This window comes from Lactococcus termiticola, from assembly GCF_003116835.1.
Classification (GTDB): Bacteria; Bacillota; Bacilli; order Lactobacillales; family Streptococcaceae; genus Lactococcus; species Lactococcus termiticola.
Map to the genome: position 1 here is coordinate 56,978 of NZ_BFFO01000001.1, position 115,343 is coordinate 172,320.

Here is a 115,343-nt window from a genome sequence, read left to right on the forward strand (position 1 = left end):
GTAATCTTTTTTGGACAAATTGTCAAAATATTATCGCATTTTACTTCATTTTCCGATAAAATACAGTCTAAATTAGAATTCCTTAATTTCAGACTGATTTAAAACGCACCATTCAAAAGCTTTTCACTCACTTCTTTACCTGAGCCGATAAAAAAAAGAACGCCTCCTCCTGCTTTCTCAGAACATTGCTTTGAGTCAGCAGTCGCATTACCGTTCTTTTTTATCGTCCTTCAAAATAGAGCAAACAGCTTCAAATAATGGGTTCAGCGTTCTTCTTCATTGATGTTTTCTTCTTGTTTTTTTCGCTTTCTAATGGCCACAGATCCAGCAGTCACTATACCAGCAAGAGCGACAAGCCCTGCAAGTCCTGCACCTCCTGTAAAAGGAAGTGAAAAGTCCGTTACTATCAGCGCTGTTGTGCTCATCACATAATCACTGGCCTGTGCAGCGCCACTCTGGATAAAATCTCCAACCGTCGCATTTGGGTTGCTCGCAAGCCAGTTGTTATAATCTGTGACTCCCTGCAAAGTCAGCGCATAGAAAGTTTCGGCGTAGTTGCCGTTTTCCATCGGATTGCTGCTTGCTTGGACATTATCTGTAGCATTTCCCATATAGAGATAGCTACTATTACTGCTGTCGCTCCCTATAATCACCACGCCAACGGGCGCACCATTGACAGATTCCCCACCATCACCATTATCATCTCCGCCATCAGCATCCAGTGCTGAGGTGATGTCTGTGACTGGCGTATATCTGGCTGTTTTTGGAATCGTGTTCGTTGCGTTTGAGCTAATAGCAGTATTATCAGAGGCAACATTGATCGTGACTGTCTGATTAGGAGCGCTAAGCCCTCCCGCAGTCGCCAGCATCGCCGCATAGGTGGCGCTCAGCGAGTAACCGTAATCGGCAACATTAAAGGTTTTCCCCTGCCAAGTGTAACCTGTGATTTTGATCCCAGCTGCTGCCATATCAGCAGCACTCGCATATCCTGCTGCTGTGATAGCTTGCTGCGTGACATCTGGCAGACTTCCCGCAGAGACATTTTGAGTGTTTCCGCTTGTACCATTTACAGGATCATTTGGATTGTTGGCATCACTGATGGTCCATTTTAGAGTTGCCTGATTAGGGACGACGATAAAGGTATAGTTGCCTGCCGCTGCCAGAAAATTTTTATAAATAGCGTTAGCAGAAGTCGAAGTCTGGAAAATTGACATGGCAGTTTGACCATTTGCTGTACCTCCCATTGTTTTTCCAGATACGACCGCGCCAGTTGCGGCAGTATAAGCTGTATAAGTATAAGTACCCGTTTGTGCCCAAATATAACCATCATTAGTATTGATCCAAATCGTGTAAGGAGCATTGAATGAACTAATCGAAGTGAGATTACCGTTAGGCAGAGGATTTTTCCAGCCTGCTGTCCCACCTGAGGTAAGGAAAATCGCAGGCAGTACGGGGGTCTGCGTCGGAACGACGCTTCCAACTGCACCTGATACGGTCGTTGAGTTTGGAAGCGTGCCCGTCCAGCTCGTATTACCGCTCACGGCGCCTGTGACGAGCTTGCCCGCCACACCATTGGCACCTGGTGTATCCTTTTCCCCTGGTAGTCCGCCTGTACTTGAGCTGAACTGATAGTTAAAGGTAACACTTTGTGTGATTGGAGCAAGCGTTACTGTATAGCTATTGCCTGAGGCTGCAAAGGTAGGCGCAGCTGTCCCCGTTGGGAACTGTGCAGGATTCGTCTGTGTCCCAGTAACCGTCGTCATGTTTGTCCCAGCAATACTTGAAATATAATAGCCCGCCGGCACTTTTCCATTCATTGTTGTATTGATTGTCGTGGTCGGTAGTGCCGTGCCAACATCGCCCTGATAGCTACCAAAGCTAGGGGCTGCTGGTGTGTTGAGTGCCCCTGTCGCATAGGTATAGGTGCCAGTCGCAGTTGGCTGAGCGCTCAGGACAACGGTATAAGCATTCGCACCTGTCCCTGACGTATCTGCACCAACCGTAAGTCCTGCCACTGTTAGGCCGTTTAGCGTCGCTGATGTCGTTCCCCCTGAAGCAATAGTTGTTGTGCCCTGTTTAATAGCAGAGATATAGTAGCCCGCTGGAATCTTTCCTGTTAAGTCTGTTGTCACACTTGAAGGAATTGCCGTTCCCGTCGTCAAATTATTGTAAGTCACTGTCGGAAAGGAAGCTGCATTCCCAGAAGCATTACTAAAAGTCAGTACATTATTTGTGAGTGGAGTATAAGCCACGTTAATAACATTGGGATTGTTTGATACTGTCGGATCATAACTCTGCACCGTTACTGCCGTTCCATAGGAAGTCGTTGTATAGCCTGCCAAGGCTGGAGGAACAAAGTTATAGCTGTTCCCTGTGGCATTGACAGTTGACGGCGTCGTAGCCGCAGCAGCTGTCCCAATAATATCAGAAATGTTCGCTGTAATGGTTGTGCTTGGCGCAATCACTGCCTTTGAGCTATTATTAAGATAATTGACAATAACAGGCTCTGTTCCTTTTTGTCCGCTAAATGTCAACGAACTCAAATCAAGCGAGAGATTTCCTGTCAGTCCCCCTGTAGATCCAAAAGCTCCGATATTCATTGTAGAGTTGACCGTAATAGTCTGACTGGTCGTTACAGCTGAATTCTTCGTTGCAAAACTACTATTTAATGGCTGCTCAGTTAGGGTAAGTGTGCCAGTTATTTGTCCTTGTGCATTGGTACTACCATTTGGAGCCCACGTGATCGTTATTCTTTCATTCTGAGTGGTGGGCAATGTTTGTGTTTCAGTATTAAGAATTGGAACCATCGTAAAAGGGTAACCTGGCGCCGCTTTAGTGGCATAGCCCGTACGAACTAATGCTCCTGTTCCATCTGTTGTCCGAATCGAGATTTGTGTTGCGATGCCAGTCGTTCCTTGTGAAGTTCCACCCGCTCCATCTGAACCATCTAAAGGTCCCAAAGCATAGCCTGTCCCATAACCTGTGGTATTATTGTAAAAATCACGCCCCGCAAAAACTGAATTAGTCAATCCAGCAATGCCAAGACCACCGCCTCTCGGGTTAGTTGTCGGATTCCCCCAGGCTGGATCAGCTGCGATTGGAGGAATCGGTGCATTGTTGAAATTTGTTGACATCTGCGTTTTGGATGCGGGTGTAAGAAAGAAGCCCATCCCATCGCCCACTCCAAAAGGACCGTTTGTACCTGAAGCGACATCACCTGCAGTGGTTGACTTCGAAGATTGGAAGATTCCCGAGAGAGTAAAGCCTGCCGACATTGTCATGTTTGATGCCCCATTGAAGTAGGCAAATCCTGTCGTATAAGTAGGGGACGTCTTTAAAGTAAAGTTGAGCGCATTCCCCATTTTAGAGCCCTCACCCGATGACGCTCCATACGCAGAAGCCCCCCCCTAACGTCCAGTTTGCTGTTTGGGTAATGTCACTCGCCTGATAAGTATGATCTCCCGTATCAGCCGTCCCTCCAGCTGTTAACTGCCCATTGGCAGGGGTGGTCGCAGCTTTCACTTTTTGGATGGGAGTATTTAGAAAAGGAGTGAATGCAGGGAGCACACCACCGCTAAAAAGCACGACTGTTAAAGAAGCATATAGCCATTTTTCCCTGATTTCCAAGTACGGAAGTTCGTTTTCTGGACATTTCCTAACGATGCTGTCTTCCTTTTTTCGTGAGACACAGGAGGGTTTTCGGTTTTCAGTAGATTTCTTTTTTTGAGCGTTATTCTTTTCATGCTTTGAATGATACATCCTTTCCTCCCTTCTTAATTTTTCTGATGCTTTCGTCTTCTAAGCAGTACGGCGAAAAGCAGACTGAGAAAGCCGCCTAACACCCAAAAAATCTGAGCTGCACCTCCCGTTTTCGGCAATAGCTGATTTAAAGTACCGTTTTTTCCTCCTTCATGCTCTCCTTTAGGATTCGGCTGTGGCTGTGGTGTCTTACCTCCTGAAGGCGGTTGTGCCTCGACGCTGGACTTCGGATAGAGAGTGAGCGTGTCCAGGTAAGCGTGATTAGCTTCACTCCAAACTGGAAGCTCGATCAAAAGCGGCTTGGCTGGATAAAGAAGGCCTTTACTAGGATTCGCTTCTTCTTCCACCAGATAAATGCCATCAGCCAGCTGGAGTGAAGCTTGTCCATTCTGATCAGTCAAAATCTGGCTCGGTGCGCCAACAGATTGATACGTTGATGCTACATTAGGATCGATCTTCTCTGATCCTGCTGCTCTGATTTCTTGAATCACATAAGTAATCCCCGGAATCAAGCGCAACTCTTTTCCCGTATTATCATAGACAGGAAGATGATTGATCTCTTCTCCCGTATTGATGGTCTGACTTTCTTGAAAACCTGTCGCACCATTTGAGAGCCCATATTTGACGATCGTCACGGTCTGCGTATGCGTTGCTGCTTGCGTGATACTTGCGACTCCTAGACTAACGCACAATACGAAAAACATGATCAGTTGATGGAGATACTTTTTTGCTCTCATTTCTCCTCCTTCCCATTTTTTCTTCTCTTTTTCTGACTCTCTTTCGTTGGAAGCGGATAAGAGCGAAGATACGTGAGATGTTCAAGGGCTTGCTCGCTTTGCACGACAAGCTGCCGATGGGCACGTCCGATCCTTACCGCTGTCTGATCATGCGGGCCCTTGACATAATCATGCTCTCTTCCTTCATAAGTGTTCGCGACCTGCTGCTGGACAAATTTACGCCAGTTTTCAGTCTTTTGATGATAAATCAGATATTTTAACTCTTTTTTCTCCCTTTGAAAACGATAATAATTGATGACGGCACCCTCTCCTAAAGCTTGTGCCTGATATTTGGCCAGCTTTTTGCTGCTGGTCAGATAAATTCCGAAGCCAAATTCTCCATCTCTGGCATCTTTTGATAAAGTCAGATGTGTTGATGCCGTGAGAGTGGCACGATAAAATGGAGCACGCTTTCTCAAAATCCAGAGCAGAAGCGCTCCGATTCCCAAAAGAGCCAAAAAGATAGAAATCAGAAAAACCCAAAAAGGATAGCCAAATTGATTTCGATTGATTCGCTCTGTCGGTGTTATTTTTGAGAGTGCGATCCGTTTTCCCGTGACTAAGAGCCGTTCATTATTAATCCCCGTCGGATAACAAGTCACAAGTGTCGCCAGATCCTCACCTTTGATAATCCCCAAAGTTGAAACATCGCTCGGATTAACGACTTTAATATTAATCACTTCATATTTCAAATCAAGATTTAAGGTATGAAGATAGAAAACATCATCTTTTTTCAACTTATCTAAATCACTAAAAAGTGTATCATTGACCCGTCCAGAGTGCGCTGCCAAGACAGTATGTGTATTAGTACCACCAATGGGTAAACTCGTCTGCGAGAGATGACCGACCCCAATAGCAAGTGTACTTTCTGCATCGCCATGATAGATAGGCACATCATTGACCGTAATCTGTGGAATTGAGATATAACCCATCATGCCTGATTTATCAATATTTAACGTACTATTGTAATCTGGAATTTTTCCAGACCAAGGAATATGCTGACTCATGTCATAGACATATTCATTGTAAAGACGAGCATTGTAGAGTTTTGCCTGATCTAACATCTCTGTTATTTTTGACTTGCTTGTCTTTGAAAGTTCTGAATTAAAATTTTGAACAGACTTGACTGCCTGTTGTGACGCCAAGTAATTTGCGACAATCGGGTAAAAGAGTACCCCCAAAGCAGTAAGCAAAAGGATTGTGGATAAGATATTACGAATGGAATGTTTACTTCTAGCGGATTTTTTAGGTTTTTTATTCATCCTATCCGCCTTCCTTTCATAAATTCTTAACTGCAACCCTCATAAAATTATGCTTGCTCTTCTTCGTTATTACGACGACGACGGATAACAAATCCAGCAATGCCTGCCCCTGCTGCCACAATTACAATAGCAGCAAGACCTTCACCACCAGTAAATGGTAAGGCAAAGGGTTTGTTATTGGTAATGACGTTATCATTTGTACCTGGTGTGTAGGTTCCACCCTCATAATAAGTTGTATTAGCTGTAGAGCTACCGTCAGCTGCTGGTGTTGTATCCGCAGTTACTGCAAAGACATTAGCCCCTGTATTTGTGTCAGGTAAAGTATAACCATTTGGCGATACAATTTCGACTGCATAATAGTTTTGTGAATTAATCCGGTCAGTATTACTATCCACAAGATTAAGTCCCGTGAAAGTCGCCACTTTACCATTTGTTGAGGAAACTGTCGTTGGACTACTTCCAGCAGCAACCGTTGTTCCATCAGCATTAAGAAATTCTGCGCTAGTAGATGTAGCCCCAGCTGTCAAAGTACCATTACTATAAGTTGAACTTTCTGCAAGTGCTTGAGCATCTGATAAGCTAGCAGCTTTCACAAGAGCAAATACTGCCCCATTAAGACCACCATTTGCAGCTGTTGTCTGACCTGCTGCCACTTTTGAAAGTGCAACACCACCAACATTAAGCGTTGAACTAGCTGTCGTACTGTTCGTTGCCAAAACCGCACCATAAGCATTTGTGATTGCTGTTGAAGCCTTATCTGATAGCGAGCCTACGGTACCAGCATTGACAGTTGTAGGAATAACAACATTTAAAGCACCATCAGCATTACCAAGTGCAGCAGCAACTTTTTGTTGTCCAGAAGAAAGCAAAGTGATAGTAACTGTTTGACCGCTTGTTGTGACTGTGTAGTCTGTTCCAGCTGTCAATGTTACAGGAACAGGATTTCCCGAACCATCTGTAACGTTGATCACAACAGGGTTTGATGTATTATAAGTCACCCCAGTTGGCAAAGTATCAGTGATAACATATGAGCCTGTCACCCCTGTTGTTCCATCTCCATTGCTTGTTTGAGATGAGTCGAAAACTGTATTGACATTAAAGTTGACTGTATCTCCAGCAGCTGCGGTTGTTGTAATTCCACTATCGGCACTATTTGACCAAGTGCCATCATTAGCATTGTCATCACCAACATTTCCCATGTTACCTGAGCCATTATTATCAGTAGAACTATTTGTGAGGGATTGATCTGCAACAGTCGATTGGCTAATCGTTTGACCATTTATACCAGTAAGTTTAATCTCATTTGGCGTATTACCAGCACCATTATAGTTATCATTAGCATTTGTCGTCGCAACATCACCAAGACCTGATGAACTCGACATATCCAATTTCGGATAAACATTGACAAGCCCTGCTTGGGTATCGTTATTATTGACCTGTACGATAAAGTTCCCAACTGTTGTAATCCCATTGACCGTTGTTGTCTGGCTAATGATATAATAACCATTTGCAAGATTTGTAAAGTTGGCTACACCTGAAGCATTTGTTGTAGCAGGTACTGATGTAGACGTTAAAGTTGCACCATTCATATTAATTGTACCATCTGCACTTTGAGTTGGCATACCAGCAGATGTATCAAGCAAAGTCGCCGTAAAAGTGACATTTGCCATATCAGCTGTACTATCGAGAGAACTTTGGTCTGTCCCGTCATTTTTAGTAGCACCTGAGTTACCTGCTTGTGCTGGTGTTTGTCTGTTTGTGATACCTGCGTCATCAGTTCCAGAAGTAATATTTTGTGTTTTGGAAATATTACCAGCTGCGGACTGTGCATAGATTGTAATATTACCATTAGAAACACCGTCTGATGAATCTCTATCAGCGGCATTGACTTTAAGTCCAGCCAGGCCTCCAAGACTTGCAAAAGTAAGTAATGCTACACTTGCGACCGTCAATTTTTTGTTCATTTTTTTGAAATCCATCTGTATTTCTCCTTCTTGTTATTCGCCAACAAAATAAATCAATTATTTCATTTTTAATTATATCACAATTTTTTATATTTCAATGACATTAAGTCAAGAAACTGGACACCAAAAATTTTGACAGACTTTTTAAATTATTTTGGCTCTATAATAAATCGTGCGGGAAATGTCCCACACGATTTATTATAGAGCCTAGAAACTTTAGGAAACGGGTATTCCTTATGAACATATAAAAAAATAGGCAACCGAGGTTACCTATTATCTTTGAGATTTTAAATCCCACACGATTTGACAAAGAGCCATTATTTTTAATGATTATCATTCTTAAACTTCACATCTACATAATCCGCCCAAGCTCGCTCATAAGCTGCCTCAACGGAACGTGCAAAACCGTCCAAGTCATTTTTGAGTGCTGACTTTTCAACTGTTTCACGCAAGCTTTCACGATAAAAACGCACTAATTCAATATCATTTGCCAGAGTTTTCCCTTTCTGAGCAAAACTTTCTTCATCTGATGCAGTAAAAGCACCATCAATACCGAGCATTCGATTAATTCGCGCAGTTCCTCGCGATTGCATTCCCTCAGCAGGCATTGTCAAAGTTGGCAAGCCCATATGAAGCGCCTCAATCGTAATCGACAGCCCACCAAATGGGGTTGGGTCAAGTCCGACGTCAGCTTTCAAATAAGCCTTAAAGTGCATATCAGGCACTTCACGAGAAAATTCTAAACGTGTTTCCAAAATCCCAAATTTTCTAAAACGCTCTTTCAACTGTGCAATCTTATCATCAGTCAACTGCGGACCATAACGATAAATCAAAAGTTTCGCCGTAGGCACAGCAAGCAACAGTTTCGACCACAAACGAATCGTTGACGTCGTGATTTTAGAAATATCATTGAAACACCCAAAAGTGATATAGCCATTTTTCTCCATTGGAAGTGGCGTAATTTCTGGCAAATCAATATTTTTGCGTGTAAAGTTAAATCTATCCATACCAGCTTTGATATACATTGGTTTTTCCGTATAAAGGTCAGCCTTATTTTTAGGAATAGTAAATTCATCACACATAATATAATCAATTTCTTTAAAGCCATAAGTGTTCAAAAATCCCATATATTGCGCTTGGATAGGTGCTGGCTTAAAAAGCATGGCAAAGCTACGATTGTGCGTAAATCCACCCAAATCAATCAGAATATCGACCTTATCATCATGGATACGTTTCGCAAAGTCAAAATTATTCAACTTACTACAATCAACAAAACGATTGCCACACGCCATAATTCGTGTCGTTGTGTCATCATATTGACGGTCAACAGTCGAATACAAGATAATATCATACTTCTTAGTATCATGATGTTCTAGCAACGGTAAGATAAAACTCATCATCGTGTGATTATAGAAGTCAGAAGAAATATAACCAATCCGCAACTTTTTATGTAACATTGCTTTACGTTCCTCTGCGTCTGCTGGTTTCTCATAAGTATAAACCGTCCCATTCGCCTGAAACTTCATTGGCCAATCGCTGGCATACTCTTCGAGTTTATTTTTAATTCCTAATTGTGTATAAGCATCTGTCTTGATTGTCAGGAAATTTCGTCCACCATAGTTTGAGAAGTTATTATCCAACTGAAAAGCGCGGTCGTTGTACTCAATACCCTTATCTTGGTCAAAAGAATAATAAATACTTGCCAAACGCATATAAATGCTCGGATTAGTTGTTGAGTATTCTAGCGTTTTTTCCAGATTTACTCGCGCCTTGTCCATATCGTCCATCGCATAATAACAATCTCCGATTTTACGATAAAGCTCGCAATTATCAAACTCAAAACTATCATCAAGATAGCTAAAAGCTGAGCGATACAACTCAACCGCACGTTTTAAAGAAACATGATTGGCTTTATTTGCATTGCGCATATACATTTCATCGGCGGCACGAACCAAAGACAAAAAGTCAGGGTCTTCATTTCGTTTTCTAAGACGTTCTTCTTCTGTTGCCATATTTTATTCCTCTATTAAATGAAAGCCCCATTTTCAGGAGCTTCCTTTTTTATCAAAACTTAACTTTTCTTAAGTTTAGCTTTTCCTTTACGTTTTTTAAGTAATAATCCTGCGGCTGTTGCGACAAATGCTGCACCACCCACCATACTAAGAGTATTATCTAAGGAATTATCTCCTGTTTTTGGCAGGACAGCGCCTGATGAAGCTGGTGTTTTATTACTCACCATTGTCGTCATTCCCGTAGAAGCAGTCGGACTACTGCTTGAACCTGTTGTACCAGTCGAATTCGTTGGTGTTGAACTTGAACCTGTCGTGCCTGTCGAATTCGTCGGTGTTGAACTTGAATCCGTTGGATTTGTTGGATTCGTTGGATTCGTTGGTGGAGTTGAATCACTTGGCGTACTACTTGAGATTGATGATGAGCCTGTCGAGCTACTTACCCATGTGCCAGATGTCGAACCTGTGGTACTTGTCGAGCCAGTCGTTTCGCTTGTCCAAGTGCTTGAGCCTGTGCCACCTGTTGAGTTAGTTGTTGCAGAGGAGAAGCTGGAAACGGTGCTATAGCTTGAACCAGATGTCCAAGTTGAGCCAGTCGTGCCAGATGAATAGGTATTTGTCCAAGTTGAGCCTGATGAATTTGACGTGCCTGATGAATTCGTCGAGCCTGTCGAGTTAGATGTCACACCTGTACTGCTTGAACTAGAGCTATTGCTAGTAGTCAGACCAGTATTTGTTCCTTCTGACCAACCGCTACTCACACTTGATGAGCTACCTGTCGTGCCAGATGATGAAAATGTTGAGTTCGTCGTGCCTGTGCTAGACATTGTACTGGCTGTTGTGCCTGTGCCACCTGTCGAGTTCGTGGTTGAGCTAGCTGTTGAGAAGGTTGAGCTAAAGGTTGAGTTGGTCGAACCAGTAGAGCCTGTCGTCCAAGTCGAGCCAGTAGAGCTAGAAGATGACGAACTGTTCGTCGTACCACTCGAATTTGAGTTTTGTGATGTGCTTGATGTAAAGGTAGAGCCTGATGGTCCATTTGTCATTCCTGTCGTGCTGCTACTATCTGTGGCTTCATCTGTTGCAACCATTGAAGAAATCCACGTCGCTTCAGACCAAGAAGACTCGGATGACGAAATCGACTGCCAAACACCGCTCTCAATCGTTCCGTTACTGATAGTGTTGGTCGTTGCCCCTGTCGAAAGTGGTGTTTGAGAGATATTTCCTGAGTAGTCGGTGTTCGCACCTGATGAGCTACTTCCTGTCGAGTAAGTCGTTCCCGACATTTGTGTCGATGCTGTTGTCCCAGAAGAGAAGGTGTTGGTCCATGACGAACCGGTCATCTGGGTAGAGCCTGAAATATTTCCTGTGTTGGCAGTATTAGACCCTGTATTTGACGATGACGTCGAGTAAGTCGCTGTGCCAGCAGTTGCATCTGAGCTTGCCGTCACACCTGAACTCGAACCTGATGTAATCGTCGTGTAACCATAGGTCTGAGAAGACTGTGAACTCGTTGTTTCTGTTGCCCAACCTGCAACATTACTAAAACTATAACCACTTTGAGCAGTCACCTGGGTTACGTCCTCCAGGGTTGAAACGTTCATTGTGCCTGAAGAGATGGTGGTATAAGTCTCAAAATTATCATCAGTGGACACAGTAGATGCCGTTGTTATTGCTGTCGTGCTCGCACTACCAATACCATTACTGCTATTAGTAGAGTTTACCTTAGTTTCCGCTGATGCACCACCCACTACTAGATTTGTAGAATTTGAATTAGAAACTCTTGTAGAACCCGTCATTAAAGTCGACGTGCTATTTGAGATACTTGTGCCTGTCTCTGAACTCCCACTTGTTGAAGCAAAAGTACCACCCCCATCTGGAGAGGTCATATTGCTTTGAATCGAACCTATAGAAGTAAACGCAGTATCGGTGATATTTGAATTACTACTCCGTGTCACTCCTGTCGAGTTCGTCGAGTAGAGGGTTTGTCCTGTAGCAACACCCGTCTCAAAAGTCATCGCCGCCCCACTGTCTAAAGTCGATCCTGAGCTAAAAGCTGAACCATAATGCGTCCCTGTGGTTTGGGTGCTCTCTAGCGTACTGCTACTATAGATATTTTGGGTGGACTGAGTCGTAGCAGTCGTTGCACCGTTAGTTTCTGTCGTGCTTCCTGTCGTTGAATCTGTCGTCGCTTGAGTCGCTTGGGTTTGCAGCTGTGTCCCTGTCACACCTGTTGCTGCTGTATTGGTATTTGTATTTGATGTTGAATGTGAAGTCGACGTAAGTCCTGTCATGATGATCGAGTTTGTCGTCGCACTCATCGTTGAATTACTGCTCTCTGTTGCTGAACTTGAACCAGATGTCACACCACTCCCTACGATTGAATAGTTTGGATCGCCAGGGTCGTGCGAAGGAAAAGTCATCGTACTTTGAGATGGTGGAAGGGCAGCATCTGCTTGGACAGGTACGCCTGTGAGATTGGCTAAGATTTTTTGTGCAGAAAATGCTTGAACCGTAACGTGCGTTAAAATTGCTGTACCATCTGCAAGCTGTGGATTTGAGATAACAAAAACAAGGTTTGCTGCTGCATAAAGCCATGATTTACCGACTTTCCATGCGCGAAAATGCGAGGTCTTTTTTTCGGCTGACTTCGCGAGTTTTTGCTGTTTTGCAACATAATCTTTTTCATGAATGCTGATGTATTTCATAGGCAATCCTCATTTTTATTTTTGCTTAGGAATGTTAGTGTTTCTCCTTACTAGGAGAAACACTCTTTTGGGGACAAAAAGACGTTTTTTATAAATTACCGCTTTTTAATTTTATGTAATCATTATAACACACCGTGATATAAATCTCAACAAAAGTTTAAAAAAAGACTCCGTCTCAGTTTTGGTTAGAATACCACTATACATAGTTTTCTAGCATTAAGCAGATATTGCAAAATTTAATAAAAAAACTGAGAACATACACTCGCTGCCCTCAGCCTTGATTATTTTACAGGAATCATGTAAAATTATCTCCGTTGAGTAAAGCAAGTTCGAATTGTTTTACTCTCAGCGTCTTAGTTTGTGCTAAGGCGCTTATTTTATTATCTTCAATTTAATGCTTTGAGTATAACAAAAAAACGCATAAATTTCAAGGAATTATTACATCATTTACTATTAAATTTTAATGAGAACTAATTTTTCTACATAACGAATAACTATTATTTTATAAAATTACCATCTTGCGTCAAACGACCTGGCATTATTGGTTCGTGTGGACGTGAAACAATGTCAATGTAATCTGGAGCTATACTATAAAAGTGGACAGATAAACGTATGTTATAATCTGTTTAATAAACATTAAAAAGGAAACCTTTCTATGTCTAAATTTAAAAGATACGATGATGAATTTAAAAAATCTCTCGTCGACCTGCACATTGCTGGTAAAACTCAATCAGACCTCTGCCGAGATTACGGCGTTTCAGGCTCTGCTCTCTCTAAATGGGTCAAACAATTCTCTGAGGTTAAACTTGAGGATAATTCTGTTCTTACTGCAAAACAGATTCAAGAACTTCAAAAAAGAAATGCTCAATTAGAAGAGGAAAACCTCATCTTAAAAAAAGCAAGTGCCATATTCATGCAAAACTCCAAATAAGAATTAAAGCAGTCTATCGGTTACGATTTGAACACACGACAGTTACTCTCTGTCGTGTTTTACATGTCAATCGGTCAACCCTACTATCATTTCATTAACAGAAAGCCATCTAAGCGTGACATTGATAATCAACGCTTTAGAAAACTACTTCTTGAAATTTATATGAAAGCCAAGAAAAGAATTGGAACAAGAGCTTTTAAAATCATACTACTGCGTGACTATGGCATCAATATCTCGGAGGGAAGAATCTATCGACTCTTGAAGTCAATGAATCTTCCCAAAATGTCAACGACTAAGCCTCGTTTCAAATCAAGAAAACCGCCTGAATTTTCTTCTGATAACTTACTTAAACAAGAATTTAATCCTAAATCTCCCAATCAAGTCTGGACGACTGATTTCACTTATATTTCTATTGGCCACAAACGACACGTTTACCTTTGCGCTATTCTTGATCTCTACTCTAGAAAATGTATTGCTTGGAAAATTAGCGATAAAATTGATGCCAAATTAGCCTGTGATACATTACAAATCGCAGTTAATACAAGAAGACCAACTGAAACAATTATTTTCCACTCTGACCAAGGCAGCCAGTTTAAATCCAAGGAATTTCGAAGACTGTTGGATGAACATCAGTTAATGCCGTCTTATTCTAAACCAGGATATCCTTATGATAACGCAGTCACTGAGGTCTTTTTCAAGTATCTTAAGCAACGTGAAATCAATCGAAGAAGATTCACCTCAATTGATGAAGTGAGACTATCTTGCTTTGAGTATATTGAACAATTTTATAATAACTATAATCCTCATTCTGCCAATAATGGATTAACTCCTAATCAGAAAGAAATGGATTATTTTAAAAATTAATTTCCATTTTCGTGTCTAATTATTTGACATTAGTCCAGGCTGGATGAAGCTATCTTCGCCTACTTCAGCGAACATCTGTTGAAGAAGCTCCTGCTGGCGGGCTTCATCCGTCACAGTGGTCTGATTATAGGCCTCCATCAAGGTCTGACAAGCCTGCTGCTCTTGGATAAGGGCTGGGTCAGCCGGGTCGTAGATGACCCCATCAGGCTGATGTTTTAATTTTTCTTTCTTCATAAGCTCTCAATAAATTTCTGGAAGCCAGCCTTGCCATCTGCATCTGCCTTAAAGACAGCGGCGTCTTCTAGGACCTCCATGAAGACCTGGCCGACAGCCTGTTGGACGATACATTTGACATGTTCTGGACTGATATTTTCTGTCGCCTTGAGCTGGTCTGCCCAGGCCTTATGAATTTCGGCAATTTTATTTTCCTGGCCCAGGAGGTATTTCTCAACCTCTTCGAGCTCACTCTTGAGGCGGGGTGGCAGGATGGCGAGGCCCATGACCTCAATCAGGCCAATGTTTTCCTTCTTGATATGGAACTTGTCCTGATGAGGGTGGAAAATGCCGTCAGGATAGGCCTCCGAGACATTATTATCCCGGAGGACCAGGTCCATCTCAAAGTGGCCTGCCCGCATCCGGGCAATCGGTGTGATGGTATGATGGAGCGTACCATCAGCGTCCACTGCCTTTATCATCCGAGCCTCGTCAGAATAGCTTCGCCATTGGCTCAGGATATAGTCACTGGCATCCAGCAACTCTGCCTTATCGCTCGAGGTCAGCCGGATCACTGACATAGGCCAGTTGACAATGCCTGCTTCCAGATTTGGAAATTGCTCCAGGCTGAAGGTCTCACGGAGGCCAGCCTTGGCCATTGGAAAGTCGTGACAACCGGCCTGGTAGTGGTCGTGGCTCAAGATAGAACCGCCGACAATCGGCAGGTCAGCATTGCTCCCAATCATATAGTGGGGGAATTTTTCCAAAAATGAGAGCAGATTTTCAAAGCTGGTCCGATTGATTTTCATGGGCTGGTGCTTTTGATTGAGCACGATCGAATGCTCATTGTAGTAGGCATAGGGTGAGTACTGGAAGCCCCAGTCCTGCCCCCCCAGCTCTAGGCGGACAATCCGGTGGTTGCTCCGTGCGGCCTTGTGGGCATCACCGTAGAAGCCCTCGTTTTCCATGCAGAGGGCACAAAGCGGGTAGCTCGAGCTGGCCTGATTTTTCGCCGCAGCGATGGCCTTGGGGTCTTTTTCAGGCTTTGATAAGTTAATCGTAATCTCCAGCTCACCGTATTTTGACGGATAGCTGTAGGCGATGTTTCTGGCTACTTCTCGAGTCTTTACCTGATTGACCGTCTTTGCTAGACCATAAAAATAGTCGGTCGCTTCCTCTGGGCTGGCTTGATAGGCCTCCCAGAAGTCCCGATTAACCCGACTGGGTCTTGGCGTGATGAAATCCATCAGGGCCTCCTGATAAAAGTCTTCCTGACCGAGAGCGTAGGCCCCATTCTCCGAAGCCACTGCCATCAGGCCGTCGAGGAGCTCGAGCGAGTCGGCGGTCATAGGCTCAGTCTCCTGCCAGTCATTGAGGCCTAAAAAATGCAGGAGTTGATTTCTCAGATAGAGCTTGTCCTCTGGCTCAGCGGCCCCATTTTTGACGGCCAGCTCTACAAAGGCTGTTATCAGTTGGTAAGGATTCATCATAACTAAACTTTCTTTATGTGGAATTGATAAGCGGGATAATCTCCAATGCTCTGTGGCAGGCGGAGGCCGGCCCGCATGAGGAGACTGCCCCGGTAGGACTCGGCCCCATCGATTTGATAAATCGCCTCAGGGTCGAGGCCTTGGAGCTTGACGTAGTTATAAGGGCTATTGCCCTCAACATCGGTCAAGACCATGTTCAAGAGGCTTTCTGATTGGTCTTTGGCGACAAATTGCCAGATGCTCGAAGCTGTCTCAAAAGGACAGGTCAACAGGTAGCCTGTGTCTTCAGGCGGAATCTTTGTCCCATAATAGAGATGGAGGAGGTGTTCAAAGGCCCCGACCTTCATCTGATAGATCGAATGTTCCGTCTCGAGGTTAAATAGTCTGTTTTTTTCATCAACGATAATAGCCATAGGCTATACCTCCAGTTGGGTTGCTCCTGAGCCGATTTGAGCGACGTAGAAGCTAGCTGGGTAGCCGACGCTTTCTGCGTAAACGTCGCCGACAGCCTTTTCAAAGGCTGGGACACTATCGTGTTTGACGAGGGCGATGGCACAGCCACCAAAGCCGGCACCGGTCATCCGGGCACCCAGGCAACCTTCCTGCTTCTGAGCGGTCTCAGCCAAAGTATCAAGCTCAAGTCCTGTGACCTCGTAATCTTCTTTGAGTGACGCGTGGCTGGCGTTGAGCAGGCGACCGAATTCTTCTAAGTCGCCGGCCACAAAGGCTTTTTGAGCCACCTTACAGCGGTTGTTTTCATAGACAGCGTGCCGAGCCCGTTTGACCAGGGTCTCGTCATCAATCAAAGGCACAGCCTTGCTGTCAAAGTCTTCATTGGAGAGCTCGCCGAGGGAGCCGATAGAGAGCTCAGCCTGTACGCGTTTCAGGGCCTCACGGGTTTCAGCGAAACGTTCGTTGTATTTAGATTCGGTCAGGGCACGGGGCTTGTTGGTATTCATGATGACAATGTCATAGTCGCCAAGCTCGGCCGGTACCATCTCATACTTGAGCGTATTGCAGTCGAGCAGGATGGCCTTGCCGATTTCGCCAAAGCCAATGGCAAACTGGTCGAGGATGCCTGAGTTGACACCGATGTATTCATTTTCTGTTTTTTGACCGAGTTTGACCAGCTCAAGGCGGGAAACATCGAGCTTGAAGAGGTTTTCAAGGACAACGCCCGCCAGGAGCTCAAGTGAAGCTGAGCTTGATAGGCCTGATGCTGTAGGAATTTCACCTGATACAAGGAGTTCAAAGCCCTTGTCAATGCTGTATCCGGCCTCATCGAGGGCGACAATCATCCCCTTGACATAGTTGATCCATTCGCCATCCTTCTTGTCTTTCACGTCGGCCAGGTCAAATTCGAGGACGCCAGCATCTGGAAAATTCACAGAGTAAAGACGGACCTTCTGGTCGTCACGGAGGCGGGCAAGGCCAGTCGTTCCGATGGTAATAGAGGCTGGGAAGACGTAGCCACCGTTGTAGTCAGTGTGTTCGCCAATCAGATTAATCCGGCCTGGCGAGAAGAAATATTCGACATTTTCAGTATCACCAAAGACCTTGGCAAATTGATGGTTCAAGCCTGTTAAGATTTCAGAATTATCAACAACAATAGACATTTATTTTTCCTGCTTTCTTAGAGAATAAATCGTTTGTGATTGGTAGAGCTCGCCTGCCCTGAGGCTGATGTCACCAAGCTCTGGGATAAGCTCAGAACCTGGAGAGACCTGAGATTCAAAGGTAATCCCGCCGTGGTTAGCAATTTTCTTGCCCCGGAATTCAGTTGGAATATCGCCAAAGTTGGCCGTGAATATCACGAGGGCTGGCTGGTCAGTCTTGACAGAGATGGTCAGGTCCTCATAGCTGAGGCTGGCCTGCTCAGTGCTCAAGCTCGGAGCATCCAGTAGGAAGGGATGGTCAAAGCCGTCTACCAGCTGGATTTGAGCGTCATCGGAGGCAAAGACCTGCTTGAGAGAAAGGCCCTCTCTCAGGTCAAAGTCAGTGCCAGTGACGTCGACAATGTCGCCTCGGACCAACTCAGTCTTGTCTTTCAAAGGCACGAAGCGACTCGCTGATATTTTGAGTTGGTGGTCGTCGATAGGCTGGCTAGCGTCACCAGCCAGGTTAAAGTAGACGTGGCCGGTTGGATTAAAGACGGTATCCTTGTCAGAGATGGCCTCGTATTCGATGGTCCAGTCACCTGCCTCGTCGAAGCGGTGGATGACTGTGACCTTGAGATTGCCGGGATAGCCATTGTCGCCGTCTGGAGATGTCAGCGTGAATTTCACAGCATCGTCTATAATTTCATAGTCCCAGACCTTAGTCTCAAAGCTTTTTGGCCCGCCGTGGAGGGTCTGCTCTCCTTCGTTTTGCGGGAGCTGGATGTCTTGGCCGTCGACATGGATGATTCCATTGGTTACACGTCCTGCGGTCCGGCCGATGGTCGCCCCAGGATAGGCATCCTTGTCCAGGTATTCCTGGGCTGAATCAAAGCCCAGCACGATTTGCCGGCCGTCGATATTCCAGTCGACAACACGGGCCCCCAGATTGCTGAAGGCAATGCTTTGTCCTGATTTATTGGTCAGGCGGATGAGGACAGTTCCTGCCCCAAAATCATTTGTTTCAATCTTCATTTGTTGTTTCTGCTCCATATTTTGCTTCGAGTTCAGCCACGATTTCTTGGTGGCGTTTTTCAGTCAATTTAACCTTCGCCAGGTAGATGACCAGTGAGATGATCATGAGGATGGCTGGAATCACATAGACGTAGAATTTGAAGATGCCAACGCCGTAGTGAGTCCCTGCGTGGAAGCTGGTTCCTGTCATGCCTGCAGCGACGGCTACGAACCCGTAAATTCCGTTTGAGAAGGCACCGGCAATCTTATCAAGAAGAGGACGCATGGCAAGCGTTACTGCTTCATTCCGGACACCGTTTTTCCATTGGCCGTATTCTACTGAGTCAGTGATGGTCATCAAGACTGAGAGGAAGACCAGCTGGTAAGGGGCGGTCAGGAAGATCAGCCCGAGGACAGTGGTAGGCACGCTCGCCCCAAAGAGGAAGAGGGCCATACCGATGAGCATAGAGATGATGGCACCTGTGAAGACCTTGCGACGGCCAAATTTCTTAGCCAGGGCTGGGAAGAGTGGTACCAGGATGATAGAGCCGACAAATCCTACAATACCTGTGATTGAATAAAGTTTAGCATTTCCGACGACAAAGGTAAAGTTGAGAATCAATGTTGCTGTAGTGGCCACATAGCCAACGGCAAAGAGAATGTATGAGAGGGAGAGCCACATGAGCTGGTCATTTTTAACCAGGGCCTTGAAGATATCCTTAGGAGAGGTTTTCTCACCTTCTTGACGGATGTCAGATTTTTGTTCCTTGGTTCCCCAAGCGGTAATGAGGGCGGTGACCCCTTGCACAATTGCTACGATAATCCCAAAGGCGAAGAAGCCACGGGCTCCTTGGTCACGCCCGCCCATGGTAAAGGCAAGAACGATAGGGATAGCAAGGATTGTCGCTCCTTGGGCCCCGATGGCTGAGCCAAAACGGGCGAAGGTCCCGAGCGTTTCACGTTCTGAGTTCTTTTCAGACAGGGCTGGAATCATTGACCAGAAGGCGATGTCCTTAAAGCTGTAGAAGGCATCCAGGATGATAAAGGCAATGATGAAGAGGATGGTAAACAGCACCTTGTGGTCGCTGGATGCAAGGCCAAAGAAGCGGGAGAACATGAGGATGATCATCACTGAGCTCACAAGACCACCGGCAATCAGCCAAGGCTTGAACTTCCCGATTTTGGTGTGGGTGTTGTCAATCAGGCCACCGATGATCGGGTCAAAGATGATTTCAACCAGACGGATGAAGACCACTAGATTTGTCACTAAGACAATCATCTGGTCTTCATGCGGGTCACCTGCAAACATCTGTCCGGTGACAAAGGCGATGAAGAATGTCGAGATGGCATAGTAGTAGGTGTCATGCCCAAGCGCACCCAGTGCGTAAGATAGACGCTGTTTCATTTTTCCCTCTTTCAAAATGGGAACCTCCTTAAATTTTACTTTCCACGGTATGTTGAACCGCTTACATTTTTCAGTATAGCAGAATCAAAAAAGGAAAGGTTTCCGACAATGAAAAATCATTGGGAAATCTTTCCGGATTTTATAAGTTGTTTGATATTTTTAGACAAGTAGAGGGCGAGCGTCGTTTCCTTCCAGAAATCCAGCAACATTCGGATTTATTGTCCTGAAAAATCAAATCCAAGTGCATAGCTATACTCCGCCTTATCCAACAAAAACTCAGCACTCACACTCGGACTCCAAGAATCATCCCCGCCAATCCCCATGTGCTGTCCGTCGACGTTAAGATAGAGCCCGGCTTCTGGCTTAAGGAGCTGGCGATGGCTGCTGGCTTGGAGCTGGGCCTGGCTGTATGAGCTCAGGTTGAAGTAGAAATCTGAGCCGGTCAGCTGGAGGCTACCAACCTTCAAGGTAGTAACCTTAGACCTGAGCCCATTTTCTGATGGGAAAATGTAAGGCGTGTAGCCTTCTGCCAGCTGGAGCTTCCAGTGGCCCTGCTGGGCTGAAGCCTGGCGGTCTGGATAATTCTCGTGAGGGCCTAGGCCCTTGTAGCTAAAGGCTGCCGCTGTCTCTGCCAAGTGAAGGCTGAGACCGATTCTGGCTGGAGCAGGAAGCTGGATATTCCGTTTAACATTGACAGACAGCTTCATTTTTCCCTCTGGACTAATCTGATAGGTCCGCTCAGTCTGAAAGGCCAGCTGGTCCTTAGCCCAGTATTCATGCTGACTTGTGACCAGGACAAGCTGGTCGGCCTCCAGGCTCTCAAAGGCCTGTAGGCCTGCTTTTAAGTCATAGAATCCCGCCGTCTTCCAGCGTTCATACCAGGCATTGGTGTCAATGTGTTCGACCTCACTGACACCGATATCGTTGTCCAGGGCGGCCCGGCTGAATTGCTCGGTCATTGGGCTGAGAAGTTGCTCTCTGCCAGATTTATCATAGACCTGGCTGAGCTCGCCGCTTGTCTGGTCAAAGATAAAGCTGGCTCCAGCTGTCTTGACCTGAACTTTTCCATCTGCCCGCACTAGTTCAAGGCTTCCAGAGCTCGAAGGAGCTTCAAAGCTTGGCATTCCCTCAGCCAAAATCAACTGCTCAGAAGCTACTTCAAAGCCAGCTGGAGCAAAGGTCGTCGCATTTTTCAAGGTCACCTGCAGGTTCAAATAAAGCTCTTCTCGGCCGGTCAAATCAAGCTCTGGAAGCTCAATCTTCAGGCTTGCTTCAGGCTCCAAATCCAAGTCAAGCTCTTGACTCATCAAGACTTCCCCGTCTGCCAGCAGCTGATAGCTCAAAATTTCATTATCTGTCTTTCTAAAACAATACTCAGAAGTCAGCTCAAACGCTATAACCTTTCCAAGCTGGTCCCGAAGCGCCTCAAACTGGAAATACTGCTGGCAGTACTTTACTTCAATCGCCGCAGGCTTAGGCGTCCGATCTGGGAAAAAGACCCCATCCAGGCTAAACTGACGATCATTTGGCCTATCGCCAAAGTCGCCACCGTAGGCATATTCGCCGTCCTTCAAGAGGCCTTGGTCGACAAAGTCCCAAATGAAGCCCCCCTGCAGTCTCGGCTGCCGGCGAAACTCCCGCCAGTACTTGTCAAAGCCACCTAAGGAATTTCCCATCGAATGGGCATACTCGCAAAGAATAATCGGCCGATTTTCATCCGGCTTGCCCAGCCAGTCATAAAGCGAGCGAGGCGAGGTTGAGGCCGTCTCAGCAACCCTCGAGTACATCGGACAGATGATGTCAGTCGCAGGACTGTCGGCCCCACCGCCCTCATACTGAATCGGCCGGGTCTTGTCACTGGACTTCAGCCAGGCATAGGAGGCCTGATGATTACTCCCGTAGCCTGACTCATTGCCCAGCGACCAGATGATGATTGAGACGTGGTTGCGGTCTCGCTCGACCATCCCTCTGACCCGCTCCATGATCTGCTCCCGCCAGGCTTCATCGTCCGTCAGCCGATTCATCGGCTCCATGCCATGGGTCTCGATATTGGCCTCATCGACCAGGTAGAGGCCGTATTCGTCACAAAGCTCATACCAACGGCTCTGATTTGGATAATGAGAACAGCGGATGGCATTAAAATTATATTGTTTAATCAGCCTAATGTCTTCAATCATCTGCCCTTCGTCGATGACATAGCCATGCTCGGCGGTAAACTCATGCTTGTTGACACCACGAATCATGATGGCCCGGCCATTGACCATGAGCTGACCCTTTTTAATCTCGACCTTCCTCACGCCCAGCTTCTTCTCTTCAAGCTGGAGCAGCTTGCCTGAGCTATCAGCCAAGCTGACTTTCAGGTCATAGAGATGGGGCTCTTCGTCCGACCAGAGCTTGGGCTGATTGATAATCAAGCAGGCATTTAAGCCCTTAGCCTGGTCAATCAACTGGCCATTGTCAAAGAGCTCGAGCGTCAGGATGTGCTCAGCCTCCTGATTCAGCTGCCCCTTGAAGCTGACTATGGCCTGGCTAAAGTCCTCGTTGAGCTTGCTTTCATATTGAAAATCCTGCAGATAGAGCTCTGGCAGCTGCTCGATTTTAACCGAGCGGAAAATTCCTGACATCCGCCACATGTCCTGGTCTTCGAGATAAGTCCCCTTCGACCAGCGGAGGACAAGGACCTTGACCGTATTCGCTCCGGCTTTGGCCTGCTCAGTCACATCAAATTCTGCTGGAAGCCGGCTATCTTCAGAATAGCCGACATAGTCGCCGTTGAGCCAGCAGTGAAAGGCAGAGGATACCCCTTCAAAGGTCAGGTGGATTTGTCCTTGGGCCAGCCAGTCTTCTGAGATGTCAAAGCTTTTAGTATAGGCTCCGACAGGGTTTTCATCCGCTGTAAAGGGCGGATTGACTGGAATCGGATAAGCGACATTGGTGTAGATGGGGACATCTGTCAGGTCGGCGTACTCCAGTTGCCAGTTGCTCGGGACGGGGATTTCCTGGGTGGAGCTTTCGGCCTTCAGCCAGCTTTCCGGGATGGCTTCCGGCCTGTCGTAGTGCTCAAAGCTCCAGAGGCCGTCGAGGCTCTCCGCCTCAAAACCCTTGACTGGCGTGTGCCTCGCCAGACGGTTGATGGCTGTGACTTCCAGATTTTCCCAGTCTTTTTTGGCCATGATTTCTTTCAGTGATAGAGTCATCTTTTTCTCCTTTATGAAAACGCTTTAATCTAACTTTAACAAATTTTTCAATAAAAAATTTCCAACATCTTATGATTTGCTGGAAATCTTTCCTAATTTTTCTTTTTCAAAAATTTGTTGTTTCTTAAAAATCGAGTAGGCGTCGACCAGGACACGCTCCAAAATATAGAGAGGGAGCCTGGAGTGGACGTCCAGCTCAAAGTAATTGACCTCATAGCTGGATTTATAGCCGACCAGTGAAATGTCAGCAAGGCTGGTCAGCTCAGAGCACTGAGAAGCCGTCAGGGCAAGGATCTTCGCCCCATTTTTCTTGGCTTCAGCCAGGGGCTGATTGATCTCCTCCCGGCCACCTGAGAGGGAGAGGACGATGATCAGGCTATCAGGTCCAGCATGTTTGGCATAATAGGCCATGGCACCGCCGTCGTCATGGATGACCGCCCGCTTGTGAAAAAGCTCGAGCTTCCTCATGAGCTCAGTCGCAGCCCCAATCGAGAGGCCCCGGGCAAAAATCAGGATGTCACTGGCCGCTTCAAGACAGGAGACGGCCGCCTCGACACTGGCTACAGAGATGCTGGTAATGGTCCGGGAGAGCTCTTCTTCATTTTTGGCAATGGCGGCTGAAATCTCAGCCGAGAAGCCCTTGATTTCATAGACCGGCTTTTCCTTGATATAAAAACGAAATTCTGAATAGCCCTTAAAACCCTTTTTTTGCACGGTCCGATTGATGGTCGAAATCGAGCAATGACAAAGCTCAGCAAGCTTTGAAATCGAGAGCTCTGGAATCTCATCATAGTGGTCCTGGATGATCTCCCAGCAATATTTTTCCGCACTAGATAAGACTTTAGTCGCCATGTCGATACCTTTCTTTTTCTGAAATGTAAATGCTTACTCTTAATTTTATCTAATGGCTGGGGATTTGTCAAAGTTTTCTGGGGAGTGTTTTACGGGTGGGAGTTGCTTCGCTCCAGAAAATATAAAAATGCAGTGAGGCCGGAAGCAAACCGCTTTGCGGTTTCATTCCTAAATCAGGAGCCCCTACGGGTCTCCTGATTTGCCTTATCTCACTGCTATTTTTCTATTTTCTTCCGCTAGGCTAGGACACTTTCAAATACCCAATACCCGATATACAGGCATGAGTGGAATGGAAGAAATTCTGCAAAACATAGTGGAATAAGGCAAAACGGGAGACCGAAAGGGCTCCCGTTTTAGGCATGGAAGCCACAGGCTTCGCTGCCGGCCCCACTATGCTTTTGTAGAATTTCTGTAATGGAACGAACCCGCCCTATATCACAGCATCTGCCACCTTATACTCAATCCCATACTCCCTAGCCACAGCCTCCAGAGTCAGGTCGCCAAGGTGGGCATTAAGCCCCTGCTTGAGGCCTGGATCCTGCTTCAATGCTTCCTTGTAGCCCTTGTTTGCAATGGCCAGACCATAGCGGAGGGTAGAGTTATTGAGTGCTGCTGTAGAAGTAATTGGCACAGCTCCTGGCATATTTCCCACGCAGTAGTGGACGATGCCGTCGACCTCAAAGACAGGGTCATCGTGATAGGTCACATGGCTGGTCTCGCATGTCCCGCCCTGGTCGATGGCGACGTCGACGATAACCGCCCCCTTCTTCATCAGCGGCAGGTATTCCTTCTTTATCAAGTGAGGTGCTTCAGCACCTGGAATCAGGGCACAGCCGACGACCAAGTCCGCCTGGGCAATCTGCTCACGGACAGCTGCATCCGTAGAATAAAGAGTATGGACCTGGCCATGATATTCATGTTCAATCTGTCTCAGGGCGTCAATATTGACATCAACCGCCGTCACATTAGCATGCATCCCTGCCGCCATGGCCACTGCATTTTGACCGACCGTACCGCCACCACCGAGGATCAGGACGTTAGCCGGCAGGACGCCTGAGACACCGCCAAGCAGGATGCCCCGGCCCCCAAAGGCCCGCTCGAGGTATTTCGCCCCTTCTTGGATGGCCATCCGGCCAGCGATTTCAGACATGGGGGCCAGACATGGCAGAGCCCCCTTGCGGTCACGGATGGTCTCATAGGCGATGGCCACGACCTTACGGTCAAGCACAGCATTGGTCAAAGCCTTATCCGCCGCCAGATGGAAGTAGGTATAGACAATCTGCCCCTCCCGCATGAGGCTGTATTCTGGCTCGAGCGGTTCTTTGACCTTGATGATCATCTCAGCGGTCTCCCAAATCTCTTCCTTGGTCGGCAAAATCTTACAGCCCGCCGCTTCATAGTCGGCATCAGCATAGGTCGAGCCCAGGCCAGCTCCAGCCTGGATGTAAACCTCATGGCCAGCATCCACATAGGCATGGGCAAAATCAGGCGATAGGCCAACCCGGTACTCGTACTTTTTGATTTCAGTAGGGACACCAATTTTCATAACAGACCTCTTTCTATTCTTTCTCTAAAAGAATGTAAACGTTTTCTTTCCTCGCCTTCATTTTATTAAATTGTTCTCAGAATGTCAATAATTTGAATCAGAAATTTTTTCTTCTTTTGTTGACAATCATAAAAGAAATCGGATAGTAGGTGAATGGCAAAACATAGCAGAAGAAAGGAGACTAATCAACTGCCATTTCTTAAATCAAACAACTTTTCATAAAGTGAGGAATCCAAATGGAAAAACTTAAAAAATTAGGCCTCAGCAGTCTATTCTTGATTGCAGGTGTCATTGTTTTCTCTCAGCTCCCACAAATTGACCTTGCCTCTACCTTTGGCATTAGCGGCTACGCTGCCAAGAAAATCATTGACATTGCAGCAGGTGCTGGTTCGGTATTTGCTATCATTGCTGTTGTGGGTGGCACCGCAGGTTGGGGAGCCATTTTATTGGCTGCCGCAAAAGCACTACTCAAAAAATACGGTAGAGCTGCTGCAGCCTCTTGGTAAAATTTCAAGCTTCTTCTCTTGGAGAAGAGGCTTTTTGGAGAAATTATTATGAAATCACTTTGGAATTTATTTCATCATCAAAAAGATGGAAATCAATGGTTCTTTTTTGAACTTCAACTTGCCTTGCAGGCTTTGTTTGCTTTTGCTCTAGCCATCATCGCGACTCAGCTAGATATGCATATTTTTCTTATCGGACAATTAATGTTGAGCTACTCCATCATTGCTTATAATGCCGCGAATATTCGACTTTCTTTTAAGCACACACCTAAGGCCTATCTTGCAAATCGACAAGCTAAATTCCGCTACTTTATGCTTTTAATGTTCATAAAGCACGAGATTTTCCCAAGTCTTATTTTTTACCACATCTTCCTTATATTGCTCTTCTTTATCTCAGGAGAGGCAGGCAACTATGCTTATTCAAGTCTCTTTATTTCCATCAGCATTTTCAGCATTCTCAACTTCTTTTACTACACTCATCAAATCATTTTTCGGATAATTTTAATAAGTAGTGCTTTAACATATTATATAGTCCTGCCCCTTGTTCACCCAATTTTCCAAGATCTAATCCTCCTATTATCTTCAATTATTTTAATTAAAACTAACATCAAAAATTTCAAAAGTTTTTCCCCATGCACTTTCAAAAGTATAAACCTTAAAAAATCTGCTTCAGGCTTCTATATGAACTTTATCCTCAAAAGTATAATAGACGAGAAATCAAAACTATTCTTTGGCCTAATCGTCTTCTTGATGCTAGGATATTCTAGCTCTCGTCTTCCATGGCATCCCAGCCCAGTTAGCCTCCTTTTGCTTCTCTTGTTTTTTGAGTCCATCGTCTACTCTCAAATATTGCTTTTTGAAAAAAACATCGGTATTAGCCGGGAACTCTTCCTAGCTGTAACACCTAGAAGCATACTGAAATGGGTATGTAGAGGAGTTACAGCTAGAACGATTACCTGGTGCATTAGCTTCATTATCAGCCTCCTTGTTTTCCCTAACTCTCTCCTTTCACAACTTATCATAGCTCCTATAGGATACTTTATAATAATTATTTATGATAACTTCATAAATAATATCATCATCGTGCAGAGGAAAAAACGACCACACTTTGTTGAAGAGTATGTTGCTTTGCTCCTCATTATTTTAGCAATGGTCTACGCATGAAAATTAAACTCACGAATTTTATCCCCTGGTTACTAATTAATCTAGTTATTCTCAGCCTGTATTATAGTTTGATTGCCTATTTATTTTCAGATTTTCCAAAAGAGGAGCCTAGCTTTCCTCAACAGGGCTTATGGTATTTTTGGAGCATCTTATCTCATAATATCACCAATTACCTCCAGACAGTCATTACCTTTTTCCTGTTTCCACTGAACTACCTTTTTGTCTGGGGACATTCTTTTTTAATCATCTCTCAGGAAATCAAATATTTCGGCATCAGTTATGCCTTTGATAAGCTCCTTCCGCATGGCTTGATTGAATTCCCACTTATTTTGTTTTACCAATATCTGTCCTATCGTCTGCTTTACCTCTATATAAAAAGAAAATCACTTAAAGTACTTCTCAATTTCATATTAGAAAATAAATATTACTTTCTCAGCACAGTTCCTATTATGGCATTGAGTGCTGGTTTGGAGGCCTTTATCACATGATTGAAATCAAAAAACTTGTTAAGGAAATAAACGGGAAGCCTTTCCTAAAGGTTAATCATTTCATCTTTGAAAACAAGATTTATCAGCTTCAAGGTGAAAATGCATCGGGTAAGAGTCTGCTTGCGAATATCCTTGCCGGTGTCGACCATCGAATCTCCGGTCAGGTCATCCATAATCCATCAAAACACAGAATTTTATTCCTTAGTCACGAAGGGATTGGTTTTCCATTTTTGTCCATCGAAGAAAACATCCGGCTTGCTGCAAAACTTATAAAATCAGAGCTTTCCGATGATTACAGCGAGCTTTTTTCTAACCCTGATCATCTTCAAGTTCCTTATTCTGAAAGCTCTTTAGGCACTAAACAAAAGGTTGGACTTGCATTGCTCTATGCAGAAGTCCCCTATTCTCTTGTCATCATTGACGAAAGTTTCATCAGTGTAGATAAGAGGGCTAAACAGCTGATAGAAAATCGACTTCTCATAATGAAGGAGAGCTGTATTATTTTAATTAGCCACGAAAACTTTAGCTCTTATTTTCAGGAACAAATTAACATACTAAATATTAATGACTTCAAGGAGGACATCATTGTCTAAAAACGAAAAAATTACAAAACTACTTGTTATGCTCAGCGTTCCCTTATCACAGTTGGCTGCATTTTTCTTCAGTTCAAGCCCTCGTTCAAATCATCTTCAAGAAATTCAAAAATTATTTGTCTTTAATCCTCAAAAACTCTTTATTTTTGAAGGCGTCCTAGTGTTAATATATGCAGTAGTCGTCTTCCTCATTAGCTTACTAGTCACAAAATATTTTCTTGGCCTCTTTGATCTTGAAGTTTCTGTGGGACACCTCTTTCTTACCATTGCTATCGCCACAAGCACGAGCAACTTATTAAGTCTCTTCCTCAATCTTTTAACAGGACAACAACACAGTATTTGGTTGGCTGTTTTTCATATTATTCTTACACTTTTAATCTATAATCTGCTCACAAAAAAAATCCTCATTAAGGATTCTTTAATCATTGGGGTTGTAAATAGCATTTTCAACATCGTTCCTTTGCTGACACAGGGGATTTTCAACTAATAACCAACCTCAAGCTTATTTTTCCAACCTTTTAATCTCAATATCCGTATAAGCCTTCACCGCATCAATCGCATGATGGTATCGACTGAGGTAGCCCTGGGCATCTCGCTGGTCTCCGGAGTCGTCGAGGATCACGACCTTGTCCATCAGGCCAAATTCCTCGAGCTGTCGCATGAGCTCTCTGTGGAAATCATGGCGGGAGCTCTCCCAGTCCATGTTTCTAAAGCCGTCGTCAACATAGTCAGTAATCGGCGGAATCACGAGAATCAGGTCCATCCGCTCATCGGCGATGGTCTTTTGAAATAAGGGCTCGAGCTGCTCAAAGTCCTCCTGGGGCAGGTAGAGTTTGGCATAGACCCTGGTCACAATCGCATCGGTGTCTAAGAAGACGATGCCTTGATTAGCCGAAGAATTGATTTCCCGGGAATTAGCATCATACTGGCCTGTGATCAAGCGGGCGTAGTCGTCCATCTTGAGCTCTGGGTCATCGATATTGGCCTGCTCTTCATAGATTCTCGCATATTCTTCCGAAAATGGAGCGTTGATCGAGCGGGCCAGCCGGCGGACCATGGTTGATTTGCCGGTCGAAGCCGATCCCATAACCGTCACGACCTTAGAGAAATGCCGGCGGAAGACCCGGTTGATGTCATTCCAGTGGGCCAGCGAGTTTTCCCGGATATTGGTCGCAGAAATCTTGATGTCGTGCCGGTCAGCCTTCTCGACAGCATAGCTGTTGCCATCGCCCTCAGGAAAACGCTTCTTGAGCTCGGTCACATAGTCTTCTTCGCCCACATAAAAGGTGATGTCAAGCGTCTCTTCGACCGTATTTTCAGCAATCAAAGTAAAAAGCTTGGCCACCCAGACATCCCAGCCCTCAGGCATGGCAGGCATCCCCGTCTCATCAAGCTTAGCGACCTTGACGACCGCCTCATCATTAAAGGCCTCGCGAAGATAGCGGAAACGCTTGTCCAGATGGAGGCCAACCTTGGCCCCCCGGTCATTTTCATATCCGGAAACAACCAGGAGCACGCCGTCATTTAAGGCGGCACATTTATAAATCTGTTGCTGATGGCCGATGTGCAGGGGGGCAAAGGTCCCAAAGTAGACCCCGATTTTCCGGCCTTGGAGTTTGGATTTGGAGATGTTGTTGGTAATCATTTAAGCTTCTTCCTTATGGCCTTGGGTCAGATTAAGGAGCTTGGCCTTCATTTCAGCTTCCAGACCTGCAAGCTCTGCCTCTGATTGACGCCGTTTTTCGCTACCTTCTGCTTGAATTTTCAATGTCTCATCAATCGTTTCGATCAAGCGAGCTTGAGTCGCTTTCAATGTTTCAATATCCACGATACCACGTTCCTGCTCTTGAGCCGTTGCAATGCTTGAGGTTTTCAAGGCCTCAGCATTCTTCATCAGCAAGTTATTTGTGGTATCAGAAACTGCCTTTTGCGTAGACAGGGCCTGCTTTTGATTGAGCAAGGTCAAAGCTACCGTCAGCTGATTTTTCCAAAGGGGGATTGCTGTGTTGATAGAGGCCTGGATTTTATCCGAAAGCTCAGCATTGGTTGACTGAATCAAGCGAATCTGTGGCGCCTGCTGAATACTGATCTGCCTTGCCAAGGTCAGGTCGTATTTTCTTTTATCCAGGCGATTTTGGAAGGCCTTCAAGTCCGATAGCTCTTGTGTCAGCATAGGATTGTTTTCTTCCTCTGCTCGCTTTTGCAAGGCCGGAATCGTCTCTGACTCAAGTTCTTTCAACTTTTGGTCCGCAGCTGAAATATAAAGGTTGAGCTCCTTGAAATAATTAAGGTTTTCTTCATAGAGGCCGTCTAAGGTCTTATTGTCGGCAATCAGCTGATTGGCCTGCTCGTCAAGTCGCTCGGAAACAAGCTCCACGCCCGCATCAATCTTCTGATATTTGGCTGTGATGTCAAAAATAGATTTTTTAGCCCTCTTGAAGATTTTTTCAAAAAGGTTATCTTCTTGAGTTAAATCAGATGGGTCTGCATTTTTTAGCTGAAACATGAGGTCATTGAGACTCGTCCCCACTTCTCCAAGGTCCTTTGTCTTGACGCTGTTTAAGACCTTTGTAGAGAACTCAGTCATAGATTTTTGAGCCTCCAAGCCAAAGTTAGAAATCGTCTCTGATTGTTTTGGATTGAGCGCAAGAGCCAAGTCCTTAACCTTTTGCTCTTCTTCTGGCTCAAGCTTGATTGTTTCTACTACTGGATTTTCCATGCTGTCTCCCTTATTTTAATGTTGCTGTTGCACTTTTATATGTGACTCTCGTTGTTCTATCTGAAAAAACAGATAACTCCAAGCTGATATATTTTTGAGAATCCTGTGAATCATGCCAAAATTCATCTGCCTGTGCTCGGCCTGAAACAAGATAAATATTGACCATGTCAGGGTCTCCTACCTTATCCTTAAACTCAGACCATAGGCTTCCTGTTGGATGATTAGCGTCCCAGGACTTTCCTACCTCTATCTTTTCATAGACTGCTTTTGTCCAAAGCTGTAAGCCGACAGGATTCCCCAAGCCCTTCTCCTCAGCAGACGTAAGGTAAAGCTGGTCTTCATTTTTCCCAGTAAATATCAGACTGACATAATGGTCCATGTTTTTATCAAAGTGATAGTTTACTGTTCTGGTAAGATAGCTCTCTCCATTAATTTGGTCCTTCCCTTGATAAGCATAGTAGCCTTTCCCATATTTTTTATAGAGGCTCTCAAAGCTCTCCCCACCTTCGCCTGTAATTTCACCGACTCTCAAGACTTTGAAATCATCCAAACTCCAATTTGTGATCAGAGTCTTGTTCCTTCCCTGTTCAGGGACACGATAGGCACTCAAACTCTTATTAGTCGATTGATTTTGCGAGATTTTTAATATTTGAGAAGTAATCACTGAGACAGTAGCCAAAACTACCAAAACAAGAAGGCCAATCATCCAAGGATTCTTCTTCCGCTTGGATAGCTTTTGAGCGGAGCTTTCCTGCCAGATTGGGCTAACATTTTTAAGCTCATCACTATTCTCGGCCCCGGCGATTTTTTCTGACAGAGCTCTGATTGATTTAAGGACTTGTCCTTGATTGGGACTAGCATCCAACTCATCCGTCAGTTTGACAATAGCTGGCAGCTCCTTATAAAGCAGGTCTGAAGCCTTGAGCATCTCCCGAGGATTTCTCCGGATGTAGGCAATACGTTTTTCAGCCGTCTCGTAACCTTTTGTTATATCCTCAATGATTTGAAGCTTACCCGATTGGCTCATTCTATATTTCCAGGTTACGAGGGCTTTCCTAGATTCTATCAAATTTTCTAAGAAACGTTTGGTGTCTGCTTCCGAAAAATTAGCCTCTTTATAAAGCTCCTGATCTCTGGCATTATAAGTTTCATCAAGGTCATCAATCGCTGCTAATTGCGAACGATAGGCCGTCTCAGCATCTACTTCGCTGGTTTCGTCCATCTGAGCTCTATTACGGTTAATCACAAAAAAAGTAACAAGGCCAAGAATGACTACTACTATTGCAATAATCCAAAAATGAGATAAGAGGACAAAGAGATAGTCCATAAAATATATGGGATTACTAATGAAAACATAAAGGAGATAAAGAACGACAATAGCACTGATTGAAAGGATAATCCTCAAAGCATTTTTCTTATTCATGAATCAGTCGCTCACTTTCACTTTCAAACTCTGCCTTGTTTATAACACCATCTTTGAGTAGCTCTGATAAATCTGATAATCGGGCCACTTTAGCCTCTTCTGTTAAGCAATGATTTACCGCTTGATAAGTTTTATCAATCAAGGCAAAAGCCAAGATATAGAATACCGCAGAAATAAAATTGAGAAAGACATTAATAATCCCCAAGACTAAAAAGAAAATCCTCCATTTCCGCCGATTCTTGCCATCAAAAGGAATAAAGGCCAGCCAAGCAACAAGATTAACCAGAAAAATTAAAACAATCAATGGTAAAAACATCTTCCAAGCAGGAGAACCTGACACATCTTGCATCGTAGGCTCCGTCTCAAGTAACATGGAAGAAAGTACGGTAAGGACCAAAAATAAAGAATAGATGGTCCCAATAATATTCCCAATCAAGACCATAATTTTAGAAGTAGACATCTGCGACTCCAATCAAAAAATGAGGATGTTAATTCATCCTCATTATATCATAGATATAAACCAGTTTTAAGCTCTCACTGTCTTCGCGACACCAGATTTATCATACAAATTAATCAAACCAGCCCCAGACTTGCGAATCATGTCACCAGGCTCAACCTTGCTTGGCAGGTCAATCAGGAGCAGTTCCATTGGTTTTGGCGCCCGGTCAATCTTTTCGCCAGTCTCAGCCAGGCGGAGATTTTCTACACTGGCCTCAACATGGCGGAAGCCAGGCCCATAAAACTCGATAATATCGCCTTCTTTGATGACATTCCGTTGACGGATGGTTGCGGTCATTGTGCTTTCATCAAAGGCAACCACTTCACCAACAAACTTAAATTCAGGAATTTTACGGCGGGCTCCAAAGAGCTGGCTGTCCTCTGTCGGTACGCCGTAGTAGAATCCTGTATCCAGCTCACGCTGGGCGACCTTCCAGAGCTCGTCGACCAGGTCGTCCTTGATGGCCTCAAAGGCTTCAGGACTCTCCAGATAGGCATCCACAGCGGCCTTGTAGACATTGGCCACGGTCGACACATAGTGAATGGACTTCATGCGACCTTCGATTTTGAGGGAATCCACGCCATTTTCCACCATATCAGGAATATGCTCAATCATGCTCATATCAACAGCTGACATTGAAAACTCCTCAGGAATCTTGCCTTCAACAGAGCGACGCTCTGTCCCAAAAGGCATGTCAAAGAGGTCATACTTCCAGCGACAAGACTGAGAACAGCCCCCACGGTTGGCATCCCGCAGGCTCATGTAGTTTGAAAGCACACAACGTCCTGAATAAGAAATACACATGGCCCCATGGACAAAGGCTTCAATCTCGATGTCCGTATGCTTGCGGATTTCCGCCAGCTCCTCCATAGAGACCTCACGGGCCAAGACGACCCGCTCCAGGCCCTGCTTCTTCCAAAATTCCAGGGTTTCATAGTTGGTCGCTGACGACTGGGTCGATAGGTGGATAGGCAGGCCAGGTGCTTCTTCGGCACAGATGGCAATCAGGGTCGGGTCTGAGACGATGACCGCGGCAATGCCCAGGTCACGCAGGGTCCGGAACCATTCGCCCGCCCCTTTTTCATTGCCTTCGTGGGTGACCATATTGGCCGCGACATAGACCTTGGCCCCCCGCTCTTTAGCGTAGGCCACCCCTTCAGCCATCTCTTCAAAAGAGAAATTCCCCGCCCGAGAGCGAAGACCATAAGCCTGACCACCGATGTAGACTGCATCTGCACCGTAGTCGATAGCCACTTTAAGTTTTTCAAGAGTCCCTGCAGGTGCTAGCACCTCAGGACGTTTAAGATTTTTTTGCATTTTTTCTATTCCTTTTATTTTCAAGATAATAAGTAATATTTTGATAAGGTCTGCCGACCAAAACTTTTTAACTTTTTTATTTTTGGTTCACTGTAGACTATGTCCGTTGCGTTCCAGGAATTCTGAGAAATCACCGTGAGGCCACAAGCAAAGCCCTGCGGGCTTTCATTGCTAAATGCCGAGCCCTTACGGTCTCGCCATTTGCCATATTTCACGGTGATTTCTCAGAATTCCTTCCACTTCACTCATCCCTTTTTATTAGAAAACTTCATAGTTAGTTGACTGGAATAAGGAACATCAACAGCTTCAATAAATATGCTAGGAGTGGAGTTACAGGCTTTCCAACACATGCTGGCAAAAGACAAATGGCGAGACCGAAGGGCTCGGCATTTAGCAATGGAAGCCAAAGGCTTCGCTTGCGGCCTAACAGCATCTTTTGCAGGCAGACTGTAAGGGAACGCCAGCCGACCTATTTTATAGTATCCGGATCCACATTATAAAAGCCAGTCCCCAAGGTCCGCCCGACAGGATGAAGCTTCCGGACCTGCTCATCAAGCATAAAAGCCTTGTCAGCCGTCAATTCGCCAGCTTCCACCAGCTTTCTCGCTTCATTAAAGATTTTGGCAATCTCAACAAAAGCCTCACCCCGGGTAAAAATCCCGTCCAGCTTCCAGTGCTCATAACCCATGGCCTTCAGATCCGTCAGCTCATTCATCATATCCAGGTCATCGGTCGCATAAATATGCGTCCCATGCTCATCCTCAAAGATGCTGTAATGGGTCTCCTTGTCCTTGGGCTCAGAGAGAAAGTGGCCAGAAGCCCGGTCCTTCTTCTCATCCGTCTGGATGAAATTGTAGTAGTTCTGCAATAGAGGGCGTAAGCTATGGTGGATGACAGAAGCCCCGTAAACCAGGATTTCTCCAGGGACCACGAGCTCTTCAGCCATGGCTTCCAGCTCAGGCTTTGGCAACTCACGGGCAAGAACAGCCCCCTCCGCCCCCTGACGGGCCCAGAAATTGACCTGACGGGCAGAGACGACCATGGTCGAAGCATCATAGATAAAGGGCAACTGATAGCCCTCAGTCTGGAGGACCTGGATGACACCTGCATCTCCGACTGTAATCTGGTCGACCCCCAGCTCCTGCAAAAAATCAAGGTAGCTCCGCAAGTCCTTCATCTTCTCGACATGCATGATGGCATTCAGGCCGACAATCACTTCCTTGCCCGCCTCATGGGCCAGCCTTGTAATCTCAGTAATTTCTTCCTTGGACAGTGGCTCAGCCAGTCTCAAGGCAAAACGCTCATCTCCTATATAAAGTGAGTCAACCCCAGCATCAAGCAGGCCCTTGGCCTGTTCGACAGACTCTGCTGTTGCTATTAGTTTAATCATGTTCTCTATTATAGCATGATTGAGAGGCATTTTTAATGAAAAAAATACGGAATTAGGCAGAGGAGTAACCGTTTTGTAACGCAAGCTTAAAAAGCTCGTTATAGACTTGACCTTTTACTTTTGTTATTATGTAAAAAGAAGATATTTATTATGTAAAAACAAAGAAAAGTTATGTAAACAAAAGGACCAGAAGCTATGGAATTACGCAATCTTGACGATTTCTACGAAAAATCATCTTATGTTCAAACTGAAGAACGTCCAAAAGTAACTCCCTACCAACGTCGGGTCAATGAATTAGAATTTTTCCTTAATATTACGCTTTTTTCGATGTTGCTGGTCATCATTACCTACAGCTGTATCACAGTCTTTCGCAGTCCCTATGTCGGGATTCCTGTCGCCCTGCCTCTGACCCTTGTCCTTTATCTGGCCCTCAAGTCAGTCCTCAAGAAGCTTTTACCTATTGTGATGGGAAAGCTTGGTCTCGACTAGGCCTTTTTTTTATGCTAAAATGATTCCATGATTAGAGAATACTGTGTAGAAAATTTTAGTAATATCCCCAAGGCCGTCTCAGCTGGCGTTGAGCGAATCGAGCTCTGCGACAATCTGGCTGTTGGTGGCACGACCCCTTCTTACGGTGTCATCCAGCAGACGGCGGAGTTCATCAAGGAAAATGAGGCCAAAACTACCCTCGCTGTGATGATTCGTCCCCGCTCTGGCAACTTTGTCTATAATTCTTATGAGCTTAAAATCATGGAGAATGACATCCTCAAGGCCATTGAGGCCGGTGCTGATGCCCTGGTCTTTGGAGCCCTCACAGAGGATAATGAAATTGACGAGGAAGCCTTAGAGACACTTATGCCTGCCACTCAAGGCCTGCCGGTGACCTTCCACATGGCCTTTGATGAAATCCCTCAAGAGGCTCAAAAGGAAGCCCTTGATCAGCTCGTAGACTTTGGGATTGCCAAGGTCCTCCTCCACGGTGGTCCACTGGACCAAGCCAGCAACCTCAAGCAGATCAAGGCCCTGGTCGAGCATGCAGACGGCCGGATTGACCTGATGGTTGGTGGTGGCCTAACGGCTGAAAACGCCGAAGAAATCGCCCGTGAAGTCGGGACTGACTTTGTGCACGGCACAAAAATCATTGCTTAAAGACAAAAAGCCGAGGCTCAAGCTCCGGCTTTTTCTATCCTAGTCAACCTCCCAAAGGCCTAGCAGGATAAGGATACAGAGGATATAGGTCATGATTCTTGCACTCATAAAGGCCGTGACCACTGCAAAAGCTGTGATGACAATCAGCCCCTTGATTCTGTTCGTCATTGATTTCTGCCCCCAAAGTCTAAAATATAAGCATCTTTCTAAAAAGATAACATCCTCAGGTCTCATAGCTATCTCTTTGGGGAATCTTTTTCTTTAAGTTTGTGTCTGATAAGACTAAGATTGTTTGGACTCTTTTGGGGAAGCAAGGAATCATCGGCTTCAAAAATGATAAATATTTCTAACAGGATGATAGTCATCATTTTTTAAGCCAGTGAAAAGAAAAATAAAAAAGCCTTCCTTTTTAATTAGGAAAGCTTATTTTTTCAATCTAAATTTAACATAGAATCTCATCAAGACAAAGTTAATCAAAAGCAAGGCAATCAGCCAAAAGCGATTGTCTAAGAAAATGGCTCCAAGAATGAGCTCAATGATGGTCACAGCTGTAAAGACCTTGAGAATCAAGGCTCTCACGGCCACATTCTTGACCTTCTTCTTCAGCGGATAGAGCTCGATCAGTGGCTGATAGTCAAAGGCCTCTCGGATGGAAATCAACTGGAAAATGAGCAGATAATTCAAGAGGGCGACGAGGATAATCCGTAAAATGTCGCTCCCTGCGGGCAGAAAGGCCATGACCAAGACAGCCAAAAGCAGGAGGCGTAGGGTCAAGCCCAGATAATCACCTGTCCGCAGAAAGGCCCGGCTATAAAGGTATTCATAGGTCCGCATGGTCTTCTTAGGCAGGAGGAAGTCGAGATAACGCCTGCGACGGGCATGGCCCTTGAGGCCCTTCACGCTGGTAAAGAGGGCAAAGAAGCGGAGGGTCGCCGTCTTACGGTTTTCCTCATACTTAATCAGCCCCTCCCAGTCAATGACGCCAGCCCTTTGGAATTGCTGGAGTCGCAGGAAATAAAGCAGGGCCTTTAAGACCAGAAGCAGGACAAACCAGAGGACAGCCCAGACAGGACTCAGTTTCAACAATGGTGTGGCCAGCAAGACCAGGGCCAGAGCGACCAGACCAGGAATCACCAGTGAAGCCAACAAACGCCGGTAGAGATGCTTCTGGACCAGTCTTTCCTTAACCAGGAGGAATACCTTGTCCGCCGGCTCTAGGAAACTCGCAATCCGGCCTGGAATCAGGGCAATGAGGCTGACTAGAACTCCGGCGATGATCTTCCCAGCAAGATTGAGACTGCCGTGCTGAAGGAAGCTGACATATTGGACCGCCAGAGCTGCGATGAGAATCATCAAAAAGATGGTGAAATGGTCGTTAAAAACATAACGCAGGTACTTGATATTATGAGCATAGTAAGCCTTCCTACGTTGAGAAAAAAGCTTATTCATGATGCTCTGCTACCTCCTGCTTGGTCAGGGTCAGGTAAATCTCGTCAAGACTGGCCCCTGGCATGTCAAACTTGCTTTGAAGCTCAGCCAGTGTGCCTGCGACCAGGACCTTACCTTCATGGAGGACGACAAACTTGTCACAGAATTTTTCAGCTGTGGATAGGATATGGGTCGACATCAGGATAGAGGCCCCGTCATTTTTCATCTTGACCATGAGGTCAATCAGGTCTTGGATGGCCAAGGGGTCGAGCCCCATGAAGGGCTCATCGATGATATAAAGGCTAGGCTCGGTCAAGAAAGCACAGATGATCATGACTTTTTGCTTCATCCCTTTTGAAAAGTTAACTGGGAACCAATCCAGCTTGTCAGACAGGCGGAAGGTGTCGAGCAGGACACCCGCCCGCTCCATGGCAAGCTCAACGTCGACACCGTAGGCAAGAGCGGTCAACTCGATGTGCTCACGCAGAGTCAACTCTTCATAGAGGGAAGGTGTTTCAGGAATGAAGCCGATTTTTTTGCGGTAGGCTTCTAGGTCCTCTTGGAGGGTCAGGCCGTCAAGCTCGATGGTGCCTGAATAAGGCGTTAAGAGGCCGATGATTTCCTGAATGGTCGTTGATTTCCCGGCTCCATTGAGGCCGATGAGTCCGACAAGCTCGCCAGACTCTATATTAAAGCTGACGTCTGACAAGACCGGATTTCCAAAATAACCACCTGTCAGTTGCTTTACTTCTAAAGTCATATTTCCTGCTCCAATTCTCAGTAAATTTGATATAATGAATTTAATCATTTACTTATGTTCTTATTATTTGGTCCGTTGCCTTGAAGGCTTTCGCAGTAATGCTTTGAAAGCCTTCAACTCCACTTATACTCAATATCAGCATCAGAAACTCACATGCCAAAGTATAAGGAAGCCTTATCTAAGAACGATTTAACCCTATTATAACACGAAGCCTAGCAAATTTGGAGGTCTGTATGGAAAATTGCATTTTTTGTAAAATTATTGCAGGGGAAATCCCGAGCACGAAAATCTATGAGGACAATGAGCTTATCGCCATCCTTGATATTACGCAGACGACCAAGGGACATACGCTAGTGATTCCAAAAGCTCATAGCAGAAACCTGCTAGCCATGGAGTCTGAGCCTGCAGGCCAGCTCTTTAGCAAGATTCCTGGGATTGCCAGTCAGATTGTCAAGAATCTCGGAGCTTCTGGGATGAATATCCTGCAAAACAATGAAGAAATCGCTGGCCAGACGGTCTTTCATACCCATGTCCACCTGATTCCCCGCTATACTGAAGACGATGGCTTTTCTGCCAGCTTTACAGAGCACCACTATGACTTGACTGCCATCGCTGACGAGATTAAAGGAGCTTAATATGGAAAACATCAAGGAAACTTTTAAGCAACTCAAAGAAGAGCTGGGCAGCTATAGTGGTCAGGTCTCTGAGCTGAGAGAGAATCTTGCCCGAGTCCAGGAGGAGGCCTCTAAGGCTCAGGCCGTGGGCCAGGAGATTCAGACTAAGCTCAATGAGTTTAATGTGGTCGCTGAGCCTAAGATTGCTAAGATGAATGAGATTTTGGCGAAGTATCAGACTGTTGAGGATAAGTAAGCTGTGCTTTTGTGGTCCGTTGCGTTACAGAAATCCGACAAACTATTGTGAGGGCACACAAGCAGACGCCTTTGGCGTCTCATTGTTAAGTCTGGAGCCCTTTGGTCTCCAGACTTGCCTTTTCTCACGATAGTTTGCCGGGTTTCTTTCACTTCACTGGTAAACTATTTTCGCAATCTAAAAACTAGACTTATTATCTGAGTCTAGTTTTTTTGTATTTTAATCAACCTGTTAAATTATAGTAGCTAGCAAATGCCCCAATAGGACTTAAATCTAAATGACTTGATTATCCAAACAAATCATGTTCGTAGCTTGTCACGACTTTCCCGTCGTATTGGACGAGCTTGCCGTTGTAGTCATTACCATCAAAAAGGAAGTGAGTGATGCTTTCACCAGCTTGGTCTGTGGAAATGACGATCCCACCAAGGTCACCAGGTTTCGTACCGTTGAGGTCGGTAGCGACTGCACCAGGCATCACACCGAAAATTGTACGCTTACTGCCAGCTTTTGCAAATTCACGACCGAGGGTTATGGTCATGACGTTTTGTGCCGCTTTTGATGTCACGTAAGCAAAAGGCGCCCAGTAAGGACTGCTAACAGGAACCGTCACATTGAGAATCTTGCCCTCTTCAGTGAGTTTTGGTAAGAAAGCGCTGATGACAGCATGTGTACCGATAAAGTTGATGTCAATCGCTTCTTTGAGGTCTTCAGTCGTATAGTCTAAAGCAGCTTTTTCCATGTTGAGACTACCGTCAGCAGCTTTGATGTTACCAGAAATTCCAGCATTGTTGATGAGGAGGTCAAGCTCTTCGACTTCTTGTGCAGCTGCTGAAATTGTACTGAGATCGTTCAGGTCAATTTTTAAGTAACTTGCCTTGTAACCCAGGTCTTCGAGTGAATTTACAGCTTCTTGACCGCGCTTTTCGTCACGAGCAGCGATGATAAGTTCATAACCTTTTGCGCCGAGTGCTTTCGCAATTCCGTAACCGATGCCCTTATTGGCACCTGTGATTAATGCTTTCATAGGAGTCCTCTTTTCTTAATTTCGTTACTCATTTTAATATTTTGAGCGGAGGAATGCAAGCAATCGGGCTTGTTAAAGTGCTATAAGGATTATATGAAAATTTTGACAGTCATAACACGGCCTCTAAGTCCTTATAAAGGCCACCTTCTTTAACGCTATTATAATTCTCAGACCAAGGGACTAAACTCTCTATTTTGAATCGCTTTGATTTTCAGCTTTTTCTAAGTAATTTCCAGACTAACTTGAACTCACTAAAAACAGTGGAGTGGGGAGCTTTCTGAAACTCGCAAGGCAAGGGCTTAACAGCACAAAAAAAGAGCCCAAAGGCTCATTTCTCAAATTAAACGCTAGCTGAGTCAACCTTCACACCAGCACCCATTGTTGTTGTAACAGTGAGGTTTGTGATGAAGTTACCCTTAGCTGTAGCAGGCTTAGCCGCAAGGATTGCAGCGTTCAAAGCCTTGAAGTTTTCAACGAGTTTAGCATCGTCAAATGAAACTTTACCGATTGGAACGAGGACGTTACCAGCCTTGTCAGCACGGTAGTTAACTTTACCAGCTTTAGACTCTTCAACAGCTTTAGTTACGTCCATAGTAACTGTACCTGTCTTAGGGTTTGGCATGAGGTTACGAGGTCCGAGGACACGTCCAAGACGACCTACAACAGCCATCATGTCTGGAGTTGCGATAACAACATCAAAGTCCATCCAACCGCCGTTGATCTTAGCAACGAGTTCGTCTGCACCAACAAAGTCTGCACCAGCTGCAGTGGCTTCGTCAGCCTTAGCACCCTTAGCGAAGACCAAAACGCGGGCAGTCTTACCAGTACCGTTAGGCAATACCATTGCGCCACGGATTTGTTGGTCAGACTTCTTAGTGTCGATGTTCAAGTTGTAAGCAACTTCTACAGTTGCGTCAAATTTAGCGAATGAAGTTTCTTTTGCAAGTGCAACAGCTTCTTCTACGCTGTACAATTTAGTCGCGTCAACTTTTTCGTAAGCTGCACGCAAGTTTTTGCTTTTCTTAGCCATTTTTTTCTCCTTGTGGTAATATCGGTTGTCTGTTATGATAACAGCCTTCCACGATTTGTGGTCGTTACGTTCTACATGAGCATACAACGGATGCAAGCTTCGCTTGCTTTATCTGCAGATTAATACGCATTCTGGTCGCAAACGAATGATGCGAACTGCGTTCGCTTTATCTGCAGATTAATTGCTCACTTCAATCGCAATTAACCTTCAACAACAAATCCCATAGATTTTGCAGTACCTTCGATCATAGACACGGCAGCGTCAAGTGAGCCGGCGTTCAAGTCTTCCATCTTAGTGTTTGCAATTTCTTCAAGTTGTGCACGTGTAACAGTCGCAACTTTGACCTTGTTAGGTTCACCAGAACCTTTGTCAACTTTAGCGGCTTTCTTCAAAAGCACAGCTGCTGGAGGAGTTTTTGTGATAAATGTGAATGATTTATCTTCATAAACTGAGATAACAACTGGAATAAGCATTCCTGCTTGGTCAGCAGTACGTGCGTTGAATTCCTTTGTGAATCCCATGATGTTGATACCTGCTTGACCCAAAGCTGGACCAACTGGTGGAGCTGGTGTTGCTTTACCGGCAGGAATTTGCAATTTAACGATTTTGTCTACTTCTTTAGCCACGATAAATTTCTCCTTATATAGTTTGTTCGTGATGTGGTCATTGATTTTCTTTTGAAAATCTTCCACGCATGCATGCAAAAAGCATACCAGAATATTATAGCAAAAAGCTTGACGGCTTGTCAAGCTTTTTTTATTTTGGGTATGTGTCCGTATTTTAGTTAGAGTCTGTTTTACTCATAAGAGTCTAACTAACTTCGGGACACTTAGTTATTTTTCAAGTAAATCCTGATCCAGCTTTAATGACACCTGTGCAACACCATCCGCTGTAGGCAATCCGGCCTGAGCATAGGTATCCCAGTTGAGGCCAGTTGGAAGTGTTGATTTCCCAGAAATGGTAATCGCTGCAGGACTTAATACACCGTCCCATTTTGCATCGAGACCGACCCAGTCGTTTGATGTGTCGTCCCAGGCGGTCATCCCTTTGGTCGTGGTGACAACGTCCTTAAATTCTGCATTGACAACGTCATTTCTTACTCTTGCTGAGCCACCTACATTACCGATGAGGAAATAATTTCCTTTTTCCGTCCCATCTTCTGGAACGACATAATGGCCTCTGAAGGGAGCTGCTGCCGTTGAGATGAGCTGGCCATCCACATAGAAGGCAACCGCATCACTCACAGGATAATAGGCAATCTTAATATGGAACCATTGGTTAAGGGCCGCCAGCTTATAGCCCCGATAAATATGGCTTGAACCATCGATGTCTTCACTCATGAAGACCGCCTTTTTCCTATAAATCCCTCCTGACAGATTGGAATAGCTGTCGTATTGGATTCCGAAGCTTACAGCCTGCTCTCCCGAGCCATTCAGTGTGAACTTGGCATGATAGCCTGTCCCCGAGCCATTTAATCGGACATCTCCCTCCATAGAGGCAGCTTCCTCGCCTTTAATGGCTGGGCTATTGTGCAGGGCAGGATTAACTGCATACCAGGCAACACCTTCATAGGTCCAGCCACCGGTCGCTACCAGTGTATCGCGTTCATTTTTACTCAGCGTCTCAAAGTGGGCCCCAACACCAGCATCAGGATTGAACATCCGGTAGACAGGATATTCATCACTCGCTGCTGAATAAAAGGCAATGCCTTCATTCTTCCACTTTTGCTTTGTCAGGACCTTGATTTCATTGCTCCCTGATGTATAGACGTGTTCGCCTGATTTAGGATTGTAAATCCGGTAAATGGCCTCTGTTGACTTCGTCGGAGCTGTCCAGGCCTCCCCTTCTTGCTTCCAATCTTTAGAGAGCTTAGGCAAATTCTTATATTCATACTGGTCTTTTGTAAAAATGTGCTCATTGTTTTTCTTATTGTAGAGACGATAAATTTTTACAGTAGTAAAGCTATCCGCATGGCTGACATGAGCTGTGGCGTAGCTCATCCCAAGCACTAGGGCAAGGCCAGAGATGATAAAAGTGAGCTGTGATTTCCTAGTCCTCATCGACTTCATTCTTCTTTGTTTTTCTCCAATAATTCTATCAGTGAAGCCAGATTCATACTGTTTGAGCCCTTCAAGAGAATTTGATCCCTCGGAGAAAGACTTGACTGAACAGCTTCACACATGTCATCAAAATCTCGAAAATGTTTCGCAGATTTCATATTCTTAATTGTATCATATAATTCACCCATATGCTCACCAAAAAGAAAAATTTCGTCAAGAATATTAAAGTCAAGCGACTCAGCAATCCCCATATGAAGCTCATCTGCCCTAGGCCCGAGCTCTAGCATATCCGCCAAGACCACAAGCTTCCGCCCTCCCTCATTTTTAGGAATTGCCTGAAAGGTCTCCAAAATCAACTTCATGGCCGTTGGATTGGCATTGTAGACATCTGAGAGGATGTCCGCTCCATTCGCGGCCTTCTTCCATTCTGTCCGGTTGCGGGTCAGCTCGACAGTCTCGAGGGCCTCTTTGATGGCGGTTGGGGCAACGCCATATTTTGTGCCGACATAGGCGGCCAGCATGGCATTATCTGCATTAAAACGGCCAGGGGCGGGAAGTGTGATACTCTCATCCAGGAAGTTGACCGTAAAGGTCAGGGCCTCTTTTCGCTCGACCAGACTGGTCACATAGAGGTCCTCGCCAGCTCCAAAGCGGCTAATCTTCTGATTTTCTGGGATATAGGGATTGATAATCTTGTCTGCCGGTGCAATCAGCTCGCCGTGCAGGCCTGCTGTGATGCCCATCTTGCCCTTGGCAATGTTTTCCCGACTGCCCATAAACTCAAGGTGGGCCTCGCCAATCAGCGTGATGACAGCCAACTCAGGCTTAGCAAGCTCTGAGAGAAAGTCGATGTCGCCAGGATGGTCCATACCCATCTCAAGGACCAGCATCTCCGTGTCATCTGGCATGGCGAGCACCGTATAAGGCAGGCCAATCTCATTGTTGTGATTGCCTTGGGTCTTATAAGTTTTGAACTTTTTAGAAAGGACAGCTGCAATCATGTCCTTGGTCGTGGTCTTGCCGTTTGAGCCCGTCACAGCGACAACAGGGACCTGGGTCTTTTCAAGATAATAGGCCGCAAGCTTCTGGAAGGCAGTCAGGGCATCGTCAACCAGGAGGTGGGGCTCGTCAACTGGGTGCTCAGCAAAAGTGATGAGGGCCCCATTTTCAAAGGCGACCGGGATAAAGTCATGGCCGTCTCTGGCCCCCTTGAGGGGAAGAAAGAGGTCTCCCGGCTGAATCAGCCGGCTGTCAAACTCGATTTTATTGATGGGAGCGTCGATTAGGATTTCATTTTTAGCTCCGACCACTGTTGCGATTTCTTTTACTGATAATTTCATAATCTTAATTATAGCAAAAAAATGTCCGGGGGACATTTTTTCTTCTCTCACAGAATGCTGCTATTACTCAACTTCATGAAGCATTAGGGTCTCTAAACCCAACAAAAAAAACTGAGCTCTTTGAGAATTTTAGAAGAGAACACCTCATTGACATGACCTGACATGGCCGGGGGACATTTTTTCTTTTCTCACAGAATGCTGCTATTACTCAACTTCATGAAGCATTGGAGTCTCTAAACCCAACAAAAAAAACTGAGCTCTTTGAGAATTTTAGAAAAGAGCATCTCATTGACATGACCTGACATGGCCGGGGGACATTTTTTCTTCTCTCACAAAGAGCTGTTATTACCCCACTTCATGAAGCTTTGGAGTCTCTAAACCCAACAAAAAAAAACTGAGCTCTTTGAGAATTTTAGAAAAGAGCAGCTCATTGACATGGCCTGACATGGCCGGCGAACATTTTTTCTTCTCTTTATCAGCCTTGAAGACGAGGCCTATTTACCATGGAGCAGGGCATAAAAAAAGCCATCTCACAAGAGATGAGCTTCCCGATTTTCAAAGGCTTCTTTGGCCAGCTCGACCAGCTCTGTGAGGAGGTCTGTCGTTGACAGGCCCATGTTTTCCCAGAGCATAGGATACATCGAAAAGGCTGTAAAGCCAGGGATGGCGTTGATTTCATTGAGGTAGATGTTATTTTCCGCATCGACAAAGAAGTCACAACGGGAGAGACCGCGGCCGGCTACGCCCTTGTAGGCAAGCTCGGCATAGTGACGGATTTCTTCGACCAGCTCAGGGGCAATCTTGGCTGGGACGTCGATGGTCAGTGCATTGTTATTGTATTTTTCGTCGTAGTCGTAAAATGCCGAGGGGTTGCTGTTGGCCACTTCGCCAGGCAGTGTAATTTTGACTTCACTGTTACCAAGGGCGGCACACTCGACCTCATGCGGGTTGACGACCCCTTCTTCGACAACAATCCGGTCATCGTATTTAGAAGCCAAATCAAGGGCTGACCGGAGTTCTCCAGCCTCATCGACCTTTGTGATACCAACGCTTGAGCCCATATTTGCCGGCTTAACAAAGACCGGATAGTTGAGCTTGGCATTGACCTCTTCTTCTGCCTTGACAAAATCTTGGCCTGGGTAAATCGCCACATATGGAACCTGCGGGATACCGAGGCTGCTAAAGATTTCCTTGGAAAGAATCTTATCCATCGTCGCTGCCGCAGACAGGATGCCGGGGCCGACATAAGCCAGCTTCATGATTTCTAAGAAGCCTTGAATCGACCCATCTTCGCCCATGGGACCGTGGAGGACAGGAAAGACCACGGCTCCCTCTTCATAGATAGCTGAAGGCTGAATTTTTTCATGGTCTGCTGATGAGTCTTCATCCAAGAGCTTCATTTCAGGCGAAGGCTGGCTGTTAAAACGGGGACCTTGGATAAAGTCACCATTTTGTCGAATGAAGTAGGTCTTGACGTTGAACTTGTCGTAGTCGATTGCCGCTACCACATTGGTCGCACTCATGACAGAGACTTCTCGCTCTGCTGAACGTCCGCCGTATAATACAATGAGAGTTTCTTTTGACATTCCTTAAATTTCCATTCTATTTTCTACTGCCTTTGATAATGTCACTTCATCAGCGTACTCGATGTCACTGCCGACCGCAAGGCCACGGGCCAAGCGGGTCACCTTGATACCGGCCGGCTTGATCATCCGGGCCAGGTACATGGCTGTTGCTTCGCCGTCGCTTGTGGCATTGGTCGCAATGATAACCTCTTGAACACTGCTGTCCATGAGCCGGGTAATCAGGCTCTTGACATTGATTTCATCGGGGCTGATGCCGTTCATCGGGCTGATGGTCCCGTGGAGGACGTGGTAAAGCCCTCGGTACTCCCGAATTTTCTCCATGGCCAGGACATCTTTTGATTCTTCAACGACCAGGATAGTTGACTTGTCCCGGCCTTCGTCTGAGCAGATGTCGCAGGGGTCAGCCTCTGTCAAATTACCACAGACTGAGCAAAAACTCAGGTCCCGCTTGGCAGATAAGAGATTGGCCGCAAACTCATTGACATCCTGGTCCTCCATGCCAATGACATGAAAGGCCATCCGAGTCGCTGACTTTTGACCGATACCAGGGAGCTTGGAGAAGCTCTCAATCAATTTTGCAATGGGTTCTGGATAATAGACCATGGGACCTGACTTTCTTGAAATGCTTTGTATATTATAGCATTTTTTAGGAGGATTTTTTCAACTCTTAATCCAAAGGCAAGCAAAATAAAAAACCACGATGGGGTGGTTATTTTATTTGAAGCCATACATCTGTTGATAGAGTGACACGATGTCATTCGTGACATATTGGGCCATCTCAGTCGTAACACCTCCATCTTTGACGGTGGTATTAGGAATCATGATACCGACTGAAATCTGCGGGTTATTCGTTGGTGCATAGGCGACAACGTTGTTGACAGTCACGGTCTGCAGGGCTCCGGATGGCGTCACAACATTGGTCTGTGAGGTACCGGTCTTGGCAGAGACTGAGACAGGTGCCTGTCTCATATAGTAACCGGTCGCCCCGTAGTGGCCTTCGAGCATGTCGTTCGCATGGACAACTTGATAGAGTCCCTGCTGGATGACATCCATGTTTTCTGAGGAAATATCGACCTTGCCTTCAACCTTCGGCTGTACGGTTTGTACAGACTTGCCGAGGCCTCCTGTGGCGTTGGTGTCATGGATACTGTCAACGATATGAGGAGCCAGGCGATTTCCGTTATTGGCGAGTGTGGTCGCATAGGTCGCGAGTTGTAAAGGTGTATAGTTGTCAAACTGACCAAAGGCTTCAAAGAGCAGATTGGAGATGTTGGCATTGGCGTCCTTAGTCGGCGTGATGTAGCCGGTAGATTCGCCTGGGACATCAAAGCCTGTGCTGGTGCCAAGGCCGTAAGAAGCGTAGGCTGACCGTAATTGATTGTAGACCTGGTCAACCTTGGCCTTGTCATCATTAAGGGTCATATGAGCCGTGTAGGGCTGTCCCAGCATTCTGAGGGCAACCTGGACCATATAGGTATTAGAAGAGTACTCCAGGGCCTGGACAGCAGTGATGGGCAGTGCTCCATTGGTAAACCAAGACTCGATTGGCGAAGAATCGCCAAAGATAATCGGCTGGTCATCCAGGACCTGATTGCCAGAGATAGCCCCAGACTTCCATCCTGCGGTCAGTGTCGCCGGCTTGACGACAGAGCCTGGTGGGAAGACGCTCTGGAAGGTGGCGTTGGTATCCTTCTTGGTCTCGCCTGTGTTGGCGTCTCGGTCAAGACCTGACAGGGCGAGGATTCCGCCGGTCTTGGCATCCATGACGACGGCATAGGCTCCGGTATTGTACTGGCCAAAGCCTTCGCCAAGCATCTTGTTCAGCTCTGTCTGGAGGATATTATCCACACCGTTTTGGAAATCAAGATTGACAGTCAGCTTGAGACTATCCCCCTGCTTGCCGGCTTGAGTCACCTTGGTGCCTGTGATATTGCCCGTTTTATCGGTTTCTACCTTGGAAATCTCATGAGTCCCCTGCAGGTATTTTTCATAGCTTTCTTCAAGATAGGCTGTCCCGACCCGGTCATTGCGTTGGTAACCCTGCTCCAGATACTTGTCCAAAAGATTGGATGGGATCCCGGTCTTTTGGCTGGTCACAGTCCCAAGGAGACTAGTCAGAGCGTTATCAGCATAAGAACGATCCCAGCTGGTTCCGATAGAAATACCGGGCAGTGAGCCCTCCCGCTCGCCGATGGCTGCCTGCTGCTCTGGCGTGATATTGCCGGCTGCAATAGTCGTCGTATTGTAGAGGGAAGTCCCGTTCATTTCCTTAAAGAGCTTGGCGGCAAAGGTCTGCTGGTCGTTAAAGTTAATGTCAGCATCTGTGACCTTGTCCAGCTCCAGATCATAAATCTTAGCCTGGGTCAGCTGGTTGCCGTTCTTGTCTTTGAGTTCCTTGTCAGAAAGCAGTTGATAAGTCTTTTTAAGATTGGCCTTGTCAGCTAAGTAGTAGTCTTTTTTATCACGCTCTGTGAGCTTGCCGTTGACCAGGTCACTCGGAATCATGGTCGAGAGTTGGTCAGCCACCGCCCGCATGCCATCTGCTGTGACCTGATTGCCTCGGGTATAGAGGATGGCTTGTGATGGAGCCGTCATCGCCAGTGGCTTGCCGGTCGCATCATAGATGTTTCCACGGGGGGCTCCCTGGACGATCTTCAACGTGCTGGCCCCTCCTGTGAATTGCTTTTGATAAAAGGCCTGATTGTGAATCTGCATGCTGTAGAGCTTGCCGATAAGAATCAAAAATAAAATGGCGATAATAAAAAAGAGGAGCTTTACCCGATTAGCCCTGACCTTATGAGGGTTATTCATCTGTTTTTTCTGCTCCGGCCTTCTTTCACGCCGTGATTGCTTTTCTTCCATGACTTCTCCGATGTTTTTGCCGAAATCCGGCAAATCTTATGACATCTATTTTAGCACATTTCATTGAAATTTACCTTAGAATTTCTATAGTTTAAGTCTATCTAAAAGGCGGTCTATTGGCAAATGAAATGAAAAAAGCTGGAGAGGTTTTTTCTTCTCTTTGGGGCGTTGCGTTACAGTCTGCCCACCCTCTACTGGTGTGGCCCACAAGCAAAGCTTCGCTTTCATTGTTAACTGTCGAGCCCAAGGTCTCGCCAGTTGCCTTTTACACCACTAGAGGGTGACCAGACTGTAACTCCACTTGTGCTAAATATATGAATCTGTGGACCCGTCCAGTCCAACTCTGAAATTGGCATGAGTGGAGTGCAAGAAAGCACAAAAAAAACGCCGTGAAAATAGGCAAATGGCGAGACCCAAAGGGGATCAACATTTAGCAATGGAACGACAAAGTCGTTCGCTTGCGGCCTCACAGCGTTTTTGTGTGCTTTCTGGAACGAAACGGGCTAAATGCCCATCACAGAATTATTTTTCTTCCAAATAATATTCTTTAACGATGTTCAATTTTTCATCGAATTCAAATACAAGCGGTGGGAAGTTAGGGATTTCAACATCCATGATTTCGTCGTCTGACAAGTTTTTGATGTGTTTTACAAGGGCGCGGATAGAGTTACCGTGAGCACCTACGAAGACGTTTTTGCCGTCCTTGAGTGATGGAGCGATTTGGTCTTCCCAGAATGGCAAAGCACGTTCCAAAGTCACTTTCAAGTTTTCAGCATCAGGAATCATGCTATCTTCAAGTGAAGCGTAACGACGGTCGCTGTGAGCTGAGTGCTCATCGTCTTTAGCCATTTCTGGTGGCAATGTATCATAGCTACGACGCCAGATGTGGACTTGGTCGTCACCGTATTGGGCAGCGGCATCAGCCTTGTTCAAGCCAGTCAAACCACCGTAGTGACGTTCGTTCAAACGCCAAGACTTAACAACTGGTACCCAGAGTTGGTCTGAGTATTCGAGTGCGTAGTTGGTTGTCTTGATGGCACGTTTCAACACTGAAGTGTAGGCAATGTCAAAGTCGATGCCTGCTTCTTTGATGAGTTTACCAGCATCTTTAGCTTGTTGAGTGCCTTTTTCTGAAAGGTCAACGTCAGCCCAACCTGTGAAGAGGTTAGCCAAGTTCCATTCTGATTCACCGTGACGTGCAAAAACTAATTTTACCATGAAGGTTTTCTCCTTAATTTTGTTCAAGATTTTACATTCTCTAGTTTACACTATTTCTTGGTTTTTTTCTAGTTTTTAGGCTACTGAGCCCTTCCGCCGGGGAAAGCCAAATTTATCGAAAACTAAAAAAGAAAGCTTCTGCCTTCTTCATTAACTGCCTAAAAGCGATGTGCCTCAAAATAAACTTCCAGACTCCGCTTATAAGACTGGGCGGCCGCAGAAAGTGGCTGACCCTTGTGCTTAACGAGGATCAGGCTATTGCCGTGGTCGCCTTCAAGTGGGACGACGGTCACATTGTGGACGGATTCCAGGTCGACGAATCCTAGACCGGTGGCATAGGCGTCAGTTCGCTCGAGGATGCCATTCAATGTGGCCCGGTCGGTCACATTATAGATATAGGTATTTTCAAAGGTCTCGACCAGGTCTTCAGAATAATAAAGGAACTGCTCATTTTCCTGGGTAAATCGCACCCGGTCCAGGCCCTTGAGCTCTTCTGGACGGATGCTTTCCTTGCTGGCCAGAGGATGATCCTTACGAAGGTAGATGTGAGTCTGAGAAAGAAAGAGTTCTTCATAATCCAGCTCCAGCTTGTCCAACATCCGGATGATTCCTGAGCGATTAAACTTGTTCAGATAGACCACGCCCAGCTCTGAATGGCCCTGGGCAACCTCTTGGAGGATGTTGAAGGTCGTCGACTCAAAGGTTCTGAAGTTTTTAACTTCAGGATTCTTCTTTGAAAAATCAACAGCGACCGGAGCCAAAAAATCATAGTGCTGGCTGGCAATCGAAAAGTGCTTTTCGACCTCTTGAGGTTTGGAATACTTGGCCTCAAAGCTATCAAAGTCACGCAGGATGACCTGGGACTGCTCGTAGAAACGTTCGCCTTCGACAGTCAACGTGGCTCCAGTATTTTTCCGGTCAAAAATCTGAAAGCCGAGCTCTTCTTCCAGGTCTTTGACAGCAATCGACATAGAGGGCTGGCTGACAAAGAGCTGCTCACTGGCCTCCCTGAAAGTCCCCGTATTTGCGATGGCGACGACATATCGTAGTTGTTTGATATTCATAAACTTTCCTTTGAGTTACTAAAAATAAATTGGCTTCATTATATCATCTTTTAGGACTTTTTTCATTGACCGGACAGGAGCAATGACAGTCCTCACAGGCTCCTTTGGACTTGATGGCCCGCCGGATGGACCAGGCGAGCAAACTTGCGATAATGATAATCAGCACAAGGCTAGAGAGATTCATAGGCTAACTCCCTTCTTTTAGGACTTCTGAAGATAAGGTAGAGGCCGAAGGCCAAAATCAAGAGGGCAGCAAGGCTAAGCCAGCCTAAATGTCCGACAGCCAGAGCCTCCCCCAGCTGATAGATGATAAAGCTCATCGCATAGGCCAGGCCGGTTTGAAAGGCAATCGCCCGCAGGGTCCATTTGATATCGCCCATCTCTTTGGCAATGGTCGAGACGGCGGCCACACAAGGGGCACAGAGCAGATTAAAAACCAAGAAGGAATAAGCGGCCAGCGGAACATAGGCTATCGACAGGCTCTGCCAGAGAACTTGCCGGTTTTCACCGCTCCCACCAGCATAGAGGACGCCCATGGTCCCGACGACGGTCTCCTTGGCCAAAAAGCCGGTCAATGTGGCTACAACGGCCCGCCACTCGCCAAAGCCGAGCGGGGCAAAAAGCAGGGCCAGCCAACTACCCACTTGGGCTAGGACAGACTGCTCGGTATCGACCATCTGGAGGCTAAAGTTAAAATTCGCCAAAAACCAAATCAGAACATTGACTATAAAAATCAAGGTTCCAGCCCGCTTGATAAAGCTAAAGGCCTTGTCCCAGGCGTACTTGAGGACGGTTCCAGGGCCAGGCAGATGGTAACTGGGCAACTCCATGATAAAGGCCGAAGTATCACCGGCAAACATCCGAGTCTTTTTGAGCATGATGCCTGAGACGATGATCATCCCAACACCCAGAAAATAGGCCGAAGGAGCCACCCAGCTGGCCTGTCTAAAGAAGGCGCCAGAAATCAGGGCAATCAGCGGGAGCTTGGCCGAACAGGGCATGAAGGTGGTAATCATAATCGTGATTTTCCGCTCCTGCTCCTGCTCAATCGTCCGGGTCGCCATAATCCCAGGCACACCACAACCTGATGAAATCAGCATAGGAATAAAAGATTTGCCTGACAGGCCAAAACGGCGGAAGAGGCGGTCCATGACAAAGGCCACCCGGGCCATGTAGCCAGAATCCTCAAGAATGCCGAGAAGCAAGAAGAGGACAAAAATCTGTGGGACAAAGCCGAGGACTGCACCTAGGCCTGCGAGAATCCCGTCATTGACAAGATTCTGTAACCAGCCAACAATATGTGTCGTCGCCATCAACTCCTGGACCTGCCCCGTCAGCCAGCCAGCAAAAAAGTCATCAGTCAGCCAGTCGCTCAAGGGTTTTCCGACCGTCTGAATCGACAGGTAGTAGACCATCCACATGATTAAGACAAAGATTGGCAGGCCCAGCCATTTATTGGTAATCAGCCGGTCAATCTTGTCGGTCAACTGGTCGGCCTTGCCTGTATTTTTCAGGCAGAGGCGGGTCATCTGGCCAATCAAGTCATAGCGTTCGTTGACGACAATCGAGCTGGCATCGTCATCAAAGATTTTTTCAGTCATTTTAACAATGCTCTGGATTTCTTGGGCTTGACGGTCGCTCAAGCCTTCTGGCAACGCTTCAAAGGCCTGAAGGGCATCATAGCGGGCATGCCGATTTTTCTCGCCCAAGAGCTCTGAAATCTCAGCCAGGGCGACTTCCAGCCGTTCATCATATTGAAAGCTGACCCTGTCCTCATGGGAGAGAGCCGTCGCCATCAGCCTGTCCAGCCCCTGATTTTTTAGGGCAGAAATCGGAATGACTGGCAGACCAAGACTATAAGAAAGCCGGTCGACATCGATCTCCCGGCCTGACTCCTTGGTCATCCGGTCCATCATGTTGAGGCCAATGATCAGAGGGATGTCCAGCTCGAGAAGTTGCAAGGTCAGGTAGAGCGAGCGTTCCAGATTGGTCGCATCAATAATATTGATGACCAAATCAGGTGGCGTCTCAAGGAGATAGCGCTTTGAGACCTCTTCTTCCAGCGAATAAGGCGAAAGGGAATAAATCCCAGGGAGGTCCTGAATCATGACCTCCTTGTCTTTTCGATAGAGGCCTGACTTTCGCTCGACGGTCACACCAGGCCAGTTGCCGACCTGTTGACTGCCACCGGTTAATTTATTAAAGAGACTGGTTTTGCCAGAGTTTGGATTACCCAGGAGGGCAATACTTTTCTTCATGTGTGTCCCGCTTCCTATTTATTGGAGGACGACCTTGATTTGCCGGGCATCTGCCTTTCTGAGCGACAAGGCATAGCCTCTCAGATGAAGCTCCATAGGGTCGCCCATAGGGGCCAGCTTTCTGACATAGATGCTGGTCCCCCGGGTAATGCCCATATCCATCAGATGATGGCGGGTCTTTGGCTCGGCTTCGATTAGGCGGACAATGCCGGTCTCGCCAGCCTTCAAGCTATCGAGGCCAAGCAGGGTCTCATCTGCCAGCTGGTCCTTGATGCAAACCTGCTTAAGCTGACTCATATCCAGGGCCAGCCTAGCATCCATGACCTTGACAATGGCTAACTCGCCCGTCAATGATACCAACAGCACCTTGGCATCCTGCCGAAAGCCCAGCTCCTTTAGCTTAGTCGCCCCAGGCAGAAGGCGGTCAACATAGTAGACTTGCCCAGGATGGGCACGATCGAGTGTCTTCATTATTTAGCAACCTTGATGATGGCGTCCGTATAAAGTGGCAGTTCAGCCAGTGTCGCCTTGGGTCCGCCAAAGAAGTAGACCTTGTTGTAGTCCATGACGACAACGTGGCCCTCTTTGACCGCCTTGAGCTCCTTCCAGCTTGGGTTGGCCTGCAGGGCCTTGTATTGGCCTGCATCTGCTGGCTTGTAGTCAATGAAGAGCCAGTCAGCGTCAAAGGCCTTGAGGGACTCGGCATTAACCTCAGCAAAGCCAGCTCCTTTAGAGAGCTCAGCCATCTTGTCGGATTCTTTGAAGCCAAGGCCAGTCGTCAGAGCTTGACCACCACGGGCAAAATTGTCGCCGTAGGCATAGATTTTGTCGCCTGAGAGCTCAAGAATAGAGGCAGTGGCTTTTGATGTGTCAACACCGGCCGTTTTGAGCTTTTCTTTTTGCTTATCCGCTTCAGCATCAAACTTCTTGAAAAAGGCCTTTTCTTCATCTTTGCGATTGAGCAAATCCGCAAAATAGTCCATCGACTTGTGGAGGTTGCCCAGGTCCTGGTAATTGACGAGGACGGTCGGGGCAACCTTTTCCAGGTCTGAAACCTGGGTCTTGTCGACCGTGACGATTAGGTCAGGCTTTTGACCGACTAACTTTTGCAGGTTAAAGCTCGGAGCTCCGAGGTCTGTGAGGCCCTTCTTTTGGTCAGCCGAGAGATAGGGGTTAGCATAGGCCCAAGAGTCGGTCCCAACCACATTACTGCCCAGGGCCAGAGCCTCATCCGGATAGTTTTGGATGACGACCCGCTTTGGCGTCTCAGGGACCTTAACCTTGCCGTTGAGGGCGGTCACTTCCTTGGTCTTGTTGCTATCTGTAGACGTGTTCTTCGTGCCACAAGCCGCGAGGCTCAAGAGGGCGATGCCTGCAAGGCCTGCTGTGATTATTTTTTTCTTCATCAAGTCTATGTTCACTCCTTTTAGGATAATTTCTTTTGAATCAAATAAATGTAATAGGGTGCCCCGATAAAGGCGACCAGAAAGCCGATCGGCAGGCTAGACGGATAAATCAGGAGCTGGGAGAGCAGGTCGGCAAAGACCAGAATCAGCATGCCGACAAGGCCAGCCATCAGCGACTTAGCCCTGAGCTTGAAGCCGGTCAGCTCGCCTGCAATATGGGGAGCAATCAGGCCGACAAAGCCAAGACCACCGACGAGGAGAACCCCAATCATCGCAAAGGCCGTCGCCAGCAGATAAAGCTGGAACTTGGTTCGCTGTAAATCAAGGCCCAGGCTCAAGGCCAGCTCATCCCCTAGATTTAAGACCTCTAGGCGTTTCAGATAAAAGGGATAGACGGCGAGGGCAATCAGGAGGAGAGCATAGACCAGGCCAAGATAGGCCCAGTCGCTCTGCCAGACATCGCCAGAAAGCCAGGTCGCCACCTGCTGGAAGTCAAAGCTGTTGATGGACAGCTGGCCCATGGTAATCAGGGCCTGAAAGAGGGCAGTCAGGGCAATCCCGGTCAATAAGAGCCGGGTATTGCTCAGCTGACGCTTGAGGGCAAAGATATAAATCAGGAAGAAGGCTAGGAGACTGCCCAAGAGGGCAAAAAGCGGATAGGCATGACTCCAAAAGCCCGTCAGATGGAGCTTGCTCAGGATTAGCAAGAAGGCCACAGCCCCAAAGCTAGCCCCAGAGGTCAGGCCCAGGGTCCCACCATCAGCTAGTGGATTCTTGGTCAATGACTGCAAAATCAAACCAGAAAGCGAGAGAGCAAAGCCGGCTCCCAGCACGGCCAGGAGTCTCGGTAACCTAAAATCAGGGACGAGTAGGCTCAAGAGCTGAACATCCGTTGAAAACTGGGTCAGGTCAAGGAGGACCAGGACCATGAGGAGGCCGATGATTAGAAAGAAGGCTTTTTTCATTTTCTCGCCTCCCTTCTTTTATCTTGGCGGTTGACCAGGCTGATAAAGAAGATGGCTCCAATTAGCATGGTCAGGGCTCCCGCCGGAAATTCGTAGGGAGAAATCAGCGTCCTAGCCAAGAGGTCGGCTAGAATCAGCAGGAGGACGGCAATGCTATTGCTCAAGAGCAGGCCCTGGCCAAATTTAGCCTTGGTCAGGCTTTTGGCCAGCTGAGGGGCAATCAGGCCAACAAAGCTGAGGACACCGACCGCTGCCACGCTCACGCCTGAAGCCAGGGCGACCAGGGCCATGACCAAAAGTCTGAGCCGGTTTACCGAGAGGCCGAGACTGGTCGCCATGTCATCGCCAAAACTGAGTAGAGCCAGTGGCCTCTGAAAGGCCAGAATAAGAGCGACAAGGAGGACGACAGCCCCAGAAAGGATTTCCAGCTTGGCCATGGTCAGGCCAGAAAAGCTACCGACCACCCAGAGGAAATAAGCCTGGCTGTTGTGGCTGTAAAAGGTCAGACTGGCCGCCAGCGAGCTCGTAAAGAGACCGATAGAGGTCCCGACGAGAATCAGTCGAAGTGGCTGAAAACGGCTCTTGGCCGCAAAGGCAATAACTAAGAGGAGGCTAAGAAAGGCCCCAAGACTCGCAAAAATTGAGCTGAACCAGCCCGTCGTCGACCAGCCAAAGACCAGGAGGATCGACAGGGCAAGACTCGCCCCGCCAGAAATCCCCAGCGTACTCATCTCAGCAATCGGATTTCTCGTCATGGCCTGGACTAAAAAGCCAGAGCTCGATAGGAGAATCGCCGTGAGGACGACACCTAAAAGACGTGGCAGGCGTAAGGATAAGACAACAGGATTCGTCCAGAGTTCATTGAGGCCATAGGTCTTATCGCCTAAACTCAGATAAAGCAGGCCAAAAAGCAGGATGAGGAGGATATTGACAGCAAAGATAATCGTAAAGGACCGCTTAGACATTTTGAATCCCCAAAATCATCCGGTGGCCTGTAAAAGTATCCTCGCCCAGGCGGACCCTGAGGCCAAAGCAGTCCTGAATCAGCTTCTCTGTAAAGACCTCAGTGACGGGTCCACTAGCGACCAGCTGGCCCTCTTTTAAGACCAGGAGCTCGTCAGCAAAACGGGCGACATGGTTAAGGTCGTGAATCACATAGACGACGGTCTTGCCCAGCTTTTCAGCAAAGCTCTTTAGAAGCGTCAAAATCTCCAGCTGATGAACCATGTCCAGATAGGTTGTCGGCTCATCGAGCAGGATCAGGTCGGTATCCTGGGCCAAAATCATGCTGATGAAGACCCGCTGACGTTGGCCACCAGAGAGGGATTCGAGCTTTTCATCCCTCAGCTCCCAGGTCTCCGTGTCCCACATGATCTGCTCAAGGAAGTCTTCATCCTCCTTGCTCAGTCTCTGTTGCATCAGCCCCTGATGGGGAAAACGCCCCAGGGCAATCAGGTCGTAGACGGTGATATCGGTCGGTGTCTCCGTCTTTTGTGGCAAGAGTGCCAGATGCCGGGCGATTTCTCTTTGTGAGAGCCGGCCCAGCTCCTGGTCTTGATAGAGGACTTCGCCCTCGTATTTATTGAGCCGGCCCAGGCTTCTGAGTAAGGTCGACTTACCAGAGCCATTGACACCGATAATGGCTGTGGTTTTTCCTTCTTTAATCTCGAGCGAGATGTTTTTCAGCACTTGCTCTTTTCCAAAGGACACACTGATATTTTTCGCACCAAAATACATCGTCTTCTTTCCTTTTCGCTTGACTTGGTTGATAGTTAAAGAGCTCGTCAACCGTTGTTTTCAGCGTTTCGGCAAGCTTGAAAGCCAGAGTAAGCTCTGGGTCATATTTATCATTTTCTATGGCGTTGATGGTCTGGCGGCTCACATGAGCGATATGGGCCAAATCTTCTTGAGAGAGTTTATTGACACGTCTCAATTCTCGGATCTTATTTTCCATTTCAGCCTCGCTTTCTCTTGTTTGTCAAATGTTTTTTACATCCTCCATTATCCCATTTTTATAGACAATTTTCAAGGTTGTTGAAATATGATTTTTCTGCTCTGGAAGTCGGTCCGCTGTAGGCTGGTTGGAGGGAACTGTGAGGCCATCTCCGTGGCTCTGCCACTACGTTCTCCATGCTCGCTAAGCTGCTAAAGCAGCAAGTCGCATGGGGCAAGCAAAGCTTCGGTTTCATTGCTAAATGTCGAGCCTTTCGGTCTCGCCATTTGCCTATTTTCAAAGTTCCCTCCAGCCAGCCTACAGCTCCACTTGTGCCATTTCAAACCTAATCCCTCTTCTCCAATCATCCTGATAAATTTATTAAAAGATACCAGCTTCGTTCCAGAAATCTGGGAAAATGCAGTGGAATAAGGCAATTTATGAGACCGCAGGGCTCAGAAATTAGCAATGAGACGCCAAAGGCGTCTGCTTGCGTGCCCCACTGCATCTTTCCCGGATTTCTGGAACGAAGCGACTCCCAGCACAAAACAAAAAAAGTAGCCACAAAGCCACTTTCCATAAATTTATCGATGCGACACCCGTTTCGCAATGCCGTCGCCGATGATCTGTACGATAAAGACGAGGACCAAAATTCCGATAGAAGCGACATAGGTCACATCAAACTGGAAGTTTGTATAGGCTGTAATCGCCGTATTTCCAAGACCTCCGGCACCGATGGCACCCGCCATGGCTGTAAAGCCAATGAGGGAAATCAGGGTCACGGTCGACACACGAATCAGGGCGGTCAGCTCCTCCCGCAGGTAGACGGTAAAGATGATATCAATAAAGTCCGCCCCCACAGTATGAGCCGCCTCAATCTTGCCCTTGTCGACATTCTCCAAAACAGCCTGCACCTGACGGGCATAGAAGCCAAAGACCCCCAGTGTCAGCGGAATCAGAGCTGCTGTCGGGCCAATCGTCGTGTGAATGATCGAATAAGTCAGCGGACTGATGATTGCCAGCAGGATAATAAAGGGAAAGGCCCTAAATAATGAGACAATCTTATCTGCAATCCAGAAGACCGGCCGATTTGGAGCAATTCCGCCCTTGTCAGTCACGACCAAGAGAATCCCGAAAATCAAGCCCAGGAGTCCCCCCAGAATCCCTGACCAGAAGGTCATATACAAGGTCTGAATAATCGAAGTCTGCCAGCCATAATCACCCAGCCAGCCCATATTAATCACGTTTGGTAATAGATGTTGTAACCAGCTCTCCATTAGGCTTGTCCTCCTTCTTTAATACGACTCAGGTCTTCAAACTTGATGTCCGAAGCCTTCAAAAATGCCTTGACCTCATCTCTAGCATCACGAGAGCCCTTGAGACTGATGACGAGCGATCCCAGGGTCTGACCCTGCAGGACCTCGACATTACCATAGTAGATGCTTGTCGTCACGTCATAGTTCTTATTAATCTGAGAAATCAGGGGCTCAGTAATCGTGTTTTCACCAAAGTCAACGTGAATCAGCTCTTCATCTTCTGAGAGCTGGCCCAAGAGCTCAGTCTTCGACAGGCCAGCAATAAAGCGATTGACGCTCGAGGTCGTCTCGATAAACTGCTTGGTCAAAGCCTCTTTTGGCTCAGCGAAGATGCCAATCAGCGAATTTTGCTCGATGATTCGGCCGTCCTGCATGACGGCAATTTTATTGGCAATTTCTTTGACCACCTGCATTTCATGGGTAATCAAGACCACGGTCAGGCCCAGCCGGTCGTGGAGGTCCTTAATCAGGTCCAAAATCTGGTTGGTCGTCTTCGGATCAAGGGCTGAGGTCCCCTCATCTGAAATCAGGATTTCAGGGTCATTGGCCAGGGCACGGGCAATGGCCACACGTTGCTTTTGCCCGCCTGAGAGCTGGGCAGGGTATTTTTCCGCCAGCTCAGTCAGGTCGACCAGCTCGAGGAGTTCATCGACCTTCTTTTTCCGTTCTTCCTTGGTCAGATAGCGGAGCTTACCTGTCTTTTCATCTTCGATTTGGGTGTGGTTCAGGGCAAAGTTAACATTGGCAAAGACCGTCTTTTCAGACAGCAGGTTAAAGTGCTGGAAAATCATCCCGATTTTTTGCCGGAATCTTCTCAGCTTGGTCCCTGAGAATTTCACGGACTTGTCTGCATCAAAGACCTTCTCGCCATTGATGATAATCTGGCCTTCGGTCGGCTTTTGCAGGAGGTTGATGGTCCGGACCAGGGTTGATTTTCCGGCTCCAGAGTAGCCAATCACGCCATAAATATCACCCTTTTCAACATGGAGGGTCGCATTGTCAACGGCGACAATCTCCTTCTTCTTTTGCTTAAATTTGACGCCTATATTATTGAGTTCTATGATCGCTGTCATAGCCTCTCCTTTCTAAATGCAAAGAGGCCGCTCACGTGGCCTCTGACTATCTTTCTACTGCCTTTATTTCAATTTTAAGTCCCAGGCGGCCAGCTCGCTACCGTCTGAGTAGGCCTTCTTAATGGCTGACTTGACAGCATCAGACTGGAAGGCCTTGACCACTTCCTTGTAGGTCGCATTGTCTTCGTCCTTCTTGTTGGCCGCAATGAAGTTGATCCATTGGTGGGCGTTTACGTTAAGAGGCTCGACAGCGATTGACTTGCTGAGCGGAATGTTAGCTGAAGCCGCATAGTTCTGGTTGATGATTGACGCATCGACTGAATCCAAGGCCCGGGCCGTTTGAGCGGCATCCAAGAGCTTGAACTGGAGATTCTTAGGGTTTGAAGTCACGTCTGACGGTGTTGCCAGTGTGTCGCCTGAGACCTTCAGCTTGATCAGACCCTTGCCTTCGAGAAGGTAGAGGCCACGTGATTCATTGGATGGGTCGTTTGGCAGGGCGATAGATGCCCCGTCTGGCAACTCAGAGAGTTCTTTGTATTTGTTAGAATAAAGATGAATTGGCGTGATGATGGTGTCGCCAATCGGCACGATGTCTGACTTATTGGCCTTGTTCCAGGCTGCCAAGAAGGCATAGTGCTGGAATTGGTTGAGGTCGACAGAGCCATTGGTCAGGGCCTTGTTAGGCTGGGTGTAGTCTGTAAACTGGGTAAATTTGATGTTGATGCCATATTTATCCTTGGCTTCTTTGACCCAGGCCTCGTTGACTTCCTTGTCCTGGGCTGTCGGAGCCATGATGCCGACATTGACGGTTTTTGAGCTAGCATTTCCCTTTTTATTGTTGCCAAAAGTAAGGAAGGCAGCCACTGCGACGACGATAATCACGGCGACCGTGATCAAGATATTGCGATTTCTTGGATGCATAAGATTTCTCCTCTGATTCGTTCTACATTTTTGCTATATGAAAAATTTTAGCAGTTTCGATGGAAGTTGGCCTTACAATTTTATAAATGCCGCCATAAAAAATTTTTAGGCGGGCAGCGTTTTGCGATTTTTGAACCTGGCCCTGGGCAGGATTCTGTGCTATACTTATTGTTGTAAACCAATATTTTTGCACAATGGGTATCGCGAAAGCGGTTGAGAAAAACCATCTGACCTGATCAGGTTCATACCTGCGTAGGGATGCTGCAGTAGCTTTTTTAGCTCGCTCAGACCCTCCTCGTGCACACAAGGAGATTTTTTATGTCAAATTTAAGAACCCGCCTCTTGGCTGAAGTCGCACTCGCTGCGGCACTCGCCACCGTCCTCAATTTCATCCCCCATACCTTTTTTGGCTGGATGACCATGGAAATCGGTGTCCTGCCGATCCTGCTTCTGGGCTACCGCCGGGGCCCCTGGGCCGGCATGGCCGGCGGCCTCGTCTGGGGCTTATTAACCATTGCCCTCGGACAGGCCTTTATCCTGGTCCCCGCCCAGGCCATTCTCGAGTACATTCTCGCTCCGATCATCACCGGTGCGACCGGCTTCTTTTCTAAGAAGAATATCGGCTTTGTCGGCCTTGGCATCCTCGTCGTTGTCCTCATTAAGTACGTCATTCACTTTCTGGCCGGCATCATCTTCTGGAGTAGCTTCGCCTGGCCTGGCTACTCGGCCACCCTCTATTCGCTGATTGTCAATAGCGTCAGCGGTTTGATCACAGCAGGCTTTGCTGTGATTGCTGGACTGATTTTGATTAAGCGATTCCCTAAGTTGTTGGGATAAGTGCTCTCTAAAACATCACGTCAATGACGAGATGCGTAGAAACTAATAGGAGTGCTTCTCAGAATTCCCAGAATGTAAACAAAGCCCATCTACATCCTAAAGGCTGCTATCAGACGGCCTTTTTATAAACTTCAAATATTGTCCTTTCCCCTAATTTTGGTTATAATAAAACAATGTCAAAAAAAGCAAAAGTCAAAAAAACACTGGTCGAGCAGATTTTAGACAAGGCAAAGATTCCCTACCGGAGCCTCTCCATCAACGCCCTCGAAGGGGCTGGACTGTCTGCTGACATCGCCCGAAGCGACATCTACAAGACCCTCGCCCTCATTGGCGATAAGACTGGTCCCATCATCGGCATCCTGCCTCTGACTGAGCACCTCTCTGAAAAGAAGCTGGCCATTATTTCCGGCAATAAAAAGGTCCACATGATTCCCCAAAAAGACCTCCAGGCTACCACCGGCTATGTTCACGGGGCCAACAACCCCGTCGGCATCTGGCAGACCAAGAAGTTTCCTATCTATATTGACCCCATCGCCCTGGAAAAAGAGACCATGATCGTCTCTGCAGGCGAGCTCGGCCGGAGCATCGAGGTCAATCCCCAAGAGTTGGCTGACTTTGTCCAAGCCAAATTTGAAAGTATTCGAGAGTCCTAAAATGACCCCATCAAAAATATATCCCATTACCCTCATCGCCCTAGGAGCTGCCATCTTGGCAGTTTTTTCTCCTCTGGCCCTGCCTTTTGGGCCGGTCCCTATCACACTACAGACTCTGGCGGTCGGCATCGTTGCTAGCCTTCTCAGGCCCCGTGAAGCCTTTCTCAGCATCCTGGTCTACCTGCTTTTAGGCGGGGTCGGCCTGCCTGTCTTTTCTGCCGGTGGCTCTGGCTTTGGTGTCCTCTTTGGGCCGACAGGTGGCTTTCTCTTGGCCTTTCTACCGGTTGGTCTCCTGATGTCTCTGGTCTTGACCCGTTATCAGCACAAGCCCTGGCTTAGCTTTCTGATTAATCTTCTGGGCTTTGCCCTGATTCTTTTGATTGGTAGCTTCTGGTTTAAGACTTACAACCATGCCTCCTGGCAGTCTGCCTTTGAGCTGGCCTTTCTTCCCTTTGTACCGATTGAACTGCTCAAGGCCGTCGTCAGCTCGATTGTCAGCCTTTCCCTCTTGCCAATCCTTCGCCGAAGCCAGCCCTACTTTACAAACTAGGGGAAAACAGATAAAATAAAACTATGCTGATCAAGATTCTTATGGGGCTCTACCCCATCCTTCTCTTTATTTTTCTCGTCTTTGTCTTTAAGTTCTTTAGGCTGAGAAAAATTACGAACTATAAGCTAAAGATTCCAGACATCTTTACGATTTTCCTGATCATCGGCTTGGAAATCTTTTCTAAAAAGCTGGCTGGCTTTGGGATTCTTCCTTACTACTTCTTGATCATTTCAGGTCTGGCCCTGGTCTTGCTCCTCCTTGACCTTTTCTACTACAAGGCCTTTAGCTGGTTTCGCTTTTTGAAGCTTTGGTGGCGGATTACATTTTTTATTACTTTGGTTATCTATGTGGGCTTGTTTATCATGGTGTTAATATAAAAAGACTTCCAAATTTGGAAGTCCTTTTTTTATGCGACCCGACGAATATAGGTATGGGCCCAACTGAACATTTGTTGCCAGCTCATGCCCCACCATCCCGGAGCATTGCAGACGTCTGTGATGCGGTTGACACCAACACCTACCGTCGGCGAACCTGATGAATCGTGAAGAATATAGCCGTTGCCGAGGTAGATGACCACATGGGCTTCGCCATTTGGGAAGTTCATGATGATGAGGTCACCACGACGGAGATTGCCAGCAGAAACGCCGATTCCCTTTGTTTGGAGCGACCAGGTCGATGTTGTCGCCTGATTATCAATCGTGTGTCCCGCCCTCGCAAACATTGCGGATACGAAGCTTGAGCAGTCAAATGAATTGCGAAGCTGGTCAGCTGTATTTCGTCCGCCACCAAAATTATAAGGACTTCGACCAACCAAACTCAAGCCATTAGCGATTGCTCGCTCAATGATGGCATTCCCGCTTGAAACATTCGGAGTATAAGAGACATTATACTTGAGGCTTGCGACACCAAACTGCTTGCCAAGAACCGTTGCATAAGCATCCGTCTGATACTGTCCTTGGTTACCTGGATGAATATTTTTTTCTGCATTAAACATCACATTTGCCCCAGAATACCAGGCAATATCATCCTGCCCATTGGCAAGCGACCAGGTTGGCAGGTGAACATTGCTCGCCATTGACTGGCCCCCCTGTTTGAACAATGCTTGGATGATAGACATCTGTGACTGATGTGCCAAGATTATCTGAAGCAGTGATGGTCAAGGCCCCTGAAGCTTCTTTTACAGAAAGGTTCATCTTATTTTGAGCCTGTGGAATCCCTGCAGGATAAGCATAATAGGCCACGCCTTCATAACGCCAGCCTTGAGTGCTCAAGACCGTCTTTTCCCAAGCCGATGAACTGTAAAGGTGCTGGCCGTTAGGATTGTAGAGGCGATAAATCGGGACAGCCCCTGAAGCCTTGTTCTGAGAATAAAAGGCAACCCCCTCATCTTTCCAACCTTGATGGCTAATCACGCTGATTTCATAGCTACTTGAGCTATACATGTGCAGTCCCAGACCTGGATTATAGAGGCGGTGTACCGCATCCCCCGATTTAGGCGCCTTCCAAGAGACCCCTTCATAGCTCCAGCCATGCTGGGTCCCATTGACATAGGCCTCCCAGAAGCTGTTTGTATAGAGATGTTCTCCATTTTTGGCATTGTAGAGACGATAGATTTTTTCCTGCTTGACCGTCGCCGCCTCTGCCTTGTGCTGAACGTGAGCAGTAGTCGCTAGCGCGACTAAAGCAGCCATTCCTAAAATGATGCTCTAGCTTTAGCTTTATTTTTCATATCTTAATTATAACATAATTCGATAATTAAAAGTTCAAACAACTTAGAAATCACTAAAATAGGAATTCCCTTTAGCTTGAATTTGGCACAAAAAAATAAAAAAGCCCTAAACAAAGGGCTTTTAGTGCGATTTATGATGATCCGAGGGGGATTCGAACCCTCGACCGTTCGCTTAGAAGGCGAATGCTCTATCCAGCTGAGCTATCGGACCATAAATAAAGGTAGGATACCGCAGCTGGATAGTAGGGAAGAAAACTTACGTTTTCCCTATCCACAACCTCAAAGCAGTGCTTTGAGCCAGCTGAGCTATCGGACCATAGAAAGACTGAACAAGTCAACTCATTCAGTCTATCATATTTTATTTTTTTCTGCAATTATTGGTATGTTGTGCTAGCAGTTGCTGGGTCATAAGTAGTCGTGTCATCACTTGTGGCTCCACCGCCCTGAGCAGCTGGTGTCGTCTCAGTTGACGCATCTGCTGTTTGAGAGGACGCAGAACTATCTGAAGCCGAATCACTCGACGACAGGGACGACCCATCAATCCCAACATAAAGTCCAGAATTACTAGAGTTAATCGCAACCAGACTACCGTCTTGATTGACCCCATAAGTCTCGGCCTTCTTGCCTTCGGTCACTGTCGCAGAGGGCAGGAAGAAGGACGACGCCTGACTATTGGTATAGTTCTCATAGGTCACCAAATTAGGGTCAAGACTCGTGAGGACGCTCTGTGCCAAAGACTTCCGCATGACATTTTGGACAGCCAAGGCAGTGGCTTCAGGTGTGATTTGGTATGAAGCCCCGTCAGTCCCGTCATAGCTGAGGCCTTGATACTGGACAGAGACAATCTTGTCAAAGCAGTCCTTGTAGCCCAAAAATGAAGTGATTGTAGAGGCAGAGACAGGGATATTCGTCTTGAAGTCTTTTGAAATGTCATTCAAGAATTTCTGGTATTGGGTAATATTGTCAACAGCCAAAACCTTCTTCATGACTGAGGTAATGACCTCCCGCTGGGCAGCGGCACGACCATAGTCGCCGTTAGCACGGTGATGGCGGTCACGGGCATAAACCAGGGCCTGCTCGCCATTGAGGTGTTGCTTGCCCTGCTCGACGGTGGCCGTATATTGAGGCTCTGTATCAGAAATGAAGAGGGTCGTCCCTGAGGTATTGTCCACATCGATACCACCAACGTCATTGACCAGATCAATCAGGCCATCAAAGTTCATGGTCACGAAATTACCAACATCGAGGCCAGCTTGAAGGCCAACGGTCTTCATGGCGTAGGAAACGGCAGAGTTAAATCCACCATTATTATAGCCACTTGGGTAGGCCGAATTCAATTTCGTTGGAGCTGTGCTGACGATATTGCCGTCGCCATCCAAGATATTGGACAGGGTATCCCGCTCGATAGAGACCATCGTCGTGGTCTTGGTCTTAGGATTGAGCGTCATCAAAATAGAGGAGTCAGCATTCCCATCCCAGGAGTTTGAGTCGCCCCGGCCGTCGCCACCAGTATCCACCCCCATCAGCAAGATCGTCAGAGGCTCTGTCGCTTTGACAGTTTTAGCTGTGTTCTTGTTTCCAACATCCGTAAATGTTGCACTTAAGGTCTTTGTTGTGCTGTTGAGGACTGTCATGACGTAGACTACGCCAGCTCCAGCCGTCACAAGGAGAATTCCTGCGACCATTAACAGACTTTTTTGCCAAAGTTTCATAGTTAAATTATAACAAATTATCTCCGATAGACAAGCCGACTACAAGGCAAATTTGCCAAGTAGCTCTTGATAGTGCTCTCCGTGTGGCATCAAGCGAATCTCCCTGGCCCCATCGGTCTCATAGCTCTCAGCATACTTGTCCAGAATAATCTCCAGATAAGCATCCGGCAGGTCCTGTCCCAACAGCTCCCCCCACTCGATGACAGAGACGCCCTCGCCAAAGAGATAGTCGTCCATATCAAAGCTGTCTGGGTCGTCGCCAATCCGGTAGACGTCCATGTGATAAAGCGGAAGCCTGCCCCCTTCATACTCCCGGACAATCGTGTAGGTCGGGCTCTTAATCATCTGATGAATCTCAAGACCCAGGGCCAGGCCCTTCACAAAGGTTGTCTTACCAGCCCCCAGCTCACCGGTCAAGACGATGATGTCGCCCGGAGTCAAGACTCTACCTAGCTTTTCAGCAAAGGCCAACATTTCTTTTTCGTTGAATTTCATGTCCTTATTATAGCACCATTTTATCGGCAGAGGCAAGAGAGCAAAAAGAAAAAGCCGAGCCCTAGGCCCGCCTCTTTTTTAATCCACGAAATTTCTCAAATAATGCTGGTCATAAATCATAATCTGGCCGTCGATAATGTCAATAACCCCCTCCCCCTTCAAGTCGTGGAGGATCCGGTTGACCGAGCTTCTGGACGAAATACCACAAAAGCCGGCAATGTCTTCATTGGTCATTGGGAAATCAATCAGGATGCCTTCTGGCTTTTTGATGCCAAAAGTCTCAATCATATCGTAGAGATGAGCACAGACAGCTCCCTTTTTTCCTTTGACGGTCATATTCTGGAAGATGCTCAAGTTCATGACTAAACGGCGTTTATAAAAATCGTTGACAATCTTAAAGAGTCTGAAATCCTCTTCAACCCATCGCCAGAAGTCACGTCGGGGAATCCGGTAAAAGCTGACCTCGTCGCTCTCGACCCTGGCATTATAGGCAGCTGCGATTTCTCCATCAGAACTGTCTTCCAATAAGGAAATAAAATCTGTCTCGGTCACATAAAAAATGTTAAACTCCCTGCCGTCCTTGAGGACACTGGAAATCTTAACCACACCCTCAAGCAAGAGATAAACATAATCCGTCTCTATCCCCTGATACATGATGTAATTATACTTCTTGCGATTGATAACCTTTACGTCCTTTTTCTTCAATATTTCTATAAGATAGTCTAAGTCCTGCATTTCCTTACTTCCTCTTTTTAACATTCTATCACATTAAGCATGCTGACCTGAATTCTTTTGCTTCTTGCCATGAATGAAAAAGTAAATCAAGGCAACCAGAACAACGGCTGGAGCACTGTAAAGATAAAGGTTTCTAAAACCAATCATCTCAGGGCCAAGCATGGGAATAATGGCTCCGAGCACAATCGGTCCACCACCGACCCCAAGGTCTAAGAAACCAAAGAAGGTCGACGTCGCCACACCAATCCGGTGCTTGTCAGAATCCCGAATGGCCACAGCCTGGCCAAAAGGAGCCACGCCCCCATAACCAAGCCCAAAGGCCGCCCCTGCAATCAGGAGAATCACAAAGCCGAGGGCTGGTCTAAAGAAGCCAGCTAGACCCACACCAAGCATGGCCAGGGCAAAGAAGACAAAGGTTGGATACCAGACCCAGTTGTCTCCTTTAGTGTCAAAGAGCCGGCCTGTAAAAGGTCTTGACAAGAAAATCAAGAGGGCATACATGGTAAAGAAGAGGCTACCTGCCAGGGGAATCTTGAGGTCGAGTGAGAAGGAACCCATACCGGTCAAGATAGCAGAGTCGATAAAGCCGGCCAGGAAGGCCACGATAGAAATCGGAAGGGCTGCCTTTTCGATATAACGATCGATCCCCTTGGGCTGATTGGCCAGGGCTTCTGCCTTTTCTGCTTCGGTCAATTCGGTCACCTTGACAAATAAGGTCAAGGCAAAGCTGACTAGGAGCAGGGCAATCCCCATCAATAGAAGGACAGAGAAACCATAGCTAGAATAAATCATGATCGAGAGGGCAGGGCCAACAGCCGCCGCCAGTGTGACAGAGAGGGCATAGTAGCCGATTCCTTCACCTCGACGACTGACACAGGCACAACCTGTCCTGCGACAGTCCCTGAAGCGGTCGCCGCAATCCCAAAGCCAGCCCCCTGAACCAGGCGGACCAAGAAGAGCAAGGGGATATTTTTAGTGACAAAGTAGGCAAAGGTCACTAGTAAGAAGAGAGCTCCTCCAATATAGAGCAGGCGTTTCATGCCCATCTGGCTGATGGAAATCCCGGTCCAGACCCGGCCAATCAGGGCACCGATGACGAAGATGCTTGAAAGTGAGAGACTGATCATTGTGCTTTGATGAAGGACATCTAAAGCATAGGTACCAATCGATGAAGTCAACAGATAAAAAACAATATAATATAGGAAACTTAATACGGTATTAAATAAAAAAGTCCTGGTAAATAATTTTTCTTTTTTCACAAGTTTAGTCCACCCGTTGAATATTACGAACTTCAAAGGCCCGGCTACCGTCAGCAGTGGTCAGGAAGCCCTTGTGGGCAGCGACATATTCGATGGCAGCATCCATGCTGTCAAAGTCGGCTATGACGTATGGCAGACGGCCATTGGCCACATAGTTAGGCATCCGTTCTTCTTCGTAGACTGAGAGGCTCTTAAATTCAAATTTCATGTTGATCTCCTTTGCTTATGAAATTAATTTTTTGTACTTCATTATGATACTCCTCTCGTTCGCCGACTCAAAGTACATTTTATGTATAGATTTTTTGTTATCATTTGTTAACTTAGCCTCTAGGCTTTGCTTCGTTCCAGAAAGCAGCAAAAAAGCGGTAGTGAGGCCAGGAGCCCTTGCAGCCCCCAGGTTTGCCTTATTTCACTACTGCTTTTTTGCTGTTTTCTTTCACTCGTTGTCTTATTGTTCAATAAGCAAAGCCAAACTCTGATAAGGAGCCAGTCGACCCGCTTCATAGCTCTCATAATTATTATAGAAGACTTCAGCCCCGTCAAAGGCCTCTGGAATCTGGACCTCAACCTCCTTAGCCCTAAAGTTATTAAGCACCAAAAGCTTCTGCCCCTGATAAGTCCTATAAAAGGCGTAGACATCGGGTGAGTCTTGCAGGGCAGGAGCGTAGTCGCCTTCTGAGATGAGGAGCTGCTCTTTTCTGAGCTTAATCAGGCTCTGATATGCTTTGAAAATCTCGCCGTCTTTTTCCTTGGCAACATTGATGTCCTGGTGGCTACCGAGCTTCAACCAGGGCTGGCCAGTCGTAAAGCCAGCGTTTGGTCCATCATCCCACTGCATGGGCGTTCTAGAATTATCTCTCGACTTGACCTTGAGAATCTCAAAGGCCTCAGCCTCCGTCTTTCCAGCCACCAACATCTCAGCATAGGCGTTATGCGACTCCAGGTCAACATAGTCTTCGACCCGCTCAAAATCAGGGTCGACCATGCCGATTTCCTCGCCCATGTAGATAAATGGTGTGCCCCGGCTGAGGTGGATGCTGGCCGCCAGCATGGTCGCCCCTTTTTCCCGGTAAGCCTCGACATCCACAAAGCGATTCAAAGCCCTGGGCTGGTCATGATTATTCCAGAAGAGGGCGTTCCAACCCTTATGTATGGACATCTGCTCGCCCCATTCATGAAAAAGCTTTTTCAGACTTTCAAAATCAAAAGCCGTTTTGGTCCATTTTTCGCCCTTTTCATAGTCGACCTTGAGATGGTGAAAATTAAAGACCATACTGAGCTCATGCCGGTCAGGCTGGGTATAGAGAATCGAGTTACCAATCGTGGTCGAGCTCATCTCACCGACCGTGACAGACCGGGCATCTTGACCAAAGCTGGCTTCATTCAAGGCTTTCAGATAATCATGGACAATGGCCTTGTCCGTATATTCAAATTTTCCGTCAAAATCGGGATTGTCCTTGAGGACTTCGTCCTTGCCGATGACATTAATCACATCAAATCGGAAGCCAGAAATCCCCTTGGCCCGCCAGAAATTAACCACATCAATCAGGGCCGCTCGCACTGCAGGATTCCGCCAATTCAGGTCAGCCTGGCTAACATCGTAGAGATGGAGGTAGTACTTGCCAGTCTCGCCAAAGGGAGCCCAGGCCGAGCCACCAAACTTGGACTTCCAGTCAGTCGGCTGCTCTCTTATGATAAAGAAGTCCTGATAATAGGCGTCGCCAGCCAAAGCCTTTTGAAACCATTCGTGTTCGGTCGAGACGTGGTTTAAGACCATGTCCAGCATGAGTTCGATACCGTGTGCCCTGGCCGTATTGACCAGTTCATCAAAGTCGTCAAAGTCACCAAATAATGGATCAATCGCCTTATAATTTGAAATATCGTAGCCATTATCCTTTTGAGGACTAGGATAAAAGGGATTGAGCCAAATCATATCAATCCCTAATTCCTCTAAATAAGGAAGCTTTGTCGTAATACCTTTGAGATCACCCAGGCCATTGCCTGTCGTATCAAGAAAGGACTTGGGGTAGACCTGATAAATTACTTTTTTATGAAAATTTGTCATAGGCTTTCTACATTCTATTATGATGATGTTTTATTTAGAAACGGCATCTTTGAAGACATTCTTTTTATCCATGCCCTTGCCCATCTCGTCAGTATCCTTGTAGCCAAAGAACCAGACCAGAAGGATGGTCACGACCGCACAGACCGCCATGGCAATCCAGAAGAGCTGGAAGTTGCCGGCTGGATGTTCGCCAGTCTTAGGGTTAGAGATAAAGTTTGGGAAGCCAATCAGTGAGCCTGAGAAGCCAAACATCTTGAGATGGCCAAAGCCTGCGACAGCAGCACCGACAGCGGCACCAATCGAGCTCATGATGAAGACACGAATGTATTTGAGGGTAATCCCGTAAATCGCTGGCTCAGTAACCCCAGTAAAGGCAGAGAAAGCCGCTGGCAGTGAGAGCCCCTTGAGGTCTTGCTTGCGGGTCTTAAAGAAGACCGTGAGGGCTCCGACCCCCTGTGCAAACATGGTAAAGTTGACAATCATGTTGAGTGTTGATTGACCAGTCGCCGCGATTTCTTGAGAAATCAATGGGACGACGAGCCAGTGGAGACCGAAGATGACGAGAACCTGATAGAGGCCACCGATGATCAGGCTTGAGATACCCAGGTTCAAGCTCAAGAGCTGGTCAATGACAAAGGCGATACCAGATGAGAGTGTAGAAATGACTGGACCAACCAGGAGCAGAACGATAGAAGCCGCCACAAAGAAGGTAATCATCGGCTGGAAGATAGGACGCAGAGCCAGAGGTAGGACCTTTCTCAACCATCCATGGAGTGGTTTTGCAATCGCCACACCGACAATAATCGGAAAGATGGTGTAGGCATAGTTTGGCAGGGCCACTGGAATACCGAAGTAGCTGGTGTTAAAAGTAACGCCCAGGAAATTCGCCACAGCAGCCGGAGCTTCAACGAGTTTGCCGTCAGCCACATGAGGGCTAACCAGGTTCATCAGACCTGGGTTAATCATGAAGCCACCGACAGCCGCACCGATAAAGGGCAGGCTGCTATCTTTCGGAGCAATCTGCTTGGCCGCTGAAAAGCCGACCAACACAGGCAGGAAATAAAATGGCGTCATCGCAAGAATAGAGATAACCTGATAGGTCGTCCCAGCCGGGTCTACGAGGTTGAAGATGTTGTTGCCCTTGGCAAACATGGCCAGAATCCCGTTGATCATACCACCTGCAGCCAGGAGGCCGATGATTGGGATCATTGAGCCAGTGATGGTGCCGATGACCACTTGGAAGGCCCTGATGATAGGATTCTTGCTCTTTTTAGCCTTGTCTTCTACTGCTTCGTCGCTGGCATTTTCAGGGAGTTGGGCGACAACTTCATTAAAGACATCTTCTACGGCCTGGCCGATGACGACCTGGTATTGGTTGAGGTTGGCGTTGTAAAGGGCTGTGATAGAAGGGATGCCTTTTGCCGAGAAGCTCTGGATGAGTTCTGCATTGGCCTTATCCTTATCTTTGAGCGTAAATCTCAGTCGGGTAATACAGTGGATGACCTTACTGATATTTGCGCTGCCACCAACCGCATCGATAATCCAGCTGGCCAGCTCTTCCTGGCTCTGGGCCATCTTCTTAGGGGCTGGGGCTGAGCTTGCAGCAGCCTTGAGGACCAGCTGTCCTAGTGCATCACCAGCTTCTGCAGGACCGTAGGCAATCTCTAGGGCTTCTAATTTTTCTGCACTGTTTGGAAAGACCAGCATGCTCGTCGTATCAAGCTTTGCTGACTTGATGGCATCCCAGTCGGCTGTCCCGATGACTTGGCCTGCTTCGATCTTGTCGCCGACTTTGACATTCCAGTCAAATGGAGAGGGCTCAAGTGAGACTGTATCAATGCCAAGGTGCAGGAGGGCATCGACGCCGTCTTCAGTTTTCAGGCCGATGGCATGGCCTTGTATGAGGGCGACTTCGGCTGAGAGGGGACTGACAATTTTATTTTCTTGAGGGATGATGGCAAAGCCGTCTCCCATGCTTTTCTGGGCAAAGACCGGATCAGAGACCTTTGAGATCTCAATCACTTCGCCAGAGAGGGCTGAAACAATCTGATTTTTCGACATCGGATGTCCTCCTTATTTTTATCCACTTGTTCGTACAAGTAGATAGTAACATAAAAATTTATATGTTGCAAGCGTTTTCTTATTTTTTTATGATAAAATATTTTTAGATGAAAAAATATGAAAAGATCGCTTCTATTTTGGAGCAGGAAATTTTTAAGGATGTCTATAAGGAAAACGAGCTCCTGCCCAGCGAGCACCAACTGACCGAACTCTACGGGGCCAGCCGACAGACCGTCCGGACTGCCCTCAAGTTGCTCGAAGACAAGGGCTTGATTCAACGCCGGCAAGGCTTTGGCAGTATTGTCATTGCCCATGATAAGCTGAGGTTCCCGATTTCTGGCCTGACCTCATATAAGGAGCTCCAGGAATCGATGGGATTTGTCTCTGAGACTGAGGTGGTCAGCTTTGAGACGATCACAATCGACGAAAAGCTGGAAAAACTGACCCAGTTTCCTCTGGGTTCTGAAGTTTTTAGAATCCTTAGACAGCGTAAAATCGACGGCAAGGCCTACGTCCTCGACCTCGACTACCTCAGAAAAGACCGTTGTCCAGAGCTCAGCCCTGAAATCGCCAAGGACAGTATTTATCAGTATCTTGAGAACGTCCTCGGCCTGCATATCGCCTACGCCCAAAAGGAAATCACGGTTGACTTCGTCCACGACGATGACCGGAAGTATCTGGATCTCGGCCAGCAGGACCGGCATGTGGTTTCTATTAAGAGCCAGGTCTTTCTTTTTGATAACAGCCTCTTTCAATATACGGAGAGCCGGCATCAGGTGGATAAGTTTAGGTTTACGGAGTTTGCTCGGAGGCAGAAACGCTAAATCTATTTTCATGAGGCCCATTCCGCCACAGAAAACTGCGGACATTATTGTGGGCCCGGAAGCGAAGCCTTCGGCTTCCATTCCTAGTTCTGGAGCCCTTGCGGTCTCCAGAACTGCCTTTTTGCCACGAAAAAGCCTGCAGTTTTCTGTAACTCCATTAGTGCCTTTTTATTTCTGCTTCATGTAAAGCCTCTTAGTCAGGGGCTTTTTGTATATAAAAAATCCGTACAGAGCCTAAAAATCAGGCACAAGTGGAGTGGAGAAAATTCTGAAAAACACTGTGAAAGTAGGCAGATGGAGAGACCGCAGGGCTCGACATCTAGGAATGAGACGCCATAGGCGTCTGCTTCCGGCCTCACAGTGCTTTTTTTAGAATTTCCGGAACGAAACGGACCTTTTCTGCAACGAATGAGAAAAGCTTCGCTTTCTTCATCCACAAGCTTTTTTGCAGACTTTTGGTCAAGCATGCTCCCCTTAGTCGCATGCTTTCCTCATCCGCAACCTTTTTTACAGACTTTTGGTCAAAAATGCTCCCTTTGGTCGCATGCTTGCCTTATCCACAAGCTTTTTTGCAGACTTTTGGTCAAGCATGCTCCCCTTAGTCGCATGCTTTCCTCATCCGCAACCTTTTTTGCAGACTTTTGGTCAAGAATGCTCCCTTTGGTCGCATGCTTTCCTTATCCACAACCTTTTTTGCAGACTTTTGGTCAAGAATGCTCCCCTTGGTCGCATGCTTGCCTTATCCACAACCTTTTTTGCAGACTTTTGGTCAAGAATGCTCCCCTTGGTCGCATGCTTGCCTCAAAAGTCTAGCAAAAAAGCCCTATAACGGGCTTTTACTTAGCAATCGCTTCCCCCAAAAGCTCAGTAGCCTGGGCTTCTCGGTAATCAATTTCAAGCTTTTCTAATTTTTCTGAGCTATTTGTCAGGATGACCATTGTCATGATAGACAGGCCCTTCGCTTCGACACGGAGCCAGTCGGCTTTACCGATTTCTTGGCCGGGCTCGACCACATCGCCCACAGCGACCTTCAGGCGAACAGGCGACGGTGTCAGACCGACCGTGTCCAGGCCAAAGTGCAGGAGGACTTCCAGGCCGTCTAAGCGACGAAAGGCAACCGCATGGCCCTCTTTCATAATGACGCTGCCGGCCACAGGGCTGTAAATCTTATTGCCCGTTGGCTTGATAGCAAAGCCGTCGCCCATCTTCTTCTGGGCAAAAATCGGGTCGGGCACAACGCTCAAATCCAGCACCTCGCCGTCCAGCGGTGCATAGATTTTCGGGTCGTCAATCAGTTCTATCTGCTGTTTTTTCCTTCTTCCAAACATGGCTACTCCTCGATAATTGTTTATACTATTTTATCAAATTCCAGGCAAAAGTTCAAGAACTCAATTAATATCACAAAAGACGGCTGAAAGGCCGTCTTTATTTAATTAAAGCTAAACGTTATTTCGCTTTCCCTTTTATTTAACCCCGATTTCTTTTTCCACAACAGCAACAATCGTATCAACCACTTCATCGACCTCTTCATGGCTTGGAGCTTCTGCCATGACACGGAGCAGAGGCTCAGTCCCGCTAGGACGGACAAGAATCCGGCCCTTGCCACCCATCTTATCTTCCATCTGGGCAATGACTTCCTTGATCGCAGGCACGTCCATGGCTCCATCCTTGGCCGCATTATTAGCCACCCGGACATTAACCAGCTTTTGTGGATAAATCGTCACTTGATCCGCCAGCTCAGAGAGTGGCTTGCCAGTCTCACGCATGACCTTGAGCACCTGCAGAGCCGAGAGCTGGCCGTCGCCGGTCGTATTGTAGTCTAAGAAGACCATGTGTCCAGATTGTTCTCCACCAAAGTTATAGTCGTTTTTCTTCATTTCTTCAACGACATAGCGGTCGCCGACAGCGGTCACGACTGAGTTCATCCCAGCTTCTTCCAGGGCCAAGTGGAAGCCAAGATTTGACATGACGGTCGTCACGACTGTATTCTTAGCGAGCTGACCCTTTTCAAGCAGGTATTTGCCGACGATAAACATAATCTTATCGCCATCGACAATCCGGCCCTTTTCATCAACCGCAATCAGGCGGTCAGCATCGCCGTCAAAGGCAAGCCCCAGGTCAGATCCGGTTTCCAGCACCTTTTCAGCCAGGTTTTCAGGGTGGGTCGAGCCCACACCGTCGTTGATATTGAGGCCGTCAGGCTTTTCACCGATCACAGTCAAATCAACGTTCAAGTCAGCAAAGACCGCACGGGCTGAAGTATATGAGGCCCCGTTAGCCGCATCAACCACAACCTTGAGGCCCTCAAAGTCGCCCTCAGCTGTAGACTTGAGAAAGGCCTGGTACTTGCGGACACCCTCAGTATAATCGCTCAAGAATCCTAACCCTTCAGCAGATGGCCGAGGGAGCTTGTCTTCTTCAGCATCAATCAGAGCTTCGATTTCAAGCTCTTTATCATCTTCGAGCTTAAAGCCATCACCACCAAAGAACTTGATGCCGTTATCGAGGGCTGGGTTGTGGCTAGCAGAAATCATGACCCCTGCTGAAGCCCCTTCCTTCTTGACCAGATAGGCTACACCAGGCGTTGCAATCACACCCAGATCATAGACCTCGATGCCGACGGAGAGCAGACCTGAGATAAGACTTGTCGCCAACATCTGTCCTGAGATGCGGGTATCACGTCCCACATAGACCTTTGGTCGGCCTGTCTCATGTTGACTGAGGACATAGCCTCCGAAACGTCCGAGCTTAAAGGCAAACTCAGGGGTTAGTTCTACATTCGCTTCTCCACGGACACCGTCCGTACCAAAATATTTAGCCATAATAATTTTTTACTCCAATATTATTTTTTAATTTTTCGTAGGGTTAACATTCACATCAACATTGACAGGGTCTGCCGTGATCCCATCAGGCACCGTAACATGGACATGCCGGGTGACCGTCTCTGTGATGCCCGAGACGTCGACTGAGACCGTAATCGACGTAATCTTGTCAAGGTCTGCCTGAGCTCCAGAAATCTTGATGGACTTGGTCTGGAGCTCCAGAGCCATACTCTTGACTGAGCTGGCAAGACTCCCGGTCTGCTTGACCTCGATAGGGACAGTCTTGCTGGGCTCATTGAGCTTGAGGTTAAGCTTGACGTGATTCGGTTGAATCTGAGCGGACACGCTCTTGCCAGAAGCATCCAGGGCTCGCAGACTGACCGTATCTGAGAAGTCAGACGAGAGGACAGTATTTGTCGGTAGGACCGCTTCGACCGACTGGATTTGCTCCAGTGTATTTTCACCGGCTGAGACCTTGACCGTCTCTTGAGAGAGCTCGGTAGAGGCTACGCTATAGCCCGGCGAGAGCTGATTGGCTGCGACTGGGGCTGTGACCTTAAACTCTTTAGTTACTTTGGGTTCGATGTTGATAGACAGTGTATTTGGCGTGAGCTGGGCGTTGATGCCTGAAGGCAGGCCTTCAACCTTGATGGGAGCCTGGACCGTTCCGGCTTCATTGTGGGTCAGGTCAACGACGAGGCTGAAATTCCTCGTGTCGGCATTCTGCTCATTTGAGATTTGCAGGCGGTTATAGCCACTGAGGGCAACATTGGCCGTGGCCTGGTAGCCAGAGACAAAGTACTTGTTGTTGTCGTATTTGACTTCGATGGGCACATTTGAGACCGTCGCTGTGTAGACCTCACCGGCCTGTATGCTATTGCCCTGATTTCTGAGGGCAACCGAGTTGGCATTAAAGAAGAGGATGACAGCAAAGAAGACTGCCGTCAGGATATAGAAGGCTTTAGAACTGAAAAAGTTAGGAAATTTCATTTCTTCTTTCCTCCTTTTTTAGATTCTGCACTGGCTGTCGGAGCCGATAAGGTCGCCGTAAGCAACTCATGGAATTTTTCCTTGGAAATATCTGCCATGAACTGGCCATTGTGGGCCACCGAGATGCCACCGGTCTCCTCAGAGACGACTAGCACCAGGGCATCTGAGACCTCAGACAGACCAATCGCCGCCCGGTGCCGGGTCCCAAATTCCTTAGAAATTCCGGACTTTTCAGTTAGAGGCAGGTAGGCCGAGGTCACGGCAATCTTGTCGCCCTGGACAATGACCGCCCCGTCATGAAGTGGCGTATTCGGGATAAAGATGTTGATGATGAGCTCAGACGAGACATCGGCGTCTAGCCGGATCCCTGTCGAGGCAAACTCCTCCAGGCTCTGGGCCTGCTCAATGGCAATGAGGGCCCCGATTCTCCGTTCACTCATGTAGGCAAAGGACTTTTCATAGGCGGCCACATGGTCGCTGGTCCTTGCAGAACGTGAGGGAATCAAGAAGGTCGAGGTCCGCCCCAGGCTCTCAAGAGCCCGCCTGATTTCAGGCTGAAAGATGATGACGATGGCGATGGCCCCGTAGGTAATGACCTGATTGAGCAACCACTCGACCGTCGTCAGGCCAGCCAAGCCCGCCACTACCTTGATGGCGATGAAGACAATCACGCCCCGGACCAGTGTCATCAGCTTGGTCCCCTGAATAAAGCCAATCACTCGATAGAGGAAATAACTGACAATCGCAATGTCGAGGATGGACATGACCAACCGCCAGGGGGACTCATTCAACTCAAAGATTTTTTGCCAAAAATCCAGGTTGAAGAATTGATTAAAGCTATTCATTTTTCAGCCAGCTTCCTTGTCTTTATTAAGTATCTTACACAATTATATCAGAATTTAGGGAGAACTGCTTTGACGGATGCAATTTGGAGGGGCTTAACTAGGCAACCAGGGCTTCAGTTTCTATTTTATTCCTACAAACTTGCAAGCATTTATATAAATAATCAAGCGACTTGCCTCCAGCTGTTATAAACAGTGACTCTATTTTCGATTAAGAGCCAACAAAACAGGTCATTGTTATGAGACGCTTCTTATTTTTTACGATTTTTTCAATCAGCAAGACGACCAGCTTGATCAGCCCTAGCAGAAATTCGACCCTTAGCTTTCTAAAGCATTATAAAAAGCCCTATAATAAGGGCTTTTTGCTATAAGTAATGAAAATCAAAAGTCTTAGGAAGCTTGCTAGCAAAGCCTTTAGAGCTCCCTGACTATACAGTTTGTGGTTTATTGACCAGACTATTTCTTAGCCTCACGAGCTGCTTTTCTTGCCGCCCGCCTTGCTTCACGCTCTGGGTCAAGGGCTCTTTCCTTGCGTTCACGAGGCTTCCGCTCTGGCTTTGTTTCCATTTCTGGAGACGTGCCTTTTTCCTTTTGCTCACGGGCCAGGAATTTTTCCTCATCGCCTGAGAGTCTTGCATAACGCAAGAACTTCCGTCGGCTATCCATTGCAGCCTTTTGGAAGAGCTCTTCAGCGTGATCAGCATTGACCTTTTTCAGATTGGCAAAGCGGGATTGCTTGAGGAGGAAGTCGTGAACCTTGGAAAAGCTAGGCCGTTTGAAGTCCAGCGTCATCGGGTTTTTACCAGTAGCTTCCATTTCTGGATTATAGCGATAGAGCTGCCAGTAGCCAGATTCGACGGCTTCTTTAGCTTCTTCGAGGGTCTTAGACATGCCACCGTAGAGGCCGTGGCTGATACATGGCGTGTAGGCAATGATCAGGCTCGGACCATTGTGGCGTTCAGCCTCATCAAAGGCCTTGATGGTCTGCATCATATTGGCCCCGGAGGCGATTTGGGCAACGTAGACATTGCCGTAGGTCATGGCCATAAAGCCGAGGTCCTTCTTGGCAGCCACCTTGCCAGCTGCTGCAAAGGCAGCAATGGCTGAAGCTGGTGTCCCCTTAGAGACCTGGCCGCCGGTGTTGGCATAGACCTCATTGTCCATGACGAGAATGTTGACGTCCGCCCCAGAAGCCAGGACGTGGTCGAGGCCACCGTAGCCGATGTCGTAGGCCCAGCCATCGCCACCGAAAATCCATTGGCTCGGTTTAACAAATTGGTCGGCCTGCTCTAAGATAGCGGCAAGCTCAGGCTTTTCAGACTCTGCCTTGAGGGCAGACTTGAGCTTTTCAGCCCGGGCCCTTGTGCCCTCTGAGTCAAAGAGGTGGTCGATCCAGTCTTTGGCTAATGTCGCCAGTTCTTCTGACATGACTGGCAAGGCACTTTCCATCTCTGAAGCCAGCCGTTGCCTACGATTAACAGAGGCCAACCACATGCCGTAACCAAACTCAGCATTGTCCTCAAAGAGGGAGTTAGACCAGGCAGGACCTTGACCGGCGTCATTGGTCGTGTATGGGGTCGCCTGCGTCCCTCCATAAATGGAAGAACAGCCGGTCGCATTGGCGATGTTCATCCGGTCGCCATACATCTGTGTCAAAAGCTTGATATAAGGCGTTTCTCCACATCCGGAGCAAGCCCCAGAAAATTCAAGCAGAGGCTGATTAAACTGGGTCCCGACGATGGTATTTGGCCGGCCTGGATTTTCCTTAGTCTTCAAGGTCATCGAAAAGGCCCAGTTGACGGCTTCTTTCTGCTGACTCTCATAAGGCATCATCTTGAGGGCCTGGCCAGAACGTGGGCAGGCCTCGACACAGAGCTGACAGCCGGTACAGTCTTCAACAGAGACCTGAATCCGGTACTTGAGGCCGTCCTTTCCCCGGTAGTCCATGACCTGATAGCCCTCTGGAGCCACATTCCACTCGTCTTCATCAACCAGGAAGGGCCGAATGGCGGCGTGCGGGCAGACAAAGGCACACTCATTACATTGAGTACAGAAGTCAGGGTCCCAGACTGGGACTTCAAGGGCAATGCCTCGCTTTTCGACCGCTGCCGTACTAAGGGGAGAGCTCCCTGACGGCACGGCTTCTGCCACATCAGTTACGCTGAGTTCATCGCCTTCAAAGGCATTAACCTTGTCTAAAAAGTTAAAGACATAGCGTTTATTGGCCTTGCCTGTTTCCAGTTGTGGAACTTCCACTTCTGGAGACTCGCTCCATCTTGCAGGCACCTCAACCTGATGCAGTTCATTCAAAGCCTGGTCCATGGCCTTAAGATTAGCCTCAACAATGGTCGGCGACTTCTTGGCATATTTCTGGGCATCAGCCTTGAGGATTTCATAAACCTCATCAAAAGGCATGATTCCCGTCAGCTTGAAGAAGGCGACCTGGAGGATGGTGTTAATCCGGCGACCAAGGCCGGCCTCACGGGCAATCTTGGCCGCATCGATGATATAGAAGTTGACCTTTTTTTCAGCAATCGCCTCTTTCAGGCCTGCTGGCAGGTTTTTATCGAGTTGCTCAGCTGTCCAGCTGGTATTGAGCAGGAAGGTCCCGCCCTCACGAAGTCCCTTAATCAGTTCGTATTTGCGGACATAGCTCGTGTTGGCACAGCAAACAAAGTCAGGCTGGGCAATCATGTATTCAGATAGAATCGGGCTATCGCCAAAGCGGAGATGGCTGACGGTCAGGCCACCAGATTTCTTAGAGTCATACTCAAAGGCCCCCTGGACAAACTTGTCGGTATGGTCGCCGATGATTTTGATGGCCGCCTTATTGGCCCCGACCATGCCGTCTGAGCCAAAGCCCCAGAACTTAGCCTGGTAGGTATCTGCAGGCGTAAAGTCCTGAGCTTCGCCCGTTTCAAGCGAGAGCTGGGTCAGGTCGTCATCGATGCCGATGGTAAATTGAGCCTTGCTGTCGGCTTTTGTCAGCTCGTCGAAGACAGCGACGATATGCTCAGGCCGGGTATCCTTGCCTCCAATTCCATATCGACCGCCAATGACCTTAATATTTTTTGCCGCTAAAGTCGTCAGAACATCTAAGAATAAAGGCTCGCCAGTTGCCCCAGATTCTTTGGTCCGGTCGAGGACCGCGACATTTTTCACTGTGCTTGGCAATTTTTCCAGGAAATTCGCCGTCGGAAATGGCCGATAGAGGTGGATGTTGATAAATCCGACCTTGCGTCCATCAGCATTTAAGGCATCAACCGTCTGCTTGATGGTCCCCGCCACAGAGCCCATGCTGACGATGACTTCTGTCGCGTCTTTCGCCCCGTAGTAGTTGACCAGGTCATAATCCGTCCCCTGGATGGCATTGATTTTGGCCATCTCAGCCTGAACAATCGCAGGCAGGGCATCGTAATAAGGATTGACCGTCTCCCGTTGCTGGAAGTAGATGTCTGGGTTTTGGTTAGTCCCTGAAACGGTCGGATGCTCTGGGTTCATGGCCCGACTTCTAAAGGCAGCCAGCTTTTCTTGATTGATCAGGCCTGCCAGCGTCTCCCGCTCCAGCACATTAATCTTTTGAATCTCGTGACTGGTCCGGAAGCCGTCAAAGAAGTGCATAAAGGGCACTGAGCCCTCGAGGGCTGACAGATGGCTGACTGCCGCCAGGTCCATGGTCTCCTGGACACTCGAGCTTGCCAGGAGGGCAAAGCCGGTCATCCGGGCAGACATGACGTCAGACTGGTCGCCAAAGATGTTGAGGGCGCCAGTCGCCACAGCACGGGCCGCCACGTGAATCACGCCAGGCAACTGCTCGCCAGCCATTCGGTACATGGCCGGCAGCATCAGCAAAAGGCCTTGTGAGGCCGTAAAGGTCGTCGTCAGACTCCCCGCCTTGAGGGCACCGTGCATGGCACCAGCCGCTCCCGCCTCAGACTGGAGCTCATTGATTTGCAGAGGCTGTCCCCAAATATTAGGTTGCCTCCGGGTCGCCCAATCGTCGACATTGTCAGCCATCGGCGAGCTCGGCGTGATCGGATAAACCGTCGCCAAGTCGCTCATCGCATAGGCCACATGGGCCGCAGCCATGTTACCATCCATTGTTTTTTTCATGTGCAATACTTTCTTGAGCAAAGCATTTATTTGAGGTGACACTTCATTTCCAGCGGTGTCAATGCAGGAAATCAGGCCAGGCCAGCCACCTCAAGAGCTGTTGCTCGCTTGTATTTTGACCTTTCTATTTTAACATTTTTTAGGGGATGGCCTGATCTGGGCGGATGTCAAGGACTTTTGACATGTGGGAGTTTATCCTTTTTTTGGCAGTAACAAAAAAAGACCTTCTCCAGGTCTCCTACTCCTTCTCCGCCTTCTCCGTCTCCTTGGCAAACTTCTGAGCCACAGCCTCCAGAGCTAGTGTTTCCTCATCGCCGATATAATTCTCATCGTTGATTTCATCGAGGTTGACAAACATCTGGATGTGTCCTTTGAGATTGTCGAATTTGACGGGGGTCTTGCCACCGTATTCGCCGTCGAGGTTGATTAGGAGGGGATGCTCGCTGTTGACCGGCTCAATTTCGATCGAGCTGGACTTGATGTATTCGACGTTGACATCGTCCATGTGCTTGCCTGAGCCATTGACCACCATGGCAAGAAGGGCCATGAGCTCAAAGAAGTTGTCGGTCTTGACCAAGATCAGCGTAAAAAGGCCGTCGTCAAGCTGGGCATCTGGGGCAATCTTTTCAAAACCACCGACCGAGTTGGTCAGGGCTGCAAAAAACATAGAAATATCGCCCTCAAAAACGCCCTGGTCATGGTAGACCTTGACCGGAGCACACTTCATCCGTGGCAGGAGCTCGGCCCCCTTGCTGAGGTAGGCCAGGTAGCCAAAGGCCGTCTTCAAGTGGCTCGGCACGCTGTAAGTCAACTCAGTCAGGGCACCGCCTGCTGCAATGTTGATAAAATAAGTGCTCTTGTGGTCTGCCGTCGTCGCAAGACCGACATCAATATTGAGAAACTGTTCTTTTCCGATAATGGAAACAGCCTCCAGAGGCTTATTGCGGGGGATTTTCAGGGCCCGGGCAAAGTCGTTGGTCGTACCAACCGGCACAATAGCCAGCATGGGCCGCTTCTCATAGGGCGAAATCCCGTTGACCACCTCATTGATGGTGCCATCGCCACCAGCGACCACAATCAGGTCAAAGCCAGATTCACTGGCCCGGGCTGCTTCACGCTCTGCTGACTTCTCCTCCGGCGTGGTCTGAAAGGCCGAAGCCTCGTAGCCAAAGCCTTCGAGCTTGTCGAGGATGTCAGCAATAAAACGCTTGATGATCTCCTGGCCACTGGTAGGGTTATAGATAAAACGAGCTTTTTTCATGAACATTGCTCCTTAGTAATTCAACAAATCTTCTTCTGACCAGACCTTGATACCGAGTTCTTGGGCCTTGGTCAGCTTAGAGCCAGCATCGGCTCCAGCAACGACCAGGGCCGTGTTTTTAGAGACCGAGCTTGAGACGTCAGCCCCCAGGCTTTCCAGCTTTTCCTTGGCCTCAAGACGGGTCATGCTGGTCAGCTTGCCAGTCAGGACGACCTTTTGGCCTGAGAGCGGGCCTTCTGCCTTGACAGGACCGGCATAAGCCAGGTTTAATCCCGCCCCTTCCAGCTCGTCAAGCAGGGTCTTGGCCCCATCGGTCGCAAAATAAGAGACGATGGTCTCAGAAACAGCCTGACCAATCGTTGGAATTTCAGCAATTTCCTCCATGCTTGCCTGAGAAAGCTTCCTCAGGTCTCCAAATCGCTCAAGCAGGAGCTTTGCGACCTTGGCCCCGATATGACGGATGCCCAGGCCAAAGAGGAGTTTTTCTGCAGAATTGCCCTTAGAGGCCTCAATGGCGGCCAAGAGCTTCTCTGCTGACTTTTCTTGAATCTTATCCAAACTCAGGAGGTCAGAGAGGGTCAGCTTGTAGAGGTCTGCGACATCCCGGATGAGCTGGGCCTCAAAGAGACTGCTGACGATGGATTGGCCGAGGCCTGCGATATTCATGGCTCCACGACTGGCAAAGTGAATCAGCTTCTCCCGATTTTGTGCAGGACAAAGAGGATTAACACAGCGGAGGGCGACCTCGTCTTCATAATGGACCAGCTCAGACTGGCATTCTGGACAGTGGGTCGGGATTTCCATTTCTGGAAGATTTTCAGGCCGTTTGTCAAAGAGGACCCGCTGGACGGCAGGGATGATATCGCCAGCCTTGTAAATCAGGACCTTGTCGCCAATTCGGATGTCTTTTTCCTTGATGTTGTCGACATTGTGGAGGGTCGCACGGGCTACTGTGGTTTGGGCGAGGATCACCGGCGTCATGTTCGCCGTCGGCGTCACAACACCTGTCCTGCCAACCGTCCAATCGACGCTGAGAATTTCTGTTTCTGCCAGCTCTGCCGGAAACTTGTAGGCAATGGCCCAGCGGGGAGCCTTGACGGTAAAGCCTAGCTCTTCTTGCTCAGCAAGATTATTGACCTTGATAACGACACCATCGATGTCATAGGCCAGCTCATCCCGCATGGCGGTCACCTTTTCGATAAAGGCCCAGATTTCATCGAGGTTTTTAGCAAAGACCCGTTCAGGATTGACCACGAGGCCGAGCTTTTCAAAGTACTCGAGGACCTCTTCCTGGGTGTTATTGGTTGCAGGGCTGGCCTCTTGATAGAGGAAGGTGGCCAGTCCACGCTTGGCGACGACCTTAGTGTCAAGCTGGCGGAGGGTGCCCGCCGCCGCATTTCTTGGATTGGCAAAGGGTTGGAGACCGTCGAGCTCCCGCTCAGCATTGAGCTTGGCAAAATTCTGCCGGGGCAGGTAGGCCTCACCCCGCACAACGATGTCGACCGGCTCAGAGAGGCTGAGGGGCACATCCTTGATGCGTTTTACATTTTCTGTGATATTTTCGCCAATCGAACCATCGCCACGGGTGGCAGCCGTCACCAGCTGGCCGGCTTCGTAGTAGAGGGAGAGGGAGAGGCCGTCAATCTTGAGCTCACAGATATATTCAGGCTCGTCGATTGACTTTCTGATACGGGCCTCCCACTCGGCCAGCTCTTCCTTAGAGAAGACATCGCCCAGGCTGTAGAGATTGTAGGGATGCTGAAACTTCTCAAAGCCTGAGAGGACGACATCTCCTGTACGGTGCGTCGGCGAATCCGCCCGGACCAGATTGGGATTGGCAGACTCCAGCTCTTCTAGCTTGCGATAAAGCCGGTCATACTCGGCATCTTCGACCGTCGGCTTATCCAGAGTGTAGTATTCATAGGCATAGCGGTTGAGTTGCTCTGTCAACTCCTTGATTTCTGTTTCCGGATTCATAGTCTTATTTTATCATATTCTTTAATGATTTTTGGGGAAGAAAAAAGCCCTATCTTCTAAGGGCTGATAAAGATTTTTCTGCTATAATGCTGGCGTAGAAGTTGAAGGACGCTAGCCTGATTGGAGGTGATGCTTATGAGGAATAAGCCAGACCTCAGAAAACATGAAAGGCGAAAACTTTGTCAGTTTTTGAGACCTTGACCCTGATGATTGCATTTGCAACTCTCATGATTTTGGTCATAGATAAAAAGGATAAAAAATAACCGTCCACTTTAGCCCGTTGGCGGTTATTTTAACTTAAAACAAAGGCTACCGTTCTTAAAACGGCTATACTGGAGGTTGCTCATTCGCATCCTCCTTTTATAATCTTATTTTAACAGATTTGAAGAGGGGATTCAAATGATACTTTTTATTCTTCGACGATTTTAATCATAGCTTAAATTCTTTAGCTTTTCTGATATAATGAATATATCAAAAAAACTAAAATAGGAGTAACCATCATGGAAATCGAAAAATTAAGGGATGACCTCAAAAGCCTTGCAAAACGGGTGAATGACTTAGAAGCGAACATTCAAAACGAAGAACAGACTAAGAATGCCTTTATCATGCCTTTCTTCCAAGCTCTTGGCTACGATGTATTCAACCCTATTGAATTTATCCCTGAATACACCGCTGATGTAGGAATTAAAAAAGGAGAAAAAGTCGATTATGCGGTCGCCTTTGAAGGAAAACCTGCCATCCTGATTGAATGTAAGTCAATCACAGAAAATCTCGATAATCATGATTCTCAGCTTTTCAGATACTTTAGTACAACTGATGCAAAGTTTGGTATTTTAACCAATGGTAAAGAGTACCGATTCTACACAGATCTTGATGCTCCAAATAAGATGGACAGCGTGCCTTTCCTCAAAGTTGAGCTAGGAGCCATCAAGGACAGCCAATTTGCAGAGATTGCAAAATTCCACAAGGACAATTTTGACGTAGAAACTATCACTTCATCTGCTTCTGAGCTCAAGTATCTCAATGCTTTCAAGGATTTCCTCGCTTCTAATTTAGCAACACCGTCAGAGCAATTCGTAGAATTCGCTGCCAAGCAAATCTATAACGGTAGGATTACTTCAACTGTAAAACAAAGTTTCATCCCAATTATCACTAAAGGCTTCAATCAATTTGTCGCTGAACGTGTTAATGAAAAGCTGAACGCTGCACTTAATACCAACTCCAATGTTCAAGCCGAGGAGTCCACAGTTGAGGCAGAAGAGCCAAACAGCAAGGACGACAGCAAAATCATTACAACACCTGAAGAACTCGAAACCTACACAGTTGTCAAAATGCTTGTTAAGGATAACATAGAGCCAGAACGTGTCTTCTATCGTGATAATCGAAGCTATTTCAACGTTCTCCTCGATGATAATAATCGTAAGTGGATTCTCCGCTTCTGGGAGTCCACAAATAAAAGCACGATTGAAATTCGTGATTTTGGGAAGTTTGACATCCAGACTCCACTTGATATTACAACTTATGCCGAACAGTTGAAAGAGACGATCGAAAAGTATAAATAATTGCTTGGCACTTGGCTCTTACACTAATAACTGGTTGATGTCATCAAAAAGGATATTTTCTGGAACCTAGCGACTTTGTCTATAGCCTAAACTATTTTCTCGGCTCCCCCCCCTTTTATACCATATCGTCTAAATCAGAGCACTTAAAAACCGCAATCTTATGCGGTTTTTTCTATATATGCTACATCATGCCACCCATCATAGACGGATCCATCGCAGGCGCTGCTGGAGCTGGCTCTGGCTTATCTGCCACGACGGCTTCGGTTGTCAGGATGAGTCCGGCAACTGAGGCTGCATTTTGGAGGGCAGAGCGGGTTACCTTGGCAGGGTCTACGATTCCTGTTTCAATCATATTGACCCATTCACCTGTGGCTGCGTTGAAGCCTGTACCAGCTTCGCTTGACTTGAGCTTATCAACGATGATAGAGCCTTCGTAGCCGGCATTGGCTGCGATTTGACGGACAGGTTCTTCAAGGGCACGGAGGACGATATTGATACCAGTCTGCACGTCGCCTTCTTCAGTGAGGGCTTCAAGACTTGGAATCACATTGACAAGTGCTGTACCACCACCTGAGACAATTCCTTCTTCAACGGCTGCACGGGTTGCGTTCAATGCATCTTCGATGAGGAGCTTCATAGCTTTGAGCTCAGTTTCTGTAGGCGCACCGACCTTGATGACTGCGACACCACCAGCTAACTTAGCCAGGCGTTCTTGGAGTTTTTCACGGTCAAATTCGCTAGTTGTTTGTTCGAGTTGTGCCTTGATTGTCGCGACACGGTTCGCAATCGCATCAGTGCTGCCTGCACCTTCAACGATGGTCGTGTGTTCCTTGTCAACAGTGACCTTGGCAGCTTGACCTAGAGCCTCAATAGTCGCATCTTTGAGGTCGAGCCCCAGGTCTTCAGTAATGACAGTCGCACCTGTCAGGATGGCCAGGTCTTCGAGCTGAGCCTTGCGACGGTCACCGAAGCCTGGTGCCTTGACAGCAACCACATTGAATGTCCCACGAATCTTGTTCAAAACAAGGGTTGGAAGGGCTTCGCCATCCACATCGTCAGCGACAATCAAGAGAGGACGACTGGTTTTTAGGACTTCTTCAAGCAAAGGCAAAATTTCCTGGATGTTTGAAATCTTCTTATCTGTAATCAACAGGTAAGGATTATCAAGCTCTGCCAGCATCTTTTCAGTGTCTGTGACCATGTATTGGCTGAGGTAGCCCCGGTCAAACTGCATGCCTTCGACGACATCGAGTTCAGTAGTCATCCCTTTTGATTCTTCAATCGTGATAACCCCGTCATTGCCGACTTTTTCCATGGCTTCTGAGATGTATTCTCCGACCTTTTCAGAACGTGAAGAAACGGATGCAACCTGGGCGATAGCTTCCTTGCCAGAAACTGGGATGGCAAGGTCAGCGATAGCCTTAACTGCTGTTTCTGAAGCCAGCTCAATCCCACGACGGATACCGACAGGGTTGGCACCGGCTGTCACGTTTTTCAAGCCTTCACGGACAATAGCTTGGGTGAGGACAGTCGCTGTGGTTGTCCCGTCACCAGCGACGTCATTAGTCTTGCTGGCTACTTCAGAGACGAGCTTTGCCCCCATATTTTCAAAGTGGTCTTCGAGTTCGATTTCTTTTGCGATGGTCACGCCGTCATTGGTAATGAGCGGGCTACCGTATGATTTTTCAAGGACAACGTTACGACCTTTAGGGCCGAGGGTTGTTTTTACTGTATCTGCGAGTGTATCAATCCCACGCACCATTGCTGAGCGGGCATCTGATGAAAATTTAATTTCTTTTGCCATTTTTATATTCCTTCTTTACTGACTATTTTTATCTATGCTTTATTCTCTATTCAATAATCGCAAGAATATCACTGTCTTTGACGATTAAGACTTCTTCATCATCCAGAGCCACGCTGGCTCCTGAAAACTTCTCGAAGATGACCTTGTCGCCAACTTTTACAGCGGGCTCAATCAACTTGCCGTGGTTGGTCATTCGTCCTGGACCAACTGCGAGAACTTCAGCAGTCTGGGGCTTTTCCTGAGCAGCAGATGCCAGGACAATCCCACCTTGCGTTTTTTCTTCTTCCTTTGTCACGCGAAGCACCACGCGATTATCTAAGGGTTTCAACATTGTGAATAGCCTCCATATTTTTATTTTTTAGCACTCAATAAGTTCGAGTGCTAATCACAATTTCTATTTTAACCCGAAGGTCAAAAATAGTCAAGGAATAATGACTAAAAGGGCAAATCTTCTCCGTCCAAAATCATCTCTTCTGCATCCATTGGCCGTTGATTCTCCCTCTGGGCAATCACAGACCGGCTTTCCAGCAGGTCATAGTTGCTGACGACAAGCTCGACAATCCGTCGCTTTTGCTCAAATTTATCCGTATAAGAACGGGTCCGGATTTCCCCCTCTAGGGCGACCAGAGCTCCTTTTTTGGCATAGACAGCAAAGTTTTCAGCTAAGCGGCCCCAAAAAACCGTATTGATAAAGTCGGCCTCCCGCTCGCCTTCGCCGTTTTTGTAGCGACGTTTGACAGCGATGGTCATCCTGACTAGACTTTTTTCCTTGGGCGTTTTGACCAGCTCTGGCTGGGCAACAAGTCTTCCTATAATCATGGCAATATTCATAAGACACCTCCTGAAGACTATGCGAAAAAAGAAGGCTGATGTCAATTTTTTTATAAAAAAACTTGCAAGCTCTGATGCTTACAAGTTTCATTATCATCATTAAGCCATCCACATGCTCGCAGGCTCAAACTTTTGGCCAGCTTCAATGCTGTCAGAAAGTTCAATAATCCCACGGACTTCTGGAGAATTTGGCAGGGCCAGCTCACGGGCTGAGCAGAGCATGCCGTATGAGTCAACGCCTCTGAGTTTGCCTGGGAAAATCAGGCTTCCAGAAGGCATCATGGCTCCAGGGAGAGCAGCAATGGTCTTCAGGCCCTGCTTGGCATTGGGAGCCCCGCAGACAATTTGGACGGGCTGATCCATACCGACTTCAACTTTGCAAATATGCAGGTGGTCGCTGTCTGGATGGTCTTCCATTTCAAGAATTTCTGCGACAACAAATTTAGGCTGACCATCATAGGCGAGTTCTTCTGTAAAGCCGGCAGACTTGATGGCCTGATTGACCATCGCCAGATCAGCCTCGGTCAGTTCGACCTGGCCGTCTCCGCTCAAGGCTGTCTCAAGCTTGGGCTCAAAGAGATTCCAGCCGACCGTCTCGCCATTGTCTTGGCGGAAGACCCGAGCGACATTGCCTTTTTTCTCAAAATCCACTGCTGTCCCTTCGTCATTTGCGACAATGAGCATGAGGACGTCTCCGACGTGTTTGTTATATGTAGCAATCACGATGGCACCCCTTATTTTGCTGTGGCAAGGAAGCTATTGATTTCTTCCTTGGTCTTGCGGAGTTTGTTGACAAGGCGTGCTGTTTCCTTGCCATCTTCAAGGACGACAAAGCTAGGAATCCCCATGATGCCCCATTCGATAGCGACATCCATGTATTCGTCCCGGTCGACTTGGACAAAGTCAAATTCTGGATTCTCTGCCTCGATTTCTGGCATTTTTGGCTTGATAAAATTGCAGTCGCCACACCAGTCAGCTGTGAAGAAGTAGACCTTCTTACCTTCTGATTTGACAAGTTCTGACAGTGCTTCGATATTTTTTGGAATGATCATAATTGTTCTCCTTTTTCAGTAATGACTAGGCTTTTGGGATTGATGCTCAGGTACTTGGTCTGGCCGTCAAGGACCAGTCCGGCTCTGAAGTCGCCGGTCTCATCCGGCTCATCATAGAGCCAGAGGGCTTGGATTTCGCCCTGGCTAAAACGCCTGCGAATCTCAGACAGCATCTCAGCGTCGAGAGCCTCCTCCAGGTCCTTGTAGCCATGATAGGCGACATGGGCCACCGCCGCCCCTGCGATCAGCCCAAGGCCCAGCTTCAATATTTTATTCATACACAGAATTTTATCATAATTTCTGCTATGATAATAGTATTGATGCTTGTCATAGGAAGAAGGATTAAGATGACATTATTTGACAAAATTAAAAAGTTGACAGAAATCCAGGCTAGTTCTGGCTTTGAGGGCCCTGTCCGGGACTATCTGAAGCAAGAAATGACAGCCATGGGCTACCAGCCTGAATTTGACGGCCTTGGAGGAATCTTTGTGACCAAGACTTCTCAGGTCGCTGATGCTCCAGTTGTGATGATTGCTGCCCATATGGACGAGGTTAGCTTTATGGTCTCTTCTATCAAGGCTGACGGAACCTTCCGTGTCGTTCCGCTCGGTGGTTGGAATCCTCTGGTTGTCTCTGGCCAGCGTTTTAGCCTCTTTAGTAGTCAGGCTGGCAAGAAGATTCCTGTCGTGACAGGCGGCCTGCCACCGCATCTGTTGCGGGGAAGCAATGCCACGCCCGGCATGCCTGAGATTGGCCAGATTGTCTTTGATGCTGGCTTTGAGGATGCTGACGAGGCGGCGGCCTACGGTGTCGCTATCGGCGATCTGATTATTCCAGAAACGGAGACAATTTTGACCGCCAATGGCAAAAACGTCATCAGCAAGGCCTGGGACAACCGCTACGGCTGTCTGATGGTTCTGGAACTGCTTGATTATCTCAAAGATAAAGAACTGCCTGTAACCCTGGTCATCGGTGCCAATGTCCAGGAAGAGGTCGGCCTGCGGGGGGCCAAGGTCGCAACGACTAAATTTAAGCCTGAACTCTTCTTTGCCGTTGACTGCTCGCCTGCCTCTGATACCTTTGGCGACGATAATGGCAGGCTTGGAGCCGGCGTGACCATGCGGTATTTCGACCCTGGACACATCATGTTACCTGGCATGAAGGCCTTCTTGACAGATACTGCGACTGAAGCCAATGTCAAGACCCAGCCCTACATGGCCAAAGGTGGGACAGATGCCGGGGCTGCCCACCTGTCAAATGAGGGTGTGCCGTCGACCACGATTGGTGTATGTGCCCGATATATCCACAGCCATCAGACCATTTCGAGCCTCTCTGACTTTGATGAGGCCCAGAAGATGATTCGGGCAATTGTTGAGAAATTGGACCGGGCTAAAGTAGATAAGATTAAAAACTATTGATTAAAAAATGGCCCTTGCGGTCGTTTTTCTTACTTTCAATTTGTGATATAATGTTACAATGCAAAATAAAAAATTCTATGTTCCTGCCCTGGTCAGTCTACTGCTTTTTATTCTCCTGACGCTGCTTGTCAAGGCAAACTATACACATTCCCCTATTCCTGGCTTTGACCCTGCCATCCAGAACTTCGGCTTTCAGATGCAGGGAAACGCCTTCCTGCTTGGGATTTCTGAGCTGATTGCGACGCTTCTTGGACCGAAAGGCGGTCTGGTCCTCTCTGTTCTTATCTTCCTAGTCCTCTTCTTTGCCTTTAGGAAAAGGGCTGAGGCCATCTGGTTTGCTGGCATTATCATCGTCGGAGTCGGCTTTAATACTGGCCTCAAAGTCCTTATTGGCCGGGTCCGGCCGGACATCCACCGGATTCCTGCCTATGCCCACGAGCCGGGTATGAGCTTTGCCAGCGGGCATTCTCTCTTTGCGACCTTGATTTTTGGCTGTCTTTTCTTGATGCTTGCCCAGCATTTGAAAAGTAGGGCTGCTCAATGGCTGGCTGGCATCATTGCCCTGTTGTTTATTGGCCTAGCGATGTTCTCGCGGATTCTTCTTGGGGTTCATTATCCTTCAGATACGGTTGCCGGCTTCCTGTTGGGACTCTTCTTGATTTGCCTGAGCTATCCCGCTCTTAAAAACTATCAAAAAAATCGTCTGCTTTGACGATTTTTATTTTCCTATAATTTTAGACCAGGCATTCGCATAGTCAGCGTCTGTTCCGCCAATTCCGAATTGGTACTGGGTGGTCGGAGCTCCGTCCTTGGCCCAGAAGCTGGTTGTGGTCGCTCCTGAAACCGTGACGTTCTTGAGCTTACCGCCTGTGACCGTGCCCGGCTTTTCTCCAGTCGAGCTGAGGACGGTTGACTTGATGACATTGTCGTCCTTGGCTGGGTCAGGGAATTTCTGGCCAGGGCCAAAGACATTGGGGTCTGCTGCATTGATGGCATTGACCAGGTAAGACATATAGGTCCCGTTGTTGACAGCTCCTGTCTTTTCCCCCATCGAAGAGTTGTCGTCGTGGCCAATCCAGCCACCGAGCGAGACAGTCGGCGTCGACAGCATAAGCCAGCCATCGACATAGTCATTAGTCGTCCCTGTCTTACCGGTAAAGTCTACCGAGCTGGCAAGACCTGGATTGATGCCCTGTAAATCCTGCAGGAAGTTGGTCGTCCGCTGGGCAGGGTTATAGGTCAGAACGCCTCGCAACATGTTTTCCATGATGGTCGAAGTCGCTTCAGAATAGACCTGGACGGGATTGTTCTGGTGCTTGTAGATGACCTTGCCAGTGTCGTCCTTGATTTCTTGGACGGTATAATATTTGTTGTAAACTCCTCCATTGGCCAAAGTAGCATAGCCATTGGTGTGCTGAACCACGGTCGGGTCAATCCCACCGCCAAGTGGCAGAGACTCGACAGAGTAGTCCTTAATCTGGTAGCCCATCTTTTCCATATATTGCTGGGCTCCGCCGTTGTTTTGGACAGCCTTATAAGTCCAGTAGGCTGGAATATTCCATGAGACACCCAGGGCTTCAGCAAAGCTGACCATGGCCGTCCCCTTGTCGCCGACGTGGAGAATCGGTGTCCCGTCTGAATAGCTGGTCGGGTAGTTGGAGAGCTGGCTGGCTGAGCCCATCAGTCCCATGTCAACGGCTGGTCCATAGGCAATGATTGGCTTGGTTGATGAACCCGGGCTCCGCTCTGTGTCAAAGGCGTGGTTGACCTGACTGCTGTTGTAGTCAAGACCACCGACAAAGCCAAGGACAGCACCGGTCTTATTGTCCATGAGGACGTTCCCTGGCTGGACGACACCGGTCCCGTCTTGGAGGATGCTCCCATATTGAGCCACGGCATTTTGCATGGCTTCATAAATGCCTTGATTGATGGTAGAAGTAATCGTGTAGCCACCGGTCTGGATGCTCTGCTCGGCCAGGTTTTGATAGTACTGCTTGGTCGCATCGTTGCCGAGAGCCGTATCTGAGACCTTATCCCGCTGAATCAGGTAGTTGTAGACATCCTGGACTGCCTCATTGTAGACGACATTGTAGAGGTAGTCGTGGGAGCTGGTCGCATTGGCTGCCGGCGGAAGAAATTCCTTGGTCAGGTCGACCTTGAGGTATTCCTGATAATCTTTTTCGCTGATAAAGCCTGAGCGGTACATGTTGTAGAGGACATTTTTTTGCCGGTCAAGGCCGACAGCCATGTTTTCAGGCGACTTGAACTGGCCGTTGGCACTGTATGGTGAGTAGACAATCGGGCTCTGAGGGAGGCCTGCGATAAAGGCGGCTTCAGGCACCGTCAGGTCTTTGGCTGATTTTCCAAAGATACCTTGGGCGGCCTCTTCGACACCGGCGATGTTTTGACCCTTATTATTCCGACCAAAAGGCGAGACATTGAGGTAGTCGGTCAGAATCTGGTCCTTGCTCAGATACTTGGTCAACTGCCGGGCGTAGACAATCTCGCTGGCCTTCCGCTGAAAGGTCACAGAGTCGCCTAGCACCTGCTGTTTGATGAGCTGTTGGGTAATGGTCGAGCCACCAGAGCTCGCCCCTGAGCCAATCGAGCCTATAATCCCACGAATAACGGCCTTTGGCACCACGCCGTCATTGGTCTTGAAGGTCTCGTCTTCGGTCGCTACCAGTGCATTTTTTACATTGACAGAAATATTACTGCTGTCGGCCTTGACCCGGACCAAATCAGAAGAAATGTCTGAAATCGGCTGGCCATTGCTGTAAAACATGCTGGAAACACCGTGGATATTGTCAATTTTTGAGAGGAGCTCTTCTTTCGACTCGACCTTGGTATTTTCGACTAGGCGGGCAAAATAGCCGATGCCTGCCGTCACACCAAAGACAGCGAAGCCAAGGAAAATCAGGCCTACAATGACGGAGACCCCACGAAAAACCGTAAAGGTCGTCTTTGCGACAGGGACCTTTTCTTCATTAGCATAGGCCTCTTCCTTCTTGGCCCGTCTTTGGCTTGCAGAGCGTCTGGCCTCCAGCTTTTCCTGGAGCTTTGCCTTAGCTTCTTCTTTTCTTGGATCGTTTTCCATGCTTACATTATAGCATAGACTGCAAGCCGGAAAAACTCTAAAGCCAAATTTAAGCTTCCTTTTGATGAATGAACTGGGAAGCAAGCATTTTCAAGTGCAGAATCCTACTGTTGATTTCTTGATTTTTACCAATGCAGACAAATAAATCCAAAAGAGAGCTCTCGCTTCTCTTTTTTTACCCTCCAAACAAGTCATACCACTCGCATTTCCCAGACAATAACAATTTTTGATATAATAAGGAATACTGCCAATTTTGGCCAAATCTAAAGGAAAGGATTTTTCAGATGAACATTTTTGACGAACTCAAAGCCCGTGGCCTGATTTTTCAGACCACTGATGAAGAGGCCCTCCGCAAGGCCTTGACGGAGGAGCAAGTCAGCTATTATGTGGGCTATGACCCAACGGCTGACAGCCTCCACCTGGGCAACCTGGTCCTGATTTTGACCATGCGACGGCTCCAGCTGGCCGGACACAAGCCTTACGCCCTGGTCGGCGGGGCGACTGGCCTGATCGGCGACCCTTCATTCAAGGATGACGAGCGTTCATTGCAGACCAAGGACACGGTCCTGGAATGGTCTGGAAAAATCCGTAAACAGCTCGAGCGTTTTCTTGATTTTGAAAATGGCGACAACAAGGCTGAAATGACCAACAACTACAACTGGTTTGAAGACCTGAGCTTCATCGACTTCCTCCGGGATGTCGGCAAATACTTTACCATCAACTATATGATGAGCAAGGAATCTGTCAAACGCCGGATTGAGACTGGGATTTCATATACCGAGTTTGCCTACCAAATCATGCAGGGCTATGATTTTTATGAGCTGAACAAACGCCACGGCGTAAGCCTACAGCTGGGTGGCTCTGACCAATGGGGCAATATGACAGCCGGGACCGAGCTCCTCCGTCGCAAGGCCGAGACGACTGGCCACGTCATTACGCTTCCACTGATTACTGACAGCACCGGTAAAAAATTCGGAAAATCTGAGGGAAATGCCATCTGGCTGGATGCTGACAAGACCTCGCCTTATGAAATGTATCAATTTTGGCTGAACGTCGACGACGAAGATGCTGTGAAGATGCTGAAAATCTTTACTTTCTTGAGCCTTGACGAGATTGCTAAAATCGAAGCAGAATTTAATGAAGCCCGCCATGAACGCCTGGCCCAGAAGGTCCTGGCTAAGGAAGTAGTGACGCTAGTCCACGGCGAAGAAGCCTTTGAAAATGCAGTGAAGGTCTCTAGCATCCTCTTTGGCGGTGGTTCTCTGAAAGAACTTGACGCCAAGTCCATCCAGACGGGGATGAAGGACGTCCCTCGCTATGATGTCAAGGCTGACGATGACATGAAGCTCATCGAGCTCTTGATTACAGCCGGCATCGAGCAGTCCAAACGCCAGGCCAGAGAAGACATCACAAACGGTGCCATCTACATCAACGGCGAGCGGGTCCAGGATTTGGAATATGCTTTGAGCGACAGCGACAAGATTGACAGCCAACTGACTGTCATCCGCCGTGGGAAGAAGAAGAATTTTATTTTGAACTATTAGAAAACTCGGGCTTTGGCCTGAGTTTTTTTGTGCTGGGTTTTTTGTGCTGGGTTTGCCGTTTCGCTGCAGGCTAAGGCCCCTTTTACTATGGGCCGCAAGCGAAGGGCTTTGCCCTTCCATTGCTAGATTTGGAGCCTTACGGTCTCCAAATCTACCTTTTTCATAGTAAAAGGGGCCTTAGCCTTTCGCTACACTGTTGATTTTCTAGGCTCTGGGCTTTGTTTTCTTGTTGACCAGAATTAGAGAAATAATGACGAGGATGCCTCCTACTACAAGGCTTAGACTAAATTTCTCTTTCAAGCCAATGATTGAAAAGAGAGTAGAAAATAAGGGAACTAAGAACAAAAAGGAACTTGCCAGACTCGCCTCCCGCTTTTGAAGGCTGGAAAACCAGAGGCCAAACGATCCGACAGATGCTGGAATAACGAGCCAGACAAACCAGAGCCAACCCCAATTTGATAAGCTCACCATATTGTAATTTTCTTTGAAGGCAAGGGCAAAGATGAACATGAAAAGGCCTCCAATGAAAAGTTGCCAACCAGTAAAAATGAAGGGCCCCTTATCAAATGGGACTTTCTTTGTGATGACGGTGTTAACTGCCCAGCAGATAGCTCCAAAAAGAGCGACGAGGGCTGACAGACCAAAGGCAGACTTATCAAAGCCCAAGCAAACGACCACGCCCAGAAAGCCACAAATCAAGGCAATGATTTTCCAGAGATTTAATCTGTCCTTGAGGAGAAAATGAGCTAACAAAGCCAACCAGAGAGGATTGGTAAAGAGGATGATAGAGCTCATTGAGCCGGACAGGCCCATAGCTAAGGCAAGATTAAGTAGCCCCATGGTCCCCGTGGTTTGCAGGAGGCCAATGACGAGCACCAGAATCCAACCTTGCAACTTCTTGCCCTGACTGGTCGGTAGCACAGCTTGATATCCCTTGGTCAAAAAAACCCAGACCAGCATGATTAAACCAGCCAAGACAAAGCGGTAGCCTCCCAATAAAAAGGGCGGGACATGCTCAATCGAAATCAAGTATTTCCCTGTAGGAAAGCTCGAGCCCATAAATATGGTCGTGAGGATGATACTGATTAAAAATCCGTCTTTTTTCTTTGCCATTGCGAAATTCTCCCTCTTGATTTATAATTAAGTAAAATAGATAAAAGCTATAATTTAGATACTTTATATCTATAATAAAGATTATAACCCTCTAAAAAGGAACTGTCAATATGAAATTATCTTCTGGCTGGGAGCAGGCCGTCTACGTCCTCCTTATCCTGGGGCGCCTCCCCGAGCAATCTGTCATCAAGAGCAATAGCCTGGCCGAAAGGCTCAGCGTCTCGCCAAGCTATCTATCAAAAATCATGAAAAGCCTCGTCAATGAAGGACTTGTCAAATCAAGCCTGGGCAAAAAGGGTGGTTTCACTCTCGCCAAGCCCTTAAGCGACATCAGCTTCTATGACGTCTTTCTTGCCATCGAAGGCCGGGGAAAGATTTTTGCCAGCCAGCAACTCCTGATTAACTTTCTAGGCACCGAAGGCAACAAGGCCAAAAAATGCTCTGTCACAGAGGCTTTAGATAATATCGAAAGCACGCTCGTGACCACACTTTCTGCTGTCCATCTGGACAAGGTCGCCCAACAGACCTCCGAAAACTACAGCCTCAAAGACCTTGACCATTGGATTCAGGAGCATCTGAGTTAAAGGAAGACAGAAATGCTCTAAAAAACCTGTCTTTCCGCTCATTTATTAACGGATTAAAGCTAAATTATGCTATAATCGACTTATCAAAAAACAAAACAGGTGAAAATCATGCTTGATCAAAAATTCCAAGATAAACTCAATCAGCTCAAGGCCCGCTACTTAGAAAATGTCGGTGGCGAGAAAAATTTGACAGATAAAGAGGCGGCGGCAGAATACTACGCCAATCTTTCTGCTGACGAAAAAGAGCAAAAATTGATCGATTTTTTGGACATCTACAAGCAAAAAGAGGCCATTGTCAAGGAAAACATCACTGCCCTCAAGGCTGAAGATGGAGATGCCAAGCGGATTGACCAGCTCGAGGAATTTCTCGATGGCATCCAGACCAAGATGATGCATGCTGAGCAAAAACTTGAAGTCTTGCACTCTGGCGACCCTGCCAACAAAGAAAAGCTCAAACGCCAGCTGGCTGCCCTTGAACTCAAACGCTGTAAGGCCTTGATTGCCCACAAGGACTGTGGCAAAATCGATGAGAAAATTTCTCAGACCAAGGCCCTCTTCAAAAAAGTATCCCACTAACTACATTCTTAGCAGGAGGTTTCAGTGCTACATACCATATTCTATGTCATCGTCTTTCTTATAGCACTCGTCGTTTCAAACGTTCTTAACAAAATCTTCCCAAAGCTGGCCCTGCCCTTGATTCAAGTTGTCATCGGTCTGGGACTTGGCTTCATGGGAGCTTCCAACGTCTTACACATCGAGCCCGAGGTTTTCTTGGGCTTTATTATTGCCCCCCTTTTATTTCGGGAGTCTGAAGAAGCCGATGTCCAGCACATCTTCAAGCATACCCGCCTGGTCCTGCTCTTGATTTTGCCCCTGGTCTTTATCACGGCTCTGGGGCTCGGCTATCTGATGCAGCTCCTCTATGTCGGCCTGCCACTGGCCGCGGCCGTTGCCCTGGGGGCTGCCCTGGCTCCGACTGATGCGGTTGCCGTCAAGGCCCTAACCGAGCGATTCAGCTTTCCTAAGCGGGTCCTTTCTAGCCTCCAGGGCGAGGGCCTGCTCAACGATGCTTCAGGAATCATCACCTTCCAGATTGCTGTCCTTGCCATGACGACGGGGAAATTCTCGATTCCTCATGCCTCTTGGGAGCTCTTGATTTCAGCGGTCGGCGGGGCAGCGATTGGTTTTATCGTCGTCTCTGCCAAAAACATGATTCTCCGGGTCCTCGAGAACGTCGACGCCAGAGACGTGACCGGTTATCTGATCATGGAATTTCTCCTGCCCTTGGCTGCCTTTTTGATCGCCAATATCTTTGATGTCTCAGGGATTTTAGCCGTCGTCGTTGCCGGTATCCTGCAGGCCAACGGGATCAAGCGGACGACCTTGTTTGATGCGACCGTAACCCGGGTCAAGAACAACCTCTGGGACATGGTCAGCTTCATCCTTAATTCGACCGTCTTTCTGTTTTTGGGAATTGAGCTCCATCAGCTGGTCCTACCGCTGATTCAGCACCCCCATTTCTCGAATGTCCTTCTGCTCGTCTGGGTGCTGGTCCTGACGGTCGCCCTCTTTCTCCTGCGCTTCCTTGTCCTCTGCTTCTACCATATCTTTGCGGCAAGACGGCACGGCGTGCAGTTTTCAAGCTTCTGGACAGACATCCAGCTCTTGACCTTCTCCGGCTCAAAAGGAACCGTGTCGATTGCGACAATTCTCCTATTGCCAGCCGGCAATAGCTTGCAGAACAGCCTCTTAATTTTCTTGGTTGCCTCAGTGACCGCCCTCTCCTTCTTGACCGGTTTGCTCGTCCTGCCTCGGATTGCTGCAAAAAAAGCCATCCAGGTGGATAATATGGCTAAGATTGCCATATTAACAGAGGTCGTCGAAAGCCTCCAAGAACAACGGCAAAAGGCTGAGAAGGTCTTTGGCTTTGACCTTGCCATCGATGCCTACCAGGACCGGATTCAACGCCTAATCATCGAGCAGGAGTCGGCCAATACCTCGGCCGACTTCAACGAGCTCCAGCTCCTGATTATCCAGGTCGAGACCGAGAGCCTGGAGACTGCCCTCAAGGAAGATGAAATTTCCCTTTATACCTATAGGACTTATCAACGCTATATTCACTCGCTCGAGCAGGCCATCTCCCACAACTTTGTCTCCAGCGTCCAGTACGCTTCAGCCTTGACCATGCGGGGCCTGCATTACCTGACCTCCAACCTCTTTCATAGCAATGGCCGGCGGAAACAGGCCCATCAGTCCGAGCATGACGAGACCCAGCAACAGATTACTGAGCTTTATTTGAGAAATACCGAGCTCATCCTCCAGGTCCTGGAAAATCTGGAGGCCGTCTACGAGCCCCAGCTCATCAACTACCTCCAGTCAGAACGCCTGCGGTCGACCGAGTTTGTCGCCTCCGGCACTTATATCAGCCGGATGGTCAATCGGGCCCAATCCAGCCACCTCGAAGAGATGATGATGGGCTACTACTTCGAGCGAAAGACCATCTTCGAGTACGAATCCAGCGGACAAATCAGCTCAGAGGTCGCAAGACAGCTCAGGCAGAATGTCAATACGCTCGAGGATTATTCGCTGGTCAGCGATGACCACAGCCTTTGGATGGATCTTTTTAATCGGAGACAGCGGAAGGTTGAGGAGCATCGCTAGGATAGGAAAAGACTTCTTGTTTGGGAGTCTTTTTTACTTTGATTTCTCCTCTCCAGCCCCCAAAACACCCTGATTGTTGAAAAGCCTTTCAAAATACGATAAAATATAGGAATGAAAAGCCTTTACGATGTTCAGGAATGGTTAAAAACTTTTGGCTATGTCAATTTAATGGCAGACCGTTTGGATGCCATTTATTTTATGAAAGTGGAGCTCAGTCAGATGATTGAGCGGGGAATCCTTGAGAGGACCGACCAGGACTATATGACAGCCAGCCTGATTCTCCGTCGTGAAGAGCGGATTGAAACTGAAAAGAGGAATGAACTATGAAAAAATTAATCGGTATTGACCTGGGCGGAACCTCCATCAAGTTTGGTATCCTGACCATGGCAGGCGAGGTCCAAGACAAATGGGCCATCCCGACCAATATCCTAGAAGACGGCAAGCATATCGTCCCTGACATCATTGCTTCCATCAACCACCGCCTCGACCTCTACAAGCTCGACAAATCTGACTTTGCTGGCATCGGCATGGGGACACCTGGTACGGTCGACATCGAAGCCGGCACCGTCCGCGGGGCCTATAACCTCAACTGGGCCGAGACCCAAGAAGTCGGCAAGGCCATCTCTGACGGCGTAGGCCTGCCTTTTATCCTCGACAATGATGCCAACGTCGCAGCCCTTGGTGAACGCTGGATGGGGGCTGGCGAAAACAATCCTGACGTGGTCTTTGTGACCCTGGGGACTGGTGTCGGAGGCGGTATCATCGCCAACGGTGAGCTGGTCCACGGTGTCGGCGCCGCCGGCGAGATCGGCCACATCAATGTTGAGCCAACCGACGGCTTTGAGTGTACCTGCGGCAATCACGGCTGTCTTGAAACCGTGACTTCTGCGACTGGTATTGTCCGCCTGGCCTACAAGTTTGCTGAAAGCTATGAGGGCGACTCTCATATCAAGGCCAGCATTGACAACGGCGAAGCGGTCACTTCAAAAGACATCTTTGAGGCCGCTGAGGCAGGCGACGCCTTTAGCCTGGCGATTGTCGATAAATTCGCCTATTATTTGGGCTTTGCGGCAGCCAACATTGGCTCTACGCTCAACCCTGATTCGATTGTCATTGGTGGCGGTGTTTCCGCTGCTGGAGAATTTCTCCGTAGTCGGGTCGAAGCCAGCTTTAAGAAATACGCCTTTCCGACCGTCCGCAATACCACTAAAATCAAACTTGCAGAACTCGGCAATGACGCCGGCATCATCGGTGCTGCCAGCCTTGCTCTGAAGTTCAAGGGAGAATAACATGCTTATCATTATTGAAATCATCGTCCTCTTGGCCCTCCTCTTTTTCATGTTCATCTGGCCAAAGCTCAAGCTCAATCGCAATGCCAAGGTCGTCGGCAACGAAGAATTTGAAAAAAAACTGGCAGATGGCCAACTCATCGACATCCGTGAGGCTAGTCTCTACCGGCAAAAACACATTCTAGGAGCCCGCAATCTTCCAGAAAATCAAATCGACATGAGCCTCAATGCGCTGAGCAAGAACAAGCCCGTCCTGATCTACGAGACCACTCGCCCCACCAAGGCAGCAAAGGTCGCCAAGAAGCTCAAGAAGGCTGGCATCACTGAAATCTACGTCTTGAAAGACGGCCTGAACGCTTGGCAGGGGAAGACTAAACAAGGCTAAAAGAGCGGATGCTCTTTTTTCTTTTGGTAAAGCCGTTTCGTTCCGGACATTCTGAAAAACACTGTGAAATAGGTAAAAGGCGAGACAGCTAGGACTCGCCTTTTAGTAATGAAAGCGAGGCTTTGCTTGCCTGCCTCACAGTGCTTTTTGCAGAATTTCTGGAAGAAAACGAGCCGGACCTCATTTCAATAACAACAACAAACAAAAAAAGGCTCAAACAAGCCTTTTTTTCGCTTAACGGTCTGCCAATTCAGCATCCAGCATCCAGATGGTCTTTTCAACATCGCCCTTGGCATCAGTGTAGAGACCTTCTGTCACAGCATCGCCTTCTTCAGAAGCAGCGTCAATCCCTTCTTGGAATTGTTCAGCCAGGTACTTGTAAGTCGCAAGCACTTTAGCCAGACGGTCCTTCATTGACACGTTCCAGTCAGTTGGTTGGAGGTCAATCTTAGAAAGTTCGTCAAATTCTTTCAAGGTTGAGACAGGTGAACCACCGATGGTAATCAGGCGTTCTGAGAGCTCATCAAGCACGTCGTTCAAGCCGTCCATGAGTTTGTCCATATATGGGTGGAGCTTCAAGAAACCTGCACCACGCATGTACCAGTGGGTTTGATGAATAAGTGCTGTAGCGACAGAGAGGTCAGCGACAGATTGGTTGAGAATTTTCTTTGTGTTTTCGTTTGACATAAAGGCTCACTTTCTTCTTAATTATTATTGTTGCTTTCTTAATTATATAATAATTGTATTAAAAGGCCAAAGAATTTATTTAGAAATTTTCTCGACTTTAGGTCTCTTCGCTTACAGAAAGTAGAAATTAATGGTGTGGTTGCAAACGAAGCCTCCGGCTTCCATTGCCAAAGCTCTCGCCAGCTCCCTTATAGCCCTTTAATTTCCACTTTCTTCCAGCTCACTAGCATTTATAAAAAAATAATTTGACATTTCCAATTCACATTCGGATATAAATCATGCTCCTGTTTTTTCTTATCCTCATCGCCATGACCCTCGCTTCTTTTACAGGCCTGGTTGTCGACCGGCTCCCCCTAGGCCTTTCTATTATCACTGGTCGTTCAAGATGTGACCACTGCCAAAGTCGACTAAGGCCCTTCGAGCTCATCCCGCTCTTCTCCTTCCTTATACAGGGCGGCTACTGCAGGCATTGCAAGGCTAAGCTCAGCTGGCTCTACCCGACGCTCGAAGTCCTCTTCAGCTTACTTTTCATCCTCGCCTACTACCAGCTCCTTGACCTGCCAGAAAGCCTTATTCTCATCGCCTCGCTTCTCCTTTCCATCCTTGACTTCCGCCACCAGGAAATCCCCTTTAGCCTCTGGCTCTTCTTTGCCTTGCTGATTACTGCCATCAACGGCTTTTCTCTCAGCCAAGTCCTCTGGCTTTCCTTTGCCCTCATCGCCTTTTTCTGGGACTTGAAAATCGGTCCTGGAGACTTTCTCTGGCTCTTTCTAATTGCAGGCGATATCCCCCTACTCAAGCAGGTCAAAATCCTTGAAATTGCCAGTATCTCTGGCATCCTCTACTACATTATCCTAAAGAAAAAAGGGGCCATCCCCTTCATTCCTTTTTTATCTATTGGATATCTAGGACTTCTGATTTGGGAGAAAATCCCGTCACTGTGATGCCGAGGAGCCTCACGCCTAAGGCTTCATTATAGTCCAGCTCATCAAAAATCTGCTCAGCCTCCCGCAGGATGTCCTCGGCTTGATTGATCTTGGCCAGCAGGCTCTTTCGCTTGGTAATCGTCGTAAAGTCCGAATAACGAAGCTTGAGAATGACAATATCGCCCGATTGCTCATGGCCGGCCATGGCCTTTGCGACCATCTCGGAGAGCTTTTTCAGCTCACCCTTGACATCCTCTGCCCGATAAATCAGCTTGCCATAGGTCCGCTCCTTGCCGATAGACTTGCGTTCCCGGTGGCTTTTGACCTTGGCTTCATGAATGCCGTTGGCCTTGAGATAGAGCTCCCAGCCAAAGACACCAAAGCGTTCTGCCAAGTCCAGCGGATTGGCCTTCTGGAGCTCTGCCCCAGTCTTGATGCCCATTTCTTCGAGCTTGGGCAGGGTCGCTTTTCCCACGCCATGAAATTTTTTCAGAGGCAACTGGGCCAAAAAGTCCTTAGCCTCCTGAGGCAGGACCGTCGTGAGGCCTTGGGGCTTCTGATAGTCTGAGGCAATCTTGGCCAAAAATTTATTATAGGAAACACCGGCAGAGCAGGTCAGCTGGAGCTCCTGATAAATATCCCTCTGGATGAGCTTAGCAATTTTAATCGCCGACTGGGAGCCAATCTTATTCTCCGTCACATCAAGATAGGCCTCATCGATCGAGGCCGCCTCGACCTCATCCGTATAACGATGAAAAATCTCCCGGACCTGCTGAGAAACAGCCTGGTATTTTTCATAATTGCCCGGTACAAAAATCGCCTGGGGACAGAGGTCAAAAGCCTCCTTGGCCGACATGGCCGAGTGAATGCCAAATTCCCTGGCCTCATAAGAACAGGTCGAGACAACACCCCGCCCGCCTGTCTCCATCGGGTTTCTCGCAATCACGACTGGCTTGCCCTTGAGTCTCGGATTATCCCTCTGCTCGACCGACGCAAAAAAGGCATCCATATCAATATGGATGATTTTTCTGGATTCATCGACCTTGAGGGGAAAAGTTAACATAGTCTTATTATACTGGATTTGGGGCTAAAAAACACTGGAGATTGTCCAATGTTTTTTTGCTTTTTTATTTTGGCTGAATCTTAGCCTCCAACAAGCCACGCATGTCCTCCGGCATGCCAAGCTCCAGCTCCACCTTCTCTTCAGTAAAAGGATTGATAAAAGAAAGATGATGACAATGCAGGGCCTGCCGAGAAAACTCCTCCTTCGAGCCCCCATAGAGGTCATCGCCCAAGAGGGGATAGCCCAGATGAGAAAAATGCACTCGAATCTGATGGGTCCGGCCGGTGTGGAGCCTGACATCGAGCAAGTAAAAATCCTCGCTCTCCTCAGCAATCCTGTAGCTGGTCCTGGCTGACTTGGCCTCCATCAGGCCATCCAACCTGACCCGTCGCTGGACAATCGAGCCCTCGGCCCGACCAATGGGCAGGTCAATCTCGCCGTGATCAGCGAGCTGACCGTCATTTTTCACGACCGCATAATAGCGTTTCTCCAGGCTGTCCCGGTAATGCGACTGGACCATCAGGGCATGGGCATAGCGGTGCTTGGCAAAAAACATGAGGCCACTGGTATCCCGGTCAAGCCTCGTGATAATGTGAACGGTCTGGTTGGCGTAATTCTGCCTTTTGATATAGCCCTTGACCCGGTTGCTCATGGCATCGGTCGGGTGGTAGACACCCGTGATAGAGGGCACGCCAGCCGGCTTTGCAACGACCAGATAATGGTCATCTTCAAAGACCACGTCTACTGGTGCCGTCCCTGGGGTCAGGTCGGGATTGTCCGGCTCATCTGGCGTGACGATACTGACCTGGTCGCCAGCCTTTAGGCGATAAATCGCATTTTGCTCGACGCCGTTGACCAAAATCTGCCCGCCCTCGTATTTGACCTTGGCCAGCAGGCGTTTTGAGACCCCGTGTCGCTGGAGGAATTTCTTGACCATGCTGCCGTCGACTTCATTGATAAATGAAAACTCCATCTACTCGACACCGTCCCCGATGAAGGCCGTACGCACCCGTTCCCAAAATGGCGTGTGGGCACAGTTGGCAAAGGCAATGCTGGCCCCGTCGAGACTGTAGTCAACCGAGGTCACATCCTCATAGTGGAAATTCAGCTGGTCAATCGTCAGGCTGTAGTCATCGGCCTTTTCAGGGCAGAGGCGGATGCTGTCTTTTTTCGCCACAATCATCGGAGCACTCAGGGTCCGAAAGACGATGTTGTTGAGACTGGCAATCTCGGCCAGTTGCATGGCTTCAACTTGGGGATGCATGACCGCTCCACCGATGGATTTATTATAGGCCGTGGAACCCGTTGGCGTCGAAATCGCCAGGCCATCCCCCCGGAATTTTTCAAAGAGCTCATCGGAGATGTGGACATTGCAGACCATGGTCTGTGAGGTCCGCCGGAGAATCGACTCATTGAGGGCATAGTGGAGGGTCGTCTTACCGTCGTGCTTGACTTCGACCCGGAGAAGCGGATAGCGGACTGCCTGCTCAGGCTTTTCATGGCAAAGCCCCTCAACAAGCTTCTCGAGTTCATCAGCCATAAAGTCGGTGTAAAAGCCCAAATGGCCTGTGTGGACACCGACAAAGCGAATCCGGTCAAGCTGCTCTTCATACTGGTGCATGGCCGACAAGAGCGTCCCATCGCCTCCGATGGTCACGACCAGCTCTGGATCGGCTTCATCAAAAATAAAGCCCGCTGCTTTAAGCATTGGCTCTAATTTGGCATAGGCGGTTTTTGACCGCTCAGACTGGTTTTCGATGATCCAGAGTTTCTTATTAAGACCAGAGCTCATCTTCTTCCCCTTTTTCTTTCTTGACATCCTGCCTGGCCTGCGGGCTATCAAACATGAGCTGGGCCTCTTGGATGTCTTCACGGATTTCGCCCATTTCAGCATCAAGCTGGGCAGCTTCTTTGGCTGCATTGGACAGGCGTTCTTGGATTTCTTGGGGAATCACGCCCCCGTATTTATAGTTGAGCGAGTGCTCGATGGTCGCCCAGAAATTCATGGCAAGGGTCCGGATTTGGATTTCTGCATTGACCACCTGAAAGCCATCAATCGTATCAATCGGGTACTCGATGACCACATGATAGGATCGGTAGCCAGAAGCCTTTTGATTGTGGATATAATCCCGCTCTTCGATGATTTTGAAGTCCTTGCGACGTTTGAGCAAGGCCAGGACATCCCAGACGTCATCGACAAACTGGACCATGACCCGGATGCCTGCGATGTCTTCCATCTCGCTCAGGCTGTCTCTGGTATAGCCCCTCATTCTCGCCTTTTTGACAATCGAATCCCGGCGTTTGACCCGGCCAGTCACAAATTCAATCGGCGAGTAAAGGCCTTTTTTCAGGTATTGCTTGCGGACGCCCCGGAGCTTGATTTTGAGCTCGCCGACCGTCTGGACGTAGGGGTCAAGAAATTCTTCCCAGTTAAATGCCATATCTCTTTATTGGCTAGCTTGCCAATTTCTCCTCATTTAGTTACAATATATATATCATTTTACCATATCGGGAAGGAAAAATGCAGGCTTGTTTCCCTGCATTATTATTAACTATGTCTACAAATTTAGAAATCGAGCATAAGACCCTCTTGAGCTTAGCCGAATATGACCAACTCAAGAGGCTCTTTTCACATATTACACCGGTCAGACAGACCAACCACTACCTCGACACCAAAGACCTCAAGCTCCGCAAGAAAAAACTAGCCCTCCGGATCCGGACCTTTGACAAGTCTGCCGAGATGACCCTCAAGGTCCCTCAAAGCGTCGGCAATATTGAGCACAATATCGATTTGACCTCAGAAGAGGCCGCCCTCATGCTCAAGGAAAAGAACATCATCTGCTCTTCTGTCGACCTCTCCGAGGTCTGTGATATCCTGACCGAACGGGGGATTGACCTGTCTGAAATCACTGAAATCGGCAGCCTCACGACCATTCGCTACGAGCAACAGCTCGACATCGGCCTCGCTGCCCTCGACAAGAACGACTACATGGGCCACACCGACTATGAACTTGAGCTCGAAGTCGACGACAATGACCAGGGTAAAAAAGATTTCTACGCCTTCCTCAAGAAAAATCATATCGAGTATCGCTTCTCCAGGTCCAAGGTTGTCCGCTTTCTCGACTGTCTCCGCCACACCCGTAAATAAGATTTGTATAATATTTTGCTCATCAAAGCATTTCTGATAAGATAGAAACTGACCTAAAAACTAGAGAAAAGACATCTACTTATGTACGAAATCCAATACTATTTTACGCCTGTGCTCGACAGCTTTGAGCCCTTTGATAGCAACTATGACTGGCATCTGAAACCCATCGTCAACCTGGCCACGGCCAAGAAACTCAGAGACCGCCAGGGCCTAACCAAAAATATCGCCATGCTCAATGCCAGCTACGACCGCCTGCAACGCATTTCAGAAGACTTCGTCAGCCTCAGCCTCTACGGCAGAAAGACCTCCAGAGCCTTCATCCTCAGCCTCCAGGACCGCCTACGCGAGCCCGGGAGCTTCCTGGAATACAACGCCAGCATGCGGGCAGAGATTCTGGCTGAACTCGGCATCGAGATCCGGGACTTCAAGGAATACCGGCAGTTTGCCAAGAAGAAGCTCAAGCAGGAACTCTATGATTACCAGGACCAGCATTTTGCGAGCCTGCCTGCTAGTTTGATTTTGACAGCTGATGAGGGATTACAGCTGGAGAAATGTCGGCATGAGCAGTTGCAGAGTTATTTGTTGGATAAGATTTCGGCATAGAAAAAGGATTCGGGGAGAATCCTTTTTTGTTTTGTTCTTTTGGAGTTGTAGATAGGAGAATCGGGGAAAAGTGGTATGAGTGGAGTGGAGGAAATTCGGCAAAACATAGTGGAATAAGGTAGATTTGGAGACCCCCAGGGCTCCAAATCTAGGCATGGAAGCCAACGGCTTCGCTGCCGGCCCCACTATGCTTTGCCGAATTTCTGAAGCGGAACGGACTAAGTGCCTAGGAAAAGCCTAAGCCTCATCCAACAAGCCCATCTCCGCCATCTCTTCTTTCACGGCTTGATTCGTCTGCTCAAAGGCTTCAGAAAAATTATCACTCAGCTTGTCCATCTGGCTGACCCGGACCTTGCGGACCGCCTTGAGGCCCCTCAGCTTCTCCAGATTCTCGTCCAGGTCTTTTTTATCGATGTAGAGCAGGCCATACTTGGCTTTTTGACTGGAATAAAGCAATTCTCCATATTTGGAAAGTTGTCGAATTGAGCGGTAATTGTGGCAAAAGACATAGACCGCCAGCCTCTCCTTACCCTCCAGAGCCTTGATTTTTTCCTTATTGTCCAGTATGTTCAATTCCATGTCCGTGTCTGGCATGTCTTCCTCCTCTTGCAAGTGGTATATTTTCGTCGATTAAGATGTCTTCTGAAATCGCTCCAGCAAGTCCCTTCGCAAGCTCGCTCAAGAGCCTCTGAAGGTCATTTTCTGCCAGGCGAAGCTGGTAGACCTTCTCATTGACCATCAGCTCCTTCTGGAGCTTTTTAAGCTCAGGCCGAAAAGCAATGTAGTCCGCCTGCTCCTCTAAAAGCTGGAGCTGGGCCTGAAGCTCTGCATCCTCAAGAAAGGCCCGCCTCGCCAGCCGATAAGCCTCAACCTCAGGTTCATGTTCTAAGAGGCTAGCGACCAGCTCATCGAGCTTTTCATCAATGGCCATTAAGTTTTCATCAATGATTAACATGTCTACATTATAGCACAGTCGTGGCTCTAAGAACCAGTGGCTAGAAAAATCCCCAGCAGAATTTTTGTCTACTTTTTACAACCACATCCGACATTACCCCAAGTTTACACAGGTATGCGTTTGCATTTTAAGCCAGCCTGAGCTATAATTAAATCACTAGGATTAGACCGAATTGTCTAATTTTTATCAGAAAATTAAGTAATACCTAGAAAAAGGGAGAAACTTCATGGAAAATGAACAGGACAATGCACCCAAGCGGGGGCTGAAAAACCGCCACATTCAAATCATCGCCATTGCCGGAACCATCGGGACCGGGCTCTTTCTAGGGGCCGGCGACTCCATCCACAAGACCGGGCCTACTATTTTGCTGGTCTACCTCATCATCGGGACCATCATGTATCTCCTCTTGAGGGCCATCGGCGAGATGCTCTATCAGGACACGGACCAGCACTCCTTCCTCAACTTTGTGACCCGCTACGTTGGCCACAAAGCCGGCTACTTTACCCAATGGACCTACTGGCTGGTCGTGATTTTCATGGCCATGGCCGAGCTGACTGCTGTCGGGACCTACCTCCAGCTCTGGTTGCCCAATGTGCCGACCTGGGTCACTGAGCCGGTCATCCTGGTCATCCTCGTCCTGCTCAATACGCTGAACGCCAAGTTCTTCGGCGAGACCGAGTTCTGGTTCGGGATCATCAAGGTGGCGGCGATCTTCGGGATTATCCTGACCGCCATCATCATGCTTTTTGGCCAGTTTCATTATAATGCTAACTTCCAGGGCGACCATATCGCAGGCACGGTCTCTCTTACCAATATCTTCAAGGACTTCCACTTTGCCCCTCATGGCTTAAATAACTTCTTTGCTGCCTTCCAGCTGGTCATGTTTGCCTTTGTCGGGATGGAATTTATCGGGATGACAGCGGCCGAGACACTCGACCCTCAAAAAACACTGAAGAAAGCCATCAACCAGATTCCAATCCGGATTCTCTTCTTCTACATTGGGGCTCTTCTTGCCATCATGGCCATCTTAAACTGGCGTGAAATTCCTGCTGGTCAGTCGCCATTTGTCATGGTCTTCCAGCTCATCGGCGTCAAGTGGGCGGCTAATATCATCAACTTTGTCGTCTTGACCTCTGCGGGTTCTGCCCTGAATTCCGCCCTCTTCTCAACTTCGAGAAATCTTTATTCGCTCTCAAACACTATGGGTGGCAACGCCACAAAGCCATTTACCAAGCTTTCTAAAAACGGTATCCCGCTGAACGCCCTCTTGTTCACAGCCCTCTTGATTTTCATCACGCCTTTTATCTCGCTGATTCCGGCTGTGTCAAATGCCTTTATCTTCATCACTTCTGTGGCGACCAATCTCTTCATCGTCGTCTATGTGATGACTCTGATTACCTACCTGAAGTACCGCAAGTCTAAAGATTATAAGGCTGATGGCTTCAAGGTACCGGCACCGAAGGTCTTTATCCCGATTGCCCTCGTTGCCTTTATCCTGATTTTTGTCTCCCTCTTCTTCTTCAAGGACACACTGATTCCAGCCATCGGTACTGTCGTATGGATTCTGGTCTTTGGCCTGATTTCTTGGATGAAGAAAGACCATCATTTAGAAAACAAAGCATAAGAAAAAGCAGGTCTTGCCTGCTTTTTTAGTGTGGAATTTTTATGGTCAAGCCAGCATCATCAGACTCCCATTTCTGAGAGAAGATAGAAAAGCGGAAATTCCCCTTAGCCTGGCCTAAAAGCCCGCTGGCCGTGATTTGGGCAGGGTAGGTTTTGCCGGGATTGACGCTGACATCTTTTAGCTTTGTCGTATCAATGCTCAGGCTCCTGTCATAGGCCTTGCCCGGCTGGCTCACGAGAAGGTAGCTGTCTGCAAAGCCCTCCAGGTCAATCTTTTCCTTGCTCTTATTCGTAAAATCAAAATAGAGGACCAGACTCTGCTCACCATTGCTCGCCGTCAAGATTTCCTCTGACGTCAGCTTGATGGTCTCATGCTCAGTCGTTGCCGTCTGCTTGGCTTGATCGTAGCGGATGCGGTCATTTTGAAAGGCTCGGCTGTCTAAAACTTTTAGATTAACCGTATTTTGAGGCTGATTCTGAAAATGTAGAAAGGTCATCGTCCCCACAACAACGAGCAGCATGGCGATGAGCATGATGATGAGATAGAGCGAAATTTTCTTTTTCATGGAGCGTCCTCCCAGCTTTATTATAGCTTAATATCTTCTCTATGACCATCATCTTCCAGATTTGGAATCAGGACCGAGTAGATCGGAAGAAATGCTGCAAAAACATTGTGAAAAATAGAGAAAGCTGAGACCATCAGGGCTCAGCTTTTAGGAATGAAAGCCGAAGAAAAGAGGAAGGCTAGGCCTTCCTCTTCTGCAGATAGTCTTGGAAAGTTTTGGCAATCCTACTTCCTGCCCACAGTATTCATGTGTTTTCTGAACGCAACGGCCCTTATTCCAATTCCAACTCAATCTCTTCTTCGACTTCTTCCTTCTTAGCAGCTGCCTTCTTCTTTGGAGCGGCTTTTTTCTTAGGAGCTTCTTCTTCAGATTCAGCGATATCTTGCTTGTCGAGAAGGCCGTATTTTTCACGGATCATGTGGTCGATTTCGTCAAAGACTTCTGGGTGTTCAGCCAGGTAAGCCTTGGCTTTTTCAGCACCCTGACCGATTTTTTCATCATTGTATGAGAACCAGGCCCCAGACTTCTTGATGATGTCTTCATCAACAGCAATCTTGAGCAGCTCACCAGTCTTAGAAATTCCTTCGCCAAACATCATGTCCACAAGGGCCACCTTGAAAGGCGGAGCAATCTTGTTTTTGACGACTTTAATTTTGGTTTCCTTACCGATTTGCTTCTTATTATCGCCACTGCCTTCTTCAATCTTGGTCGAACCACGCACATCCAGACGGACTGAGGCGTAGAACTTGAGGGCACGCCCACCAGGCGTGGTTTCAGGGCTACCAAACATGACGCCGACTTTTTCACGGAGCTGGTTGATAAAGATAGCTGTCGTCTTGGTCCGGTTGATGTGGCCAGCCAGCTTACGCATGGCCTGGCTCATCATACGGGCTTGAAGACCGACAGAGCTATCACCGATTTCGCCGTCAATTTCGGCCTTAGGCACAAGAGCTGCGACTGAGTCGATGACCACCAGGTCAACCGCACCAGAGGTAATCAGCTTTTCAGCGATTTGCAGACCTTGTTCGCCGTAGTCAGGCTGTGAAAGCAAGAGCTCGTCGATGTTGACGCCGAGCGCCTTGGCGTATTCTGGGTCGAGGGCATTTTCCGCATCGATATAAGCCACGATACCGCCTTCTTTTTGTACGGCTGCCGCAGCGTGGAGTGCAACAGTCGTCTTACCAGATGATTCTGGTCCGTAAATTTCAACGATACGGCCTTTAGGATAACCACCAGCACCGAGGGCGATGTCGAGGGCCAGTGAGCCTGAGCTCATGACTGAGACCTTCTGGTTGGCCGCTTCGCCGAGTCGCATGAGCGAGCCCTTCCCGAAGTCTTTTTCGATTACTTCGAGAGCCTTAGCCAGGGCCTTGTCTCTATCTTCTCCATATTTTTTAGTAATGTCATCAAAATTTGTTTTTTTCTTGGTTGCCATTAAATTCTCCATTCATTTAATCCTCCCTATTATAACATGTTTTCAGGCTTTTTAATAGCTGATGAATCGCATACTATATCCGGAAAAATCTGGGATTTGTCAATGGCTGAAGCAGGCTTTTGGGCAATAAA

At 47.7% G+C, this 115,343-nt stretch carries 108 protein-coding genes, 1 tRNA gene, 2 pseudogenes and 1 riboswitch (1 of these 112 cut by a window edge); of the genes and pseudogenes, 30 read left to right on the top strand and 81 right to left on the bottom strand.

Annotation, left to right across the window (positions count from 1 at the left end):
- Positions 1–263: 263 nt before the first annotated feature.
- The 7 genes from NtB2_RS00300 to NtB2_RS00335 all read right to left on the bottom strand — a co-directional run bounded on the left by NtB2_RS00300 (position 264) and on the right by NtB2_RS00335 (position 12,475).
- Positions 264–2,600: a beta strand repeat-containing protein gene (locus NtB2_RS00300; protein ID WP_125194923.1), complete on the bottom strand. Its 2,337-nt coding sequence runs from the start codon at positions 2,598–2,600 to the stop codon at positions 264–266.
- Between the two features lie 772 nt (positions 2,601–3,372).
- The gene (locus NtB2_RS00310; protein ID WP_109244954.1) at positions 3,373–3,759 is read right to left on the bottom strand and encodes a hypothetical protein; all 387 of its coding nucleotides are present in this window, start codon (positions 3,757–3,759) and stop codon (positions 3,373–3,375) included.
- Positions 3,760–3,773: 14 nt separating this feature from the next.
- Positions 3,774–4,496, bottom strand: a complete 723-nt coding sequence (locus NtB2_RS00315) for an LPXTG cell wall anchor domain-containing protein (protein ID WP_109244955.1) — start codon at positions 4,494–4,496, stop codon at positions 3,774–3,776.
- On the bottom strand, positions 4,493–5,797 hold the full coding sequence (locus NtB2_RS00320; RefSeq protein WP_109244956.1) for a class C sortase: 1,305 nt from the start codon (positions 5,795–5,797) through the stop codon (positions 4,493–4,495). Before NtB2_RS00320 ends, NtB2_RS00315 begins: the two co-directional genes overlap by 4 nt.
- A gap of 47 nt (positions 5,798–5,844) precedes the next feature.
- The gene (locus NtB2_RS00325) at positions 5,845–7,776 is read right to left on the bottom strand and encodes a beta strand repeat-containing protein (RefSeq protein WP_109244957.1); all 1,932 of its coding nucleotides are present in this window, start codon (positions 7,774–7,776) and stop codon (positions 5,845–5,847) included.
- Positions 7,777–8,084: 308 nt separating this feature from the next.
- Entirely contained in the window at positions 8,085–9,773 is a 1,689-nt protein-coding gene (locus tag NtB2_RS00330) for an O-linked N-acetylglucosamine transferase, SPINDLY family protein (RefSeq protein WP_109244958.1), read from the bottom strand.
- A gap of 59 nt (positions 9,774–9,832) precedes the next feature.
- A complete protein-coding gene (locus tag NtB2_RS00335) occupies positions 9,833–12,475 on the bottom strand; it encodes an LPXTG cell wall anchor domain-containing protein (protein WP_109244959.1) in 2,643 nt (880 codons plus the stop codon).
- Between the two features lie 655 nt (positions 12,476–13,130).
- Between NtB2_RS00335 and NtB2_RS00340 the strand changes: the two are divergent.
- Positions 13,131–14,270, top strand: a pseudogene (locus NtB2_RS00340) (IS3 family transposase).
- 15 nt (positions 14,271–14,285) lie between these two features.
- Here the strand turns inward: NtB2_RS00340 and NtB2_RS00345 are convergent.
- From NtB2_RS00345 to ald, 9 genes are all read right to left on the bottom strand, one after another.
- A complete protein-coding gene (locus tag NtB2_RS00345) occupies positions 14,286–14,504 on the bottom strand; it encodes a maltose acetyltransferase domain-containing protein (RefSeq protein WP_109244960.1) in 219 nt (72 codons plus the stop codon).
- Positions 14,501–15,970, bottom strand: coding sequence for a UDP-glucose--hexose-1-phosphate uridylyltransferase (galT, locus tag NtB2_RS00350; protein WP_109245149.1), 1,470 nt, complete (start codon positions 15,968–15,970; stop codon positions 14,501–14,503). The genes NtB2_RS00345 and galT overlap by 4 nt, the downstream gene beginning before the upstream one ends.
- Positions 15,971–15,975: 5 nt before the next feature.
- Positions 15,976–16,386, bottom strand: coding sequence for a GH36 C-terminal domain-containing protein (locus NtB2_RS00355; RefSeq protein ID WP_109244961.1), 411 nt, complete (start codon positions 16,384–16,386; stop codon positions 15,976–15,978).
- 3 nt (positions 16,387–16,389) lie between these two features.
- Positions 16,390–17,589 (bottom strand): galactokinase, encoded by a 1,200-nt coding sequence (locus NtB2_RS00360; protein ID WP_109244962.1) that lies wholly within the window; start codon positions 17,587–17,589, stop codon positions 16,390–16,392.
- Positions 17,590–18,603 (bottom strand): aldose epimerase family protein, encoded by a 1,014-nt coding sequence (locus NtB2_RS00365; RefSeq protein WP_109244963.1) that lies wholly within the window; start codon positions 18,601–18,603, stop codon positions 17,590–17,592. It lies immediately after the preceding gene.
- Positions 18,593–20,002 (bottom strand): glycoside-pentoside-hexuronide (GPH):cation symporter, encoded by a 1,410-nt coding sequence (locus NtB2_RS00370; RefSeq protein ID WP_109244964.1) that lies wholly within the window; start codon positions 20,000–20,002, stop codon positions 18,593–18,595. The genes NtB2_RS00365 and NtB2_RS00370 overlap by 11 nt, the downstream gene beginning before the upstream one ends.
- 200 nt (positions 20,003–20,202) lie before the next feature.
- The gene (locus NtB2_RS00375) at positions 20,203–23,184 is read right to left on the bottom strand and encodes a beta-galactosidase (protein WP_109244965.1); all 2,982 of its coding nucleotides are present in this window, start codon (positions 23,182–23,184) and stop codon (positions 20,203–20,205) included.
- A gap of 69 nt (positions 23,185–23,253) precedes the next feature.
- Positions 23,254–24,036, bottom strand: coding sequence for a MurR/RpiR family transcriptional regulator (locus NtB2_RS00380; protein WP_109244966.1), 783 nt, complete (start codon positions 24,034–24,036; stop codon positions 23,254–23,256).
- Between the two features lie 430 nt (positions 24,037–24,466).
- Entirely contained in the window at positions 24,467–25,582 is a 1,116-nt protein-coding gene (gene ald, locus NtB2_RS00385) for an alanine dehydrogenase (protein WP_109244967.1), read from the bottom strand.
- Positions 25,583–25,818: 236 nt separating this feature from the next.
- Between ald and NtB2_RS00390 the strand changes: the two genes are divergently transcribed.
- The 5 genes from NtB2_RS00390 to NtB2_RS00410 are packed head-to-tail and all read left to right on the top strand — an operon-like array spanning position 25,819 to position 28,817.
- Entirely contained in the window at positions 25,819–26,088 is a 270-nt protein-coding gene (locus NtB2_RS00390; RefSeq protein ID WP_109244968.1) for an uberolysin/carnocyclin family circular bacteriocin, read from the top strand.
- 48 nt (positions 26,089–26,136) lie between these two features.
- Complete coding sequence (locus NtB2_RS00395) at positions 26,137–27,249, top strand: hypothetical protein (RefSeq protein ID WP_109244969.1); 1,113 nt, start codon at positions 26,137–26,139, stop codon at positions 27,247–27,249.
- Positions 27,246–27,737: a stage II sporulation protein M gene (locus NtB2_RS00400; protein WP_109244970.1), complete on the top strand. Its 492-nt coding sequence runs from the start codon at positions 27,246–27,248 to the stop codon at positions 27,735–27,737. The genes NtB2_RS00395 and NtB2_RS00400 overlap by 4 nt, the downstream gene beginning before the upstream one ends.
- A complete protein-coding gene (locus NtB2_RS00405) occupies positions 27,734–28,330 on the top strand; it encodes an ABC transporter ATP-binding protein (protein ID WP_109244971.1) in 597 nt (198 codons plus the stop codon). The genes NtB2_RS00400 and NtB2_RS00405 overlap by 4 nt, the downstream gene beginning before the upstream one ends.
- On the top strand, positions 28,323–28,817 hold the full coding sequence (locus NtB2_RS00410; RefSeq protein WP_109244972.1) for a hypothetical protein: 495 nt from the start codon (positions 28,323–28,325) through the stop codon (positions 28,815–28,817). Before NtB2_RS00405 ends, NtB2_RS00410 begins: the two co-directional genes overlap by 8 nt.
- Before the next feature lie 15 nt (positions 28,818–28,832).
- On the opposite strand, the gene NtB2_RS00415 is transcribed toward NtB2_RS00410, so the two are convergent.
- The 6 genes from NtB2_RS00415 to NtB2_RS00440 form a co-directional block, all read right to left on the bottom strand.
- Positions 28,833–29,975 carry a nicotinamide-nucleotide adenylyltransferase gene (locus NtB2_RS00415; protein WP_109244973.1) on the bottom strand — a complete coding sequence of 381 codons (1,143 nt, stop codon included), beginning with the start codon at positions 29,973–29,975 and terminating at the stop codon, positions 28,833–28,835.
- Entirely contained in the window at positions 29,976–31,049 is a 1,074-nt protein-coding gene (locus NtB2_RS00420) for a toxic anion resistance protein (RefSeq protein ID WP_109244974.1), read from the bottom strand.
- Positions 31,050–31,059: 10 nt separating this feature from the next.
- On the bottom strand, positions 31,060–32,472 hold the full coding sequence (locus NtB2_RS00425; RefSeq protein WP_109244975.1) for a 5-bromo-4-chloroindolyl phosphate hydrolysis family protein: 1,413 nt from the start codon (positions 32,470–32,472) through the stop codon (positions 31,060–31,062).
- A complete protein-coding gene (locus tag NtB2_RS00430; RefSeq protein WP_109244976.1) occupies positions 32,465–32,932 on the bottom strand; it encodes a hypothetical protein in 468 nt (155 codons plus the stop codon). The genes NtB2_RS00425 and NtB2_RS00430 overlap by 8 nt, the downstream gene beginning before the upstream one ends.
- A 66-nt stretch (positions 32,933–32,998) precedes the next feature.
- Positions 32,999–34,288 carry a peptidase U32 family protein gene (locus NtB2_RS00435; RefSeq protein ID WP_109244977.1) on the bottom strand — a complete coding sequence of 430 codons (1,290 nt, stop codon included), beginning with the start codon at positions 34,286–34,288 and terminating at the stop codon, positions 32,999–33,001.
- 469 nt (positions 34,289–34,757) lie between these two features.
- Complete coding sequence (locus NtB2_RS00440) at positions 34,758–35,678, bottom strand: peptidase U32 family protein (protein ID WP_109244978.1); 921 nt, start codon at positions 35,676–35,678, stop codon at positions 34,758–34,760.
- A 195-nt stretch (positions 35,679–35,873) separates the two neighbouring features.
- On the opposite strand from NtB2_RS00440, the gene NtB2_RS00445 reads away from it, so the two are divergent.
- Complete coding sequence (locus NtB2_RS00445) at positions 35,874–36,167, top strand: DUF3270 family protein (protein ID WP_109244979.1); 294 nt, start codon at positions 35,874–35,876, stop codon at positions 36,165–36,167.
- A gap of 27 nt (positions 36,168–36,194) precedes the next feature.
- Positions 36,195–36,827 carry a copper homeostasis protein CutC gene (locus tag NtB2_RS00450; RefSeq protein ID WP_109244980.1) on the top strand — a complete coding sequence of 211 codons (633 nt, stop codon included), beginning with the start codon at positions 36,195–36,197 and terminating at the stop codon, positions 36,825–36,827.
- A gap of 39 nt (positions 36,828–36,866) precedes the next feature.
- Here the strand turns inward: NtB2_RS00450 and NtB2_RS08770 are convergent, their stop codons facing one another.
- The 3 genes from NtB2_RS08770 to NtB2_RS00460 form a co-directional block, all read right to left on the bottom strand.
- Entirely contained in the window at positions 36,867–36,995 is a 129-nt protein-coding gene (locus NtB2_RS08770; protein WP_263970092.1) for a hypothetical protein, read from the bottom strand.
- 255 nt (positions 36,996–37,250) lie between these two features.
- Positions 37,251–38,276: an ABC transporter permease gene (locus NtB2_RS00455; RefSeq protein WP_109244981.1), complete on the bottom strand. Its 1,026-nt coding sequence runs from the start codon at positions 38,274–38,276 to the stop codon at positions 37,251–37,253.
- A complete protein-coding gene (locus NtB2_RS00460) occupies positions 38,269–39,015 on the bottom strand; it encodes an ABC transporter ATP-binding protein (protein ID WP_109244982.1) in 747 nt (248 codons plus the stop codon). The genes NtB2_RS00455 and NtB2_RS00460 overlap by 8 nt, the downstream gene beginning before the upstream one ends.
- A gap of 233 nt (positions 39,016–39,248) precedes the next feature.
- Between NtB2_RS00460 and NtB2_RS00465 the strand changes: the two genes are divergently transcribed.
- Together NtB2_RS00465 and NtB2_RS00470 are read left to right on the top strand one after the other, a co-directional pair.
- Positions 39,249–39,650, top strand: a complete 402-nt coding sequence (locus tag NtB2_RS00465; protein ID WP_109244983.1) for an HIT family protein — start codon at positions 39,249–39,251, stop codon at positions 39,648–39,650.
- A gap of 1 nt (position 39,651) precedes the next feature.
- Positions 39,652–39,885, top strand: a complete 234-nt coding sequence (locus tag NtB2_RS00470) for a hypothetical protein (protein WP_109244984.1) — start codon at positions 39,652–39,654, stop codon at positions 39,883–39,885.
- 286 nt (positions 39,886–40,171) lie between these two features.
- On the opposite strand, the gene NtB2_RS00475 is transcribed toward NtB2_RS00470, so the two are convergent.
- The 21 genes from NtB2_RS00475 to NtB2_RS00575 all read right to left on the bottom strand — a co-directional run bounded on the left by NtB2_RS00475 (position 40,172) and on the right by NtB2_RS00575 (position 61,941).
- On the bottom strand, positions 40,172–40,909 hold the full coding sequence (locus NtB2_RS00475) for an SDR family NAD(P)-dependent oxidoreductase (protein ID WP_109244985.1): 738 nt from the start codon (positions 40,907–40,909) through the stop codon (positions 40,172–40,174).
- A gap of 340 nt (positions 40,910–41,249) precedes the next feature.
- Positions 41,250–41,939, bottom strand: coding sequence for a 50S ribosomal protein L1 (rplA, locus tag NtB2_RS00480; RefSeq protein ID WP_109244986.1), 690 nt, complete (start codon positions 41,937–41,939; stop codon positions 41,250–41,252).
- Between the two features lie 200 nt (positions 41,940–42,139).
- The gene (gene rplK / locus NtB2_RS00485; protein ID WP_109245150.1) at positions 42,140–42,565 is read right to left on the bottom strand and encodes a 50S ribosomal protein L11; all 426 of its coding nucleotides are present in this window, start codon (positions 42,563–42,565) and stop codon (positions 42,140–42,142) included.
- A gap of 207 nt (positions 42,566–42,772) precedes the next feature.
- Positions 42,773–44,008 (bottom strand): hypothetical protein, encoded by a 1,236-nt coding sequence (locus tag NtB2_RS00490; RefSeq protein WP_225867022.1) that lies wholly within the window; start codon positions 44,006–44,008, stop codon positions 42,773–42,775.
- Complete coding sequence (locus NtB2_RS00495; protein ID WP_109245152.1) at positions 44,005–45,339, bottom strand: UDP-N-acetylmuramoyl-tripeptide--D-alanyl-D-alanine ligase; 1,335 nt, start codon at positions 45,337–45,339, stop codon at positions 44,005–44,007. The genes NtB2_RS00490 and NtB2_RS00495 overlap by 4 nt, the downstream gene beginning before the upstream one ends.
- 530 nt (positions 45,340–45,869) lie before the next feature.
- Positions 45,870–46,925, bottom strand: a complete 1,056-nt coding sequence (locus NtB2_RS00500) for a D-alanine--D-alanine ligase (protein WP_109244987.1) — start codon at positions 46,923–46,925, stop codon at positions 45,870–45,872.
- A gap of 3 nt (positions 46,926–46,928) precedes the next feature.
- On the bottom strand, positions 46,929–47,528 hold the full coding sequence (recR, locus tag NtB2_RS00505) for a recombination mediator RecR (RefSeq protein WP_109244988.1): 600 nt from the start codon (positions 47,526–47,528) through the stop codon (positions 46,929–46,931).
- Between the two features lie 111 nt (positions 47,529–47,639).
- Complete coding sequence (locus NtB2_RS00510; protein ID WP_109244989.1) at positions 47,640–49,787, bottom strand: penicillin-binding transpeptidase domain-containing protein; 2,148 nt, start codon at positions 49,785–49,787, stop codon at positions 47,640–47,642.
- A gap of 522 nt (positions 49,788–50,309) precedes the next feature.
- Positions 50,310–51,005 carry a phosphoglycerate mutase gene (locus NtB2_RS00515; RefSeq protein ID WP_109244990.1) on the bottom strand — a complete coding sequence of 232 codons (696 nt, stop codon included), beginning with the start codon at positions 51,003–51,005 and terminating at the stop codon, positions 50,310–50,312.
- Positions 51,006–51,163: 158 nt separating this feature from the next.
- Entirely contained in the window at positions 51,164–52,069 is a 906-nt protein-coding gene (locus tag NtB2_RS00520) for a LysR family transcriptional regulator (RefSeq protein WP_109244991.1), read from the bottom strand.
- Between the two features lie 43 nt (positions 52,070–52,112).
- Entirely contained in the window at positions 52,113–52,253 is a 141-nt protein-coding gene (locus NtB2_RS08895; protein WP_109244992.1) for a FeoB-associated Cys-rich membrane protein, read from the bottom strand.
- On the bottom strand, positions 52,240–54,327 hold the full coding sequence (gene feoB, locus NtB2_RS00530; RefSeq protein WP_109244993.1) for a ferrous iron transport protein B: 2,088 nt from the start codon (positions 54,325–54,327) through the stop codon (positions 52,240–52,242). Before feoB ends, NtB2_RS08895 begins: the two co-directional genes overlap by 14 nt.
- 18 nt (positions 54,328–54,345) lie before the next feature.
- Entirely contained in the window at positions 54,346–54,798 is a 453-nt protein-coding gene (locus NtB2_RS00535) for a FeoA domain-containing protein (protein WP_109244994.1), read from the bottom strand.
- A complete protein-coding gene (locus tag NtB2_RS00540; protein ID WP_225867023.1) occupies positions 54,798–55,733 on the bottom strand; it encodes an ABC transporter substrate-binding protein in 936 nt (311 codons plus the stop codon). Before NtB2_RS00540 ends, NtB2_RS00535 begins: the two co-directional genes overlap by 1 nt.
- 20 nt (positions 55,734–55,753) lie before the next feature.
- A complete protein-coding gene (locus NtB2_RS00545) occupies positions 55,754–56,698 on the bottom strand; it encodes a FecCD family ABC transporter permease (RefSeq protein ID WP_109244996.1) in 945 nt (314 codons plus the stop codon).
- A complete protein-coding gene (locus tag NtB2_RS00550) occupies positions 56,695–57,663 on the bottom strand; it encodes a FecCD family ABC transporter permease (RefSeq protein WP_109244997.1) in 969 nt (322 codons plus the stop codon). The genes NtB2_RS00545 and NtB2_RS00550 overlap by 4 nt, the downstream gene beginning before the upstream one ends.
- Complete coding sequence (locus NtB2_RS00555) at positions 57,656–58,435, bottom strand: ABC transporter ATP-binding protein (protein ID WP_109244998.1); 780 nt, start codon at positions 58,433–58,435, stop codon at positions 57,656–57,658. The genes NtB2_RS00550 and NtB2_RS00555 overlap by 8 nt, the downstream gene beginning before the upstream one ends.
- Positions 58,359–58,652 (bottom strand): helix-turn-helix transcriptional regulator, encoded by a 294-nt coding sequence (locus tag NtB2_RS00560; protein WP_109244999.1) that lies wholly within the window; start codon positions 58,650–58,652, stop codon positions 58,359–58,361. The genes NtB2_RS00555 and NtB2_RS00560 overlap by 77 nt, the downstream gene beginning before the upstream one ends.
- Before the next feature lie 563 nt (positions 58,653–59,215).
- Complete coding sequence (locus NtB2_RS00565; protein WP_109245000.1) at positions 59,216–59,908, bottom strand: methionine ABC transporter permease; 693 nt, start codon at positions 59,906–59,908, stop codon at positions 59,216–59,218.
- On the bottom strand, positions 59,908–61,020 hold the full coding sequence (locus NtB2_RS00570; RefSeq protein WP_109245001.1) for a methionine ABC transporter ATP-binding protein: 1,113 nt from the start codon (positions 61,018–61,020) through the stop codon (positions 59,908–59,910). The genes NtB2_RS00565 and NtB2_RS00570 overlap by 1 nt, the downstream gene beginning before the upstream one ends.
- A gap of 63 nt (positions 61,021–61,083) precedes the next feature.
- Positions 61,084–61,941, bottom strand: a complete 858-nt coding sequence (locus tag NtB2_RS00575; protein ID WP_109245002.1) for a MetQ/NlpA family ABC transporter substrate-binding protein — start codon at positions 61,939–61,941, stop codon at positions 61,084–61,086.
- 184 nt (positions 61,942–62,125) lie between these two features.
- A riboswitch (TPP riboswitch) is annotated at positions 62,126–62,218 on the top strand.
- 41 nt (positions 62,219–62,259) lie between these two features.
- On the opposite strand from NtB2_RS00575, the gene thiT reads away from it, so the two are divergent.
- From thiT to NtB2_RS00595, 4 genes are all read left to right on the top strand, one after another.
- The gene (thiT, locus tag NtB2_RS00580) at positions 62,260–62,778 is read left to right on the top strand and encodes an energy-coupled thiamine transporter ThiT (RefSeq protein WP_109245003.1); all 519 of its coding nucleotides are present in this window, start codon (positions 62,260–62,262) and stop codon (positions 62,776–62,778) included.
- A 173-nt stretch (positions 62,779–62,951) separates the two neighbouring features.
- Entirely contained in the window at positions 62,952–63,431 is a 480-nt protein-coding gene (locus NtB2_RS00585; protein WP_109245004.1) for an aminoacyl-tRNA deacylase, read from the top strand.
- 1 nt (position 63,432) lies between these two features.
- Entirely contained in the window at positions 63,433–63,981 is a 549-nt protein-coding gene (locus NtB2_RS00590; RefSeq protein WP_109245005.1) for a biotin transporter BioY, read from the top strand.
- A 23-nt stretch (positions 63,982–64,004) separates the two neighbouring features.
- Positions 64,005–64,358, top strand: a complete 354-nt coding sequence (locus tag NtB2_RS00595; RefSeq protein WP_165814926.1) for a DUF3397 domain-containing protein — start codon at positions 64,005–64,007, stop codon at positions 64,356–64,358.
- A gap of 29 nt (positions 64,359–64,387) precedes the next feature.
- Here the strand turns inward: NtB2_RS00595 and NtB2_RS00600 are convergent, their stop codons facing one another.
- The 10 genes and pseudogenes from NtB2_RS00600 to NtB2_RS00645 form a co-directional block, all read right to left on the bottom strand.
- On the bottom strand, positions 64,388–65,098 hold the full coding sequence (locus tag NtB2_RS00600; RefSeq protein ID WP_109245006.1) for an NlpC/P60 family protein: 711 nt from the start codon (positions 65,096–65,098) through the stop codon (positions 64,388–64,390).
- Positions 65,004–65,672, bottom strand: a complete 669-nt coding sequence (locus NtB2_RS00605; protein ID WP_109245007.1) for a hypothetical protein — start codon at positions 65,670–65,672, stop codon at positions 65,004–65,006. Before NtB2_RS00605 ends, NtB2_RS00600 begins: the two co-directional genes overlap by 95 nt.
- 175 nt (positions 65,673–65,847) lie before the next feature.
- Positions 65,848–65,921, bottom strand: a tRNA-Arg gene (locus NtB2_RS00610).
- A 163-nt stretch (positions 65,922–66,084) separates the two neighbouring features.
- Entirely contained in the window at positions 66,085–67,422 is a 1,338-nt protein-coding gene (locus NtB2_RS00615; RefSeq protein ID WP_109245008.1) for an LCP family protein, read from the bottom strand.
- Positions 67,423–67,461: 39 nt separating this feature from the next.
- Positions 67,462–67,917 (bottom strand): tRNA (adenosine(37)-N6)-threonylcarbamoyltransferase complex ATPase subunit type 1 TsaE, encoded by a 456-nt coding sequence (gene tsaE, locus NtB2_RS00620; protein ID WP_165814927.1) that lies wholly within the window; start codon positions 67,915–67,917, stop codon positions 67,462–67,464.
- A 78-nt stretch (positions 67,918–67,995) separates the two neighbouring features.
- Positions 67,996–68,652, bottom strand: a complete 657-nt coding sequence (locus NtB2_RS00625; RefSeq protein ID WP_109245009.1) for a Crp/Fnr family transcriptional regulator — start codon at positions 68,650–68,652, stop codon at positions 67,996–67,998.
- 33 nt (positions 68,653–68,685) lie between these two features.
- Positions 68,686–69,911, bottom strand: a pseudogene (locus NtB2_RS00630) (MFS transporter).
- 4 nt (positions 69,912–69,915) lie between these two features.
- On the bottom strand, positions 69,916–70,119 hold the full coding sequence (locus NtB2_RS00635; RefSeq protein WP_109245010.1) for a hypothetical protein: 204 nt from the start codon (positions 70,117–70,119) through the stop codon (positions 69,916–69,918).
- Between the two features lie 240 nt (positions 70,120–70,359).
- On the bottom strand, positions 70,360–71,976 hold the full coding sequence (treC, locus tag NtB2_RS00640; RefSeq protein WP_109245011.1) for an alpha,alpha-phosphotrehalase: 1,617 nt from the start codon (positions 71,974–71,976) through the stop codon (positions 70,360–70,362).
- A 30-nt stretch (positions 71,977–72,006) separates the two neighbouring features.
- Positions 72,007–74,037, bottom strand: coding sequence for a PTS sugar transporter subunit IIABC (locus tag NtB2_RS00645; protein WP_109245012.1), 2,031 nt, complete (start codon positions 74,035–74,037; stop codon positions 72,007–72,009).
- Between the two features lie 107 nt (positions 74,038–74,144).
- Here NtB2_RS00645 and treR point away from each other — a divergent pair, with 107 nt between their 5' ends.
- Complete coding sequence (gene treR, locus NtB2_RS00650; protein WP_109245013.1) at positions 74,145–74,861, top strand: trehalose operon repressor; 717 nt, start codon at positions 74,145–74,147, stop codon at positions 74,859–74,861.
- Between the two features lie 836 nt (positions 74,862–75,697).
- Here treR and NtB2_RS00655 read toward each other — a convergent pair.
- The 7 genes from NtB2_RS00655 to ligA form a co-directional block, all read right to left on the bottom strand.
- On the bottom strand, positions 75,698–76,189 hold the full coding sequence (locus NtB2_RS00655) for a PTS sugar transporter subunit IIA (protein WP_109245014.1): 492 nt from the start codon (positions 76,187–76,189) through the stop codon (positions 75,698–75,700).
- Positions 76,190–76,324: 135 nt separating this feature from the next.
- Complete coding sequence (gene glmM, locus NtB2_RS00660; RefSeq protein ID WP_109245015.1) at positions 76,325–77,683, bottom strand: phosphoglucosamine mutase; 1,359 nt, start codon at positions 77,681–77,683, stop codon at positions 76,325–76,327.
- Between the two features lie 27 nt (positions 77,684–77,710).
- Positions 77,711–78,673 carry a CdaR family protein gene (locus tag NtB2_RS00665; RefSeq protein ID WP_109245016.1) on the bottom strand — a complete coding sequence of 321 codons (963 nt, stop codon included), beginning with the start codon at positions 78,671–78,673 and terminating at the stop codon, positions 77,711–77,713.
- Positions 78,670–79,518, bottom strand: a complete 849-nt coding sequence (cdaA, locus tag NtB2_RS00670; RefSeq protein WP_109245017.1) for a diadenylate cyclase CdaA — start codon at positions 79,516–79,518, stop codon at positions 78,670–78,672. Before cdaA ends, NtB2_RS00665 begins: the two co-directional genes overlap by 4 nt.
- A gap of 453 nt (positions 79,519–79,971) precedes the next feature.
- Positions 79,972–83,628: a pyruvate:ferredoxin (flavodoxin) oxidoreductase gene (gene nifJ, locus NtB2_RS00675; RefSeq protein ID WP_109245018.1), complete on the bottom strand. Its 3,657-nt coding sequence runs from the start codon at positions 83,626–83,628 to the stop codon at positions 79,972–79,974.
- A 238-nt stretch (positions 83,629–83,866) separates the two neighbouring features.
- Entirely contained in the window at positions 83,867–84,889 is a 1,023-nt protein-coding gene (locus NtB2_RS00680; protein WP_109245019.1) for a diacylglycerol kinase family lipid kinase, read from the bottom strand.
- 12 nt (positions 84,890–84,901) lie between these two features.
- Positions 84,902–86,866: an NAD-dependent DNA ligase LigA gene (gene ligA / locus NtB2_RS00685; protein ID WP_109245020.1), complete on the bottom strand. Its 1,965-nt coding sequence runs from the start codon at positions 86,864–86,866 to the stop codon at positions 84,902–84,904.
- A 206-nt stretch (positions 86,867–87,072) separates the two neighbouring features.
- On the opposite strand from ligA, the gene NtB2_RS08715 reads away from it, so the two are divergent.
- The gene (locus tag NtB2_RS08715; RefSeq protein WP_439956791.1) at positions 87,073–87,129 is read left to right on the top strand and encodes a hypothetical protein; all 57 of its coding nucleotides are present in this window, start codon (positions 87,073–87,075) and stop codon (positions 87,127–87,129) included.
- A 237-nt stretch (positions 87,130–87,366) separates the two neighbouring features.
- Positions 87,367–88,428 carry a type I restriction endonuclease gene (locus NtB2_RS00690; RefSeq protein WP_109245021.1) on the top strand — a complete coding sequence of 354 codons (1,062 nt, stop codon included), beginning with the start codon at positions 87,367–87,369 and terminating at the stop codon, positions 88,426–88,428.
- 181 nt (positions 88,429–88,609) lie between these two features.
- Here NtB2_RS00690 and groL read toward each other — a convergent pair whose 3' ends face one another.
- The 6 genes from groL to NtB2_RS00720 form a co-directional block, all read right to left on the bottom strand.
- Positions 88,610–90,232, bottom strand: coding sequence for a chaperonin GroEL (gene groL, locus NtB2_RS00695; RefSeq protein WP_109245022.1), 1,623 nt, complete (start codon positions 90,230–90,232; stop codon positions 88,610–88,612).
- A gap of 46 nt (positions 90,233–90,278) precedes the next feature.
- A complete protein-coding gene (groES, locus tag NtB2_RS00700; RefSeq protein WP_109245023.1) occupies positions 90,279–90,563 on the bottom strand; it encodes a co-chaperone GroES in 285 nt (94 codons plus the stop codon).
- Between the two features lie 104 nt (positions 90,564–90,667).
- Positions 90,668–91,063, bottom strand: a complete 396-nt coding sequence (gene ssb, locus NtB2_RS00705; protein WP_109245024.1) for a single-stranded DNA-binding protein — start codon at positions 91,061–91,063, stop codon at positions 90,668–90,670.
- Positions 91,064–91,162: 99 nt separating this feature from the next.
- Positions 91,163–91,786 (bottom strand): YtpR family tRNA-binding protein, encoded by a 624-nt coding sequence (ytpR, locus tag NtB2_RS00710; RefSeq protein ID WP_109245025.1) that lies wholly within the window; start codon positions 91,784–91,786, stop codon positions 91,163–91,165.
- Positions 91,787–91,797: 11 nt separating this feature from the next.
- Positions 91,798–92,115, bottom strand: coding sequence for a thioredoxin family protein (locus tag NtB2_RS00715; RefSeq protein WP_109245026.1), 318 nt, complete (start codon positions 92,113–92,115; stop codon positions 91,798–91,800).
- Positions 92,112–92,393: a hypothetical protein gene (locus tag NtB2_RS00720; RefSeq protein WP_109245027.1), complete on the bottom strand. Its 282-nt coding sequence runs from the start codon at positions 92,391–92,393 to the stop codon at positions 92,112–92,114. The genes NtB2_RS00715 and NtB2_RS00720 overlap by 4 nt, the downstream gene beginning before the upstream one ends.
- A gap of 69 nt (positions 92,394–92,462) precedes the next feature.
- Between NtB2_RS00720 and pepA the strand changes: the two genes are divergently transcribed.
- Both pepA and NtB2_RS00730 read left to right on the top strand, forming a co-directional pair.
- Positions 92,463–93,533, top strand: a complete 1,071-nt coding sequence (pepA, locus tag NtB2_RS00725) for a glutamyl aminopeptidase (protein ID WP_109245028.1) — start codon at positions 92,463–92,465, stop codon at positions 93,531–93,533.
- A 58-nt stretch (positions 93,534–93,591) separates the two neighbouring features.
- Positions 93,592–94,245 carry a phosphatase PAP2 family protein gene (locus NtB2_RS00730; RefSeq protein WP_109245029.1) on the top strand — a complete coding sequence of 218 codons (654 nt, stop codon included), beginning with the start codon at positions 93,592–93,594 and terminating at the stop codon, positions 94,243–94,245.
- A gap of 6 nt (positions 94,246–94,251) precedes the next feature.
- Here NtB2_RS00730 and NtB2_RS00735 read toward each other — a convergent pair whose 3' ends face one another.
- Positions 94,252–96,630, bottom strand: coding sequence for a transglycosylase domain-containing protein (locus NtB2_RS00735; protein ID WP_109245030.1), 2,379 nt, complete (start codon positions 96,628–96,630; stop codon positions 94,252–94,254).
- Positions 96,631–96,914: 284 nt separating this feature from the next.
- On the opposite strand from NtB2_RS00735, the gene tyrS reads away from it, so the two are divergent.
- Complete coding sequence (gene tyrS / locus NtB2_RS00740) at positions 96,915–98,174, top strand: tyrosine--tRNA ligase (RefSeq protein WP_109245031.1); 1,260 nt, start codon at positions 96,915–96,917, stop codon at positions 98,172–98,174.
- A 204-nt stretch (positions 98,175–98,378) separates the two neighbouring features.
- On the opposite strand, the gene NtB2_RS00745 is transcribed toward tyrS, so the two are convergent.
- Positions 98,379–99,287 carry a DMT family transporter gene (locus NtB2_RS00745; protein ID WP_109245032.1) on the bottom strand — a complete coding sequence of 303 codons (909 nt, stop codon included), beginning with the start codon at positions 99,285–99,287 and terminating at the stop codon, positions 98,379–98,381.
- A 110-nt stretch (positions 99,288–99,397) separates the two neighbouring features.
- Here NtB2_RS00745 and NtB2_RS00750 point away from each other — a divergent pair, with 110 nt between their 5' ends.
- The 6 genes from NtB2_RS00750 to NtB2_RS00775 all read left to right on the top strand — a co-directional run bounded on the left by NtB2_RS00750 (position 99,398) and on the right by NtB2_RS00775 (position 104,206).
- Positions 99,398–99,871, top strand: a complete 474-nt coding sequence (locus tag NtB2_RS00750; protein ID WP_109245033.1) for an Rrf2 family transcriptional regulator — start codon at positions 99,398–99,400, stop codon at positions 99,869–99,871.
- A 108-nt stretch (positions 99,872–99,979) separates the two neighbouring features.
- Positions 99,980–100,447: a hypothetical protein gene (locus NtB2_RS00755; RefSeq protein ID WP_109245034.1), complete on the top strand. Its 468-nt coding sequence runs from the start codon at positions 99,980–99,982 to the stop codon at positions 100,445–100,447.
- Between the two features lie 24 nt (positions 100,448–100,471).
- Positions 100,472–102,532, top strand: a complete 2,061-nt coding sequence (locus tag NtB2_RS00760) for a cation:proton antiporter (protein WP_109245035.1) — start codon at positions 100,472–100,474, stop codon at positions 102,530–102,532.
- A 111-nt stretch (positions 102,533–102,643) separates the two neighbouring features.
- Positions 102,644–102,859, top strand: coding sequence for a YqgQ family protein (locus NtB2_RS00765; RefSeq protein WP_109245036.1), 216 nt, complete (start codon positions 102,644–102,646; stop codon positions 102,857–102,859).
- Positions 102,856–103,821, top strand: a complete 966-nt coding sequence (locus NtB2_RS00770; RefSeq protein ID WP_109245037.1) for an ROK family glucokinase — start codon at positions 102,856–102,858, stop codon at positions 103,819–103,821. Before NtB2_RS00765 ends, NtB2_RS00770 begins: the two co-directional genes overlap by 4 nt.
- Position 103,822: 1 nt before the next feature.
- Positions 103,823–104,206 (top strand): rhodanese-like domain-containing protein, encoded by a 384-nt coding sequence (locus NtB2_RS00775; RefSeq protein ID WP_109245038.1) that lies wholly within the window; start codon positions 103,823–103,825, stop codon positions 104,204–104,206.
- 234 nt (positions 104,207–104,440) lie between these two features.
- Here the strand turns inward: NtB2_RS00775 and NtB2_RS00780 are convergent, their stop codons facing one another.
- The gene (locus tag NtB2_RS00780) at positions 104,441–104,893 is read right to left on the bottom strand and encodes a Dps family protein (RefSeq protein ID WP_109245039.1); all 453 of its coding nucleotides are present in this window, start codon (positions 104,891–104,893) and stop codon (positions 104,441–104,443) included.
- 278 nt (positions 104,894–105,171) lie between these two features.
- Between NtB2_RS00780 and NtB2_RS00785 the strand changes: the two genes are divergently transcribed.
- On the top strand, positions 105,172–105,837 hold the full coding sequence (locus NtB2_RS00785) for a prepilin peptidase (protein WP_109245040.1): 666 nt from the start codon (positions 105,172–105,174) through the stop codon (positions 105,835–105,837).
- Here the strand turns inward: NtB2_RS00785 and dinB are convergent.
- From dinB to NtB2_RS00805, 4 genes are all read right to left on the bottom strand, one after another.
- Positions 105,788–106,882 carry a DNA polymerase IV gene (dinB, locus tag NtB2_RS00790; protein WP_109245041.1) on the bottom strand — a complete coding sequence of 365 codons (1,095 nt, stop codon included), beginning with the start codon at positions 106,880–106,882 and terminating at the stop codon, positions 105,788–105,790. The genes NtB2_RS00785 and dinB overlap by 50 nt on opposite strands.
- A gap of 64 nt (positions 106,883–106,946) precedes the next feature.
- A complete protein-coding gene (locus tag NtB2_RS00795) occupies positions 106,947–107,855 on the bottom strand; it encodes an RluA family pseudouridine synthase (protein WP_109245042.1) in 909 nt (302 codons plus the stop codon).
- Complete coding sequence (locus tag NtB2_RS00800) at positions 107,856–108,701, bottom strand: NAD kinase (RefSeq protein WP_439956785.1); 846 nt, start codon at positions 108,699–108,701, stop codon at positions 107,856–107,858.
- The gene (locus tag NtB2_RS00805; RefSeq protein WP_109245044.1) at positions 108,658–109,323 is read right to left on the bottom strand and encodes a GTP pyrophosphokinase; all 666 of its coding nucleotides are present in this window, start codon (positions 109,321–109,323) and stop codon (positions 108,658–108,660) included. The genes NtB2_RS00800 and NtB2_RS00805 overlap by 44 nt, the downstream gene beginning before the upstream one ends.
- Before the next feature lie 113 nt (positions 109,324–109,436).
- On the opposite strand from NtB2_RS00805, the gene NtB2_RS00810 reads away from it, so the two are divergent.
- Together NtB2_RS00810 and NtB2_RS00815 are read left to right on the top strand one after the other, a co-directional pair.
- Positions 109,437–110,030, top strand: coding sequence for a CYTH domain-containing protein (locus tag NtB2_RS00810; RefSeq protein WP_109245045.1), 594 nt, complete (start codon positions 109,437–109,439; stop codon positions 110,028–110,030).
- Positions 110,031–110,111: 81 nt separating this feature from the next.
- Entirely contained in the window at positions 110,112–110,633 is a 522-nt protein-coding gene (locus NtB2_RS00815; RefSeq protein ID WP_109245046.1) for a dithiol-disulfide isomerase, read from the top strand.
- Positions 110,634–110,870: 237 nt separating this feature from the next.
- Here the strand turns inward: NtB2_RS00815 and NtB2_RS00820 are convergent, their stop codons facing one another.
- Together NtB2_RS00820 and NtB2_RS00825 are read right to left on the bottom strand one after the other, a co-directional pair.
- Positions 110,871–111,227, bottom strand: coding sequence for a DUF2129 domain-containing protein (locus NtB2_RS00820; protein ID WP_225867026.1), 357 nt, complete (start codon positions 111,225–111,227; stop codon positions 110,871–110,873).
- Complete coding sequence (locus NtB2_RS00825) at positions 111,187–111,588, bottom strand: YlbF family regulator (protein WP_109245048.1); 402 nt, start codon at positions 111,586–111,588, stop codon at positions 111,187–111,189. Before NtB2_RS00825 ends, NtB2_RS00820 begins: the two co-directional genes overlap by 41 nt.
- A gap of 226 nt (positions 111,589–111,814) precedes the next feature.
- Here NtB2_RS00825 and NtB2_RS00830 point away from each other — a divergent pair, with 226 nt between their 5' ends.
- Positions 111,815–113,212: an amino acid permease gene (locus tag NtB2_RS00830; protein WP_109245049.1), complete on the top strand. Its 1,398-nt coding sequence runs from the start codon at positions 111,815–111,817 to the stop codon at positions 113,210–113,212.
- A 25-nt stretch (positions 113,213–113,237) separates the two neighbouring features.
- Here the strand turns inward: NtB2_RS00830 and NtB2_RS00835 are convergent, their stop codons facing one another.
- The 3 genes from NtB2_RS00835 to NtB2_RS08775 form a co-directional block, all read right to left on the bottom strand.
- On the bottom strand, positions 113,238–113,777 hold the full coding sequence (locus tag NtB2_RS00835) for a DUF5067 domain-containing protein (RefSeq protein WP_109245050.1): 540 nt from the start codon (positions 113,775–113,777) through the stop codon (positions 113,238–113,240).
- A gap of 271 nt (positions 113,778–114,048) precedes the next feature.
- Positions 114,049–115,212: a recombinase RecA gene (gene recA, locus NtB2_RS00840; protein ID WP_109245051.1), complete on the bottom strand. Its 1,164-nt coding sequence runs from the start codon at positions 115,210–115,212 to the stop codon at positions 114,049–114,051.
- A gap of 29 nt (positions 115,213–115,241) precedes the next feature.
- Positions 115,242–115,343: the 3' portion of a hypothetical protein gene (locus NtB2_RS08775; protein ID WP_263970094.1), read on the bottom strand. The gene runs 27 nt beyond the window's last position; the window shows 102 of its 129 coding nt (coding positions 28–129); its start codon lies beyond the right edge, outside the window; the stop codon is at positions 115,242–115,244.

Excerpts from the sequence above, each read along its gene's own strand:
- NtB2_RS00775 (WP_109245038.1), top strand. The coding sequence starts at position 103,823 with ATGCTTATCATTATTGAAATCATCGTCCTCTTGGCCCTCCTCTTTTTC.
- NtB2_RS00625 (WP_109245009.1), bottom strand. The coding sequence starts at position 68,652 with ATGCAGGACTTAGACTATCTTATAGAAATATTGAAGAAAAAGGACGTA.
- NtB2_RS00715 (WP_109245026.1), bottom strand. The coding sequence starts at position 92,115 with ATGATCATTCCAAAAAATATCGAAGCACTGTCAGAACTTGTCAAATCA.
- NtB2_RS00395 (WP_109244969.1), top strand. The coding sequence starts at position 26,137 with ATGAAATCACTTTGGAATTTATTTCATCATCAAAAAGATGGAAATCAA.
- feoB (WP_109244993.1), bottom strand. The coding sequence starts at position 54,327 with ATGAAGAAAAGTATTGCCCTCCTGGGTAATCCAAACTCTGGCAAAACC.
- NtB2_RS00445 (WP_109244979.1), top strand. The coding sequence starts at position 35,874 with ATGGAATTACGCAATCTTGACGATTTCTACGAAAAATCATCTTATGTT.
- NtB2_RS00465 (WP_109244983.1), top strand. The coding sequence starts at position 39,249 with ATGGAAAATTGCATTTTTTGTAAAATTATTGCAGGGGAAATCCCGAGC.
- NtB2_RS00750 (WP_109245033.1), top strand. The coding sequence starts at position 99,398 with ATGAAATTATCTTCTGGCTGGGAGCAGGCCGTCTACGTCCTCCTTATC.
- NtB2_RS00325 (WP_109244957.1), bottom strand. The coding sequence starts at position 7,776 with ATGGATTTCAAAAAAATGAACAAAAAATTGACGGTCGCAAGTGTAGCA.
- NtB2_RS00515 (WP_109244990.1), bottom strand. The coding sequence starts at position 51,005 with ATGGTAAAATTAGTTTTTGCACGTCACGGTGAATCAGAATGGAACTTG.
- NtB2_RS00690 (WP_109245021.1), top strand. The coding sequence starts at position 87,367 with ATGGAAATCGAAAAATTAAGGGATGACCTCAAAAGCCTTGCAAAACGG.
- NtB2_RS00835 (WP_109245050.1), bottom strand. The coding sequence starts at position 113,777 with ATGAAAAAGAAAATTTCGCTCTATCTCATCATCATGCTCATCGCCATG.
- treR (WP_109245013.1), top strand. The coding sequence starts at position 74,145 with ATGAAAAAATATGAAAAGATCGCTTCTATTTTGGAGCAGGAAATTTTT.
- recA (WP_109245051.1), bottom strand. The coding sequence starts at position 115,212 with ATGGCAACCAAGAAAAAAACAAATTTTGATGACATTACTAAAAAATAT.
- dinB (WP_109245041.1), bottom strand. The coding sequence starts at position 106,882 with ATGTTAACTTTTCCCCTCAAGGTCGATGAATCCAGAAAAATCATCCAT.
- groES (WP_109245023.1), bottom strand. The coding sequence starts at position 90,563 with ATGTTGAAACCCTTAGATAATCGCGTGGTGCTTCGCGTGACAAAGGAA.
- NtB2_RS00795 (WP_109245042.1), bottom strand. The coding sequence starts at position 107,855 with ATGGAGTTTTCATTTATCAATGAAGTCGACGGCAGCATGGTCAAGAAA.
- NtB2_RS00800 (WP_439956785.1), bottom strand. The coding sequence starts at position 108,701 with ATGTCAAGAAAGAAAAAGGGGAAGAAGATGAGCTCTGGTCTTAATAAG.
- NtB2_RS00590 (WP_109245005.1), top strand. The coding sequence starts at position 63,433 with ATGACCCCATCAAAAATATATCCCATTACCCTCATCGCCCTAGGAGCT.
- NtB2_RS00825 (WP_109245048.1), bottom strand. The coding sequence starts at position 111,588 with ATGTTAATCATTGATGAAAACTTAATGGCCATTGATGAAAAGCTCGAT.
- NtB2_RS00535 (WP_109244994.1), bottom strand. The coding sequence starts at position 54,798 with ATGAAGACACTCGATCGTGCCCATCCTGGGCAAGTCTACTATGTTGAC.
- treC (WP_109245011.1), bottom strand. The coding sequence starts at position 71,976 with ATGACAAATTTTCATAAAAAAGTAATTTATCAGGTCTACCCCAAGTCC.
- NtB2_RS00785 (WP_109245040.1), top strand. The coding sequence starts at position 105,172 with ATGCTCCTGTTTTTTCTTATCCTCATCGCCATGACCCTCGCTTCTTTT.
- NtB2_RS00360 (WP_109244962.1), bottom strand. The coding sequence starts at position 17,589 with ATGTCTATTGTTGTTGATAATTCTGAAATCTTAACAGGCTTGAACCAT.
- NtB2_RS00440 (WP_109244978.1), bottom strand. The coding sequence starts at position 35,678 with ATGATTAAACTAATAGCAACAGCAGAGTCTGTCGAACAGGCCAAGGGC.
- NtB2_RS00400 (WP_109244970.1), top strand. The coding sequence starts at position 27,246 with ATGAAAATTAAACTCACGAATTTTATCCCCTGGTTACTAATTAATCTA.
- NtB2_RS00780 (WP_109245039.1), bottom strand. The coding sequence starts at position 104,893 with ATGTCAAACGAAAACACAAAGAAAATTCTCAACCAATCTGTCGCTGAC.
- NtB2_RS00770 (WP_109245037.1), top strand. The coding sequence starts at position 102,856 with ATGAAAAAATTAATCGGTATTGACCTGGGCGGAACCTCCATCAAGTTT.
- NtB2_RS00355 (WP_109244961.1), bottom strand. The coding sequence starts at position 16,386 with ATGGCTATTATCGTTGATGAAAAAAACAGACTATTTAACCTCGAGACG.
- tyrS (WP_109245031.1), top strand. The coding sequence starts at position 96,915 with ATGAACATTTTTGACGAACTCAAAGCCCGTGGCCTGATTTTTCAGACC.
- NtB2_RS00605 (WP_109245007.1), bottom strand. The coding sequence starts at position 65,672 with ATGGCTGCTTTAGTCGCGCTAGCGACTACTGCTCACGTTCAGCACAAG.
- NtB2_RS08895 (WP_109244992.1), bottom strand. The coding sequence starts at position 52,253 with ATGAATCTCTCTAGCCTTGTGCTGATTATCATTATCGCAAGTTTGCTC.
- NtB2_RS00315 (WP_109244955.1), bottom strand. The coding sequence starts at position 4,496 with ATGAGAGCAAAAAAGTATCTCCATCAACTGATCATGTTTTTCGTATTG.
- rplA (WP_109244986.1), bottom strand. The coding sequence starts at position 41,939 with ATGGCTAAGAAAAGCAAAAACTTGCGTGCAGCTTACGAAAAAGTTGAC.
- NtB2_RS00455 (WP_109244981.1), bottom strand. The coding sequence starts at position 38,276 with ATGAATAAGCTTTTTTCTCAACGTAGGAAGGCTTACTATGCTCATAAT.
- NtB2_RS00520 (WP_109244991.1), bottom strand. The coding sequence starts at position 52,069 with ATGAATATCAAACAACTACGATATGTCGTCGCCATCGCAAATACGGGG.
- NtB2_RS00310 (WP_109244954.1), bottom strand. The coding sequence starts at position 3,759 with ATGTATCATTCAAAGCATGAAAAGAATAACGCTCAAAAAAAGAAATCT.
- NtB2_RS00655 (WP_109245014.1), bottom strand. The coding sequence starts at position 76,189 with ATGTTTGGAAGAAGGAAAAAACAGCAGATAGAACTGATTGACGACCCG.
- NtB2_RS00405 (WP_109244971.1), top strand. The coding sequence starts at position 27,734 with ATGATTGAAATCAAAAAACTTGTTAAGGAAATAAACGGGAAGCCTTTC.
- nifJ (WP_109245018.1), bottom strand. The coding sequence starts at position 83,628 with ATGAAAAAAACAATGGATGGTAACATGGCTGCGGCCCATGTGGCCTAT.
- NtB2_RS00330 (WP_109244958.1), bottom strand. The coding sequence starts at position 9,773 with ATGGCAACAGAAGAAGAACGTCTTAGAAAACGAAATGAAGACCCTGAC.
- NtB2_RS00550 (WP_109244997.1), bottom strand. The coding sequence starts at position 57,663 with ATGTCTAAGCGGTCCTTTACGATTATCTTTGCTGTCAATATCCTCCTC.
- NtB2_RS00565 (WP_109245000.1), bottom strand. The coding sequence starts at position 59,908 with ATGGAGAGCTGGTTACAACATCTATTACCAAACGTGATTAATATGGGC.
- NtB2_RS00635 (WP_109245010.1), bottom strand. The coding sequence starts at position 70,119 with ATGAAATTTGAATTTAAGAGCCTCTCAGTCTACGAAGAAGAACGGATG.
- galT (WP_109245149.1), bottom strand. The coding sequence starts at position 15,970 with ATGAATCCTTACCAACTGATAACAGCCTTTGTAGAGCTGGCCGTCAAA.
- ligA (WP_109245020.1), bottom strand. The coding sequence starts at position 86,866 with ATGAATCCGGAAACAGAAATCAAGGAGTTGACAGAGCAACTCAACCGC.
- NtB2_RS00545 (WP_109244996.1), bottom strand. The coding sequence starts at position 56,698 with ATGAAAAAAGCCTTCTTTCTAATCATCGGCCTCCTCATGGTCCTGGTC.
- NtB2_RS00570 (WP_109245001.1), bottom strand. The coding sequence starts at position 61,020 with ATGACAGCGATCATAGAACTCAATAATATAGGCGTCAAATTTAAGCAA.
- recR (WP_109244988.1), bottom strand. The coding sequence starts at position 47,528 with ATGGTCTATTATCCAGAACCCATTGCAAAATTGATTGAGAGCTTCTCC.
- NtB2_RS00380 (WP_109244966.1), bottom strand. The coding sequence starts at position 24,036 with ATGGCGACTAAAGTCTTATCTAGTGCGGAAAAATATTGCTGGGAGATC.
- NtB2_RS00475 (WP_109244985.1), bottom strand. The coding sequence starts at position 40,909 with ATGAAAGCATTAATCACAGGTGCCAATAAGGGCATCGGTTACGGAATT.
- NtB2_RS00575 (WP_109245002.1), bottom strand. The coding sequence starts at position 61,941 with ATGCATCCAAGAAATCGCAATATCTTGATCACGGTCGCCGTGATTATC.
- groL (WP_109245022.1), bottom strand. The coding sequence starts at position 90,232 with ATGGCAAAAGAAATTAAATTTTCATCAGATGCCCGCTCAGCAATGGTG.
- cdaA (WP_109245017.1), bottom strand. The coding sequence starts at position 79,518 with ATGAATAGCTTTAATCAATTCTTCAACCTGGATTTTTGGCAAAAAATC.
- NtB2_RS00645 (WP_109245012.1), bottom strand. The coding sequence starts at position 74,037 with ATGTCGAAAAATCAGATTGTTTCAGCCCTCTCTGGCGAAGTGATTGAG.
- NtB2_RS00420 (WP_109244974.1), bottom strand. The coding sequence starts at position 31,049 with ATGGAAAATCCAGTAGTAGAAACAATCAAGCTTGAGCCAGAAGAAGAG.
- NtB2_RS00805 (WP_109245044.1), bottom strand. The coding sequence starts at position 109,323 with ATGGCATTTAACTGGGAAGAATTTCTTGACCCCTACGTCCAGACGGTC.
- NtB2_RS00375 (WP_109244965.1), bottom strand. The coding sequence starts at position 23,184 with ATGACTCTATCACTGAAAGAAATCATGGCCAAAAAAGACTGGGAAAAT.
- NtB2_RS00500 (WP_109244987.1), bottom strand. The coding sequence starts at position 46,925 with ATGTCAAAAGAAACTCTCATTGTATTATACGGCGGACGTTCAGCAGAG.
- NtB2_RS00680 (WP_109245019.1), bottom strand. The coding sequence starts at position 84,889 with ATGAAAAAAGCTCGTTTTATCTATAACCCTACCAGTGGCCAGGAGATC.
- NtB2_RS00600 (WP_109245006.1), bottom strand. The coding sequence starts at position 65,098 with ATGTCTATCATCCAAGCATTGTTCAAACAGGGGGGCCAGTCAATGGCG.
- thiT (WP_109245003.1), top strand. The coding sequence starts at position 62,260 with ATGTCAAATTTAAGAACCCGCCTCTTGGCTGAAGTCGCACTCGCTGCG.
- NtB2_RS00560 (WP_109244999.1), bottom strand. The coding sequence starts at position 58,652 with ATGGAAAATAAGATCCGAGAATTGAGACGTGTCAATAAACTCTCTCAA.
- NtB2_RS00335 (WP_109244959.1), bottom strand. The coding sequence starts at position 12,475 with ATGAAATACATCAGCATTCATGAAAAAGATTATGTTGCAAAACAGCAA.
- NtB2_RS00820 (WP_225867026.1), bottom strand. The coding sequence starts at position 111,227 with ATGCCAGACACGGACATGGAATTGAACATACTGGACAATAAGGAAAAA.
- glmM (WP_109245015.1), bottom strand. The coding sequence starts at position 77,683 with ATGGCTAAATATTTTGGTACGGACGGTGTCCGTGGAGAAGCGAATGTA.
- NtB2_RS00735 (WP_109245030.1), bottom strand. The coding sequence starts at position 96,630 with ATGGAAAACGATCCAAGAAAAGAAGAAGCTAAGGCAAAGCTCCAGGAA.
- NtB2_RS00615 (WP_109245008.1), bottom strand. The coding sequence starts at position 67,422 with ATGAAACTTTGGCAAAAAAGTCTGTTAATGGTCGCAGGAATTCTCCTT.
- NtB2_RS00450 (WP_109244980.1), top strand. The coding sequence starts at position 36,195 with ATGATTAGAGAATACTGTGTAGAAAATTTTAGTAATATCCCCAAGGCC.
- NtB2_RS00745 (WP_109245032.1), bottom strand. The coding sequence starts at position 99,287 with ATGGCAAAGAAAAAAGACGGATTTTTAATCAGTATCATCCTCACGACC.
- NtB2_RS00585 (WP_109245004.1), top strand. The coding sequence starts at position 62,952 with ATGTCAAAAAAAGCAAAAGTCAAAAAAACACTGGTCGAGCAGATTTTA.
- pepA (WP_109245028.1), top strand. The coding sequence starts at position 92,463 with ATGACATTATTTGACAAAATTAAAAAGTTGACAGAAATCCAGGCTAGT.
- NtB2_RS00415 (WP_109244973.1), bottom strand. The coding sequence starts at position 29,975 with ATGATTACCAACAACATCTCCAAATCCAAACTCCAAGGCCGGAAAATC.
- NtB2_RS00830 (WP_109245049.1), top strand. The coding sequence starts at position 111,815 with ATGGAAAATGAACAGGACAATGCACCCAAGCGGGGGCTGAAAAACCGC.
- NtB2_RS00555 (WP_109244998.1), bottom strand. The coding sequence starts at position 58,435 with ATGTATTTTGGTGCGAAAAATATCAGTGTGTCCTTTGGAAAAGAGCAA.
- NtB2_RS00815 (WP_109245046.1), top strand. The coding sequence starts at position 110,112 with ATGTACGAAATCCAATACTATTTTACGCCTGTGCTCGACAGCTTTGAG.
- NtB2_RS00755 (WP_109245034.1), top strand. The coding sequence starts at position 99,980 with ATGCTTGATCAAAAATTCCAAGATAAACTCAATCAGCTCAAGGCCCGC.
- NtB2_RS00765 (WP_109245036.1), top strand. The coding sequence starts at position 102,644 with ATGAAAAGCCTTTACGATGTTCAGGAATGGTTAAAAACTTTTGGCTAT.
- NtB2_RS00365 (WP_109244963.1), bottom strand. The coding sequence starts at position 18,603 with ATGAAGATTGAAACAAATGATTTTGGGGCAGGAACTGTCCTCATCCGC.
- NtB2_RS00720 (WP_109245027.1), bottom strand. The coding sequence starts at position 92,393 with ATGAATAAAATATTGAAGCTGGGCCTTGGGCTGATCGCAGGGGCGGCG.
- NtB2_RS00430 (WP_109244976.1), bottom strand. The coding sequence starts at position 32,932 with ATGTCTACTTCTAAAATTATGGTCTTGATTGGGAATATTATTGGGACC.
- NtB2_RS00460 (WP_109244982.1), bottom strand. The coding sequence starts at position 39,015 with ATGACTTTAGAAGTAAAGCAACTGACAGGTGGTTATTTTGGAAATCCG.
- tsaE (WP_165814927.1), bottom strand. The coding sequence starts at position 67,917 with ATGAAATTCAACGAAAAAGAAATGTTGGCCTTTGCTGAAAAGCTAGGT.
- NtB2_RS00540 (WP_225867023.1), bottom strand. The coding sequence starts at position 55,733 with ATGAAGAAAAAAATAATCACAGCAGGCCTTGCAGGCATCGCCCTCTTG.
- NtB2_RS00320 (WP_109244956.1), bottom strand. The coding sequence starts at position 5,797 with ATGAATAAAAAACCTAAAAAATCCGCTAGAAGTAAACATTCCATTCGT.
- NtB2_RS00810 (WP_109245045.1), top strand. The coding sequence starts at position 109,437 with ATGTCTACAAATTTAGAAATCGAGCATAAGACCCTCTTGAGCTTAGCC.
- NtB2_RS00390 (WP_109244968.1), top strand. The coding sequence starts at position 25,819 with ATGGAAAAACTTAAAAAATTAGGCCTCAGCAGTCTATTCTTGATTGCA.
- ssb (WP_109245024.1), bottom strand. The coding sequence starts at position 91,063 with ATGAATATTGCCATGATTATAGGAAGACTTGTTGCCCAGCCAGAGCTG.
- NtB2_RS00435 (WP_109244977.1), bottom strand. The coding sequence starts at position 34,288 with ATGCAAAAAAATCTTAAACGTCCTGAGGTGCTAGCACCTGCAGGGACT.
- NtB2_RS00495 (WP_109245152.1), bottom strand. The coding sequence starts at position 45,339 with ATGAAATTATCAGTAAAAGAAATCGCAACAGTGGTCGGAGCTAAAAAT.
- NtB2_RS00425 (WP_109244975.1), bottom strand. The coding sequence starts at position 32,472 with ATGAATAAGAAAAATGCTTTGAGGATTATCCTTTCAATCAGTGCTATT.
- NtB2_RS00730 (WP_109245029.1), top strand. The coding sequence starts at position 93,592 with ATGCAAAATAAAAAATTCTATGTTCCTGCCCTGGTCAGTCTACTGCTT.
- NtB2_RS00595 (WP_165814926.1), top strand. The coding sequence starts at position 64,005 with ATGCTGATCAAGATTCTTATGGGGCTCTACCCCATCCTTCTCTTTATT.
- NtB2_RS00665 (WP_109245016.1), bottom strand. The coding sequence starts at position 78,673 with ATGAAATTTCCTAACTTTTTCAGTTCTAAAGCCTTCTATATCCTGACG.
- NtB2_RS08770 (WP_263970092.1), bottom strand. The coding sequence starts at position 36,995 with ATGACGAACAGAATCAAGGGGCTGATTGTCATCACAGCTTTTGCAGTG.
- NtB2_RS00510 (WP_109244989.1), bottom strand. The coding sequence starts at position 49,787 with ATGGAAGAAAAGCAATCACGGCGTGAAAGAAGGCCGGAGCAGAAAAAA.
- NtB2_RS00345 (WP_109244960.1), bottom strand. The coding sequence starts at position 14,504 with ATGAAGAAAGAAAAATTAAAACATCAGCCTGATGGGGTCATCTACGAC.
- NtB2_RS00490 (WP_225867022.1), bottom strand. The coding sequence starts at position 44,008 with ATGAAGTCGATGAGGACTAGGAAATCACAGCTCACTTTTATCATCTCT.
- NtB2_RS00470 (WP_109244984.1), top strand. The coding sequence starts at position 39,652 with ATGGAAAACATCAAGGAAACTTTTAAGCAACTCAAAGAAGAGCTGGGC.
- ald (WP_109244967.1), bottom strand. The coding sequence starts at position 25,582 with ATGAAAATTGGTGTCCCTACTGAAATCAAAAAGTACGAGTACCGGGTT.
- NtB2_RS00300 (WP_125194923.1), bottom strand. The coding sequence starts at position 2,600 with ATGAATATCGGAGCTTTTGGATCTACAGGGGGACTGACAGGAAATCTC.